Below are 115343 nucleotides of genomic sequence, written 5' to 3'. Positions count from 1 at the left end.
TACAACTATTGGCGAGAGAGTAGAAGATTTCTTTGTGGTAAATAATGCTGAAGGAAAAGCACTCTCAGAGCAAGAGCAGTTGGTACTTCAAGAAACAATAATGAGAGAACTGGATAACGAATAGTAAAAACCGCTTGTAATTCATTACGACAAGCGGTTGTTTTTAGTAAAAATTTTACGATTTTAATAAGCCGGAAGAACCTTCAGAGTAATCCCTTGGTTGATCTTCATCTGTTTTTTCAGGTTGAGCAGGTAATTGAGCTTGCTGGAAAAACTCAATGTTTTTAGCATTTTCCGGTAATAATTTTTCAGAACTTTGAGCTAAATGGGCATAAAGTTTTTTATAATCAGCTGCTAAAGTTGAAAGCAGCTGGGCAGATTGCTCAAAATGTTGTTCAAGTTGTTGTTTTTGTTCATCAACTTGTGTTTTGGTTTGTTTAAGTTCTCGCTCTAATTCGTGTTGCTTCCGTACATTACTATTGAGTACACGCACTAGGGTACAACCTACTACAGCTCCCACAATAAATGCTGCGGCAATTGCTGCCCAAACATCACTGGTCCATTGTTCCATCATAAACTCCTTATGTTTAAGTAGTGAATTTATAATGCTATTTTTAACATTTCAGCTTTTATTTGAAAAGCTCCAAATGATTAAAATGTGATATAGGTTCAATTTTAAATAATAAGTCTAAAAAACATTAGATTTTTGGTTAAAAAGTCTGTATAATTCCGCCACCCTGTTTTGCTTGGAGTTTCCCGCCAAGCAGTTTGGTCAGAATTGACTCGAAGGGGTTGGATTCTACCGTCATAGGTAATTCCTTTTTACAGGAATTGGGTTATAAACTTTATATTTTGGTATTTAATTAATGAAAACTTTTGTAGCAAAACCAGAAACAGTACAACGTGACTGGTATGTAGTAGATGCGACAGGTAAAACTTTAGGTCGTTTAGCTACTGAATTAGCACGCCGTTTACGCGGTAAACATAAAGCTGAATATACTCCGCACGTAGATACAGGTGATTACATCATCGTTATCAATGCAGAGAAAGTAGCAGTAACTGGCAAAAAAGAAACTGATAAAATCTACTACTGGCACACTGGCTATGTAGGTGGTATCAAAGATGCAACCTTCAAAGAAATGATTGCACGTCGTCCGGAAGCAGTGATCGAGATCGCAGTTAAAGGTATGTTACCTAAAGGTCCTTTAGGTCGTGAAATGTTCCGTAAATTAAAAGTTTACGCAGGTAACGAACATAACCACGCTGCACAACAACCACAAGTTTTAGACATCTAATCACGGAGCAGAAAAATGACAGCAGCAAATCAAAACTACGGCACAGGTCGCCGCAAAAGCTCTTCAGCTCGTGTATTTATCAAACCGGGCAGTGGTAACATTACCATCAACCAACGTTCTTTAGAGGTTTACTTCGGTCGTGAAACTTCACGTATGATCGTTCGTCAACCATTAGAATTAGTTGAATTAACAGATAAATTAGACCTATACATCACTGTAACCGGTGGTGGTATTTCTGGTCAAGCGGGTGCAATCCGTCACGGTATCACTCGTGCATTAATGGAATACGATGAAACTCTACGCCCAGCACTTCGTGCAGCAGGCTTCGTTACTCGTGACGCACGTCGCGTTGAACGTAAAAAAGTGGGTTTACACAAAGCACGTCGTCGTCCACAATACTCAAAACGTTAATTTTATTTTCGTTTTCAAGAAGGCAGGGTTTCCTGCCTTTTTTATTATCTATAAAATTATCTTTTATAAAGATATTTCACTATTAATAGTGCAATTCCTGCACCGCATAAGTCTGCTAATCCATCTAACCAAGATCCTTGTCTGGTTTCAGTAAAAGTTGCTTGCCCTAACTCTGTTCCAAATGCATAAAATAGGGCAGAAATCATCAATCCTAAATAAGGCACAGCTTTATTTGATTGGATAAACGCTCTTGCCATTAGCCAGAACTGCACAAAAAAGATACCCAAATGCCCAATTTTATCAAAATGAGGAATGGGGAGTGATTCGCCGGTGCTTTCACGAAAAATTAAGCTGTAAATACTAATGGCAAACCAAAGTAGAGCTAAGATAGCGTATTTATTCATTTTTAAATGTATGTCATAGAAAGATAAAAGAACAAGCGGTCATTTTTAGTAAAAAATTTACCAAAAACAACCGCTTGTAGTATCAAAAATTACTCAAATAAGCCTTTGTGTAATGCACGAACAGCGTCATCTGCTTCGCTATTTTTGATAAGCGTACAAACGTTATTGCTACTTGCTCCGTAGCTGATTAAGCGGATATTGTAATTCTCAAGGGTGTGGAATAATTTTTTCGCTACACCGGCTTGAAGATGTAAGTTATTACCAATAATTGCCACTAATGCTAAATCATTTTCAACTTGAACGTTGCAATAAGCATTCAGCTCATCAAGTAATTCAGGTGATAGCATATCTGTACCAGAAGACGCTGAACCTGTTTTATCTAAGGTGAGAGATACACTCACTTCTGAAGTTGTAATGACATCAACAGAGATTTTATGTTTTGCTAAAATCGCAAATAAATTCGCTAAGAAGCCCTGAGCGTGTAGCATAGACAGGCTTGAAAGTGTCAATAAGGTTTGGTTGCGGCGTAATGCAATCGCACGGAAAGTCGGGCGTGGTTGTGGATCACGTGTTACCCAAGTGCCGCCTTGTTCAGGAGCTTTACTTGACCCTACATACACAGGAATATTGCTACGCACCGCTGGTAATAATGTTGCCGGATGTAATACTTTTGCACCGAATGTTGCCATTTCAGCTGCTTCGTTAAATGCCATTGTATCAATGCGTTGTGCATTTGGTACAACTCGTGGGTCAGTTGTGTAGATGCCCGGAACGTCTGTCCAAATTAACACATCATTAGCATTTAATACTTCTGCTAATAAGGCAGCAGAGTAATCTGAACCACCACGACCAAGAGTTGTGGTTTTGCCTTCATCATCACGACCGATAAAACCTTGGGTAATGACGATTTTGCCTGCTTGAATAAGTGGTTTGATCACTTTATCTGATTGTTGTTGAGTTTTTTCATCGTTTGGTGCAGCTTTACCGTAGTGGTTATCTGTCGCGACAATGTCACGTACATCTACCCATACAGCTGGGTGCCCACGCTCATTTAATAATTGGGTGAAGATTTTTGTGGACATCATTTCACCGTGGCTGATTAATTCATCACTTAATGCCGCAGAGGTCGCAAGGCTTGCAGATTCAGCAAGGGCTTCAATACGATCTAATAATTCGTCAATTTCAGCACGAACATTGTCTTGCGTTTGTAATTTTTCAATGATGTTGTATTGAATTTGACGAACAGCTGCAATGATTTCATCACGTTTTTCTTCTTCACAACCATTAGCGAGTTCAACCAAATAATTTGTTACGCCAGCAGAAGCAGAAAGTACCACTACACGAGTGTTTGCATCAGCAATTACGATGTTTGCCGATGAAGTCATTACATCAAAATTAGCAACGCTGGTACCACCAAATTTAGCCACAGAAAGATGAGACATAATAAAATTTCCTTAAAACAAAATAGATAAATGTTGTGTTAGGGGATATTCGGAAAGGAAATTTGAGTAGATTATACGGTTTGATTAGAGAACCAATTAATCAGAGCACTCCATTTAATATTTGCTATTAAATGACAGCTGATAGGATTCAACCTGCTCAGCCGATGTTAATTCCAGTCTAGTGAATTCACACCTCGGCAATCACTCCCATCACTTAATTTTCAAACGGTCCTAGTTACCTCAAATTAAGTTGCCTGAGTGTTGCACCTCTCCTGTAATGGCAATACCATTACTATTTTTTCAATGGATTGAAAAAACGATATAGAAATACCTTTTTATCTCAGTTTTGTCAATGAATATTTGAAAAAACTTAGGGGGAGCAGTGAAAACAAGCGGTTATTTTTTCGGAAAATTTTACAAGAATTTGACCGCTTGAATAGTGAATTTGAAATTTTACTCTAAAATTTTTTTGAAATGGATCACAAAACTTAATTTAGGTGATTGTCTTTAAAATGCTTTTTTTCTATTCTATTTCTACTCAATATGAGTTAATTAATTGGAGGTTTGTATGAGTGTTTTAGGTTATCTACAAAAAATCGGTAGAGCCTTAATGGTACCGGTGGCGGCTTTACCGGCAGCGGCACTATTAATGGGGATTGGTTATTGGATCGACCCGGATGGTTGGGGAGCAAACAGTCAACTGTCGGCATTGTTAATCAAATCCGGGGCAGCAATTATTGACAATATGTCGATTTTATTTGCGGTAGGTGTCGCCTTTGGTATGTCTAAAGAAAAAGATGGTGCGGCTGCATTATCCGGCTTAGTCGGGTATTTAGTGATCACAACCTTGCTTGCACCGGGGGCAGTGGCACAATTACAAGGTATTGCGGTTGATCAAGTGCCTGCGGCATTCGGTAAAATCAATAACCAATTTATCGGGATTTTAGTGGGTGTGATTTCAGCGGAACTTTATAACCGTTTCTACCAAGTGGAATTGCCGAAAGCGTTATCCTTCTTTAGCGGTAAACGTTTAGTGCCGATTGTTGTATCGGTTGTGATGATCGTGGTTGCGTTTATTCTATTGTACGTATGGCCGGTGATTTTTGGTGGATTAGTATCTTTTGGTGAATCAATCAAAGATATGGGTTCAGTCGGTGCAGGTATTTACGCCTTCTTCAACCGCTTATTAATTCCTGTAGGCTTACACCACGCGCTTAACTCCGTGTTCTGGTTTGATGTGGCAGGCATTAACGATATTCCGAATTTCTTAGGCGGTGCGAAATCATTAGCCGAAGGTAAAGCGGTTGTAGGGGTAACAGGTATGTATCAAGCTGGTTTCTTCCCTGTAATGATGTTTGGTTTACCTGCTGCGGCATTAGCGATTTATCATAGTGCAAAACCGGCGAAAAAAGCACAAGTTGCCTCAATTATGTTTGCAGCAGCGTTGGCCTCATTCTTCACAGGCATTACCGAGCCACTTGAATTTGCCTTTATGTTCGTAGCCCCTGTACTTTATGTGGTTCACGCATTATTAACCGGTATCTCAGTCTATATTGCTGCCTCAATGGAATGGATTGCCGGTTTCGGCTTTAGTGCAGGTTTAGTAGACTTAGTGTTATCAAGCCGTAACCCACTAGCGGTGCAATGGTATATGCTATTGGTACAAGGTTTAGTGTTCGCCGTAATTTACTATGCGTTGTTCCGTATTGTGATCCGTGCGTTTAACTTAAAAACTCCGGGACGTGAAGACGATGTTGAGACACAAGCAGTTAATACCACATCTCATCAAGAACGAGCAAAACAGTTTATTGATGCCTTAGGTGGTAAAGAAAACTTACTCAATATTGATGCTTGTATTACACGCTTACGTTTAACGCTTGCAGATGTGTCGAAAGTTAATGATGCACAATTAAAAGCATTAGGCTCGAAAGGCAATATTAAATTAGGTGAAAACGCATTCCAAGTAATCTTAGGTACAGAGGCGGAATTTGTTGCAGATGCAATGAAGAAACTTCACTAATTGATTTGATATGAAATCACAAGCGGTCAAATTTTCGCAAAATTTGCAAGAAATTGACCGCTTGAATTTTTATGCTTTTTTATTGGTTGGTGCTTGTTTGTGAGCTGCCATTTTTTGGCGGATTTCACGGCGTTGCTTTGAAAGTTCCGCATTGCGAATCATATAATCATCGACACGGTTTTCGTAGTCATCACGCATATTGGCAATGATAGCTCGAATTTCTTCAATAGACATTTCATCTGTGATGTATTGAGTTAAGTTATCTAATAACAATACACGCTTTTGGTTATCACGAATTTTGCGATCGTTATCGGCAGTTTCACGGTGTAATTTATTTTTTAGACGATAAAGATGCACATATTCCAACATATCGTGGAATGATTTATTGACTTCAGACATAAAGACCTCGCTTAGTTGAGTTTTATTGAAAATAGTTAAGTAAATCCTAGTCTTTTTCTGTTAATTCGTCAAAAAATTTTGTGTTAATTTTATGATTTAAATCTGTTATCAAAAAGTTCATTAAATTTGTAGTGATATTTTGCTTAAAAATGGTAATATCTCATCATTTATAGTTATTAAGGGATTTTGTTATGTCATCAAATATTGCTCCTCGTGAGTTTGCTGCAATTGATTTAGGCTCAAACAGCTTTCATATGATTGTTGCCCGTATTGTGAATGGCTCAATTCAAGTCCTTTCTCGTCTTAAACGTCGTGTCCGATTAGCCGATGGGCTTGATGAAAATCTAATACTCAGTCAAGAAGCTATCGATAGAGGCGTTGATTGCTTAGCATTATTTGCTAAACGCTTAAAAGGGTTCTCTCCAGAGAATGTGAAAGTTGTCGGTACTTATACGTTACGAAGAGCGTCAAATAAACAAGATTTTCTTGATCAAGCAAAAGCGGTTTTCCCTTATTCTATTTCTATTATTTCCGGGCAAGAAGAAGCCAGATTGATTTATTCGGGGGTTAGCCACACGCAACCTGAAACGGGCAGAAAGCTGGTAGTCGATATTGGCGGTGGTTCAACAGAAATTACCATTGGCGATAACTTTAATCCAATTCGGGCGGAAAGCCGTCATATGGGATGTGTCAGTTTTGCCAAACGTTTTTTTCCAAAAGGTGAGCTAACTATCGAGCTTTTTGATAGTGCTTATCAACTTGCAATGGAAAAAATTGAAGACTTGATGTGGGAGTATCAAGAATTAGGCTGGGAACACGCTCTTGGCTCTTCAGGCACAATTAAGACCGTTCATCAAGTTCTGATTGCAAATGGCTATCGTGATGGATTAATTACTGAGCCTCGTTTGCAAAAAATGATTGATTTATGTTTGGAATTTAAATCGTTGCACGACATAAAAATGCGTGGATTATTGGAAGAGCGAGCAGATGTATTAGTACCGGGTTTAGCTATTTTGTTAGCCCTTTTTCATACGTTTAAAATTGAGACTTTACGTTATTCTAACGGTGCTTTGCGAGAAGGGGTGATGTATGGGTTGGAAAAAAGTTTCCAAGTAGTCGATATCCGCCAACGTACCGCCGAAGCTTTAGTTGAGCAGTTTGATTTAGATAAAAAGCAAGCATCAAGGGTCGAAAAAACGGCATTTGTGCTTTTTGAACAAATTCGAGGTTGGAAAAATCGTCGCCAAATTGAAGATTTTCGTTCTATGCTGAAGTGGGCAAGCTTATTACACGAAATTGGTATTGTGGTTAACCACAATAATGTTCATCGACACTCAGCTTATTTGATTTCAAATCGAGATTTACCGGGTTTTGATTTCGAACAACAGACATTGTTAGCAGTTTTAATGCGGTATCACCTCAAAGGGTTCAAACGCTCTGATATTCGTAGCATTAACCGCTACCAATATCGGGATATTTTAACTCTAGTTCGTTTATTTAGATTAGCGGTATTACTTAATCGTTCCCGTCAAGCAAGTATTGAGCCAAAGCAGATTTTACTCAATATTGAAAATAACGATTGGCACTTGGCATTTAATGAGGGCTTTTTAAGCCAAAACCCATTAGTATTAGCCGATCTAGAAGATGAGCAAAAGATATTATCTACAGCGGATCTTACTTTAACCATTTCTTAATAACTCACCCTTTATGTACTATTCATTAACGCCTAAATGGTGTTAATGATTTCCTTGCCAATAAAATTTGATCTACTTCGCATTTTTGAAATTTTCTTATTGAGATTATTCTGTTAAGCCATTATTCTTCTTTTATTGGAGTATATCTTCATAAATAGATGTTTATGGAGTAATACATCATAGTATATGTTATGAATAGATGAGGGGAAATCCTATGTTACTAGCCGATTTATCAAGAGATGATTACGCAAAATCATTACCACCTGTATTTGCAAGACTTTGCGGCAAATTAAAAAGTTTAGATTTAGTTAATTTAGAGCTGGGTTGGCAGGATTTAGAAGAGGGCATTCGTATGAATGTGATGTCATTTGAAACCACTCCGGCAGAAGGCAAAAAAGCGGAAATGCATCGTAAATTTGTCGATATTCAATTACTGATTGAAGGCGAAGAAATGATCGAATATGGATTAAGTCAGCCTGATTTATCAAAATATGATGAATACAGAGATGAAGATGACTACCAGCTAACCGATGCGATTGACGATAAAAATGAAATCACGCTTAAACCAAATATGTTTGCTATTTTCTTACCTTACGAGCCACACAAACCGGGTAATTCAGTAAATGGTGATAAAGTATTGAAAAAATTAGTGGTGAAAGTGCCTGTGGAATTACTATAGGAGGCGGAAATGTCTGCTAGAGGAAAAATTCTTAATACCATTAGTTCTTTACAAAATAGTTTGACAAAAACAGAAAAGAAAATAGCAGCGGTAATTTTATCTCAACCTGAATTACTGAGCCAATGTTCTTTATCTGAAGTCTCGAAGCATTTAGATGTGGGGGAAGCAACTTTTATTCGTTTTTGTCGTACATTAGGCTTTAAAGGCTATACCGATTTCAAGTTGGAATTGGCAATAGAACTCGCTACCCAAAATCAAGATAAACGTGTTTTGTTAGATACAGATGTATCTGAGGGAGATACATCAAAAGATATTGCTAATAAACTAAAAAACAGCTTAGACAGTGCCATTAGTGAAACCATTAATCTACTTGATTTTGATGTGTTGGAAAAAGTTGTACAAGAGTTACGAAAAGCCAAAAGAATATTTTTATTCGGTGTAGGCTCTTCAGGGCTAACGGCGGAAGATGCTAAACATAAATTAATGCGGATTGGGTTACAAACTGATGCGGTAACCAATAACCATTTTATGTATATGCAAGCTGCTCTTGTTGAAGAAGGTGATTTGGTTATTGGTATAAGCCACTCGGGTTATTCCGAAGAAGTGGTGAAATCACTTCGCTTTTCTCGGGCTAATAAAGCTACTACAGTTGCAATCACGCATAATTTACGTTCCCCTGTAACGGAAGAAGCAAATTATGTTCTGATTAACGGCAACCGCCAAGGACATATGCAGGGGGATTCTATCGGTACAAAAATGTCGCAACTTTTTGTATTGGATTTAATTTATACCTTGCTAGTAAAAGCTGAGCCTGAAAATGCCTTAAAACAAAAGCAAAAAACCTTGAATGTAATTTTAGAGCAGAGAGTTAAAGGCTAGAATTTAAATAAGAAAACCTTTGGTTAATTTGTTAGCCAAAGTTTTTTTATATTACAAGCGGTCTATTTTCTCTTAAATTTTACTAATTTCAATGCTATGCTTGAGCCCAAAATAACAACACAAGCAAAGCCCATTTGTTCCATAGAAATATGTTCGCCAAGTACAATATAAGCAATAATGGCGGTTGAAACAGGCATCAATAGCTCCAACACTTGATAAGTTATCAGCCCTTGAGTTTGAATAATATGAAATGTAAGCACCATTCCTACCACAATGGCATAAATACCAACAGCCATCAGCGTGAATAACAGCCAGCTTGGTGTTGCAAAAATGTCATTAATTTTGCCCGCTTGTAAACTGAGTAATAGGCTTGAAATGGAAGTGGTTAATGAGGTTACACAGCTTAGCGTAAAAACATTTAGCTCTCGGCTGAATTTGACGACTAAATTTTGAATATTACGGATAGTAATAGAAAGAAATAAGAAAAATGAGCCTAAAATAAAGCCTTCTCCCACAGAAATAGTTTTGCCATACCAAACAAAGCCTAATGAGCCAAGAATGGTTAAGACTGAGCCAAACCAAAAACTTCTATTTTTAATTCTTTCCCTTTCATCTTTAAAAAACAGAGCTGCGATAATCACGCCAAAGGGCATTGCTAATACGCCGAAAATTGAGGCAGTAACGGCACTGGTAATTTTGACACCTTTTAACCAAAAATACATATTGGCAGACATCATTAATCCAACAAATAAGGCAATTGCAATCAGCTTCGGGCTTCGAGCAAGCTGAGTGAGTGATGAGCGGAATTTCCATAAAATCAGCAATAATAAGGCTAAACCACCTACGAGAAATCTCACCCCATTATTATTGAGCGGATCGAAATGTAGGCTCAAAAATCGTAGTAATACGATATTTAAACCAATACCAAAAACATAAAGCAGATTAATTAGGATTAGCTGGTGATAAAGAGGCATAGAAATACATATAGCTCGGTCTGAAACCGAGCGTTACCATAAGAAATGAGCCTAGAATAGCAAGAAAAGTTGTTATTTTACAGCAGATTATGAGGCTTTTTCATCAAGAGGAGTAATGTTGGTAGCTGATGCCCCACGATCCCCCTGTACTAATTCAAATTGTACTTTTTGCCCAACCTTTAACGAGCGATAACCTTCTGTTTTAATTTCAGAGAAGTGAGCAAATATATCCCCCTCACATACGTCCGACGTAATAAAACCAAATCCTTTTACATTGTTAAACCATTTAACAATACCGATTTCCATACAGATCTCCTAAATAACTGACTGATGATATCGGATTGTAAATAAAATGTTTAAAAGCTCAACTGCCAAAGTGTAGAAATTAGACAGAGATCACAAAATTTCTAAAAAATTGATGTTTCTAATCTGATGTTACCTTCTTCAACAATAATCGCTTTGCCAAATTTTTTAACCATCGCTTCTTTCATTTTGCTTTCATCTAAGGTGTAAACAGGTGTACTGTTTAGAAAGCCGGCTAAACCTTCTGCAAGCATCGGTAAGAACATTTGAAGTTCAGATTGATATTTAGCTGGCGTTGCTGACCAACTCAGTAGTCGCACATCTTTTAGGAATAATGCTCCTCTTTGCGGGTCGTAATAGGGGGTAGTGTCCATATTCAAATGAATTGTGGCATCATATTTTTTGCCTCTGGCTTTTAAAATGCCATCGATAGCCCCTGAAATAGCAACTTTCTTTTCTTCCGTTCTGCCGATTTGGCTAGTTAATGAGTGAAGGTGATAATCCAATTCAAATAACTGGGGAATACCGACTTTATCTTGTAGCGGCACTTTCTCGTTTCGTTTCGTTGCTAAATAGTCATTAATTTCCTGCTCACTAATGCTTAGCATATTGGCATTAGCTGACACCATTGCGGTTGCAGTAACCAATAAAGCGGTAAATTTGCGTAAAATTTTCATAATTTCTTCTTTTAAATTAGGCTTAATAGTTTAAAAAAGGTAGAATATATCAGGACTATCATAGTCCATCTTCTATGTTAGGACATACAAAAAATGAAAAAATTCTTATTATGCGTTAGCATTTTAACAATTGTTGCTTGTTCATCAACTGGCGTTGGCGGTAGTGTTGGCGTAGGTGGCGGCTCAAATGGTGTTGGAATCGGCTTAGGCGTTGGCACAGGCTTTAGATTCTAATTTGTAAATTTTTAGCGGTTTTTGACCGCTTTCACGAACTGTTTATTTGTGGATAGAAATGAAGTACGAATTAAAAAAAACAAGCGGGAATGCTCGTCGTGGGCGTTTAACATTTAATCGCCCGAAAGGGGAGTTTCACGTTGAAACCCCGGCATTTATGCCTGTGGGAACATACGGCACAGTAAAAGGAATGACACCTGAAGAAGTGGCAGCAACAGGTGCTCAAATTCTGTTAGGTAACACTTTCCACCTTTGGCTGCGTCCGGGTCAAGAAGTAATGAAAATGCACGGTGATCTGCACGATTTTATGCAATGGCACGGACCGATTTTAACGGATTCAGGTGGTTTCCAAGTCTTTAGTTTAGGAAAATTGCGTAAAATCAAAGAAGAAGGCGTAACTTTCCAAAACCCGATTAGTGGCGAGAAAATTTTCCTTTCGCCTGAAAAATCAATGGAGATCCAATACGATCTTGGTTCAGACATTGTAATGATTTTCGATGAATGCACGCCTTACCCAGCAACCTTTGATTATGCAAAAAAATCAATGGAAATGTCGCTTCGCTGGGCAAAACGTTCCAGAGATCGCTTTGATGAGTTAGAAAACCCAAATGCACTCTTTGGGATTATTCAAGGTGGTGTCTATGAAGAATTGCGTAAGGTTTCGGTAGAAAAATTGGTTGAAATCGGCTTTGACGGTTATGCTGTTGGCGGTTTGGCGGTTGGCGAGCCAAAAGAGGATATGCACCGCATTTTAGAATACGTTTGCCCTCAAATTCCAGCAGATAAACCACGTTATTTAATGGGCGTAGGTAAGCCTGAAGATTTAGTGGAAGGCGTTCGCCGTGGTATTGATATGTTTGACTGCGTAATGCCAACCCGTAATGCTCGTAATGGTCATTTATTTGTTACCAACGGTATTGTAAAAATCCGCAATGCAAAATATCGTGAAGATACAACACCATTAGATCCGGAATGTGATTGCTACACCTGTAAAAATTACACCAAAGCCTATTTATATCACTTAGATAAATGTGGCGAAATTTTAGGGGCAAGATTAAACACCATTCACAATTTACGCTATTATCAACGCTTAATGGCAGAAATTCGCCAAGCCATTGAAGATGACCGCTTTGATGATTTTGTGGTGGAGTTTTATGCTCGAATTGGCAAAGAAGTGCCACCTTTACAATCTGAAGTTAATAATCAGGAATAACAAGGAGTTTATATGCAACAACTTGAACCGCAAGCCTTTGCAAGCTGGGCTGAACCCATTGATATGCTATATGCTTGTCATAGCAAAGTAAAAAGTTTCTGTAAACAGTTACAAATTTTGCCTGATTACCTTGAAAAGAATGGGCTAAATCAAGCGGTAAAAAATGATGTTCAGCAGATCTTAAATTACTTCAATATATCAGCCCCACTTCATCACGAAGACGAAGAAGATGATTTCTTCCCAGAGTTGATTAAAGTGCAACCTCAAGCTCAAGCTGATGTGGATGAACTAGAACGTCAGCACGTTGATTTACATAAAAACTGGGACGATTTGTCTGCTCAACTAGAAGATTTGTTGGCAGGCAAACGAGAAAATGTGGATAGAGACTTAATCAAGCGTTTTGTGGCAGGTTATGACGTGCATATTGCGATTGAAGAGCCACTTTTCGAGCTAGGGCGTGAGCATTTAGCGGAAGAAAAGCTCTCGGCGATGGGCAAAATTATGGCAGATCGCCGTAAACTATAGTTTCAATGAATAAGGCGAACGTTGAGTTCGCCTTTTGTATATCAAAACGATGAAATATTCTTTAGATTTAACCGGCTATGCTTGCCCGCTCCCCTTGTTGATGGCTAAAAAAGCGATGAACGATCTTAAAAAAGGCGATAGTTTAGCAATTCTACTCAATCAGCAGAGTAGTCTTGCTGATTTTGAATTGCTTGCCCAAGAATATCATTGGCAGATTAAAACCATTGAACAAGCGGTTGAAAATCAAATTATTTTTACCAAATAATTTATTCTCTTTCCCAGATCGTTTTTTTCGCAAACATTACTTTATTATCAGTATGTTTGATGGTATTAAAAGAAAGCTCCCACACATCGCTGGGTTTTAAGCGTGCAAGCGGGTGTTTTTTGTAATAAATTTGCAATGCCTGTGGAGATTCTTGCTCCGTTAAACAGTTGGCAATAGCAGAGAATTGGATTCCTTCAATATCTTTAATCTCTTCAATCTGCCCGCAAATTGTGCCTACAACGTTAGGGTTTTCTAACATTAACTGTGCGTGCTTTGTTTTTTTGCTTGTTAAGATAATTAAACGAGTATTTTCTTCATCAAAGGCATAAAAGCAACTTGCCGCCCAGAAATCATCATTGTGATGAGCTGCAAAATTCACCACGTGGTTAGATTGAATAAATTCAAGAATATGATTAGGAATTGGGGACATTTATTCCCCCCAGTGAGGAATGTTTGGGATCTCAATATCCAGCAGCGAAAGTGCGTGAGCAACGCTATGTGTTACCATCTCATCAAGGCTTTTCGGTTGTTGATAGAATGCTGGAATAGGAGGGAAAATGATGCCTCCCATTTCAGTCACTTTTCGCATATTATCAATATGAGCAAGGTTTAGCGGTGCTTCTCTTACCATTAATACCAGTTTACGGCGTTCTTTTAGGACCACATCAGCGGCTCGGGTAAGCAAATTATCGCTAAAGCCATTAGCAATAGAGGCAAGTGTTCGCATAGAGCAAGGAGCAATAATCATACCTGCGGTTTTAAATGAGCCACTTGCAATGCTTGCTCCTACATTGTGCAGAGAATGCACTTCATCCGCTAAATGGTATAAGGTTTCCCGTTCATAATCTGTCTCCAATGTTCGGGTAAGTTCAGCCCCTTTTGTGATGACCAGATGGGTTTCAATATCGTCAAAAGGCTTGAGTAACTCAAGCACTTTATAGCCGTATTGAAAACCGCTTGCACCGCTAATACCGACAATAATACGCTTTTTCATCATTAACTCACTAATTGTTCCCAAAGATAAGAGATTGGCATCGCTAAAAGTAATGCAGGCAACATATTTGCCACCGGGAATGTTTTAATTCCACAAATGCGAAAACCTGTTGCAAAGAGGAGTAATCCCCCTGTTGCAGAGAAATCAGCTAACATATTCGGTGTGGTAAGCGGCATTATAATTGATGCAAGCAAAACCAATATCACTTGAATAATCACAAGTGGTAGGGCAACGGTCGTAACAACATAACCTAATGATGTAGCAAAGATCATTGCCGTAAAGAAATCCAAGATAGATTTAATGTATAGAATACTTGGATCGCCTGTTATCCCTTCGTTTATTGCACCAAAAATGCCTGTTCCACTTACACAGAAAAGCACGAGAATCGCAATAAATTTTTCCAGAAATTCTTCTTGAGAAAGTGAATGTCTTGGCGGAAAAATATTATTGATTATACTTTGTGCTGAGCTCGCGGCTTTTCCGATCTTCTTTTCAAGATAGATTAACTCGCCAATAATTGTGCCAAGAATTAAGGCTAGTGCAACGGCAGACATATATTTTACCGAAGCAGTTAGCATCATTCCTAAGCCGAAACAGCATAAACCAAAGATCAGCGGTAATGTGATGCGAAGCCGTTCAGGTAGACGACTACCTAAATAAGCCCCTAATAAACCGCCTAAAATAACTGCTCCTGCATTAACAAAAGGTCCGAGCATAATAATCCTATTTAAATGTTGCAGTAAGCATAATCATCATAAATGAGAATACTGAAAGTAAATAGAATTTTAATGAGAACGGCTGTCCTTTTTTGAAGGCTTTGGTGGCAAAAACAATGTATAGCACTAAAAATAACATTTTAGGTAATAACCAGCTAAATTGTGCTAAGGTAAAAAATTCATACGAGAGAAAAATAACGACCGCAGCAATACCGGTTACCAATAAAATGGTATCAACAATATGCGGTGCAATCCGTAAAACGGCATATTGTCTCCAATCAACCGCTTTAGCGGCTAAAAAACCACGTACTAGCAATAATACTAAGCTGATGTAAGCTAAGCCAAAATGGGCTTTAAGAATAGTTGATAGGTACTCCATAATAATTACTCCGCAATTTCAGTTTTTAAATATTGATAAATTTCACGATAATTTTTAGCCGGTTTATTCGCCTCACCCTCTTTAATTGCCCCACGAATTAAATTGCGTAAATGCTGGCGATCTAAACTCGGATATTCATTTAACAAATTATCAAGGGAAGCATCACCCATTGCAATGAGTTGATCTCGCACTAATTCTAGTTTATGCAACAACGCCTGTTGCTGATTATGGCGATTTTTCACTTTATCTAACGCTTCTTGAATAGGTTCAGGATCTCGATTTCGCAATAATTTCCCGATAAATTGAATTTGGCGACGGCGAGCTTCCATTTTAAACCCTTGTGCTTGGCGAATTGCCTCTTTTAGCTCATCATCAAGCGGAATTTTTTCTAAATTTTGCGGTGTTAATTCAATTAACTCTGCTCCAATTTTTTTTAAATGCTCGGAATCTCGTTTAATTTCACTTTTACTGACCCAGATGATTTCTTCATCATCATCTGTCCAGTCAATCTCATTTTTGCTACGTTTTCTAGCCATTCTCTATCCTTTTTCGTATAAATTCTAAAAAATGCCATATTCTAGCAGAAATTTGAGTTAGAATATATTCCAACAAATTGAAATCATTAATGGAAAAAGAATGTCGATTACAGATAAACAAACTTTACAACAGCAAGAACAGGAATTACAACAAGCGGTTGAATTTGCCTTAAATTTTGCAAAAAAAGCAGGTGCAGAAGCAGAAGTTGGCATTACAAAAGTGGCTGGGCTTTCGGTTTCAAGCCGTTTGGAACAAGTGGAAAATATTGAATTTAACAATGATGGCTCGCTTGGGATTTCGGTCTATTTAGGCAAACGCAAAGGCAATGCCTCAACCTCTGATCTACAACCAGCCTCTATTCAAAAAACGGTAGAAGCGGCATTAGCTATTGCCAAATATACGTCAGAGGATGATTGTACAGGACTTGCGGATAAAGAGATGTTAGCGTTTGACGCTCCTGATTTAGATCTTTATCATCAAGCTGATATTTCTGTTGATCAAGCAGTAGAACTTGCGATTGAAGCTGAACATTATGGTTTGAATACTGATGATCACATTGTAAACAGTGAGGGAGCAACCTTTAATTCCCATAGTGGCGTACGCGTTTATGGCAATACGCACGGAATGTTGCAAAGTTATCTTTCCAGCCGCTATTCACTTTCTTGTAGCCTTATTTCAGAATATCAAGACCAACTGGAACGTGATTATGAGTACACCATTTCTCGTGAGTTTGGCAAATTGCAGCCTGCAAAATGGGTGGGCGAACAAGCGGCAATTAAAGCGGTTGAGAGACTTAACCCACAACGAATTAAGACTGCCGAAATGCCGGTGATTTTTTACAATGATGTGGCAACAGGCTTAATCGGGCACTTGGCAGCAGCAATTAGCGGCGGGGCGTTATACCGTAAATCAAGTTTCTTATTAGATAAATTAGGTGAGCAAATTCTGCCAGAATGGTTTGAAATTTCAGAACGTCCACACTTACTACGTCGGTTAGCCTCTTCTGCTTTTGATAGCGAAGGCGTTATCACCCAAAACCGTGAAATTATTACCAATGGTGTGCTACAAACTTATCTAATGACTAGTTACTCCGGGCGAAAAATGGGCTTGAAAAGCACAGGGCACGCAGGCGGCATTCATAACTGGCTAGTTAAACCCAATCGCCAAGGTGGCTTAAATGCTTTACTCAAAGAGATGGGAACCGGTTTACTGGTAACCGAAATGCTCGGTTCAGCCATTAATAGCGTCACTGGCGAATATTCACGTGGTGCTGCGGGCTTTTGGGTAGAAAACGGCGAAATTCAATACCCTGTAGCGGAAATCACTATTGCAGGACAGCTACAAGATATGTATAAACATTTAGTGGCGGTAAGTGATGATATTGAACACCGCTCAAACATTCAAACCGGATCAATTTTATTAGAAAAAATGATGGTTTCGGGCGAATAATTTGCAAAATTTTTAGTAAAAAAGCCCGCTTGTAATCAATTTTATTTGGAGAAATCAATGAAAAAACACCATATCGAAACCTTATACTCTAAAGATGAAGTATTAACTCGCATTAATGAGTTAGCAAAAGAAATCAATCAATATTATCAACAAAAACAGTGCCAAAATCTTGTTGTGGTCGGCTTGTTGCGTGGCTCATTTATGTTTATGGCAGATTTAGTTAGAAAGCTTGAGTTACCTGTGGAAGTGGATTTTTTAACTGCATCAAGCTATGGAAGTAGCACGGAATCCAGCCGTGATGTAAAAATTCTGAAAGATTTAGATGGTGATATTCAAGGAAAAGATGTCTTGATTGTAGAAGATATTATTGATACCGGCTTCACATTAAGTAAAGTAGGGGAAATCCTCAAATTACGTGAACCAAACTCCCTTACAATTTGTACTTTACTTGATAAACCTTCCCGCCGTGAAGTAGAAGTCCCTGTAAAATGGGTAGGATTTGAAATTCCGGATGAATTTGTAGTTGGTTATGGTATTGATTATGCACAAAAATACCGTAATTTAGATTATATCGGGAAAGTGGTAATTGACGAGTAGTTGATAGATTAGATGGCCCAGCCGCATCTGAACTCATTTATAATTTATTGATTTATAAGGCTTTAATTGAATAAACCTAAAAACAGGGATCATTTTAGGGATCATTACAATTAAAGCCTTTTATTTTTGATTACAAAATAGGCGATTTATGCGGCTAGGCTGGGTTGTCTTTCCTAGTTGCATTTGTATCTTACTTTTCCATTATCAGAAATTCTTTTACTCTTCGGCAAGGTGGGAATTTATCCAGATTTCAAATATTTTTAAAATTTGGAAATAAAGATTTATTTTTTCTTTCACTTTTTCACTTTTTCACTTTTTCACTTTTTCACTTTTTCACCTTTATAACGCTTCAAGCCTTGATATATAAGGCTTTATTTATGGTGAAATCTTTCACTAATAGGTTTTTTTATTCACTTTTTAGAGATTTTTTTCACTTTTTCACCTTTTTTATTATTTCTATAAAGCCTTATATATCAAGGCTTGAAGCTAACTTTAGGTGAAAAAGTGAAAAAGTGAAATAAAAAAATGATTTTACCTTTTCTTGGGGGGAGTGTGGTTTAGATAAAAAAATACCGTGCTAGATTGCACGGTATTCAAGGCTTTTTACATATTTCGCCATTTTTCTATAGTGGATGATTTATCTTTAAAAATTACATTAGTGTATAGTTTCCTTTGTCCAAGTGGCTTAGTCGCAAATCGGATTTTATAACCTGCCGTCTTAAATGCTTGTGTTAGCTCTTGCATTAAATCGCTAGGCTTTAGAATGCTTTTATCATTTCGCCCGTGTGCGTTACAAAATAGCAAATAACACCAATAAAGCTTATCGTAAATAAATTGACTTTCAAACGGCGGAACACCTCTATTACTGCCCATTACAAGCCCTTGACTGGTAACTTGTGGCAATAAATGAAACTCTTCTATAAATTCCAGAATGTGGTCATTTTTACGTTTAAGTTCTAGGGCTTCTTTGCTGTTTTTCTGTTTAAACAGGGCTTTTAGTGCCTCGTCCGCTTGTGGGAATGTATCGTAAATTTTACGGATTATTCCGCCTAGTTCTGCCCTCAATTTATCAACTAAATTTACATCTCTATCATTTTCATCAACTGAACGTGTAAATGGGAAGATAACCCGCCTTCTATCCATTCCACCTCCGTCATTTTTATAAATTGGTAGGGTATTGGAACAAATAGCAATAATGGCTTTAACTTTTGTGCTAAATGGGGGCTTATTTTTAGGGTTAAATGTTACTTCTTCCCCGCTTGATATTTGTTTCAAAATTGAGGCATCACCAATATATTTTGCTTGATCTGATGAATATAAAAACGTTTTATTTAGTATAATATCTCTGGCTTTATCTTCGTTTAGAATGCTTAGGGTTATTGCTTCGTGGTTATCGTCTCCGCTTAACATTTTCCCTACTTCTAAATAAATGCTTTTACCGCCTCCGGGTTCTCCAATTAACTCAAGTGTTAGTTGCCAGTCATTGCGATTATTTAAAATCATATATAAGCCAGCTAATAATGCTTTTTTTCTATCTTCATCATCATTGCTGATAAAGTTTAACCATTTGTCAAAATTGGGGGTAGGTGTTTGAGTTTCTAAATAATCGCAAGGATTAAACGCGGTTAAATAGTAGTCTTTGCTGTGTGGTAAAAACTCTAGGGTATTCTTATTTGATAGTTGAGCGGTTAAGCTGTAGCATTTCGCATACATCTCGCACGCTTAAATAGGAATAGTCAGAAAAGTTAGATTGCATAAATCCCCCTGTGGTTTGGTGTTGCGTGATTGTGTTTATTGTCTTCTGTAGTTGCATTGTCGGGGGGAGTTTAGATCGGAGAACGGAGAAATTTTGGAATATTCCGAAAAGGTTCGGAATATTCCAATATTGAAAGGGAATCTAGGGCTGATTTATCCAATTATCAAGAGTTTTTCCAGTTACGGGTTGCAATCCTTTATTTTGAAAATCTATTGATATATCACTATTGGGATTATCTAATTCATTGCGAATATTATTTGCTATAGCCTCGCCATAATGAATAGTAATAAGGTTTCGTATAAATTCTGCTTGTGAATTTTTAGTTTTAGTTGATGTTTTCTTAGGTGTTGGTTGTTCCTCATTTTTTAAGAATAATTCCAATGATTCTTTAGTAATATAGAATTCATCAAAACTCAAATAATGTTCTCCCTCAAGTTCTAGATGAAATGAAATTATTTTCCCTGTGTCATTATCAATTTGAAATAAACAAGCAATAAAGTCATACGGTATTTTTTTATTTTTATTGGCAATATGCTCAAGTTGATAAAACTCTGGGTTAAATACATCAGCGTTTCCGTGAATATCTAAATAAAAAAGCCCCTTTGCATTCGTTATTCCACAATATGTAAGTTCTTCGTCATTAAAATAATATCCGCTTAATGCTATAGGATAGTCTAAATCACTCTTCATAGAGGATAACTCTTCTATATCAAAATAACTTAGTATTGTCCGATTATTTTTTAATTTTTTATCACCATCTGACTGTAATTCATTAAAATACTTTATTTTTAAGGCGTTCACACTGAATTTTTGATTGCCCATAATGAAATTTTCATTTTTTTCTTCTAGTATTGTGCTATTAGCAGGGTTATATGCTATTTTTGTACTAGAAAAGAAAATGTTTATGGATATATTAAGCCTGCCGGTTATCCAATAATGAATAAGATCGCTTATATTTAAGGTTTCTCCTGTTAGTTTATAAATTTGGTCTATTGTTTGTTCTAAAGAATACCATTCTCTAGGTGGTAAATTATAGTTTGTCATTTTCAGCTCTCTTAATTGTTAAAAGTCCGTTAGATATTATGGTTATCTATCTTATTGATTGGCTTTTGCCATTCTCTGCAGCTCCCTCTTTTACTGTTCCCATTGGGTCACGTTTTAAGTCGGTAATGCTGGCAATATTTGCCGTTAATACTTGATGGATAGCCATATTTTAGCCCTTGAGTTTTGTTTGAATTATTTGAAGTATAGGGCCTTTATTAGCCTTTTAAAAGTCTTTTTGAATTGCAAGCGGTCTTTTTAAATCGTAAAAATGCAAAAAGCCTTGAATAGACTTCAAGGCTTTGATAACTGCTTATTGAGCTAGATGGCGAAATTTAAGTTTTTGTATTCAGTGGCAAGTTCTTGTTCTAATTCTTGTTTAAATTGCTGGGTAAACTTGGCTTTATCTACAATATGTTCTTCTGACATTCTTTTGTCCAGTTCAGATAATAGAATTTTTTCAAAAAGTCTTGTTTTTCCCGTTTCATCTAAATGATGAATAGAGTTGGCCAATTTATTAATATCCATTTAGTTATCCTTATATAGCAAATTTTGCATTATTTTTTTGATAATCAATAGCCTTTTGGGCTGCTATAAATGCAGCTTGAGAGGGTTTCACTTCATTGTTACGGTAGCTGTTCTTTAAAATTGAAAATAATAAGCTCTTATCATTTGAGTCTAAGTATTTAAACTGATTTAAAATGCTATTAATTTCATCTTCTTGCCAGTTGTTCGTAAAATTGAGCGGCTCTTTATTACCCATCACAAATTTAGATTGTTGAATACCATTTATTGAAAAATGTAATTGTGTAGTGCCTACAGAAGCCGGGCTATCGGTAACTGCTAATCCGCCTAAATATGCTTTTCCTGTTCTTGCAAAATTAGGAATAATTTCAATGCTGGTAAATAATTTTTGTCTTTGCTGGTTGAGTTCAAGTAATTGAGCGTTCGGACGCAATGTAGCAAAAAGTTTTACTTCATCGTCAACGGTTTCGCTTTTCAATGCGACTACTTGCCCTAAATTACCATTAGATCTTTGGTGCTCTTGCCATATTAAAGCAGTATAAAGTTCAGGATTGTAGTTTTCTGCCATTTGTAATAAGTCTGTAGGGCTAATTTCTCGGCCGTCTACTGTTTTTCCAGAAGTTGCTACACATAGCCATATCGTATTAAGTTGAGACATTTTTCTTTCCTATTAAGTTTAAATGTTTAACATTATTGAATAGTGTTATTTTCTAATTGATTTTTTAATTCTTCAATTCTTCTTTTGCTTTCTATTACACTGTAATTACTATATCCATAGGATTGAAAAGAAGGAAATGATAAATTATTCAAATGATTAGATTCAAATTTAAATGAGCTACTAAACTTATTTTTAATTGATTCTAAAATAAAAATGATTGGTTCATTTTCATTAGTCATCTTGCTGGATTTTAATAAATATAAAATTGTGTTTAGCTTATTTGTTAAATCATCATTCAGTAATTCATTTAATAGGGTAGTGGCATAGTACTCAAAAACTTTGCTGATTTTTAAATTTGCATACTTATAAGCACTTTGGCAATCATCTAAAATTGTTAGCTCTAGCTGTTTTTCAAATTTCTCTATAACTTTTCTTAACGCTTGAATTTTTCGATTATTGTTAAAAATTGCATTTGAACATTCATCGAATTCTTTAAATGTAACTTCCCCAGTATCGCTAATCATTGTTTTATCTGATTTAGCTTGTAATTCAATATTGTCATTTTCTAACGCAATAATTGTTTTCTTATTACGCTCGATGTTGTTTTTTATTTCTGTTGCTTTTTCTTGCAATTGCAAGAATGAGTTTCTAGCAGTGTCAGCCTCTGAAATCAAAAGTTGTAATTGCTCATTATGTTGTGGATTTTGTAATTTCATAAGTTTCCTTTAGTTATTGTTACGTTGGTTTATTTTTGTAGTCATCCAATTAATTACTTCACTTTCTAGCCAAGCAATTCGATTTGATGAAATTTCAATGTTTTTAGGGAATATCCCTAATCTCATTTGATTGTAAATTGTAGAACGTTTTAGGCCCGTTTTTGTCATTACCTCATCAAGACTAAGAAAACGTTCATCATTTAGAGTCATTACCCCTCCTTTTTTATATCCATTGGCATGCAACTAGATGTAAGTGTATACAAAATTAAAGTAAACATTATGTATTACTTATTGTGAAATGAGATTTCACAATAAATAGTAGTTAATTGGGGATTGATAGTTGGTATTAAGTTGTTATGAGAGGAGTCTGTAAGTATTTGAAGGGATTGACAAGTAATGATTTTATAAATATGTAAAGACTTAAATTGAAATACGTAAAATTTTCACGGCAAAGACAACGGCACGGAAAAAGCACTTCCCCTCCTGCGGAATTTATAAAAAAAATTTACTATTTTTCAGTTAATTTTCATTTAAAAAATAGCCTAAATCCTTTTGCATCAATGGTTTATACATTTAATCTTAACTGAAATCTTTTCAGTTAATTTCACTCAATTTCAGTTAAGATATAAAACAAATAAGCAAATTAATTTATAAGTAATTGATTTTAAAGTGAATTTCTTGTTTTACGTGAGCGTTTTTAATATGAAATCTTTACAATTAAGAGCATTTACATAAATTAATCTATAAAAATAGGTGTTGTATGCGTTACTATCCGTGCTGATTTACTTCATTAAATTTACTGGCGAAACATTCTTTTGTCCTGTAAGCTCTTCAAATCTATATTTCTCATCTGATTTACTTTTTACTTGCCTACGCTTGAGAGAATCAAACATTGTGTTTTTTATTAGGGGGTTAAATGGGTTTTAATAGAACAACACTATTTCATAATTAGAGAAAAAACACGTATAAATAGGGGGGAAATAGAAGGTTTAGAAAATAAGGAAGATAAAAACTTATGATTTATCTGTATTCTTATTATCTTTTCCCTATTTTACCTATAAATTTTAGAATTTTATTTTTGTGTATGTGAAATAAACTCTTTTTATCTTTCTTATAGTGGTTCTGTCATTGTTCTGCTATTGTATTTTTAAATAGGTGTTTTCTTGTACGTAATATAAGAGCCTTTTAAACTATATAGCAAGGAATGGTAGATTTTTACGTTTGTTTTGAAATCTTTATCTTAAGTGTGAGGGCGTTGATTGCCTGTGCAAAAAATACTGATTAAACTAATTTACTTAGTTATAAATGGAAGTTATAAAAATGGTCTATAACTGCTTTTGTAGAAAGTCTATTTTTGATTGATACCAAGCTAAGGAGCAACCGCAAAAATAGGAATAGCAAAGATAATAGTGGGGTAAGTATAAGTAATGAAACTAAAGTCATCATAAAAATCCCCTCAATAATAAATTATTGAAGGGAATAATAAATTAAAAGTTCAAGTAGTTACTTTTTACAAGCTTCCACAAAATCCGCCCACTCCTGCATAATTTCCCGTCTGCGGTCTAGCCAATTTTTACGATGATATGCACTCATCACGGTGTCTTTGTTCGTATGGGATAAACAAGCCTCAATGACTAGCGTTTCAGTAGTAAAGCGTTCGTGCAAATAAGTGCTGGCAATACTTCTTAAACCGTGAGCTACTAAAAGCCCTTTATATTTGCCACCGCTTAAGCGTTTTATTGCATTATTCACGGTTTGGCTATTAGCCGGTTTGTTTCGGTCTGTTCGGTGTGTAAAAATATGCTTATGGTGTCCGTTATATTTCTTCATTTCCTCTAGAATTGCTATAGCTTGTTTTGTTAGCGGAATAGAGTGGGGCTTTCTTCCGCCTTTCATTCTTTCAGCTGGAATGTTTAGTGTGCTGGTTTCCCAATCTATATCGCTCCATTCCACCGCTACGGCTTCAAATGGTCTAAGAATATTTAAGAGTTGCCATTCAACTAATAATTTAATTTGTGGAGTTCTGTTTGATTTCTGTAAGTCCTGCATAAATGCAGCTAAATCTTCGGGCATTATGGCAGGTTGGTGAGTGCTTTTTACCGTAGTAAAAGCCTTTTTTATTACACTTACAGGATTAAAACTAATCCGCCCACTTAATACGGCATAATCAAGTATTTCTATCAAGTTCCCTGCTACTCTGTGCAATGTATCGGGCAAAATGCGTTCTAAATCCGTCAAGCGGTTTATCGTATCTGCTAAAGTAAAATTTTCTAGCGTGTAGCCCTTAAAACGTGGGAATAAATGATTTTCTAAACGTTGTAAGCATTTTTCCATAGTTTTAGGCTTGCATTTTTTCTTTGAAAGTTTCCAATCTGCCCACTTATAAGCAAAAGATTCTAGTGTTTCTTGCTTTTGCTCTGCCTCTCTTTGCTGTTTTTCTAGGTATTCAAAAGGGTCAAGCCCTTGCTTGACAAGGGAGTTTAATTCATCTCTTTTTTGTCTAGCTTCAGCTAAACCCATTTGCGGGTAGTATCCTATTCTATTTTTTGTGCTGCGTTTACCTGTTTTAGGGTTGATATAGCTATAAATCCATACTTTCCCTTTTTTCTGTGCAAGGATAAATAGCCCGTTACTGTCTGCTATTGGTTTTGATGTAATGGAAAATTTAAGATTTTTAATAAAGGTATCTGTTAATGCTTTTTTGGGTGTAGTCATTTTCTCTAAGCCCTGTGCGGTCTAGGTTTAACGGACTTTATGATCCCTATTTTTCCCCTTTTTTAAAATAGGGATCATTTTAGGGATCACAAAGAGTAAGATAGACTGCAACCAAAAGAGACAATAAAAGACTATAAAATGATGAAAATCATTGATTTATCAATGAATTTGCGACAATGTGAGACAATAAGAAACGCTAGGATGGTCCCCCCAGCCGGACTTGAACCAGCGACCAAGCGATTATGAGTCGCCTGCTCTAACCACTGAGCTATGGGGGGATAAAGTGATGTGGATTATAGAGAAAAACCGAGTAGTCGTCTAGTAGCAGAAGATTACTCGGTTAATTATTAAGCGAGGCAAATATTATTCTTCCCGCCAAATTAAGGTTGCCATTCGCCCTGTTTGTTTATCTCTGCGATAAGAGAAAAACAAATCTTCTTGGGTGTAGGTGCAGTATTCTCCGCCTGAAATCTCGGTAATGCCGAGTTTATTGAGGCGTTGAGTAGCAATTTGGTAAAGATTTCCCAAAAACTTACCGCTTGTAGAGCTGTCTTGAATAAAAGCCTCTTCCGCTCTTGGATCAAACGCACAGAATTGCTCAATGACTTCTGTTCCAACTTGGAATGCTTTTGAGCTGATAGCAGGACCTAGCCAAGCTGAAATTTCATTTCTGGGGCATTGGAATTTTTCAACGGTTGCTTCTAGCACTCCGTCGCATAATCCTCGCCAGCCTGCGTGGGCGGCTGCAATTTCTTCTCCATCTTTACTGACAAAAAGTACAGGCAAACAATCTGCGGTCATCACTAAACAGACTTGGTTAGGCTGATTGGTATAAACTGCATCTGCCTCAATGTCTTTGCCTGAGTAGGGAAGTTCAAGCACTCTTGTGCTATGTGTTTGTGTTAGAAATAACGGAGATTGTGGTAAATGAAATTTCTCTACAAGCAATGCACGATTTTGGGCGACATCTTGCGGATTATCATTAACGTGGTCGCCTAAATTAAAACTATCAAAAGGCGACTTACTTACTCCGCCGGTTCTGATAGTGGTAAATGCGTGAATATGCTTGGGAATATTCCAATTTGGGATAATGTTATCCATTTGCAAAAAATCTCCAAAAAACAACCGCTTGTTATCTACGCACAGCAATAGCTTCGATTTCAATACCTACATCTTTTGGTAAACGAGCTACCTCAACGCAAGAGCGAGCAGGGAAGTCTGGGTGTTCGTGTTCTTGGAAGAAAGCTTGGTATTCTGCATTCACAATAGCGAAATCATTTAAATCTTTAACAAACACGGTGGTTTTGACAATATCCGCAACAGTTAAGCCGGCTTGTTCAACGATTGCTTTCACGTTATTGAGAGATTGGCGGGTTTGTTGAACAATATCAGTTGGAATTTCACCCGTTTTAGGATTCACCGGAATTTGCCCGGAGGTTATCACAAGGCTCCCTAAATCAACAGCTTGTACATAAGGTCCGATTGCGGCTGGGGCATTTTCTGTTTGAATTGCAGTTGTCATCTTTATCTCCTTCATAATGAAAAATGAATGGATTAATGATAATATCTTTTTCTATTATTTGGAATAAAGAGAAGTGAATAAATGAGCATTAATGTTTCAGAAATCGTATTACATCAGTTAAATAAAACAGAGGGTGAAAATCCGGAACTCAATACTTTTTTGCGTGAGAATTTATTGACAATTACGCCTGAGGTAGATCAAATGATGTTGCAATTACATCAAGCTTACCAAAGTAAAGCGAAGGCTTATGGTATATTCAAGCCGGAATCGATATTTGCTCAGCAACTTAATCGTTTATTGGAAAAAGAGACTGATTTTCTGCCGTTTAGTCATAGTTGTGCCAAAATGTTGGCGACAGAGTTGGCGAAGTATCCGTTTGCTGATGGCGGTACTTTTATTCTCTGCCGTTATACATTCTTAGCCACGGAATATCTATTTATTGCCTTAATTGACAGCCGTAATTCAATGCTAGTTGATGAGAAGTTAGAAATTAAACGTACGCAATATTTAGAAATTGCACAATATGATATCGCTTGTCGCATTAATTTAACGGAACTGAAACTTGATGCAACATCAAACCGTTATTTAACCTTTGTAAAAGGGAGAGTGGGGCGTAAAATTGCTGATTTCTTTATGGATTTCTTGAGTGCGGAAGAAGGTTTTAATCCTCAAGTGCAAAATCAAACTTTGTTGCAAGCGGTGAGCGACTATTGCGAGCAGGGGGAGCTCTCTGCACCGCAAACCAGAGAAGTTAAAAAACAAGTATTTGACTATTGCAAAGGGCAAATTAATAGTGGTGAAGAAATTGCACTAGATGAGCTTTCAAATGCAATGCCAACATTAAATGAAATAGATTTTGCTCAATTTACTCAAGAACAGGAATATGGTTTGGAAGAAAATATTCCACCAATGCGTAATGCCTTAAAAACGCTTACTAAGTTTTCAGGTTCAGGGAAAGGCGTTACCATTAGTTTTAATGCAGAATTGTTAGGCGAACGTTTGATTTGGGATGAACTAAACGATACTTTAACAATCAAAGGATTACCGGCTAACTTGCGTGATCAGCTGGAACGTAATAAATAATGGAAAATTTTTATCAGTTTAGGTATTATCTAATTATCTGAATTTTGTATTATCAAAAGGTCAACTCTATGAAAATGAAATCTCTTTTAGCAACGCTTTTAGTTGCAATGAGTGTAACTGCCTGCTCAACGGTGGAAAAAGTGGTGTATCGAATTGATGTTCCGCAAGGAAACTATTTAGAACAAGATAAAATTGCCCAACTTCAAGTGGGTATGACACCAGAGCAAGTAGAATATTTGCTTGGTACACCTGTGCTTAAAAATATTTTTGACACACATCGTTGGGATTATGTTTTTATTAAACGTGAAGGTTATAAAGAGCCGGAGCAACGTAATTTATTTGTTTATTTTGATGCAAAAGGTTTGGTTTCAAAAATTGATGATAGCAATGCTAATGCTGAAGCTCAACCGGCTAACTAATCCATAAAATTTCAATTAAGCCCCATTTCTAGAAATAGCAATGGGGCTTTGTTTTGCAAAAAATGATTAAAAAAACATCGCTTGATATAATTTTTCTTATTTTATTGATAAATTTTTCTAATTACATCTTTTAAAATTTCTAATAGCTTGCTAAACTTGCCCCCATCTTACATATACACAACATCAAAATATCAGGAGTATTCAATGAGCGATTTAAACGCACTTTTTCAAAAAATCAAACAACGTGATCCTAACCAAGCACCTTTTCACCAAGCAGTTGAAGAAGTATTTGGTAGCCTTGCACCATTCTTAGCAAAAAATCCTAAATATACTCAGCAAGGTTTATTAGAGCGTATTGTTGAGCCTGAGCGTGTAATCAGTTTCCGTGTAACTTGGGTTGATGATAAAGGTCAAGTGCAAGTAAATCGTGGTTATCGTGTGCAAATGAACTCTGCAATCGGTCCATATAAAGGTGGTATTCGTTTCCACCCAACAGTAGATTTAGGCGTATTAAAATTCTTAGCGTTTGAACAAGTATTCAAAAATGCCTTAACAACATTACCAATGGGTGGCGGTAAAGGTGGTTCAGACTTCGATCCAAAAGGTAAATCTGATGCAGAAGTAATGCGTTTCTGCCAAGCATTTATGAGCGAATTATTCCGCCATATCGGTGCGGATACAGACGTACCGGCGGGAGATATTGGCGTGGGTGGTCGTGAAATCGGTTATATGTTTGGTCAATACAAAAAATTACGCAATGAGTTTACTTCTGTATTAACGGGTAAATCATTAACTTGGGGTGGTAGCTTAATTCGTCCTGAAGCAACAGGTTACGGTGCAGTTTACTTCGCAGAATCTATGCTGAACACTCGTGGTCAGTCTGTTGAAGGCAAACGTGTGGTGATCTCAGGTTCAGGTAACGTAGCACAATATGCAGCAGAAAAAGTAATCCAAAAAGGCGGTAAAGTATTAACTGTTTCAGATTCTAACGGTTATGTATTATTCTCTGATTCAGGTATGACTGAAGCACAATTAAAAGCGTTATTAGTGCTTAAAAATGAACGTCGTGAACGTTTATCGGTATATGCACAAGAAGAAGGTTTACAATACTTTGAAGGTCAAAAACCGTGGGGTGTAGCGTGTGATATCGCATTACCTTGTGCAACACAAAATGAATTAGATACCGAAGATGCTAAAGAGTTAGTGAAAAACGGTTGTTTCTGCGTGTCAGAAGGTGCGAATATGCCAACTACTTTAGGTGGTGTTGAAGTGTTTATCGGTGCGAAAATTCTTTATGCACCGGGTAAAGCAGCAAACGCAGGTGGTGTAGCAACTTCTGGTTTAGAAATGAGCCAAAACGCAATTCGCCTTTCTTGGTCTCGTGAGGAAGTGGATCAACGTTTATTCAATATTATGAAATCTATCCACGAAAATTGTGTGGAAAACGGTACAGAATCAGATGGTTACATTAACTATGTAAATGGTGCAAACATTGCAGGCTTCAAAAAAGTGGCAAATGCGATGTTAGAGCAAGGCGTGGTTTAATTTTAAATGATGTATTTTCAGCCCTCAGTAATGAGAGCTTTTTTATCGCTGGTGTTTTACTTCATTGAGCAATAAAAATATGAAGTAGATCACAATTTTAAACATTGGTTAGCATTTTTTACAAAATTTGTTTGAAACCATTTAAAAATTCACTTAATCTTAACGCAACAAAAATAAGTGTTGTATCTAGCAACCTAACACATAAATTTGCTTTCCGAGTGGCCCCAAGATTGGGGCTTTTTTTATGGCTTAAATAAACGAAAAGCAGAAAAAATGCCGAAAATAATGTCGGCATTTGTTCAAGTCAGCACTTTAATTTAGAACGCAACGCTCTCTTTTAAGCTTACGGTTAAGTTAAAGACGAGGTTATCTGCAGAGCCATCTTTGCTGTCTAAGCAGTAGTAGCCTTCACGTTCAAATTGATAGCCTTGTTCCGCTTTGGCATTCACTAAACTTGGCTCAACAAAACCGTGTTTCACCACTAAAGATTCAGGGTTTAACACCGCATTAATATCGTCTTCCGCACCCGGATTTGGCACAGTGAATAAACGATCGTAAATACGGAATTCAGCCGGTTTGTTATCTTCCGCTGAAACCCAATGAATAACGCCTTTCACTTTACGTCCGTCAGCAGGGTTTTTACCTAATGTTTCAGGATCGTATGTGCAAAAAATAGTGGTAATTTGACCGCTTGTATCTTTTTCGACACGCTCAGCTTTAATCACATAAGCATTACGCAGGCGCACTTCTTTACCTAATACTAAACGTTTGTATTGTTTGTTTGCCTCTTCACGGAAGTCGGCTTCGTCAATGTAAAGCTCACGGGTAAATGGCAAATCACGCTCGCCTAATTCTGGGCGGTTAGGGTGGTTTGGTGCTTTTAAGATCTCTTTCTCACCAAAATTCTCAATTACTACACGCACAGGATTGATTACTGCCATCGCACGAGGTGCGTTGTCGTTTAAATCTTCACGAATACACGCCTCAAGTGCGGAGTATTCCACCACATTATCTTGTTTTGTTACACCGATACGGCGACAGAATTCACGCAGTGCCGCAGGGGTATAGCCACGGCGGCGTAAGCCTGAAATGGTTGGCATACGAGGGTCATTCCAGCCATCAACAATGCCGTCTGTTACTAATTTCAACAATTTACGTTTAGAGGTTAAAGTGCCTTCTAAATTTAAACGTGAAAATTCGTACTGATGCGGTAACGGGCGTTCAATACTGATATTTTCCAACACCCAATCGTATAAACGGCGGTTGTCTTGGAATTCTAACGTACAGATAGAGTGGGTGATTCGCTCAATCGCATCTGAAATACAGTGGGTGAAATCGTACATTGGGTAAATGCACCATTTGTCGCCGGTTTGGTGATGTGAGGCAAATTTCACACGGTAAATTACCGGATCACGCATTACGATAAACGGCGATGCCATATCAATTTTGGCACGCAAACACGCTTTACCTTCCTCAAACTCGCCGTTTTTCATTTTTTCAAATAGGGCAAGGTTTTCTTCAACCGAACGATCACGATAAGGGCTGTTTTTGCCCGGCTCGGTTAAAGTACCACGGTATTCACGCATTTCTTCAGGCGAAAGTTCATCTACATACGCCAAGCCTTTGTTGATAAGCTCAATCGCATAGCCATAAAGTTGGTCAAAATAATCAGAGGCATAACGTGGTTCGCCTTCCCATTTAAAGCCCAACCATTCCACGTCTTGCTTGATAGAATCCACGTATTCCACATCTTCTTTTACCGGGTTGGTATCATCAAAACGCAGATTACATTTACCTTTGTATTCTTGAGCGATACCAAAGTTTAAGCAGATTGATTTAGCGTGACCAATATGTAAATAACCGTTTGGCTCCGGTGGGAAACGGGTGTAAACGTTGTTATGCTTACCGCTTGCTAAATCTTCATCAATAATATGGGTAATAAAATTGGCTCGGGTTTCTGTTTCAGCCGTTAAAATGTCTTCGCTCATAGTTCTCTCTAATGTTTTAAGTAAAATAACCACTTATTCTACACGTTATTGCAATAATCTAAAAGAGTTTGCAAAGAATTGGATTAAGGTATGAAAGGTTAATATTTAATCAGTTAAAATCTGTTTATAGGAAAATAAAAAATTCTACTTGCACAAATTTCTAAAATTACTTATCTTTGAATAAAAATGTACTATTGCAATAGTGCAAGATTTAAATCAAGGAGTATGTATGAAATTTCGTAAAACATTGTTAGTTGCTGTATTAAGTGCGTTCTCTGTTACCGCATTCAGCCAAGATAAAATTCAAAATGTAGCAATTACAGCAATTGTTGAACACCCGGCATTAGATTCCATTCGAAAAGGTGTCATTGAAGAGCTTGAACGTGAAGGATTTGTTGATGGTAAAAATATTAAAATTGACTATCAATCAGCACAAGGGAGTACTGCAACAGCGGCTCAAATTGCACGCAAATTTGTTGGCGATAAAGCGGATATTATCATTCCGATTACTACACCTTCCGCACAACCTGTGGTTGCAGCAACACGTTCTATTCCGATTGTTTTCTCCGGTGTAACCGACCCGGTTGCAGCAAAATTAGTGAAATCTTGGGAGCCATCAGGTACGAACGTAACGGGAATTTCAGATCACAAACCAATCGCTCCACAAGTAAAACTTATTCAAACGTTAGTGCCTGAATTAAAATCAGTTGGTTATGTTTATAGTGCAGGTGAAGTCAATTCTACAATTGTATTAGAAGAACTAAAAGAAGAAGCGAAAAAGCAAGGGTTCAATGTTGTCCCTGTTGCGGTTCAACGTAGCGCAGATATTGGTACCGCTGCTCGCAGTTTAAACGGTAAAGTACAAGCTATTTATATTTCGGAAGATAATGGCGTTGTGTCTGCTTATGAAGCCTTACATAAAGCGGCTTTAGAGGCAAAAATTCCGGTTATTGCATCAGATCGTGATACTGTTCAGCGTGGTGCACTTGCCGCTTATGCTGTAAACCAGTATGATATTGGTGTTGCAACGGGTAAAACTGCAGCTCGTGTCTTAAGAGGTGAAAAAGCTGGTGCAATTCCAACACAGGAAGTAAGTCAATTAGAGCTTTCTATTAATACAAAGACAGCAAAAGACTTAGGTGTTAATTTACCTCAAGATTTATTAAAAGAAGCAAAAGAAACCTTTTAATAATTATGGAATAATAGCGAGAAGTTATTAAATTTTTTCAATCAAACAAAGGAGTATGTTATGGGCTGGATTGCTGCAATTATTGTCGGTGCTATTATTGGTTGGTTAGCATCAATTGTAATGAAAAGTGAAGGTGGTCTTTGTAAAAATATCATTGTAGGTATTGTGGGCTCATCTTTAGGGCGTTGGTTATTTGGTGACATATTAGGCATTGGCTCTGCATACAAAGCGGGCGATTTCAACCTAGTTGGAATTTTCTTCGGTGTGCTAGGTGCAGCGTTGTTAATTTTTATCTTAAGAAAATTAAGAATTTTTGATTAATAAATAAGAAAAATGTTGAGCAAGCAGTTATGAAAATAACTGCTTGTTTTTTACGTGATTGAATATCTACAAGCGGTCGGATTTCTATATTTTTTGCAATTTAAATGGCTGTAACTAAAACTATCGGTTACAGCCATTTTATTTACAGATATTGCTGTTGTTCTTCCATCAATTGCGAGAAAAAATCAATCAGCACTCGAACTTTAGGGGAAAGGTAACGGCGGTTTGGATAGAGTAGGCTGATTTGTAACGAATCTTGTTCTAAAAATGGCATAATCGGCACTAGCTCTCCATTTTTGAGTTCCTCCTTTATTAAAAATTTAGGAATATTGATAATACCTAATCCGGCTTTTGCCATTTGCACTAGGGCATAGCCATTATTGCTGTAAATTTTTCCCTCAGGCTTAATGCTACTTTTTTGTCCTTGCTGCGTGAATTGCCACTGTGGGTGATATTCGTAAAGCAAGCAACCACGTTTACTGAGTTCTTCTAGACTTTGGGGCTCGTTATTTTTGGCTAAATAGTCAGGAGAGGCAACTAGCATTAAGTGCGAATCAGCAATTTTTTTCGCTACAATCGAGCTATCCGCAAGGCTACCAATACGCAAAACTAAATCAAAGCCTTCGGCGATCACATCAACTCGGCGATCGCTAAATTCAATGTGAAGTTGTAAATTAGGGTAGCCTTCCATAAACTTCCCTAAATAAGGGGCTATAAAGCGAGAACCAAAATCCATTGGTACAGACATTGTGATTTTGCCTTGCAGCGTTGAGCTAATATTACTCACGCTTGCTTCTGCCTCTTTCAATTCATTTAAAATAGGCAAGCAACGATGATAATAGAGCAGTCCCGCTTCCGTTGGCGTAATTTTGCGAGTGGTACGTTGTAATAAACGCACATTTAAATATTCTTCCAATTGAGCTATTAATTTACTCGCCATTGGCAGTGAGATTTGGGTTTGCTGTGCGGCTTGAGTGAAACTTTGTGTTTCAACCACTTTGCAAAATAAACTGATTGCGTTTAGTTTGTCCATTTTCTCTCTTCTTTATATTGTAATTTCTGTTAAGGCTTGCTATCGTAAAAATAGTATATTGAAAAATCAATCAAAAAAGAAATAATTTCAAGAAAATCCAAATAATTATTAAAAATTAGGTAATAAACTATGGGAAAATCACTCGTTATTGTGGAGTCTCCGGCTAAGGCGAAAAAAATTAATCAATATCTTGGTAGCGACTATGTTGTGAAATCAAGCGTGGGGCATATCCGTGATTTACCGAAAAGCGGCAGTGATGAAAAAACGGAAAAAGCAAAGCCGATTTCAACTAAAGGGCTAAGTGCAACAGAAAAAGCAAAAGTAAAGGCAGAAAAAGAACGTACAGCTTTAGTGAAACGTATGGGAATCGATCCATACAACGGCTGGAAAGCGAACTATCAGATTATGCCTGATAAAGAAAAAGTAGTATCTGAATTAAAATCGCTGGCGAAGAAAGCAGACCATATCTATCTGGCAACCGACTTGGATAGAGAAGGGGAAGCTATTGCGTGGCATTTACGTGAAATTATTGGCGGTGATGATAGCCGCTTTAGTCGAGTTGTGTTTAATGAAATTACCAAAGATGCGATTAAAAAGGCATTTGAAGATCCGCAACCACTGAATATTGATCGCGTGAATTCCCAACAAACCCGTCGCTTTTTAGACCGAGTGGTGGGCTTTATGGTATCGCCATTACTTTGGAAAAAAGTCGCTCGAGGTTTATCTGCCGGGCGTGTGCAATCTGTCGCGGTGAAATTGTTAGTTGAGCGAGAGCGTGAAATTAAAGCTTTCCAAAGTGAAGAATTTTGGACCATTTTAGCCAATACGCAAATTAATCGTAAAAAATTACCGCTTGAATTGACGGCTCACAAAGGCAAAAAATTCTCAGCAAAAAATGAAGAAGATGCGAATGTTGCGGTTCAAGCATTAGAAAAAAGTGATTTTATTGTTTCTAATATTGAAGCAAAAGAGACTAGTTCTCGAGCATCTGCTCCATTCATTACTTCATCGTTACAACGTACCGCAAGCACACGTTTAGGCTTTGGGGTAAAGAAAACAATGATGTTGGCTCAACGTTTGTATGAAGCGGGTTATATTACCTATATGCGTACCGACTCTACAAACTTAAGCCGTGAAGCTCTAGCGATGGCTCGTGGTTATATTGAAGATAACTTTGGGGCAAATTATTTGCCAGAGAAAGCCAATGTGTATCGCAGTAAAGATAATGCACAAGAAGCCCACGAAGCGATTCGACCATCTGATGTGAACGTAAAAATGGCTGATTTAAAAGGTATGGATAAAGACGCTGAACGTTTATATGACTTAATTTGGCGTCGTTTTTTAGCTTGCCAGATGTTGCCTGCACGCTACGATTCTACTTCATTAACTGTTAGTGCCGGAGATTATGAATTAAAAGCGAGCGGACGTGTAATGCGTTTTGATGGTTGGACGAAAGTATTGCCGGTACAAGGGAAAAATCCTGAAGATCAAGAATTACCGGCAGTAGAACTTCACCAAAAACTCAAACTTGATGAAGTGGTACCAAGCCAGCACTTTACCAAACCGCCTGCACGTTTTAATGAGGCTTCATTAGTTACAGAGCTTGAAGAGCGTAAAATTGGTCGCCCTTCAACTTATGCTTCAATTATTTCGACCATTCAAGAGCGTGGCTATGTTCGCACTGAAAACAAACGTTTTTATGTGGAAAAAATCGGTGAGGTAGTTACCGATCGTTTAAATGAATCTTTTAAAGATTTAATGAATTACGACTTTACTGCCAATATGGAAGAAGTTTTAGACCAAATTGCAGAGGGTAATAAGAATTGGAAAGAGGAATTAAATAGTTTCTTCAAACATTTCTCTGAAGAATTAACCCAAGCGGAATTAGATGAGCTTGAAGGAGGGATGAAGCCAAACAGCATTGTGCCGACAGATATTGATTGTCCGACTTGTGGCAGAAAAATGGCTATCCGTACTGCTTCTACAGGGGTTTTCTTAGGTTGTACAGGCTATGCGTTACCACCAAAAGAACGTTGCAAAACCACGATGAATTTAATTCCTGAAGCCGAATTCTTGAATGTCTTGGATTCAGATTCTGAGGCAAAAGCCTTAATGGCACGCAAACGCTGTCCGAAATGTGATTCAGCGATGGATAGCTATGTGATTGATGCTGAGCGTAAACTTCACGTTTGTGGTAATAACCCAAATTGTGATGGTTATGTTGTCGAACAAGGCTCATTTAAAATTAAAGGCTATGACGGACCTGTTGTGGAATGTGATAAATGTGGTGCGGATATGCACTTAAAATTAGGTCGTTTTGGCAAATATATGGGTTGCACAAGCTGCGATAACACCCGAAAAATTTTGAAAAATGGTGAAGTTGCCCCTCCACGAGAAGAACCTATTGCTTTTCCTGAACTAAAGTGCGAAAAGGCAGATGCTTATTTTGTGTTAAGAGATGGAGCAAGTGGCGTATTTATGTCGGCTCATAATTTCCCGAAAGTGCGTGAAAGCCGAGCTCCGAAAGTGGCAGAATTAGCCTTGTATCGTGATAGATTGCCGGAGAAATTACAATATCTTGCGGATGCTCCGCAGCAAGATCCCGAAGGAAATGAGGCGATTATTCGTTTTAGTCGTAAAGAAAAACGCCAATATGTAACTTCAGAGAAAAACGGTAAGGCAACCAAATGGATTGTTGATTACGTTGATGGTAAGTGGGTAGAGCGTTCAAAATAATGAATTGATTGAAAGTACAAGCGGTTAAATTTCTTTTACATTTTGCAAATTGCAAAAAATTAGAGAAATTTAACCGCTTGTTTTATTTAGTTATAGATTTTGAATTAATTCATCAATCGCTTTGCTTAATTTATGGCGATCGTGGCGGTAATAAACATCATCAGCCGATAAATTTTTACGCAGTGTTTTAATATGCAGCGGAAGTATAGATGGTTCATCATCAGTTGTAATGACGCCATTTATGCGAGATTGCCCGATACAGTGCTCAATCCATTCAACTCGCTGATTAAGCGATAAATTCCCGGCAGGTCCGTGTTCTTGCCCGATGTTATCAATAAAAATGACTTTAGCTTGGCTTTGATGAATAGCTTGAGCAAGATCCGAAACCAGCAAATTCGGCATAATACTGGTAAAAAAACTGCCCGGACCGAGTAGTATTAACTCTGCTTCTTGAATAGCAGCAATCGCTTCCGGCGTGCCTAAGACAGGCGTATCTAGCTCTAAATGATGTGGTGTTTCAGCCAGTGCATCAATTTGAACTTCGCCCAATACTTTTGTGCCACATTGTAACTCTGCAATTAAATGAACAGGTGTTTCCGACATCGGAATAAGCTTTGATCTAACGTGTAGCAAATCTCGCACAAGGTTAATTCCATCAAGCGGTCTGATTTGCATATTTTCAAGGGCGGTAAGAATGAGATTACCGAGATTATGCCCGCTGAGTTCGCCCGTTCCACCAAAACGATATTCAAAAAGGCGAGAGGCAACCGTAGGTTTTACAATAATTTGATTCAAACAGTTGCGTAAATCGCCCCAAGCAATTACACCTTGTTGAGAGCGGATACGTCCTGTTGAGCCGCCATTATCGGTGGTTGCAACAATACCTGTGAGCCGTTCTTTTAAAAATGGCAGAGCAGAGAGTAGCCGTCCTAAACCGTGTCCGCCTCCTAAGGCAACAACGGCATTGAGTCGGTTAAGATGATGGTGGCGAGCAGGCTTTTGTGAGAGTTGTTGAGTATCCATTCTTTATAAAAAACCGCTTATTTCTCTAATATAATTGCATCTGTATGGTTAGATGGAATGGCTTGAACCACAGCTTTAACCAATGTTGCCAATGGAATAGCAAAGAATACGCCCCAGAAGCCCCATAATCCACCAAAAATCAGCACGGCAATAATGATGGTGAGAGGGTGTAGATTAACTGCCTCAGAAAATAGATACGGCACAAGTAAGTTTCCATCTAGTAATTGACTAATAATAAAAGCAAGCATTAAGTAATAAAAATCAGGAGATAAGCCAAATTGGAATAAGGCGACCAACATTACCGGAATACTTACTAATACCGCACCAATGTAGGGAATTAATACTGAAATCCCTACTGCAACAGAAAGCAGTAACGGATAGCGTAGATCAAAAAAGAGGAAGATGATGTAGGTTACAACTCCGACAATTACAATTTCCAGAAATTTACCACGAATATAGTTAGCAATTTGTTGTTGCATTTCAAACCAAACGCGTGTAGCTAAGCGACGGTTTTGTGGTAATACTTTGCTAAATGAACGCATTAACACTAATTTGTCTTTCAATAAGAAAAATACCATTAACGGCACTAGGAATGTATAAATACCTAATCCAACCAAACTAATAATAGAGTTAATAGAAAGAGTTAAAAGCGACTCTCCCATACTCAAAATATTGCTTTTCGCGGTATTCATAATTGAATCAACAGTGGCGTAGTCCACCAATTCCGGGTAATGTTCAGGTAATCCTTGCACCCAAGCATTGAGCAAGTTGAACATTGACGGCAGATCTTGAATAAAAGTTACCGCTTGATTCCATAAGGTTGGTAACAATACTACCCCTAAGAATGACAGCAAGGCGATAAAACTACCTAAGATTAAAATAACGCTTAACGTTCTTGGCAACTTTAATTTAACCGTTAAAAAGCGGGTTGGCCATTCAAGCAAATAGGCAAATACGAGAGCGACTAATAGCGGCATTAATAAATCACTGAAAAAATAAATAATGCCAAACCCAATTAAAAGAATACCAAATAGCACAACTATTTGTGGGTCGGTAAATTTTCTTTGATACCACTCTCGCAACATTTGAAACATATTTTGTATTGCCTTTTAACTAACTGGAAAATTATTTTTGACTACAAACCGCAACAAAGCCTAACTTTTGGTCAGGATCGTTAAAAATTTTGTACATTTTATTGAACGTTTCACGATTTTCAGGTTTTAATGCGTTTCCTACGATTTTCATTGCCCCTAATACGCCTTCATCGTGAATTAGACCTTTCGGAGAGAGTAGCGACATCTCGCCTGAAAAAGTTTCCACATTTCTAAAGCCGCAATGGTGGAATAACGCTTTCCAATCCGGCTTTGTAAGTGGTGATACGGTGATATTAATCGCATCACGCAACTCAGCTAATAATTCATCTGCATTATCTGTGTTTAGCATAATATCGTGTGTGAGCAAAAAACCGTTTGGTTTTAACACACGGAAATATTCCCGAATGGCTTTTTCTTTTACTTCTTGTGGGAGCATTGTAAGCATTGCTTCGTTAATCACAATATCAAAGCTTTCATCTTCAAATGGCAGTTTTGTCGCATTTGCTCTTTGTACTTGAACCAAATGCTCAACTTCTTGATCTTTGATGTTTTCACGGGCTTTTTCAAGAGCCTCTTCGTCTAAGTCAATACCAATAATTTGGCATTCAAACTGTTTTGCCAGTTGAATAGCGGTTGTTCCCATATTACAAGCAACTTCTAATACTTTTTTGTCTTTTGAAAAATCACCGCTCCCGATTAACCAATCCGTTGCAACTTTGCCACCCGGACGTAAGCGGGTTTTACCTAAGCGAGCTAAAAAATGATGTCCAACTTCTTCTTTTTTCATAATAAAACCTCTGAATTTGCAAAATAATCTGAAAATATGACCGCTTGCATTGAAATTTTAACAATTATACCCAATTTTTATATACAACGGCAGATGAATTTGACAGAATATTGCTTACTTTTTATGAAGAGGGAAATAGTATGGCAAAACAAAATAATGGTTATCTCCATCAGCGTGGCGATATCCAAGAGAGTGCAGTAAAAGCGTTAGTAACAGATCCGCTATTTAAAATGCGAGTAGAGAAAAATCGTAAAGGCAAGGGGAGTTACCGCCGAAATGAAAAACACAAAAAAACATTATATGTTAAAGGAGAAACCCCATATAAAAATATTCATTCAGTGTATTTTTATATGGGGTTTCTTCATTATTTTAAAAATCGCAGTATGTAAATAATAGGCTAAGGTCTTTACCTTATATTTACTGAACGATTATTTTGTGCCACCAAATACAGCGTTATATTTAGTAATACCTTCTCTCTTGTTGCTTTCTAACTCAATATTACCTACCGCATCATTGAGATTCTCACCAACAAATTCGGTTGAATAATAGCCTGATAAATTGCTATTTTTTTCAACATAAGATATTTCACCGTCACTAAAACTGATACTTTCTCTTAAATATATCGCATCAGGTAATTTACTTTCATCCAGTTTAATTTTACCTAACGTTACGCTGTTAATTTCACCTGTGAGCTTATTTTTTTCCCATTCATTATCAAGATGGAGTTTTAAGGTAACATCGCCATCAAGCTGTGGAGCATAGGCAATAGTTTCACCATCAACTATTTTCTCAAATCGGGCGATGACATTACCTTTATAGATAGCATCCCCTACTAAACCATCTTTCCATTGGGCTTTTCCGTTGACAATATCAAACACGCCATATTCAGCATAGCTTGAGCCACTGCCTTCCGCACTTTGTTTTTTACCATCTCGCCCTGTCGTTAAGCGGATATTAAACAATGAACTATCATTTTCATTGGTAAATAACGCACCGTAGCTTGAGTAAGGTTGGTTGATGTAGAGATAATTAATCTGTTTGGCATCAGGCATATCCTCATTTCCAACTAGAAGTTGTTTCCCTTCTAGTTGATGATCTTTTAACACACCTGAATGTTTACCCAAATAACTTTCTCCGTTTGAGATTAAGGTTGGGATTCTGACATTTTCTTTATCCTCCGTACCAAGATTTAGTACCAAGTAATAGTTATAAGACTTATCATTTTCTCTGGCCACAAAAGGGGATTTTGAATCATCAGAATCAGGATGAACAAAGTGATCGCGATCTTCGCGTCTTACCGTACCGGCATCACTTAATAAACCATGATTAGCTAATGGAATTACACGCCATAATTTGCCTGAACTGTCTTCATTAACCGGTTTTACTGCGGTTGATGGCGTCGGTTTTTGTGGTTCAACCGGTTTTTCTTCAATAGGTTTAGTCGGCTCAGTCGGTTCAGCAGGATTTGGCTGTTCAATGGGTTGTTTAGGTTCAGCGGGTTTAGCCGGCTCTGTTGGTTTGACTGGCACAACAGGCTTTGGTTGCTCAGATGGTTTTGGTTTAATCGGCGTATCAGGTTTTGTCGGCGTTGTTGTTTCAGCCTTTGTATCAGGTTTATTTGAGCCTGCATTTTCCGATTTTGCAGGTTTTTTAGTAATTTCGACCGCTTGTTCAGCTTTTGGTTTTTCAACCACACGAGCGCCATCGGTAGATTTACAGCCGCTTAGGGCAATAGATACGGCAACCGCCGCTAAAGTTAATTTGAGTTTAGATTGCATAAAAAAATTCTCCTTTTAAAAAAGCCATAAAATATTAATGGATATTTTTTGTTTGGCAAGAGTAAAACATAAAAATATATATAAATTTTTTATGGTTATTATTGAAAGCTGATAAATTTTAGCGTAACTTATTAACCTTAATTTATTTATGGGAAAAGAAAAATGACAAATAAAACCCTTTTGGCGGTGCTGATTTCCGCCCATTTAAGTACGCTTGCCTTAGCTGCTCAAACCAATGAAGACGTTGCCGTGTTAGATGAAGTTTCCGTTATCGGTAATAATTCAACACCGGTAATTGCTCAAGGCAGTGAGGTCACCTTGCTCAAAGTCAGCGATAAAATCATTGACGGCAAAGAATTTAAAAAACGCTCGGCAACCTTAGGAAATGCCTTATCTGCTGAATTAGGCGTACACAGTAACCCATTTGGAGGTGGGGCAAGTAAGCCGATTATTCGTGGGCAAGAAGGTGCACGCATTAAAATTTTACAAAATGGCTCGGATGTGGTGGATATGTCCAGCCTTTCGCCTGATCACGCCGTAGTTGCTGATTCACTTTTGGCAAGCCAAGTAGAAGTATTACGTGGTTCAAGCACGTTGCTTTATACCAGCAGTTCGCCGGCTGGGGTCGTGAATGTCGTGGATAAACGTATTCCAACGATTGTGCCGGAAAAAGGTTATGAAGTAGAGCTCAATAGCCGTTTTGATACCGCCAGTAAAGAGCGATTAGGTGTTTTAGGGGCAACTTTAGGATTAGGTCAGCACGTTGCCTTGCGAGTGGAGGGATTAGCTCGCCATAGTGATAACTATCGTGTCAAAAGTTTGCAGCTTGGCGAAAGGCTCAATTATGTGCCGGATACCTACAACCGCTCTCGTGTCGGCACAGTGGGCTTATCTTTTGTGGGCGAGCGTGGCTATATTGGAGCAGCGTATAATGAACGCACCGACACCTACGGCTTGCCGGGGCATAACCATAAATTTGATGAATGTATCGGGCATATCTATAACGAAGTACGCGATAAATATGCTTACACCTACAAATATCCACATTTACTGGATGAAGATCTGATTAGCCACGGTCCACACTTCCATTGCGGAACCGATCACGAAATGGATGCAGGGCACAGCCACGATAATCCGTATGGTCATACCCACGACCATACCCACAAAGGTCCGTGGGTGGATTTAAAATCCAAACGAATTGATGTGAAAGGCGAACTGTTAAAACCGTTTAGAGGTTTAGATAAAATCCGAGCCAGCTATACCGATGTGAATTATTATCACGATGAAAAAGATGCCGGTTCGGTCAGCACTTTTGTGAATAAGCAGTTGAAGAAAGATCAGAACTATGGCAAGCCGGTCAATATTTACAAAAATCGGGGTAAAAACAGCCGCTTGGAGTTTTATCATTCACCGATTGGCGGCTTAACCGGTGTTTGGGGCGTGCAATATCATACGCAGAAAAGTAGTATGAATGCTCCGAACGACCGTGAAGTTCGTTTCCCATTGGTTGAAAATAATAATAAGCAGTTGAGCTTATTTGCGATTGAACAGTATATGTGGGATAACTTCGCCCTTGAGCTTGCCGGACGAATTGAGAAACAGAAAATTGAGATCGACTACGATCTTGATGAAATCAGACGTTTACAAAAATTCTACAGCGAGTCGGGCGGCAGACAGGTTGAGCCGGATTTATCGCCATATAATAAAACTGCCTATGCTTATTCAGGCACGCTCAACTGGTTCTTCCATCCAGACTATCAGCTTTCGTTAACGGCATCACATAATGAACGCCACCCAACGCCAATGGAGCTTTATTACCACGGTCCGCATTTGGCGACAAGTTCGTTTGAATACGGTAATAAAGATCTACAAAAAGAGCAGTCGAATAATATTGAGCTTGGGTTGAGCTACCAAGGTGAGAAGTTTGGCTATAAAACTTCTGTTTACTATAATCACTTCAAAAACTATATTTTTAACGAAAATCTCTATCGAGAAAATCATCTCTTTATGCGTCGTTACAGCCAATCTAAGGCTCGTTTTTATGGTTTAGAAGCAGAGATGAGTTATCGTTTTAATGAACAATATCAAGCAACGATTTTTGGCGATATGGTACGAGGTTGGCTAACTGATTTACCTCCTGTAAAAGTAGGTGGAATTCATAAAGAGTATCTACCGAAAAATGCCAAACCGGGCGAAACTTATTTGCTTTATCGTGCAGATATGAATACGCCAAGAACGCCGCCACTACGTTTAGGTTTACGTGTGAATGCTCAATTTAATGAAAATTGGGCAGGTGAGGCAGAATTTTATCGTATGTTTAGCCAACGTCGTTTGAGCCAGTTGGAATACCCGACTAAAGGGCATTCAATGTTGAATTTGGGCTTAAGTTATAGCAATAAATTTAAAGATGCAGAGTATAAAATCAGTTTAAACGGCACGAATTTGCTGAACCAAGCTGTTTATATTCATACTTCTTATCATCAGTTCGTTTCTCAACCGGGACGGAATTTTATGTTAGGGCTAGAAGTGAAATTTTAATCCTGAGATAATTTAAATCCAAAAAGAGAGTTTCTTTTACTGGGAAACTCTCTTTTTATATGCAGAAAATAAGTGAAATTTGACCGCTTGTTATTGCTGAAAATACTCAAGCAATGGTTCCGGGTTTTGGATATAGGCGGCTAATTGTTTTCGCTCAGGATGCCCCATATAAGGAATTTGTCCTAATAATGGGGCATTAATTTTTTGCGTGAGTAACTCAATCAATTCGTGATAATGGCGTAAGCCCGGATTAACTCGATTTGCCACCCAGCCAATTAATTTCCCTCCACGTTGTAAAATTTCGTTTGCGGTAAGCAGTGCGTGATTAACACAACCTTCTTTAATACCAACCACTAACACTACAGGCATATTATTTTGGATTACCCAATCAGCAAAACTGTAATCTTTGTTAATCGGGGTAAGCCAGCCATAAGTTCCTTCAACAACTACATTGGGGAATTTTTCTTCCAACTTAGCCAAGTCGCTATTTAATTTTTCTAATTGAATATGGTGAACGGCATCTAGTGCCGCAAATACAGGTGTACTGGAATGGATAAACGTATAGCTGTTGATATCTCGATAACACACCTCTTTCGGACAACTTTCCAAAATAGTTAATACATCGGGATTATCTTCCGTTGCATAATCATATTGAGTTGGCTCGGTCGGCAATGAATCATCACCACCGCACGCAATTGGTTTATAACCCACAACAGAGAAATGATGCTCAGTAAGCATTTGAATAATCGCTCGGGTAACAACTGTTTTTCCAACATTGGTATCTGTTCCGGTAATAAATAATGAAGGCATTACAAATTCCTTTAACAAAAAATTCACGCCCTGTAGTTTAACCAAGAAAAGACTAATTTATACTGTCCTTGATCAAATTTCCGTCATAAATTCCTTGTTTTATTGCAGAACAGGCAATTAATGGGCTATTCCAATCATATTGGCTAGTAACTAAATCAATTTTTAGATCTTGTAACAAATTTTTATGTAATTTTGCCGAAAGTTGGTTAAATAAAGGTTCTTTTATCCGAAGTAGAGGAGAATTGAACATAATTTTCTCACTAGAGAAAATGTTGATTAAATTCATTAAAGCATAGGCGAGATTATCGGTAATATGCTCTAAAATGGTTAATGCAAGCGGTTGATTTTCCTCAGTTTTTTGACAAAATAAACTGATTTTTTGTTCCGGTGTTGCTAAATCATTCGGTAAATATTTATCAATTAATTGCACGATAGCAGGGAAGGTAACTTGATTAATTAATTTATAACGATCAATAGTGTCTAATTCAGGGAATGTTTCATCACTTAATTGGCTGAATTTGGGCATATGCATATTATCAACATTCATTTTTGACTGTTTATGTAACAAATTACCGCTTAATAGTATGCTTACGTTTATTGTATCGTCTAATTCAATGAAAATTACATTGTTTTGGCTGATTAAAGAACCGACAGTCGATTCTGCTAATAACCATAATTGAAAATGTTCGCTTAATAAAATGGGGCAGTTAAATAATTGGGCAAGTTTAGGCGTGATATGGCAAAACATATTGTGATTACCTAATTGTATAATGCCCTCTTTTTCTGCATTAATTTTGCCTACAACACTCACAGAAACTGCAAGCAACTGTTCTTTATTGATAGTGTGAGCTTGCTGGAAATTGTCAATAAATTTCAAAATGTTATTGTCTAATTGAACATAATTTTGTGGCGAGATTGTATAATCTTGCTTGTAAATTTGTTTACCGTTTAATTCACAAAGTGAAATTTCAACTTTATGCGGCGAAACTGTTATGCATAATAATTGCCAAAAGAAATTCGAAACGGCTAAACCGACAGAAGGACGACCTCGAGCCAGTGTATTTTGCACTGTTCTTTCTAAAATAAAATGGTTGTCTATCAATATTTTAGTAAGGTTAGTTACAGAAGCCGGTGCTAAGCCTGAGAGCTTGGCTAAATCGGTTCTTGAAATTAATTCAAATTGTTCGATTAAGCGGTAAATCTTACCTAAGTGTAAGGCTTTGTTATCGGAAAACATTTAAAAATCCCTTTTATCATTTTGATGATGGCAATTATTTTTTGATCTGAAAAAAATAACAATCTTTTTTTGTTTATAATGAGAAACAGATCACAAATTATTTTATGCTTTGAAAAAATTATGGAAAACGAGTATGACATCTTTTATTCGCTATAACTGGATTGACACAAACGAACAACTAGCGGCAGTATGCGAAGAGGCTAAAAAAGCAAATGCCGTAGTACTTGATACTGAATTTATCCGCACCCGTACTTATTACCCAATATTAGGTTTAATTCAATTATATGATGGCAAACAAGTCAGCCTAATTGACCCAACTACAATTTCCGATTTTTCGCCTTTTATCTCATTATTGGCTGATAAAAGCACAATAAAAGTGCTACACGCCTGTAGTGAAGATTTAGAAGCTTTCGAGCATCAATTCAAACAATTACCGGAACCGATGCTGGATACCCAAATTATGGCTGGTTTCGCCGGTGTTGGTATATCAATGGGATTTGCGAAATTAGTTTCTCATTATTTAGATATTGAACTTGATAAAGCTGCTTCTCGCACAGATTGGCTTGCCCGCCCTTTAACTGATCAGCAGTTACAATATGCCGCCGCCGATGTGTGGTATTTGTTACCCATTTATGAAAAATTGGCTGAGGCGTTAGCAAAAAGCAGCTGGCAAAATGCGGTTAAAGAAGAGAGCGAAGCAATATCTGCAAAAATTAAACGAGTTGAAGATAAATCCAAAGCCTACAAAAATATTGCTAATGCGTGGCGATTAAACCAGCAAGAGTTGGCTATCTTACAAGTTTTAGCTAAATGGCGGATTGATGAAGCAGAAAAACGTGATCTTGCGTTAAATTTTGTGGTTAAAGAAGCTAATTTATTTCAAATTGCTAAGATACAGCCAAAACACACTTCTCAATTATTAGAATTTATGCACCCTAATGAAGTTCGAATTCACGGCAAAAAAATTCTTTGGCTGGTCGAGCAAGGAAAATCTGTGAAACCTGAAGATTATCCTGCACTTATTCATCGTTTAGTAGATGAAAAAGGCTACAAATATAATATGCAAGCGATGTTACAAAAATTAGCTGAAATTCGACCGCTTGATCTTGCCCCAGAGCTGATTGCAAGCAAACGCCAGTTAAGCCAACTGTTTAAATGGTTTATTGATGGCAAGCCGCAAGAAAAAATGCCTGAATTATTAATCGGTTGGAGAAAATCTTTTGGCGAACAACTATTATCGGTTTTATCGCAAAATTAATTAGGACTATTAGTGTTTAGCACAGTATAATTGCCTAAAAAGGAGCATATATGGAACATAAAAAACTACCTAAAGCACTAGATGCTATTGATTTAAAAATCTTAAATGAGCTACAACGTAACGGGAAAATCTCAAATATTGAGTTATCGAAACGTGTAGGGCTTTCACCAACGCCTTGCTTAGAGCGAGTTAAACGCCTTGAAAAAAATAACGTGATTACAGGATATAAAGCGTTATTAAACCCGGAATTATTAGATGCCCCTTTATTGGTTATTGTGGAAATTACTCTTGTGCGGGGTAAACCTGATGTATTTGAGGAATTTAATAAAGCGATCCAGCAGTTAGACGAAATTCAAGAGTGTCATTTAGTATCGGGAGATTTCGATTATCTATTAAAAACCCGTGTGGCAGATATGGCGGCATATCGCAAATTACTTGGTACAACTTTGTTACGTTTACCGGGTGTGAACGATACACGAACCTATGTGGTAATGGAAGAAGTGAAACAAACCAACTATTTGTTGTTAAAGTAAGGAGAATTGAGTGTTAGATCAACTCAAACCACATTTTAAAGGTAAAGAAACGTTAATTAAGTTAATGCTTATATTAGCTTGTCTGCTGGGTATTTATTTACTGGTTGCGTGGGCAAGTTATAGTCCGTTAGATAATGCGTGGACAGCCGCAAGTACGCTTACGCAAACAACCTTAAATAAAGCGGGTGGTTTCGGAGCTTGGAGCATTGATATGCTTTACGCTATGTTTGGAAAAGTAGCGGTATTAGTCCCTTTTGCCTTAATTATTTCATCAATTTATGTATTAGGTATGGGCTTAAGCTCTGAGATGAAATGGAAAACTTTCTGCTTCCGCTTAATCAGCTTTCTCTTGCTAATGGTTGGGCTTGCAGGCTTATTTAGCGTACTTTTCTCAAACACCGCGTACTATCTTTCCGGTGGATTTATTGGTGGAATTTGGCAATCTGTACTTTCTGAAACGATAGGGCAGTTTGGTGCATTGCTTATTGCGATGATTTGTACAGTCGTAGGTCTATATTTCTGCTCGGCTCAGTCGCTACTACCTATTTTATCGCAATTCTATGATTGGTTGATGGCAAAAACAGAAGATCGTAAATCTGACGAAGTCTCGCACAATTTGCAAAATTCGGAGCAAAATCAACCGCTTGCAGTAGAACAAGAAACAACTGTTGATGTAGAGGAAGAAAAACAACCGCAATTTACGGATATTTCAGCGTTCAAACGCCCAAATATCAGTGGTTTAAGACAATCTGCCACTGAAGCAACCAATAATAATGAAATGTATGATATTGAACCGGATTTAGAACTGCCAACCATTAATATCAATACGCAACTTGAAACTGCGGATGAAGTGATTGAACAAGTTGAACCTGAAGAATTGGATTATCGCTCGCAGCATATTCAAATAAATGACGTTCAAATGCCGACAATTCGTTTAAATACCGCAATTGAAAATGAAATAGAAGCTACAACAACATTTACTGAGACAATCCAAAACGAAGCAATCATTCCTCAAGTTCAAATTGAAAATGTGATTGAGGAAGAGCACGAAGAAACGGTTGAAGATGAAATTGATGATGTGCGTGAAATTACACCTGAGTTTATGGTAACACCGCCGAAAGCAATGAAAGAAGTTACGGAGCAACCAAGTTACCCGAAAGGGTATGGCGATACCTTAATTCACCCACTTTTACAACGCAAAGTAACCACCGAGAAACCAACAACCCCATTGCCAACATTGGATTTGCTGGATAAAGCTCCTGTTCAAACACAGCAAATTACCGAGCAAGAAATTCGTGATACTTCTGTACGTTTAGAAGCAGAATTAGCGAATTTTGGTGTGAAAGCAACCGTTGAAGATGTGTTGGTCGGTCCTGTTGTTACTCGCTATGAAATTCAACCCGCAGCAGGGGTTAAAGCATCTAAAATCACCGGTCTAGCCAGTGATATTGCTCGTGGATTAATGTTTAAGGCAATTCGTATTACTGAAGTTATTCCAAATAAACCCTATATGGGGATTGAAACACCAAACAAACATCGTGAAACCGTGTGGTTGCGTGATGTATTAGATAGCGATGAATTCCGCCACACCACCGCAACCTTGCCAATGGCTCTCGGTAAGGATATCAGCGGTAATCCTGTTGTGGTTGATATGGCGAAAATGCCGCATCTATTAGTTGCAGGGCAAACGGGTGGCGGTAAATCGGTTGGAGTGAATACAATGATTTTAAGCCTCTTGTTCAAGCTTACGCCTGAGCAAGTTCGCTTTATTATGATTGACCCGAAAGTGGTGGAGCTTTCCATTTATAACGATATTCCGCATTTATTAACGCCGGTAGTAACCGATATGAAAAAAGCAGCTAATGCGTTACGCTGGGCGGTAGAAGAGATGGAACGTCGCTATATTTTAGTAAGCCATTTACAGGTGCGTAATATTGAAGGGTACAATGCCAAAATTGACCAAGCGGCAGCAATGAATTTGCCAATTCCTGATCCAACGTGGCGACCGGGCGATTCAATGGGCAGCTTACCTCCGCCGTTACAAAAATTAAGCTATATTGTCTTAATTGTTGATGAATTTGCCGATTTAATGATGTCTGCCGGCAAAGAAGTGGAAGAGTACATTATGCGAATTGCACAAAAAGCAAGGGCAGTGGGTATTCATTTGATTCTTGCTACCCAACGCCCTTCAACGGATGTGATTACCGGTGTCATCAAGGCAAATATTCCAAGTCGAATTGCGTTTACGGTTGCAAGCCAAATTGATTCAAGAACGATTTTAGATTCTGGTGGTGCGGAAGCCTTATTGGGACGAGGCGATATGCTTTACTCTGGGGCGGGAAGTCCGGATATTATCCGCGTACACGGGGCATTTATGAAAGATGAAGAAGTACAACGTGTAGCAGATAACTGGCGAGCAAGAGGCAAACCTAACTATCTTGATAGCATTGTGGAATCGAAATCAGATGATAATGACGCTAAAAATGATAATGCAGGGGGAGATTTAGATCCGCTATTTGACGAAGTCGTAGAATATACTATTGAGACAGGTTCGGTTTCCATTAGTAACATTCAACGCCGATTCTCACTAGGGTTTAACCGAGCCGGCAGAATTGTGGATCAAATGGAAGCACAGGGGATTGTGTCTGAACCGGGTAAGGGTGGAAAACGAGAAGTGCTTGCAAGATAAGCTTTAATTAGAAATACAAGCGGTTAGATTTCATCAAAAATTTACAACGTTGGTAAATTTTGACAAAGATCTAACCGCTTGTTTTTATTTAAGCTAAATTAATCGTAGTATAAAGAGAACCTTTGAGCTAAAATCAATCTAATTTTTAATTTTCGTTTATGGATTGGAGAAGATTATGCGATTAGGTGGGTTAAGACGTAGTAATAACGTGGAAGACAGACGTGCAAGTGGTTCAGGGAGAATGTCTGTTGGACGAGGTAAAGGGGGCATTCTTACCTTTATTATCGTGCTAGTCGGTGCTTATTATGGTGTGGACTTAAGCGGTTTAATGGGCGGTCAGGAAAGTTATCAACAAACACCATCAAAGTTGGAAAGTTCTGAAGAAGCACATTTAGAAGATTTATCTTCTAAAGTGTTAGCCAGTACAGAAGATATTTGGAATGCTTATTTCAAACAAAGTGGTATGACTTATAAAGAGCCTACATTAGTGCTTTATCGTGGTGCGACCCAAACTGCCTGTGGTACAGGTCAATCGGCAATGGGACCGTTCTATTGCCCTGTGGATCAAAAAGTATATATCGATTTATCATTCTATGATGATATGCGTAAAAGGCTAAGAGCATCAGGCGAATTTGCATTCTCTTATGTGATTGCACACGAAGTCGGACACCACGTTCAGAATTTATTAGGCATTACAGGCAAAACTCAGCGAGAACAGATGAGAGCTAAATCTAAAGTCGCAGCAAATCAAATTTCAGTTAATGTAGAATTACAAGCCGACTGCTTTGCGGGCGTTTGGGGGTATCAACTTGCTCAACAAAATAGATTAGAACAACGCGATATTGAAGATGCCTTTAACGCAGCTCAAGCGGTAGGTGATGACAGATTACAACAGCAAAGTCGAGGCTACGTTGTGCCGGATAGTTTTACTCACGGTTCATCTGCTCAGCGTTTAGAGTGGTTTAAAAAAGGATTAACAGCAGGCAATCCGTCAGTTTGTAATACATTTAATTAAAAATTAATAAATTTGTTTGCATTTTTATTTTTGTACTATTATGATAGTACAAAAATAATTTTTTAAGAGAGTAACAGAAATGTCCTATACCAAAAATGATGATGTTAGAATAACCAGTATTGAAGAATTATTACCGCCCGTTGCATTATTAGAGCGTTATCCTGCCAGCGATGTGGCAGCAGAAACGGTTGAGCAAACCCGTAAAGCAATCCATAAAATTTTACACGGAGCTGATGACCGTTTATTAGTGGTAATTGGACCTTGCTCAATTCACGATCCAAGTGCCGCATTGGAATATGCACAAAAAATCAAAGAAATGCGTGCAAATCCTGCAATTAATCAAAACCTAGAAGTTGTAATGCGGGTTTATTTTGAAAAACCACGTACTACTGTGGGTTGGAAAGGCTTAATTAACGACCCATACTTAAATGAAACCTATGCATTAAATGATGGTTTACGTATCGCTCGTAAAGTGTTATCGGATATTAACGATTTAACTGTACCTACAGCAGGTGAGTTTTTAGATATGATCACGCCACAATATATGGCAGATTTTATGAGCTGGGGAGCAATTGGTGCAAGAACAACTGAATCACAAGTTCACCGTGAATTAGCGTCAGGCTTATCTTGTGCGGTTGGTTTTAAAAACGGCACAAATGGCGGTGTGAAAATTGCCTTGGATGCGATTTCTTCAGCAAGATCACCACATCATTTCTTGTCTGTAACCAAATTTGGGCATTCTGCAATTGTTTCGACAGCAGGTAATCCAGACTGCCACATTATTTTACGTGGCGGCGATAAAGGTACTAACTACGATGCAGCTTCCGTTTCTGAAGCTTGTGCAGCTATCGAAAAAGCAGGTAATCGTCCTCACGTTATGGTTGATTTTAGCCACGCTAACAGCCAAAAACAATTTAAACGCCAAATGGACGTTTGTGACGATGTATGTAAGCAAATTGCAGGTGGTTCAGACTTTATTTCAGGCGTAATGATTGAAAGCCATTTGGTTGAAGGTCGCCAAGATTTAATTGATGGCAAAGGCTTAGAGGCTTTAGTTTATGGACAAAGTATTACTGATGCTTGTATCGGCTGGGAAGACAGTGAAAAAGCCCTATTTGCTTTAGCTCAAGCAGTGGAACAACGCCGTAAAAATCGCCCGTAAAATTTCAATTTTTAGCTAATTTTTATATAATGGCGTACGTTTAAACGTATGCCTTTTATTTTTTAGAGAGATTATGACAACAATTCTTGCTTTAGATACCGCAACAGAAGCCTGTTCGGTTGCGTTACTGCATAATGAAAAAATTTCAACCCTTGATGAAATTAGCCCACGCTCCCACACACAACGTATTTTGCCAATGGTTGATGAATTGCTTACGCAGGCGAATATTCAGATCAAAGATGTTAATTATTTGGTATTCGGGCGTGGTCCTGGCAGTTTTACAGGGGTAAGAGTGGGCGTAAGTGTTGCTCAAGGCTTAGCAATGGGAGCAAACTTGCCTGTAGTGGCTGTCTCTAATCTAAAAGCAATGGCAGAAGAAGCCTACCAAAAACTCGGTGCAGAAAACGTCATTGCATTAATTGATGCCCGAATGAATGAAGTTTATTTTGCTCAATTTTCCAGAAATGGCGATGAGTGGAATGAGATAGTAGCAGAACAAGTCTGTTCGCCTGAAGCTGCAATTCAACAATTTCAATTAATTGAAAATACTGTTGTAGTCGGTACAGGCTGGGCGGCGTATTCGCAATTTTCCGAACAAAATTTACCGCTTGTAGTTAGCGAAATTACCTTACCTTCAAGCCGATATATGTTATCTATTGCACAGGCAGAAATGGCAAAAGGTAATGTTCAGTCTGCACTTGAAATCGAACCTGTTTATCTAAGAAATGAAGTAACTTGGGAAAAATTACCGAATAAACGATAAATACAAGCGGTTAAATTTTGTTATTTTTTTGCAACTTGCAAATTTCTAGAGAAATTTAACCGCTTGTTATCTATTATAACTTACCCAATTTTTGCTTGTAGTGATAACGACAGACTGAAAGATATTTATCATTACCGCCAATTTGGATTTGTTCTCCTTCTTTAATTGCTTCGCCTTTCTCGTTTAAACGAATAACGAAATGAGCTTTTTTACCACAATCACAGATAGTTTTTAGCTCTTCTAATTCATCTGCCCACGCCAATAAATATTTACTCCCTTCAAATAATTCTGCTTGGAAATCAGTGCGTAATCCATAGCAGAGTACAGGAATTTTTAATTTATCAACCACATCAGTAAGCTGGTAAACTTGAGCTTTAGTAAGAAATTGAGATTCATCAATTAAGATACAGTGTAACGTTTTATTATTGTGAGACTGCTTAATTTCTGCAAATAGATCAGTCTCCGCATTAAATAATGTTGCTTCTTGAGAAATACCAATACGAGAGCTGACTTTCCCAACACCAAAACGGTCATCAATTGCAGCAGTGTAAACGAGGGTATTCATTCCTCGCTCTTGATAATTGTAAGAAGATTGAAGTAGCGTAGTCGATTTGCCTGCATTCATTGACGAGTAGTAAAAATAGAGCTTTGCCATATTCGATAGATAATAAAAAAACGGCTAACAAATTAGCCGTCTATAATTGGAAATTAAACGTTGTCGATTTGACCTAAAAGTGAACGTAAACGATCTTGGAAGTTTTGTTGTTCCGCTTTTAATTGTTCATACTCATTGCGTAATGTTTCGTTTTCTTGCTTTGCAGTGTCGTTTTTACCTTTTAATTCTTCAACTTCTAATTGAAGTAATTGAATAGTTTCAACAGCTTGTTTAATTTTTTCTTCTAATTGGTCTAAAACCGATAATGACATAATAAATTCCCTCTAAATGATGTAAAACTTGTAAAGATTATACTCTAAATCAGACCTTATTTTCATAAAAAAGTTTGGTTATTTATGAATTTTTATGCAAATGATGATTTTTTAGTAACGCAGACTTCCAGTTACTGTTAAAATATAATCTCTCTTCTTTTAAAGTTTTTCTTTCAAGAAACTAAGGAACAAAAATGAAACGAACTCTTTCTTTTGAATTCTCTCGCGTAACAGAAGCTGCTGCACTTGCGGCTTATTCTTGGCTTGGGCGTGGTAATAAAAATGCGGCAGATGAAGCTGCGGTTAAGGCAATGCGTTTTATGCTGAACCAAATGGAAATACGCGGTGAAGTTGTTATTGGTGAAGGCGAAATTGATGAAGCTCCAATGTTGTATATTGGTGAAAAAATCGGTTTATCACGTTTGGAAGATGAAGAAATCAGTATAGCGGTTGACCCGATTGATGGAACACGTATTACTTCTATGGGACAATCAAATGCACTTTCTGTACTTGCTGCAGGCGGTAAAGAAACATTCTTAAAAGCCCCGGATATGTATATGGAAAAGCTGGTGGTTGGTCCTGAATGCAAAGGAATGATTGATTTAAACCTTCCGCTTGAACAAAACCTTCGCCGTGTTGCCTCTAAAAAAGGAAAATTACTTTCTCAATTAACGATTGCTATTTTAGCGAAACCTCGTCACGAACAAATCATTGCTGATGTACAAAAACTTGGTGTAAGGGTTATAGCTATTCCTGATGGCGATGTCGCAGCAGCAGTGCAATGTTGTTTACCCGATGGCGAATTGGATTTGCTTTATGGTATTGGTGGTGCACCGGAAGGGGTTGTTGCCGGAGCGGCAATCCGTGCCTTAGGTGGCGATATGAATGCAAAACTCATTCCGCGTAATCAAGTAAAAGGTAATAGTCCGGAGCATTTAACTGCCACTGAAAAAGAGCTTTCTCGTTGCAAAGAGATGAATGTGCCGATTAATATAGTGCTGAAATTAGAAGATTTAGTGCGTGATGATAATATTGTTTTTGTCGCAACAGGCATTACATCGGGCGATTTATTAAAAGGTATTAAGCGTAGAGGCAATATTGCCAGTACAGAAACCCTATTAATTCGCGGTAAATCACGAACTATCCGTAAAATCCAATCTGATCACTACATCGATCGTAAAGATAATGAGCTACTTTCATTAATGGATCTGTAATTTTCTCCATAAAGTCGGGCAATAGCCCGATTTTTTATATTTTTCCAATACGTTGTAACGCTTATTCCGACCGATGGGTGTTAATTGCACATAAATTAAACCCTAATGTCTCTGCAACCACACAAATTGTCTGAAATTTCACTTGGCTCGGGTCTTTAAATAAACGTTTAAGAGTAGAGCTTGAAACGCCTGTTTGCATTTCAAGGGTAGTGAGTTCGATCCCCAATAGTTTCCTCTGTGCATTTAATTGCTTTCCAAAATGCTCCAAGTCATTAATTTTATTCTTCTCAAATAATTTCTGTTCTTCCTGCTCCTGCTTTAACGCCTGTTTTCTCAGTTGGTTTAACTGGTTAATCTGATTTTGTAATTCTATTGAAAGTTTCATTATTATCTCTTATGGCTCACATTAAGTCTTTTTTGAACTTATTTTAGATGCGAGGGGTTAAAAAAGGTCTTTTTGCAACACTGCAGGTTGTATTTAATCTTAAATCATTTTTAAAAAGCATTCAATATATCAAATATAGGCTTTAATTGATTTAAGCCGGATTAAAAATATGGGATTATTTATGTTAAAATAGCCTTACTAAAATGAAAGAAAGAGAGGAGTTTATGGATCTCGCTTATTTGGCAAAAATGCCGCAAGAGGAATTTACCGCACGCCGTGAACGTGTATTTGAGCAAATGCAGGATAACTCAGCATTATTGATTTTTACCGAGTCAGAAAAACGTCGTAACAATGATTGCGATTATTTATTCAGACCCGATAGCTACTTCTGGTATCTCAGTGGATTTGCTGAGCCTCAATCAGCCATATTATTGATTAAACAGGCAGATAAAACAGAAAGCATTATTTTTGTTCGGAAAAAAGACCCTTTAATGGAAACCTGGAATGGGAAGCGATTAGGCATTGAAAATGCTCCCAAAACGTTACAGTTTCACGAAGCCTTTGATGTTGAGGAAATAAACGCCGTTCTTGCAAAAAAATTAGCAAATTTGACCGCCTGTTATTATGCAAGGGGCTTGCAGGAATGGGGCGATAACATTCTTTTTTCTACATTTGATGAAATGAACGCAAATCGTCAAAAAACGCCTACTACATTGATTGATTGGCAGCCGATGTTATCTGAAATGCGATTAATTAAGTCAGAACTTGAAATTGCACTTATTCAACAGGCTTGCCATATTTCTTCGATGGCACATATCCGAGCAATGAAACAAACTCGTCCAAATCGTTATGAGTTGGAAATTGAAGGGGAAATGCAGCACGAATTTACCCGCTTTGGAGCAAGATTTCCTGCCTATAATTTTATTGTAGCAGGCGGAGAGAATGCTTGCATTTTGCACTACAATGAAAATGACCAAGTGCTAAATGACGGCGATTTATTACTAATTGATGCAGGTGCAGAATTTGCTTACTACGCCGGCGATATTACCCGAACGTTTCCGATTAATGGTAAATTTTCCGAGCCACAAAAAGAACTGTATGAATTAACACTTACGATGATAAAAGAAGCAACAAAGCTACTTGTGCCGGATAGTTCTATCAAGGCAGCTAATGATAAAGCAGTGCAAATTCTCACGGAAGGTTTGGTTCGTTTAGGTATTTTGACTGGAAATGTGGACGAATTGATTGAGCAAAAGGCATATCGTCAATTTTATATGCACGGCTTAGGGCATTGGTTAGGATTAGATGTGCACGATGTTGGTGATTATGGCACAGAGCGAGATCGTCCATTACAAATTGGTATGGTGCTGACAGTTGAGCCGGGTATCTATATTCCGAAAGAAGCAGATGTACCAGAGCAATATAAAGGTATTGGGATCCGTATTGAAGATAACCTGCTGATTACTGATTATGGTAATAAAAATTTAACCAGTGGTTGCCCGAAAGAAATTGCTGATATTGAGCAGTTGATGCAATCGGCACAATAAATTTGCAATTTTTTGTAAAGAAATGACCGCTTGCTTTGATATTTTTCTGAATTTCGCTTAAGCTAACTCAACCAAACACAGTGTTTGGGGTTAGCACATTAAGGAGTAATATATGTATTTTGAAATTTATCAAGATGCTAAAGGCGAATACCGCTGGCGTTTAAAAGCAGGTAACCACGAAGTAGTTGCAACAGGCGAAGCGTATAAAACCAAACAAAGTTGCCAAAAAGGTATCGAAGCAGTTAAAAAAGTAACCGCAGAAACAGAAGTTAAAGATTTAACTAAAGCTGAAGCATAATAAATGAAGCCCTAATATTTTGAATATTAGGGTTTTGTTATTTATGCAAAAAATATGACTAATTATTCAATTTAATGGTTGCGGATTTTTCTAAAAAAGCTAATATAGTTGCTATTATTACGAGGAAAATTATGCACAACACAGAATTAGCTTTAGCCCAGTGGTTTAGACAATCTACGCCCTATGTTAATATGCACAGAGGGAAAACCTTTGTGATTATGCTTGATGGCGATGTTGTCGAAAGCCCAAATTTTATCAATATTATCAATGATATTAGTTTATTGCATAGCTTGAATATCAAATTAGTGATTGTGTTTGGGGCTAGACCGCAAATTAATCAGCTCTTAACCCAAAATAATATCGAGCCTGAGTATTACAACAATATCCGAATCACAAATCCGCAATCGCTAGAGTATGTTAAACAAGCGGTAGGGAAAGTGCATTACGACTTATTTGCCCGCCTTTCGTTGCGTTTACCACATTCCGAAGTGATTAATGTAGTGAGCGGTAATATGATCTTGGCTCAGCCAATTGGAGTAGTTGATGGGGTAGATTATGCCTTAAGTGGCAAAATTCGCCGCATTAATGTGGAGAGCATCAAACAGCAGCTTGCACAAAATTCAATCGTATTACTTGGACCTATAGCCCCTTCTGTAACAGGAGAGATGTTTAATTTACCGTTTGAAGATATTGCCACTCAAGTTGCAATTAAACTTCGTGCCGATAAATTAATCGGTTTTTGTGAAGAGCAGGGTATTTTAGATGAAGCAGGCAATGTCATTTCGGATATTTTGCCACAAGATGCACAAAAGGTGCTGAACAATTTAATCGAGCAAGGGCAGTATCATACAGCAAAAGCCCGTTTTTTACAGGCAGCGATCAGCGTTTGTCGAGAGGGGGTAAAACGTTCCCATTTACTGAGCTATAAAGAAGATGGCTCACTACTGCAAGAGTTATTCTCTCGTGATGGTATCGGTACACAGTTCTCAATGGAAAGCTCGGAAAATATTCGCATTGCTACTGCAAGAGATATTCCGGGATTACTGGATTTAATTCGTCCTCTTGAACAACAGGGCATTCTGGTTAAACGCTCTCGTGAACAGCTAGAAATGGAAATTGCTAACTATACCATTATTGAGCGTGATGGCGTAGTGATTGCGTGTGCGGCATTGAATGTCTATCCGGAAGAAAAAATGGCAGAAATGGCTTGCGTGGCAGTTCACCCGGATTATCGAGATTCCTCAAGAGGCGATATTTTATTGGAGAATATCCGCAAAAGAGCAGAGCAGTTAGGAATGGAAAAACTCTTTGTGCTAACCACCCGAACTACTCAATGGTTTCAAGAACGTGGTTTTAGATTAGCAGATGCTCAAGATTTACCTCGGTATAAGCGAGAAAATTATAACTATCAACGCAGATCAAAAGTGTTGATATTGCCACTCTAAGATAAGAAAATCCCTTTATCTTTCAATAAAGGGATTTTGCAATTTTCAGCGGAAATTTAACCGCTTACAGGGCGTTTTTATCGCCACGAGATAGGCTAATCACCCCGGAACGAACAATTTCAACGATTGAAGTTTCTTCTTTCACAGCCTCAATAAATGCATTAAGTTTTTCACTCGAACCTGAGAGCTGAATGGTGTAGAGTTTCGGGGTTAAATCCACGATTTGTCCACGATAAATATCCACCATACGTTTTAATTCATCACGAGATGAACCTGTTGCACGCACTTTCACTAATAACACTTCACGCTCAACGTGTTCATAAGCACTTAAATTACTTACTTTAAATACATCAACTAATTTGTGTAATTGTTTTTCGATTTGCTCTAGTACTTTTTCTTCGCCTTGTGCCACAATCGTCATTCGTGAAAGGCTTGAGTCATCGGTTGGAGCAACAGTTAAACTTTCAATGTTAAAGCCACGTTGTGAGAACAGGGCAACCACACGAGATAACGCACCTGATTCATTCTCTAATAATACTGCTAATGTTCTACGCATTTGTTCTCTCCGTTTTACTTAACATCATTTCATTCATTGCACCGCCACGAATTTGCATTGGATAAACGTGTTCTGTTTCATCAATCAAAATATCTACAAAGACCAATTTATCTTTAATGCTAAAGGCTTGAGTTAATTTTTCTTCCAATTCAGACGGGTGATCAATTTGAATACCAACGTGTCCATAAGCTTCCGCTAATTTAGCGAAATTTGGTAGAGAATTCATATACACCTGTGAATGACGACCTGAATAGATAATATCTTGCCACTGTTTTACCATACCTAAGAAACGGTTGTTTAAGCTGATAATAACAACAGGGGTGTCGTACTGTTTAGCAGTTGAAAGCTCTTGAATATTCATCTGAATACTACCATCGCCCGTTACACAAATAACCGTTGCCTCCGGGTGAGCAAATTTAACGCCCATTGCAGCCGGTAAGCCAAAGCCCATTGTACCTGCACCACCTGAGTTAATCCAACGGCGTGGTTTATCAAAGCCATAATGAAGTGCAGCAAACATTTGGTGCTGACCGACATCTGATGCAACATAGGCTTCACCATTAGTAAGTTTGTGGATCATTTTAATGACTTGTTGTGGTTTAATTACCTCTGAGCTTTCTTCAAAAGCTAGGCAGTTACGAGCTTTCCATTCATCAATTTGTTGCCACCAAGCGGTCAAATCTGTCTGACTTTTTGCAAGATTTTCATCATCTAATAATGATAAAAATTCATCAACTACATTTTTTGCACTGCCTACAATCGGAATATAAGCCGGTACGGTTTTTGAAATAGAGGCTGGGTCAATATCAACGTGAATTACTTTCGCATTAGGGCAGTATTTGGCTAAATTATTTGTTGTACGATCATCAAAACGCACACCAATACCTAAAATTAAATCACTTTCGTGCATTGCATTGTTTGCTTCATAAGTACCGTGCATACCGAGCATTCCTAAGAATTGTCTATCAGAAGCAGGGTAAGCACCTAACCCCATTAATGAGGTTGTAACCGGAAGATTTAGTTTTTGAGCAAACTCTGTAACTTCTGCAGAGCATTCTGCATTAATTACACCACCACCAATGTAGAGAATAGGCTTTTTCGCAACCAATAAGGCTTTCAATGCTTTTTTGATTTGCCCTTTATGACCTTGTACTGTTGGATTGTATGAACGCATTGATACTGATTTCGGATACTCATACGGATATTTATTTAATGGGTTTACCATATCTTTCGGAATATCAATCACAACAGGACCGGGACGACCGGTTGAAGCAATATAGAATGCTTTTTTGATGATATGAGGAATATCTTCCGTATTTTTTACCAAGAAGCTATGCTTTACTACAGGGCGAGAGATACCAATCATATCGCACTCTTGGAAAGCATCGCTCCCAATAAGGTTAGATGGAACTTGCCCTGATAGGATTACCATTGGGATAGAATCAGTATAAGCGGTTAAAATACCTGTAATGGTATTGGTTGCTCCCGGTCCGGAAGTAACCAGTACGCAACCCACTTTACCTGTAGAACGAGCATAGCCGTCTGCCATATGTACAGCAGCTTGCTCGTGACGAACTAAAACGTGGTTTAAGCCAAGTGTATGAATGGCATCATAAATATCAAGTACAGAGCCACCCGGATAACCGAAAACGTATTCAACGCCTTCATCTTTAAGGGACTGTACCACCATTTCTGCACCAGAAAGTTTTTTCATTAAATCCTCCAACCAAAAATCGCATTAAGTTGGTTCGATTTTGCAGGATTTTTTTATAGCTGTCTAGCTGTGTTTTTTAAATTATTCTAGTTTTATCTGCTTTTTAAACCAAAAAAATTGGATTTTTATAAAAATAAAATCAGATAATAAGGGTGTTGTGATTTTATATGCTATATTTTATGCTTTTTGTGAGATTTAAAACTTTATTGCTGAAAACAATTGTTTGTGCAAAAAACGCTCATTAAAATAATTTAAAATTATGCAAAAAAGTAATGAAATATGACCGCTTGTAAGATTAGTTCTCTTCAAGCAATGCTACTTTTTCATTCGCATCGGTTGTAATCTTAGCGATAGCGTTACGATAAGTAATTTCTAGACTTTCTCGGCTAGTTGCAATTACACCTTGATCAATTAAAAAGCCATCTTTAACATCATAGACCCAGCCGTGTAATGAGAGCGATTTTCCTCGTTCCCAAGCAGATTTGATAATAGAAGATTGCCCTAAATTATAAACTTGTTCGGCTACGTTCAATCGAGTTAGCACATTTGATCTCTCTTCATAGGGCAGTTTACCTAATAGATGGCTATGTTTAAACCAAATATCCCGAATGTGGAGTAGCCAGTTATTAATTAAGCCAAGATCATTTTGTGCCATTGCAGCATTAATACCACCACAATTAGTATGACCGCAGATGATGATATGTTCAATTTCCAGTACATCAACAGCATATTGCACCACAGATAAACAGTTTAAATCGGTATGAATAACCATATTCGCTACATTTCTATGCACAAATAATTCACCCGGTTCTAAACCTGTTAGTTTTTCAGCAGGAACACGGCTATCCGAGCAACCAATCCATAAATAGGTCGGCTTTTGGTGCTCGGCTAATTTTTTGAAATAATCGGATTGTTCGTCCTTCATCTGAGTTGCCCAAGCGTGGTTATTCGCAAACAGGCGTTCAATTTTCTGCATAAATTCTCCTTTTTATTCTCTATTTTATCCGACTAAGATTATATGATTAAATTAAAAAGTAGGGTAGGTAAAAAATAAAAATGCCCTTTAAGTGAAAGGGCATTTATTAATCAATTATACGTGAATTATTGTGTTGCTTGAATAGCGGTTAATGCGATTGTATAAACAATGTCATCAACTAAAGCCCCACGAGATAAGTCATTTACAGGCTTACGCATACCTTGAAGCATTGGACCGATAGAAACTAAATCCGCAGAACGTTGTACTGCTTTATAAGTGGTATTACCAGTATTTAAGTCCGGGAACACAAATACTGTGGCTTTACCTGCAACCGGTGAGTTCGGAGCTTTAGAACGAGCAACATCTTCCATAATCGCCGCATCATATTGTAATGGACCATCAATCACTAAATCCGGACGTTTTTCTTGAGCAATACGAGTCGCTTCTTTTACTTTCTCAACATCTGCTCCTGAACCTGAAGTACCTGTTGAGTAAGAGATCATTGCAACACGAGGCTCAATACCAAATGCTTTTGCTGATTCTGCAGATTGGATTGCGATTTCAGCTAATTGTTCAGCGGTTGGATCTGGGTTTACCGCACAGTCGCCATATACCAATACTTGATCAGGTAATAGCATAAAGAAGATTGAAGAAACGATCGAACTGCCCGGTGCAGTCTTAATAATCTGCATTGGTGGACGAATAGTATTGGCGGTTGTATTCACAGCACCCGATACTAAACCATCAACTTCACCGGCTTCAAGCATCATTGTACCTAATACAACGTTGTCTAATAATTGCTCACGAGCAACAACTTCCGTCATACCTTTTGCTTTACGTAATTCAACTAAACGATCAACATAGTTTTCACGAATAGTTGCAGGGTCGATAATAGTAATACCTTTGCCTAATACTACGCCTTGAGCTTCAGCAACACGCTCTACTTCTGTAGGTGGTGCGAGTAGTACGCATTCTGCAATACCACGCTCAGCACATAATGCAGCAGCTTTTACTGTACGAGGCTCATCACCTTCCGGTAATACAATGCGTTTTTTTGCTTGGCGGGCATATTCTGTTAATTGATAACGGAATGCTGCTGGCGATAAACGGCGGGCTCGAGTAGCTGCTTTAGAAACTTCATCAATAAAACCTGTATTGAATTGGCTTGCCATATACTCTTTGATTGCAGCAATACGTTCTTTATCATCTACAGGCACTTCTAAGCTGAAACTTTGTAAGCTCAATGCAGTTTGCCAAGTATTTCCTTCAATACGGAATACAGGAACGCCCGTTTCAAAGGCTTGTTGGCATAATTTTCCAATAGTGCTATCAATTTTGTAACCACCGGTTAATAGAATTGCACCAATTTTCACACCATTCATCACTGCAAGTGAAGCCGCAACTAAGACTTCCGGGCGATCAGCCGAAGTTACTAATAAACTACCTGCTTTAAAGTGATCAACCATATGCGGCAAGCTACGAGCACAGAAGGTTACACCACGAATACGGCGGGTTTTAAGTTCACCTTCATTAATAATAGCTGCCCCTAAATGTTTTGCTACATCAATTGAACGAGTGGCAATCAGCTCTGCTTTCCAACCAATACAACCTAATAATTTAATAGGGCTTTTTGCGAAAAGATGTTCTACTTCAGCCACATTATTATTAGAGTGTTGGAATGAATCGAAGATTTCCGTTAAATCTGGACGTGTTCTACCGGAATCATCTACAGGAGCATTGAATTTATTAATAATAACACCTAATAAATTCGGATTATGGCGACCACCAAACTGTGAGGCAGCAGCTTCAATACGTTCTTTTAATTGAGCCGGAGTATCTGAAGCCGGAGCTGCAACTAAGATAATTTCAGCATCAAGCGATTGTGCAATCTCATAGTTAATGCTGTTTGCATAAGAATTTTTACGGGTTGGAATTAAACCTTCAATAATGATAATTTCATTATTTTTAGACAATTTTTGATGGCGTTCTACCACTTTTTCCAATAACACATCCGTTTGGTTCTGACCAATCAATGCTTCTGCTTCACTTAGCATAAATGGCTCACCAACTTCAGTAGTTTGGTCCGCTCGAATAATTGTAGTTGAACGATCTAAGGTATCTTCGCCACTAATAGGTTGAGCAATCGGTTTTAAAAATCCAACTTTTGAGCCTTTCTGCTCTAGTGCGTGAACTAAACCCAAACTTACACTGGTTAAGCCTACACCTGTTGAAATAGGAATAAGAATAATTGTTCTAGACATAATTTTTCCAATTAGAAAGTGAAAGGGCAGAATATCTGCCCCTGTATCATTATAGTGCTAATTTAGCGGTATCTTGTGCAATTACTAACTCTTCGTTAGTTGGGATTACTACAGCTTTAAATGCTGAGTCATCAGTTGTAATTACACCATCTTTACCAAAGCGAGCCGCTAGGTTACGTTCATTATCTAACTTAATACCAAATAATTTTAAGTGATTTAACGTTAATTCACGTACTAAGCCTGAGTTTTCGCCAATACCACCTGTGAATGCGATAGCATCTAAGTGATCTGCACCTAAAATTGCCATATATGAACCGATGTATTTCGCTAAACGGTAGCTATAAACATCTAAAGCACGTTTTGCTTCAGGTTTAGATTCATCATTATAGTTATCTTCAGAGTAACGGCAGTCGCTGGTTACTTCGGTTAAACCTAAAAGACCTGATTTTTTCACTAGAGTAGTGTCAATTTCATCCATTGACATACCTAAGTTATTGTATAAGAAAGAGATAATAGCCGGGTCAAGATCACCTGATCGAGTACCCATTACTAAACCTTCTAACGGAGTTAAACCCATTGATGTATCAATACATTTACCGTTACGCACAGCAGAAACTGAGCCACCATTACCTAAATGGCAGATAATTGTATTGGTTTGTTCAACTGATTTACCCACGAGTTCAGCCACTTGTGAGGTAAGGTAGAAATGACTTGTACCGTGAAAGCCGTAACGACGAATACCATGTTCTTTATAAAACTTATATGGAAGAGCATATAAGAATGCGTGTTCAGGCATCGTTTGGTGGAATGCTGTATCAAAAACAGCTACGTTTTTATCTTTTAATTCCGGGAAAATATTGAAAGCTTCTTTGATGCCGATTAAATGAGCAGGGTTGTGCAACGGAGCAAACTGCACGGCTTCTTCAATACCTTTAATCACTTCATCTGTAATTACAACAGAAGATGTAAATTTCTCGCCACCGTGAACGATACGATGACCAATTGCACCAATACTTGCTTTTAATTCATCAGACAATAATTTTTCAGCAATAAATGTAAGTGCTTCGCTATGTGCGGCACCAGCACCTAAATCAGCATTACCCTTTTCTCCGTTTAACTTCCATTTGATACGTGCATCTTCTAAATGAAAAGCTTCCGCAAGACCGGATAATTTTTCATCACCGGTTTTAGGATCTAAAATAGCAAATTTAAGAGATGAACTGCCACAGTTAAGGATTAGGATTAAGTTTTTAGACATGGTCAAATTACCTTATTTTATGAAATGACTTTGAATAGCATACAAATGTTATCTGTATATTCAGATATAAAGGATACACCTTTAAGCCACTAAAATAAATGCTTGACGCTAAAGAAAGGTAAAAATGTGATTAAAATTTGATATAAAAGGGTATAAATGCGAAAAAACATAGCAAACAAGCGGTTATTTTTCTAAAATATTTTGCAATTTTGTTGTTCTATTTCATCTGGAGATTTTTATGCTAAATAGAAGAAAATTTATTCAACTCGGTGCAAGTGCAATGCTTATTTTAGGTACTCAACCGTCGGCTTTTGCCAAAAATGCTCAAAATAAAGCTGCATTGCGTGTAATTGCTACAACCGATATTCACAGTTTCTTAACCGATTTTGACTATTATAAAGATGCCCCAACCGATAAATTTGGTTTCACTCGTGCTGCAACTTTAATTAAGCAAGCCAGAGAAGAAGTGAAAAATAGTGTACTGGTGGATAATGGCGATTTAATTCAAGGCAATCCGATTGCAGACTACCAATCCACCAAAGGTTCAAAAGAGGGCAGAGCAGAGCCTTCAATTATGGCATTAAATGCGATGCAATATGATGCCGGCACGCTTGGTAATCACGAATTTAACTATGGTCTAGCCTATTTAGATGATGCTATCAAACAAGCTAAATTCCCAATTGTGAATGCCAATATTGTTAAACCCGGCACAGACGAGCCATTTTTCAAACCGTATGACATTCAGGAGAAAAAAGTTATTGATGAAAATGGCAAAGAACAAACCATCAAAATCGGCTATATCGGTTTTGTACCACCACAAGTAATGGTCTGGGATAAAGCAAATCTTGAAGGCAAGGTTGAAGCACGAGATATAGTTAAAACTGCACAAAAATATGTTCCGCTGATAAAAGAAGCAGGTGCAGATGTGATTATTGCTCTAGCTCACACAGGTCCATCTGATGAACCTTATCAAGAAGGTGCGGAAAACTCAGCTTTTTATCTTGCTGATGTAAAAGGTATTGATGCAGTAATTTTCGGGCATTCACACCGTTTATTCCCAAATAAAGAATTTGCACAATCACCAAATGCAGATATTGAAAAAGGCACAATGAAAAATGTTCCTCAAAGTATGGCAGGTTATTGGGCAAATAATATCAGTGTAATTGATTTAAGTTTAGCTCAACATAATGGCAAATGGGGCGTGGTGGACGGCAGAGCAGAGCTACGTCCAATTTATGATGCCGAAGCGAAAAAAGCAAAAGTTGAAAACCACCCGGAAATTGCGGCATTATTAAAAGAAACACACGAAGAAACGCGTAAATTTGTGGCTCAACCGATTGGTAAAGCAACAGATAATATGTACAGCTATCTTGCGTTAGTTCAAGATGACCCAACCATTCAAATTGTAAACCAAGCACAAAAAGCCTATGTGGAAAACGTAGTTAAAGGCTTGCCCGAACTTGCCGGCATTCCTATTTTAAGTGCAGGAGCACCATTTAAAGCGGGTGGTCGTAAAAATGATCCTACAGGCTATACTGAAGTAGACAAAGGAGAATTAACGTTCCGCAATGCGGCAGATTTATACCTGTATCCAAATACGTTAGTCGTGGTTAAAGCAAGCGGTGCAGAATTAAAAGAGTGGTTAGAATGCAGTGCAGGTATGTTCAAACAAATTGATACAATGAGCGATAAACCACAATCTTTACTTGATTGGACAGGCTTCCGCACCTACAATTTTGATGTAATTGATGGCGTAAATTATCAATTTGATTTAACCCAACCTGCTCGTTATGACGGTGAATGCAAGTTAATCAACGAAAATTCACACCGTGTAGTAAATCTTACTTTTGAAGGCAAACCTGTTGAACCAAATCAAGAGTTTTTGATTGTAACTAACAACTACCGAGCTTATGGCGGTAAGTTTCCAGGTACAGGCGATAAACATATTGTGTTTGCTGCCCCTGATGAAAATCGCCAAGTGTTAGCAAATTATATTAGCTCAGAAAGTAAAGCCCACGGACAAGTCAGTCCAAAAGCAGATAACAACTGGAGAATTGCACCAATCAATTCAACAGTAAAAATGGATATTCGTTTTGAAACGTCTCCAACGGAAAAAGCAAAAGCCTTTATTAAAGACAATGCACAATATCCGATGGAATATATTGAAAACGATGAAACAGGCTTTGCGGTGTATCGTATTGATTTAACTAAGTAATAAATAACAAGCGGTTGGATTTTTTTAAATTTTTGCAAAATTTTCATAAAATTCAACCGCTTGCTTTAGCTAAAACTGATCAGAAATATTTTGACGAATCTCATCAAAATTTGTTTCTTTAACCAATTTACCGTCTTCAAAAACCACCTCTAGCAGATCATTAGAAAAATCATCAAGGGTAGTCAAGCCATCAACATAGCTATCTAAAGTAATCACTTTCACTCGACCTTTTTGCGATTTTTTCAAGCCATCATCGGTTTTCGGGGCTTTGAAAATGGCTTTTTCAACGTCGTTAATTGTGATTGAAGTGGCTTTAATCGCAAAACCAAGGGTATCTCTTGTATTGCGTTGATAGGTTTGAGCCCCTACACCAAACACAATATTACTGGAAGCGAAACCTTTAGCTTCTAACCCTGCTAAAATTTTAACCATTTTTTCATAGGTTACACCATCGCCATAAATAGCTCCAATATGCGGATTAAGCACTTTATAGCCTTTGTTATTGATTGTTCCTCCGAAAATATCCCATAAACACTCAATTAATCCTTTACGTTCGTGTTGGGTTTCAGCTGTAACATCGCCACAAATAATGGCAAAGAAATCACCACTATCAGGACGAATAACAATTTTTGCCGATTCCGGGCGAGCGAGAATTTCTGCTTTGAGCAATGGTAAATTTACCGTGATGTTATGCCAAAAATCGGTGGTATCTGCCACAATAGAGAGCATATTACGCGGATATTTACTCATTAAATAGCGGAATGTTGGTAATTCATCAACCCCGTGCGAACTCATTACAGAATGTTCTGAGGCTGGAATAGATGTACCGATGAGATTTTTCGAACCATAATAGGCTTCCACAAATGAAATGGCAGGAATAGTATCTGTGCCTAAAAATGAGGTTAAATGCCCGGCTCCTGAGCTTTCAGCTGATTCTAACGAACTCATTCCACGCATTGAAAAATCGTGAGATTGGAAGGGGAGATGACTATTATCATCGCAAGTTTGCTCAGAAAATTGCATTAATGTTTTACGATAAGCAAAAGCAATAGATGCCGATGTTATCGGCTGCCAGAGAGAAACATTAATCAATGTTTCCAAATAATTGGTGAGCCAAAAGAAATCAGGATGTGTGTTTTCGATAGTCATCATCGGCACTTTGATTGCAACTGATTTACCTTCAGGAATAGCTTTAATTCTAATCGGTAAATAGCCCAATTGATGTAAGTGTGCAATATGTTCGCCAGAATCTTCAATTTGTAATGTATCTGCAATAAATTTTGTATATTCAGTAACAACTTCGAACTCTGAACGAGAGAAAAAGTTATCATTAAAATAATGGATTAGATATTTCACGATAAAGGCTTGGAAACCAAATGAAACAACACGATGAAGAAAAGGTGCTTTTGCATTACTACGAGGTGTGAAGGTACTGTATAAAAATTGAGAACCTTCTGGATATTGTATTCTATGGGAAGTTTTATAAAAATCACATAATAATGACGGGATTGCGGTAGATTTGATTTTTTTATCCAATATGCTGTTCATTTAGCAAATTCCTTATCTCATTTTAAGTTACTAAAGCCTATCATAACTTAGTTTAAAATGGAAAGTATTTATTACAAAATAAGAATAAATCAAAGATAATAGCTCTTATTTGAATTTCGCATAATGCCCTACAGGTTATGTTACAATTCGAGTGCAGTATAATAGGGCCTGTCCCACTGCACGAGAATTTACACATAACCTGTTGTTATGCGAAAGTCATCTAATGAGATAATTAAATGGAAAAAGTAGAGAAGAGTTCTAATCTAGTTCTAAACCTTTCTGTTGAAGATCAGAGGCTAATTCTTGAGTGTTTAGAACATCCTAAAGAGTCTAACTTGGAGATGTTAGAGGCTCTAAAAATGTATTCTTTGTATTTTGATAAAACAAGTACTAAGTAGTGTTTTCAAGCTAAACTATGGCAGACATAACCCTTTCCAATATCACACCCAAATATTTTCATGAAGCTGTTAAGCTATTGAAGTTGAACGAACATCGAATTTATCTCACCGTTAATTCTCTAGAAGTACGTTTTAACTACAGCAGTAGTGAGGATAGAGCAATCACAGATAAACGCTTTGAGCAACTTGAGCATTTTATGTTTTTTCTGCAAGAATTAGTTAACTCTAATGTACCAGTTGATCTTGATGAATTTATTAGAACCTATAATAAATCATCCGGAAGTCGATTTTTTCGCCGCTAAATAGATGTTTATTTTTTGCTCATAAAAGTTCGGGAGTTCTGTAACACCCGAACTTTACCGCAATATTCTGCGGTAAATTTAAATTTCCAGTTATAGGTTTGAGCCTATTTTGTCGTTTCTGTTGTTTTATGAATTAAGTCTTGTTTAGCTTCGTTTAAGTAATTTTCTATCATAAAATTTACGACATCAGTCCATTTAGTGACCCGCCCAGTTTTAGCTGTAATTTCTACGGCAACCCTTTCTATTTTCATATGTGTTTCAGCTGGCACACCTAAATTTTTTCGTTTAGCAACATTCATTTTCTGTCCTTTTAAGTCTTCCATTAAATATTTCTATATTGTATTTCACAAAAATGATTTTAAAAATGTGATATTGATCACTTGCTCACAAATGATTTTTATCTTAATATGTTATCACTTGTGAGCAAGTGAGCATAACAGGGTAAAAGGTTATTTTATGAACTATCACATTGATTGGTTATCCTTAGAGCAAGATCACGGTTTCGAAATTCCGGAAGCTGTGATTGCTTCGCTTTTCGATTTCGGTGTGATAGGGATTCATCTTGATACAGGGGAAATTCAGCAGGGTATAAGAACAGGCAAGTATCGCCACAAGGGTAGTTACTGTGATGAAGTATCAATTCAAGTATCAGGCTCAGTAGTCAAAATGGAAGGCAATCCAAGCCGTTGGGGTAAAACGGAAAATTTACTTGGTTTTACATCCATAGATGCTTGTGTACACTGCTTTAACAATATTCTAGCTAAACTTAAACTACCGCTTTTTACTCGCTGTACAGAGATTTTTCACGGACAAGGTAAAGACGGAGAAAAAGTACATACTTTTTCAAATGGTGCAATCATTAAAAGATTGGACATCACGACTAATAAATCTGTTGGTAAAGGTAACGAAAGAACCTTTATCAAAGCATTATCACAAATGCGGTATCGCAATTCAATCGGCAGACTTCACATTAATGGTTGTACAGCTGATTGGCTAAGTGCAAAGGGTAACGCAAATCTTATTTATTCTTCTTGCTATATCAAACACGAAGAATTACGAATCCACTCTTACGACAAAATCAAAAATAAATTCGGTGAACATTCATCAGAATTCCTGTATTACAAAAAAGTATACGATTACTGCGAACAAAATGGAGTAGTTCGTTTCGAACAAAAACTAAAATCACGTTACTTAAAAAGAGAAAATCTTTGCTATTGGGGACTTAGTGATTTTTCTAAATTAGAGCACCTACAAGAGGAATTCATCAATATGCACAAAACTTTAGGCATTAGCAAAATAGAGTTACAAACAATAGCAGAACAGCTTGTAAATAAAGGGGTGGTAGACACACTTCGTAAGGCGAATACTACAGCTTATTACGCTATGTTATGGGTCAGTGGACAAGATTTAGGTATTTCTAGCCGACAATATGAGACGCATCGTGCCAGACTTCGCAAAATAGGTATAGATATTGCTAATCCTTGCGATGTAGAAAAATTCCAAGCGGTTCAAGTCATATCTTGTGAACAAATCTTTGTTCAACCATTCAAAGCACCGGATTTTTATCAATACCCGAGCAACACGCCAATTCTGCGTTTGGTTGCTTAATAATCAACTAACAAGAGGAAATTACTATGCGTACAGGCTTTTACATTGTTGGTGTACTTAAAGGCTATAAAGCAAGCACATTCACTAATCGTGATACCGGTGAAGTTAAAGATAAGCACAATATCGGTATCCAACTTCAAGATCCTGACGGCTACGGTGGTTACAACACAACGACACAAGAAATTAAGGTTGATGAACGTTGTATTAATGATGGCTTTAAAAGAACCGTTCAGCAATACAAAGACAAGTTAGTAATGATCTTAGTTTACCCACGTGAATGGGTAATGGACGGTGGACGTAAAGGTATTACATATAATTTTGATGAAAATTCGATGATACAGCCGATTGATGAAAATAAATAAATCATTATAAATCAAAGACTTACATCAATGATTTTCGCATAACGTAATTTTTTGTTAAATAGGAATGAGGTATTTTATGAGTAAAGAATTTAAAGACATCATTGTCGGCAGTTTTATTGGTTCAAGTATTGCATTAATGCTGATGTTTAGTCTGTTTTATTCTTTTTTCTAAAATGAGTAGTGAAATTAACCTTACAACAAAAGTTTGTCGTTTAGATAATCAAAATAGTTGTAATGACGTAATTTTGAAAGTATCGAAAGATGAAATAACTAAGTTTCAAACTTTGGTGCATTCAAATAGTCCTGATTTAGGTCAATTCAATATGAATTATCTAATGTCAGGAATGGGCATTGTCTTATTTTGTTATGTTTTTTCATACGGAATAGGACAAATAATCAAGCAGTTTAGATAAATTGTTTTATTTATTGAGGTATTAATTATGAAAAATGCTTTAAATAAATTAAAAGGCACTTACTTAAAAGCATGCGTGGCATTATCCCTTGGTGTTGCTTCAACAGGTGCTTTTGCATCGTCAGATGGCGAAACGATGTTTAAGCCTTTGTTAGATGCAATCAATGTTGATTCAGTTAAATCAGGAATCTTGTCCGCAGCCGGTGTAGTTTTAGGTGTAACTATTGTCGTAATGGGCATTCGCAAAATCAAATCTATGATTTCGTAATTTGCAAATGAAATATGAGGCTTAGAATTTGGTTCTAAGCCTTTTTTATAGGGGGAAATATGTGGGAATTTATGAGTTTTTTTACGGGGGTCGTATGCGGTTGGGCTGTTGTTCAAGGATTAAATGGGTAATTTTTGGATACGTAATGCTGTTAAGTAACTTCTCATTTGCTCTTGAATATGAAGCAGAGCAAGTAGTTAGAGATAAGTTGAACGGTGTTAGCCGTGGAGTATCATCTATGGGTTATGCCTCGGAAAATAAGGCAGAGCGAATAGTTAGGGACCTATTGAGTAGTGCTTATAATCGAACGCATAATTTACCTGCTACTATTTCGAATAGTCAATTATCAACGATGCAACAGGTTCACAAAGCCAATTTGTTACGCAGTATAGCGAAAAAAGCTGTTCGAGTATCAGGCGTGCTTTATCAAAAGCACCCTATTGCCGGCTTGGCTATTACATTGGGTGCAGGTTATCTTGCTGATGATTTGATTGATAAGACATTTCAAAAATTTACGTCTGCTTCAAAAGATGAATCAGGGGCTTTTTATGTAGTCGTTTCTGATCCCAAAACAGGGGAACAAACAAAAATTTATCTAGATGAAGAACCATCACTACTAAATCCTGTGTACATCAGCTTAGGAGATCGAAAATTAGTAACTTATGATGATTCTTTTGGACAATGCAATTCATCATCTTATGATGAAACTTTACATTGTTATGCCGAAAAGAGGTTACAGAGGGAACTTGAACAGTTAAGTTCGTCAAGTGTAACTATTTCTGAGGGGAGGATTGTTGGATATGAACCACACCCGATTTATTCAGATGGCAAATACGTCAAATATAGCTATAAACGTTGTTTTAAAAGCTCTGACGAATGTAGAGATGAAGTAGGCTTATTTACAGCAAGAGCTGTAAGGCGAGAAACTATGAGCAAAGGAAAACCCGAAGTTGTGCCATTAACAAGCGTAGTCGATGAAAATCAAGTTTTATTAAGTGATGATACCCAAATTGCTAATTTTGCGAAAAATGTGGTTTCCTTAGGTAGTCAAGATTTTACATCAGAAGAACGTAAAGTCATTACAAGCATTAATCCAAAAGATGTAAGACAGTATTACAGCGACCCAAGTTTAAAAGCGAAAGATTTAGCTGAATTTAAGTATTCTGAAAATATGTTTAATGCTCCAAGTGGAAGTGTTGCAGAAACAAATAATAATACACCTGACAATAATCAACCAGAGCAAAATCCTAACGATAAATCAGTTTTAGCGATTGATTTTTCAGCACCTGATATTGATTTGCCTGACCTAGAAGCTCCTACGACAGAATCAATCATATCCCCTTTTAAAAAATTGCTACCTGATTTACAGAATTTTGAACTGAATAAGCGAGCCGCACAATGCCCTGTTTGGACGTTTGATATTGAATACTTGAAATTTCATTATGAGCTTAGAGAGCATTGCGATTTGATAGAACCACATAAAGAAATGTTAAGTCTATTATTTGGGATTATTTGGGCGTTTATTGCTTTACGTTATGTATTAAGTGCTTAGGAGGATAAATGTTTAAAGTGATTTTTATGGCACTATCAGCAATTGTGAATTATTTGGTTTCAGATTTTTTAATTAAAGGTGTCATATTTTTATCTATCTATTTTTTAACCTCTGAACTACTTCCAGTGGCAATAGAAGTACTGGTGTCTAAAAATTTAATACCTGATTTAAATTCCTTATTTGGGCAGTTGCCTGAAAGCATGTGGTATTTTTTTAATATTTTTCAGATACCTATGGCTATTTCTTTAATGATTTCAGCAATGATTTCACGTTTTGCAATTAGACGTATACCATTTATTGGATAGGGGAGTGATATGGCTGTTTCAGCGTATATAGGTGTTCCAGGAAGTGGTAAATCGTATGAAGTGGTTAAGTCGGTAATTTTACCTGCTGTTGTTTCAAATCGAAGAGTCGTTTCAAACATTTATGGATTAAATAAAGAGAAAATTCATCAATATTTGCTGCGTAAAAATAAGAAATTAACGATTGAAGAACTTGGTGATGTCGTATATGTAACAAATGAACAATGCTTGGAATTGGATTTTTTACCATCAATGGACGAACAAGATTCATTTTGCAAGGCTGGGGACTTGATAATTATTGATGAAGTTTGGCGTATTTGGGGAAATGACAAGGATATTCCCAAAAATCATCGTTCATTTATTGCTGAACATCGACATTTTACAGATCCTATAACAGGTGTAACTTGTGACTTAGTCGTGATAAATCAAGATATTTCTCAAATTCCACGATTTATCAAAGACAGAATTGAAACAACTTACCGAATGCAAAAACACGTTGGTTTGGGACTGCGTAATCGTTATCGGGTTGATGTTTTTCAAGGAAAGAACTTAGCTAAAAAGAACCGAACAAACTCTTATCAAGAAAAATATGATAAAGAAATCTTTGAACTTTATAAATCTTATGAATCTGGTGGTGGAAAAGAAACGGTTACAGATAGTAGACAATCTATATTTTCATCTTTTTGGGTCAAATTATGGATTGTTTTTTTACCAGTAGCGGTATTTTATTGTGGTTATAATCTTTACATTTTCCTAAATGGTTCAGAGAGCGAAGTAAGCAATAATACTGAAGAGGCTAAATTTACTCCTGATAAAAACCATAACGATATGGTAGTTAATTTATCTCCTGCTGTTGGAAAACCTTTATCAACTAAATGGCGAATAACCGGGGAACTAAAAAAGGATAATAAATCATTTGTGATCTTAGCTGACAACGAAAACCGTTTAAGACTTGAGCCTAGTAGCCAGTTTAGTTTTAGCGGTCGAATGTTGCAGGGAGAGATAGATGGCGAAATAGTTAGTTATTTTTCAGGAGAATCTAAATGAAAATTTATAAATTGGGGCTGTTGCTAATGATTAGCTCATTTTCTTACGCTAAGAATGTTGATTTTAAATTAGAAGCTGTGCCGTTACCGAAAGCAATATCAATAATATACGATGAAGTACTACAAAAGCCGTATATGCTTGATCCTAAATTGGCCAATGATTCAAGGGTTATTAGCTTTCATACAACTGAGCAACAGAATTTTGAGCAATTTATTCAACGATATTTCAGCAATATGAATATCAGTATATCAGAGAAAAAAGGCGTTGTTTATATTGGACATGTTGAACCAAAACAGCCGAAAGTAATAAAACGTAGTTTTGTTTATTCGCCAATTCATCGTGATGTTGATTATTTGGCTAGTTTCTTGAAAGATGGAACAGAAGGAAACCAAGTTTTTGCGAATGGCGATAAGCTTGTGTATTATGGTACTTCTGAAGATATTGAACGAGTGAAAAGTGTCTTAAAATCAATCGACACAAAAAGTAGTGAAGTCGTGGTAACTGGCTATGTTTTTGAAGTGCAGAACATTGAAAAAGAGGGCAGTGGCATAAACTTGTTAGCGAAATTGCTATCAGGAAAATTAGGTATTAGTGTTGGTTATAAGCAAAGCTATGAAAATTTTATTACCGTGAACGCAGGAAATTTAGATGCTATGTTTGAATTGTTTCGCACAGATCAACGTTTTAGGGTTGTCAGTAGTCCGACATTAAGAGTAAAATCAGGTTCAAGGGGTAATTTTTCAGTAGGCTCTGATGTGCCTGTATTGTCGAATGTCACGTATCAGGACGGCAGACCTATTCAGTCGATTGAATATCGCTCAAGCGGTGTGATATTTGATATTCAGCCGACAATAAAAGATAAGGCGATTGATTTAAAAATTCAACAACAGCTTTCAAATTTCATCAAAACAGATACTGGTGTTAATAATAGCCCAACGTTGGTAAAACGTGATTTATTAACTGATGTAACAGTAAAAAGTGGCGATGTAATTGTATTAGGTGGTTTAGCTGAGAATAAATTATCCCAAGGGGAAACAGGTTTTTCTTTATTACCGAGTGGTTGGTTTACTGGTAAGTCAAGTGAACATACTAAAACGGACATTATTGTTTTGTTACAGGTAAATAAAATTTAATATGAAAATGTCTATAGAAAAAAACTTTATGCGATTAATGCCAGTTATTCTGGGGTATTCAAATGAATCTTATAAGGAAATGTTATCAAAAAATAGAACTATAACGCCTCTTCAATTAGAAAGAGAATTAAAAATTTTTAATGAAATTAAAGTACTTTATAGGGATATAGTAGATTTATTTAATGAGTTAAATTTAGATTTAATCCTTTTCTTAAAAGCTGAGTGCGATAGATTAAGAACTTATAATATTGTTCTAGGTGAAAATGATGTGCCGGCTTCAGTTATAGAGGAAGCTATTTTTTATCTTAAGATTTTAAAATCCGAAAGTTCTTAGCTAATAAATCAAAATAAAGGTGCTTGTCCCCGCAAGAATGAGGAGGCAAGCACCTTTATTTTGATTTGTTTTTACATGGGGTTATTTTATGAAGAAAACATTGTTAGCTTTAATGTTAAGTCTTAGTTCATTAGCATTTGCAGATCCAGTAGTTTTTAATATGGAGTTAGGTAAAACAACGGAGCAGGAAGTCAAAGATATGTATGAAACTACTGAAGATGGTGTAAATCGTTATAGTAAAGGTAATCAGTATTTTATTAGCCCTCAAGCTATTGATATTGAAGATTTAAATAGCTTGTTGGTTATTTTTGATGAAAAAGGCATATTGACAGCTGTAATATCTAAATTCCAAGAAACAGACAATATGAAACATAAAAAATTTGAACATTTGTTTGGTATTTTACAGTCAAAATATAAACTTGTGAAACAACAAAAGCCATTTGTTGGAGATAGATATGGTAAATTTAGAAATGGGGATACTGAAATTTTGTTAGAAGCTCCGCATATGGGGGGATTTCAAGTGAACCTAATTTATGAACGTAAAGAATTTATTGAAGCGTATAAAAAAATTAGTGCTGAGGATAAAAAATCTCAGAAAACAAATGACAGCAATATGTTGTAGTTGGTAAAACGTAAAATTTTTAGCCGCAAATTACACTAGAACTTTATTGTTCGTAGGAGTGTGATTTGCGGTTAAAAATTTGAACAACCGAAGCGACAGCAAGGGCGTTAGTACATTTGGAGGGAATTTATAATAGATGAAAGAGATAATTTTTCTAAATGCAAAGAATAAGTTTAAGTGATGTTTTTTTATTCAAATGAATTTCGCATAACTTATATTATGTTAAATAAAGTATTAAAATAATGAATTTTATAAATCCATAAACAACTTTCCTTTCAAATATCCATTTATACATTCAAAAAAACAAACGGTCATCTCTTTTGCAAAAAACACAAAAAGTCTGACCGCTTGTAAGTTTAGGATGAACAACTACTTCAACTGTTTAAAGGCTTGTAGTAAATCCGCTTTAATATCTTCAACGTGTTCCAAGCCGACTGAGAAACGTAACAAGGTATTAGTAATACCACGAGCAATACGTTCTGCTTCCGGAATATCCATATGCGTTTGCGTTGCCGGGTAAGTGATAAAGCTTTCTGCTCCACCTAAACTTTCAGCAAAGGTAATTAAATTAATCGCTTTTAAGAATTTAGGCACCCATTCTTCTTTTTGTAAACGGAACGAAACCATACCGCTTTTACCTGAATAAAGTACACTATCAATTTCAGGCTGCTCTGCTAAAAATTTAGCAATTTCTGATGCGTTATGTTGGTGGCGTTCCATACGCAATGCCAAGGTTTTCATACCACGCACGGCAAGATAAGAATCAAACGGCGAAAGCACTGCACCGGCACAGTTTTGGAAATAGAATAAACGCTCAGTTAAGTTTTGTCCGTTTACTTTGGTTTCTTCTGAATCTTTTGCGACAATTAAGCCCGCTAATACATCATTATGGCCGGATAAATATTTGGTTGCACTATGAACCACAATATCTGCACCGTGTTCAATCGGGCGGAATAATGCCGGCGTTAAGAAAGTATTATCCACAATCAACATCAAATTGTGTTTTTTCGCAATTTTAGAGATAGCTGCAACATCACATTCTTCCATTAATGGATTAGACGGTGTTTCCACAAAAATAGCTTTGGTATTAGGTGTAATTGCTGCCTCAATTGCCGCTAAATCTGCTGTATTAACATAAACTGGCTTTAATGTGCCGTGATTTTTGTGGCTGAAATCAAATAAACGGTAAGAACCACCATAAACATCGCTTGAAATAATCCATTCATCCGGAGCTTTAAACAGCGACATCACTAATTGAATAGCTGCCATACCTGAAGCCATTGCAAAACCGGCATCCCCACCTTCTAAATCGGCAATCCCCTGCTCTAATACGGCACGGGTTGGGTTTTTAGTACGAGTATAGTCCCAGCCTGTTGATTCGCCCAAGCCATCACGACCATAAGCGGTAGAAAGAATAATCGGCATTGCTACCGCACCGGTGCGAGGATCGGTTCGGTTACCGATTTGAACTAAAGTGGTTTCGATATTATTGAATTTTGTCATTGTTATTATCCTTCAAGTTTATAGATTATTTAAATCTAGCACGTCTGTCATATCAAACAGTCCGTTTTGTTTGGTGTTTAACCATTTCGCGGCACGCACTGCACCATTAGCGAATGTCATTCGGCTAGAGGCTTTATGTGCGATTTCCACACGCTCGCCTTCATCGGCAAACCAAACAGAATGTTCGCCAATCACATCTCCGGCACGAATAGTGGCAAAGCCGATTTCATCACGTTTGCGTTCGCCTGTAATACCATTACGCTCAAATACGCCGTGGGTTTTTAAATCACGTCTAAGGGTTTTGGCTATATGTTCACCCATTGATAATGCTGTACCTGACGGCGCATCAACTTTGTGGCGATGGTGAGCTTCAATCACTTCAATATCACAATAATCGCCCATCACTTTTGCGGCTTTTTCTAACAATTTGAATACTAAATTCACACCCACGCTGTAGTTTGACGCAAATACAATACCGATTTTTTCTGCTGCTGCTTGGATAGCCGCTTTGCCTGCATCATCAAAACCGGTTGTACCAATCACCATTTTTTTATTATTTTCGACACAAATTGCGATATGCTCTAATGTTCCTTCAGGGCGGGTAAAATCGATTAATAAATCAAATTTATCGGCATTTTCAGCCACATTATCGGACACCACAACACCTAAAGTGCCAATACCGACTAACTCCCCTGCATCAGCCCCAACTAATGATGAACCTTTACGCTCAAAGGCTGCACCTAGTTCTACCCCTTCGGCATTTTGTACGGCAGTAATAAGATTACGCCCCATTCGTCCGCCGGCACCGACAATTCCGATTCTTAATGTCATATTTATTCTTTCCTTTTTGTTGTGTTTATTGGTTACAAGCGGTCTGATTTTACAAGAATTTTGCAAAATTTTGTGAAAATTTTACCGCTTGTTATTTATTTTTCAGATTTCCCCATCACCGCAATATGCACCGTGATTTCTTCACGATCGTGATAGAGATGTTTGGCTTGAATTTTGAACCAAAGTCCTTGTTTTTCCAACTCTTCTTCCAAATATTGTAAGCAAAGTTGCACCTCTTGATAGCGTTTTTTCATTGGCAATTTTAGGTTGAAAATGGTTTCACGACACCAACCGTTAATCAGCCATTTTGCCATCAGTTTGGCGATACGCATAGGCTGCTCCACCATATCGCATACAAGCCAATCAATTTGTTTGCGTTTGGGTGGCTGGAATTTAAAACCATCTTCAGAGCAATGTTCAATTCGTCCTGTCTCGTGCAAACTGGCAGCCATTTTGCCGTGATCGACCGCATAAACAAAGACGCCACGTTTGACTAATTGATAAGTCCAACCGCCCGGACAAGCTCCTAAATCTACGCCTGTCATCGTATCGTTAAAGCGTTTTTTCTCTTCCGCTTGTGGAATAAAGGTTAAAATTGCCTCTTCTAATTTTAAGGTTGAACGGCTTGGGGCTTCCGCCGGGAATTTTAAGCGTGGAATCCCCATAAAAAACGGTGATTTATTGTGATTATAAGCATAGCCCACATAGCACGCCCCGGAACGCACAAACAGAATATGCAAACTCACACTGCCCTTTGCATTTTCCGTTTTGGTTAGCCAACCTTGTTTTTTCAACGCAGAACGTAGCGGCACAGTAAATTTACGACAGAAAGTTAATAACTCTTTTGCCTCATTGGTGTCGGGCGTTTCCACAAAAATCTCAGAACTGTTTCGAGGATTTAACTCTGTATATTGGTTTAAAATCGGCGAAATTCGGTCATTTTCAGGTAAATTTTGTAACAAATCCGCAACTACAACCATTTGGCGAACAAAAATGAGTTGAGCAAATTTTAGCTCTCGAGCTAAGCGGTCAGCATCGCCATTTTGATAACACTCAAAAATTACATAACCACTATTTTCTTTAAGATTAGCAAAGCCAAAAACGCCAAGTTGGGCTGCTTTGTCGCTGATCTCCCCTGCTACTTCTTTTTCAAAACCGGCACGGCAATAAAGGGCTAATTTATTAAACATTTTTACTTCTCACACTCACATAAATTAACGCAGCCCAGCCAAGCATAAAGCTCAGCCCACCAATCGGTGTCAGCCAATGAATCGTTGGCACATCTAACGCTCGTAGATAGAGATTACCGCTGAAAAGTAAAATCCCTAACGCCCAGCTACCGCCGATAATATTCAAGGCTTTGGCTCTACAAGCGGGCGGATTTTGCGAAAAATTTGCAATTTTGAACAAGCCAAGAGCAAGAATAGCAATGGTGTGGAACATTTGATATTTAATGCCTGTTTCAATCCAGCCCAAAGCTTTCGGCTCTAAATGTTGTGATAACCCGTGGCTGGCAAAAGCCCCAAAGGCAACAGTGAAAAGTCCGCTAAGGGCGGCGATGGTAAGGAATTTGTTTTTCATAAGAATTATGGAGATGACTAAAAATAGCTTACTATACCATATTATGTGGGCTAACAAGCGGTGAAATTTTGCAAAAAATTTACAAAAAAGCACCGCTTGCCGGTTGATTACTCGCTGAATTGAGGTGGGTTAAACACCGCTACTTCGGGAGCTTCCAGCTCAAATTTCTCTACCTGAACGGTTGTAGTATTCGGTGCATTGCCCTGCCCTAGTTTTGATGAACCATCATTTTTAGTTAGCACATTTGGATTACCGTTTAAGCATAAAGTGTTTGGTTGGCTTAAATCTTGTGGGGCGTACCAACCTCCTTCATAAAGAGCAACAGTGCCTTTGATAATGCCATCACTAACCACCGCACCTGCCAATACTTGTCCGCGTTTGTTAAAAATTCGCACAATATCACCGCTTGTAATGCCTCGTTCAGCGGCATCTTGAGTATGAATCAACACCGGCTCTCGTCCGTTTACTTCGTAATATTGACGAAGTGAAGAATAGGCTAACTGGCTATGTAAGCGGTATTTAATATGTGGTGTTACTAACGCAAGAGGTTCAACTTCGTTTGTTTTGCCCGAATATTCTTGATGCTCAAACCACGTTGGATGCCCTTTGCAATCATCGTAATTCATATTCGCTACGGTTTCAGAGAAAATCTCGATTTTGCCTGATGGTGTTGCCAGTTTGTGCTTAATCGGGTCATTACGATAATCTTGATAGCGAACAAAAGTGTTATTTTGATTTTCTGTTTCAAAACTGAGCACTTTGTTTTCTGTCCAAAATTCATCAAAGGTTGGGAATGGCGTATTGATTTTTTCTGCTGCATCATAGGCAATTTGGTAGAACTCTTTCAACCAATCCATTTCGCTCTTACCTTCGGTGAACTCTTGCTCTTTGCCTGCTCGTTTCGCCAACTCGGCAAAAATATCGTAGTCGTTTTTTGCCTCAAACTGCGGCGGAACGACTTGTTTCATTGGGATGATATGTTTCACCACATAATCCCCGGCTACGGTTAAATCGTTTCGTTCATAGCTTGTGGTAGCCGGTAGTACAATATCTGCCATTCGGGCGGTTGGCGTCCAGTAACATTCATTAACGATCACGGTTTCAGGCTGATGCCACGCTTTTACCAAATAGTTGGTATCAGGGTGGTGAGCAAATGGATTTCCTCCTGCCCAATAGACTAATTTTACATCAGGGTAAACTAAAGTTTGCCCGTTGTAATCGTAAGTCTGATTTGGGTTAAGTAACGCATCAGCAATACGAGCAACCGGGAAAAACGGCATATTCAGGTTTGGCTTACCTGCATTTATTGCCCCTAAACGAATACCGGAATTAGCATTTAATCCGTTAGTAGAATAGCGATAATTTAAACCAAAACCACCACCTGGCAAGCCAATCTGCCCTAGCATTGCGGCAAGGGTAACTAACGCCCAATGGCTCTGCTCGCCGTGTTGCAAACGTTGCAAGCCCCAGCCTGACATCAGCATTGTTCGATTGGCGATAAAGGCGTGAGCCAATTCTTTAATTGTTTCCGCATCAATGCCACAAATTTTGCTCGCCCATTCAGCCGTTTTTGGTTGATTATCGGTTTTTCCTAACACATAATCGGCAAATTGCTCGAAACCGACGGTATATTTCGCTAAAAAGTCGTGATCGTGCTTGTTCTCACTAATTAAAGTGTGAGCGATACCCAGTATCAATGCAACATCAGTACCTGTATTAATTGGCAACCACTCTGCCTCTAAAAATTGGCAGGTTTCACTTTTTACAGGGTCGATACAAATAATACGTTTGCCGCTGGCTTTGATTTTAGCCAGATAATCAATGCCTTCCGGTTCGGCAGATGTCCACGCAATGCGTAAAGTATTGAGTGGGTTAGACGACCAAATCACCAATAATTCTGTATTTTCTACAATTGTATGCCAACTGGTTTGTTGAGCATAAACTTCAATATTCCCTAGCACATAAGGCATCATCACTTGTACCGCACCGGTGGAATAATCGCCTTTGCTATTTATAAAACCACCCGTTACATTTAAGTAACGTTGCAACAGTGTGCGAGAAGCGTGTAATGAGCCACAACTATACCAGCCGTAAGAGCCACCAAAAATCGATTCGCTACCGTATTGTTGGCGAACACGTTGAATTTCATTTGAAACAAGCTCAAAGGCTTTATCCCAAGAAACTCTCACCCATTCATCTCGCCCACGCAAGGTAGTGTCTTTATCACCTTCTAAGTAGCCTTTTCTAACCATCGGATACTTAACTCGCACAGAGCTATAAAGCTGATCGGCAACCACATCTTGTAATTCGTTTTGATGATTTTTGGCTAAGCTACCTTCCGATCTCACTACTCTGCCATTTTCAAGGGCTACATTTAATGCCCCCCAGTGAGCTGCGGTCGTGATTGTGTTTTCTGGTTTGTCGAGAAAAACAAATTTGCCTTGTTCTAATGTTGTGTTCATTTAATTCGTGCCTTTATTTTATAAAATTGAATGGAATTTACTGGATTAAGCGGGAAGTTGCAACTGCAAGCGGTCGTTTTTTAATGAAAATTTGCAAATAAAAACCCACCTAAGAAGGTGGGCTTATTTATTCACTAAAGTGCGACTTGAACAATCACATTATCCGCTTTTTTCACATAACTATTAATTTGGTCAAAGTTCATATAGCGGTAAATGTCATCTTTGTTTTGTTGTAGGTCATTTACATAACCGAGATACTCTTCTGGTGTTGGTAATTTACCTAGCAAGGCTGAAACTGCCGCTAATTCTGCAGAGGCTAAATACACATTCGCTCCTTGTCCTAAGCGGTTCGGGAAGTTTCTCGTTGAAGTTGAAACCACGCTGGCGTTATTCGCTACGCGTGCTTGGTTACCCATACAGAGTGAGCAACCCGGCATTTCAACTCTTGCTCCACTTTTACCATAAATACTGTAATAGCCCTCTTCAGTTAACAATGCTGCATCCATTTTGGTTGGTGGAGCAATCCAAAGTTTGGTTGGTAACTCCCCTTTTACTTGGCTGAGTAATTTACCTGCCGCACGGAAGTGCCCGATATTAGTCATACAAGATCCGATAAAGACTTCATCAATTTTATCGCCTTGTACTTGAGAAAGCAGGCGAGCATCATCAGGGTCGTTCGGTACACAGACAATCGGCTCTTTGATTTCATCTAAGTTGATCTCAATAACTGCCGCATATTCCGCATTTTCATCTGCCTCTAACAACTGTGGATTATCCAACCACGCTTGCATATTGGCGATACGGCGTTCAAGGGTGCGTTTATCATCATAACCTTCGGCAATCATCCATTTTAAAAGCGTAATGTTAGAGTTTAGATACTCAATAATCGGCTCTTTGTTGAGCTTAATGGTACAAGCTGCAGCAGAACGTTCTGCAGAGGCATCTGAAAGCTCAAAGGCCTGCTCGATTTTCAGATCTTCCAACCCTTCAATCTCTAAAATGCGACCGGAGAAAATATTTTTCTTACCTTTTTTCTCAACGGTTAATAACCCTTGTTGAATAGCATAATAAGGAATAGCGTGTACTAAATCACGCAGCGTAATACCCGGCTGCATTGTGCCTGAAAAACGCACCAATACCGATTCCGGCATATCCAATGGCATTACTCCTGTTGCAGCGGCAAAAGCCACTAAACCTGAACCTGCTGGGAATGAGATACCGATTGGGAAACGGGTGTGAGAATCGCCACCTGTACCCACTGTATCAGGTAGTAGCATACGGTTTAACCAAGAGTGAATAACGCCATCACCCGGGCGAAGTGAAACACCACCACGGTTCATAATAAAATCAGGCAAGGTGTGATGTGTTACTACATCAACAGGTTTTGGGTAAGCAGCTGTGTGGCAGAATGATTGCATTACAAGATCTGCCGAGAAGCCTAAACAAGCTAAATCTTTTAGTTCGTCTCTCGTCATTGGACCTGTGGTATCTTGTGAGCCAACAGAAGTCATTCGTGGTTCACAATATTGACCCGGACGAACGCCTTCCACACCGCAAGCACGCCCCACCATTTTTTGTGCTAATGTATAACCTTTATCGCTATCTGAAATAGCTTGTGGTTTAATGAATACATCACTTTCCGGTAAACCAAGTGCAACTCTTGCTTTATGAGTTAAACCACGCCCGATAATCAGTGGAATTCGTCCGCCCGCTCGTACTTCATCAAGTAATACTTCCGTTTTTAGCTCAAATTCTGCTAATACTTCATCGGAATTATGTTTACGAATTTTGCCTTCGTAAGGATAAATATCAATTACATCACCCATATTGAGCCGGGTAACGTCTACCTCAATCGGCAATGAACCAGCATCCTCAAGCGTATTAAAGAAAATCGGAGCAATTTTACCGCCTAATACTATGCCACCGGCTCGTTTATTTGGAATGTATGGAATATCTTCCCCCATAAACCAAAGTACGGAGTTAGTTGCAGATTTACGAGAAGAGCCGGTTCCTACCACATCGCCTACATAAGCTAGAGGAAATCCTTTTTCTTTCAACGCTTCTAACTGTTTAATCGGACCAACGTGTCCGTTGTCATCAGGGAAAATGCCATCGCGTTCATTTTTCAACATTGCTTGGGCGTGAAGCGGAATATCAGGGCGAGACCACGCATCTTGGGCAGGGGAAAGGTCGTCTGTATTTGTTTCGCCTGTTACTTTAAATACGGTAACAGTCAGTTTTTCAGCAAGTTTTGGTCGAGAAGTAAACCAATCTGCATTTGCCCAAGATTCTAACACTTGTTTTGCAAATTCATTGCCATTTTCCGCACGCTCTTTTACATCGTGGAAATTATCAAACATTAATAAGGTTTTGGATAACGCCTCTACGGCAATCGGAGCAAGTTCCTGTTTATCCAATGCCAGCAACAATGTTTCAATATTATAACCACCCTGCATTGTACCTAATAATTTCACTGCGTGAGCGGGCGAAATAAGAGGAGATGCAGTTGCACCTTTTACAATATCCGCAAGAAATGCGGCTTTAACGTAAGCAGCTTCATCAACCCCTGCAGGGATACGATTTTCAAAAAGTTCCAATAAAAAGACCGCTTGTTCGGCAGGTGGATTTTTCAGTAACTCAACTAGCTGTGCGGTTTGTTCTGCAGTCAATGGCTGCGGAACAACACCTAATTTTGCACGTTCATCAACTTGTTGTTGATAATTTTCTATAAAATTTGCCATAACTTACTCCTTATCCTTGAGTTACATATTTGCAATAATGTCTTGTGCAAACTCAGATGTTGAGCGTAATGTTGCACCTTCTAGCATTTCAGCAAAATCAAAAGTGACTGTTTTATCTGCAATGGTTTTGGATACAGCTTTAACTACTAAGTCTGCAGCTTCAAGCCAACCTAAGTGGCGTAACATCATTTCCCCACTTAAAATTAATGAACCAGGATTACCTTTATTTTGCCCCGCAATTTTTGGTGCTGTACCGTGAGTAGCTTCAAAAATAGCTGCTTCATAACCGATATTCGCCCCCGGAGAAATACCTATTCCACCTACTTGAGCTGCTAACGCATCAGAAATATAGTCGCCGTTTAAGTTAAGTGTTGCAATTACATCATATTCTGCCGGGTGTAATAAAATTTCTTGCAAGAAAGCATCGGCAATGCTGTCTTTAATAATAATTTCTTCGCCTGTTTTCGGATTGGTTAAACTCATCCACGGACCTTTATCAATTAATTTAGCACCGAATTCTTCCGCAACTTGGTAGCCCCATTCTTTAAATGCTCCTTCGGTAAACTTCATAATATTACCTTTGTGAACTAAAGTGAGGGATTTACGATTATTATCAATCACATATTGTAACGCCGCACGCACTAAACGCTGAGTGCCTTGCTTGGAAACAGGCTTGATACCGATACCGCAATCTTCGGTAAAACGGATTTTCTTTACGCCCATTTCTTTTTGTAAAAACTCAATTACTTTATTTGCTTCAGGCGAACCGGCTACCCACTCAACCCCAGCGTAAATATCTTCTGAGTTTTCACGGAAAATCACCATATCAATTAATTCAGGGTGTTTAACCGGGCTTGGTGTACCATCATAATAACGGATTGGACGTAAGCAGTTATATAAATCTAAACCTTGACGCATTGCCACGTTTAAAGAACGAATACCACCGCCCACCGGGGTCATTAATGGACCTTTAATCGCAACGTGATATTGGCGAATAAGTTCTAAAGTTTCATCCGGCAACCAAGTATTTTCACCATAAAGTTTATTTGCTTTTTCGCCTGCATAAATTTCCATCCAAGCAATTTTACGCTTGCCTTGATAGGCTTTTTCAACCGCAGCATCTAACACTGCTTTCATCGCAGGGGTAACATCCACGCCGATGCCGTCGCCTTCAATAAAAGGAATAATAGGATTATCAGGAACTTGCAAAGAACCATCTTGGTTCAGTTGAATGGTTTCGCCTTGTGGAATTTGGACTTGTGTAGGCATTTTCTCCCCCTCGAATGACGAAAAATGAAATTTACAGTTTAATAACAAATCAACTATAAACAGTAAATACATAAATGTAAATAAAGAGAACTTCTCTAAATTAAGATTTGTGATCCAACGCACATTTTGTAAATGAATTATAAAAAAATATTGTTATTCTGTTAAAAATCATCTAGTTTATTGGTAAACCTAAATAAAAAAGGAGCATATATGTCAGCAGCAACATTAACACTAGAAACTGGTGAAAAAATTGAACTTACTATGAAAAAAGGTACGCTAGGGTATCAAAACGTAGATATTCAGCCTTTTTTAAAGCATAAATTGTTTGCTTACGATCCCGGTTTAGTTTCAACTGCCGTTTGTGAATCAAATATTACTTATGTGGATGGTGATGAAGGGGTTTTACTCTATCGAGGTTATCCAATCGACCAGCTTGCAAAACATTCTGACTATTTAGAAGTAAGTTATATGCTCTTATTTGGGCAAAGACCCACTAAAGAAGAATACAAAGATTTTGTTCAACTTATCAAAAAACATACACTGGTACACGAGCAACTCACAAAATTCTTCTCCGGTTTCCGTCGAGATTCTCACCCAATGGCGGTAATGTGTGGTGTAAGTGGTGCATTAGCTGCTTTCTATCACGACTCTATTGATGTAAATAACCAAGCTCACCGTGAACTCACCGCAATTCGCTTATTAGCTAAAATCCCAACCCTTGCTGCAATGTGTTACAAATACTCTATTGGTCAGCCGTTTATGTTCCCACAAAATCATTTATCTTATGCAGGCAACTTCTTATATATGATGTTTGCAACTCCTTGTGAGCCATACGAAGTAAACCCTGTATTAGAACGAGCATTAGACCGAATCTTTATTTTACACGCCGACCACGAACAAAATGCGTCTACCTCTACTGTGCGTACCGCAGCATCTTCCGGTGCGAACCCATTTGCTTGTATTGCAGCAGGTATTGCCTCTCTCTGGGGACCGGCTCACGGTGGTGCGAATGAAGCTTGTATCAATATGTTAGAAGAAATCGGCACAGTGGATCGTATTCCTGAGTTTATCGCCCGTGCGAAAGATAAAAATGATCCATTCCGTTTAATGGGCTTTGGTCACCGTGTTTATAAAAACTACGATCCACGTGCCAAAGTAATGCGTGAAACCTGCCACGAAGTATTAAAAGAGTTAAATATTGATAATCCATTATTTGAAGTTGCATTGGAATTAGAACGTATTGCGTTAAGTGATCCTTATTTCATTGAGCATAAACTTTATCCGAACGTAGACTTCTACTCCGGTATAGTACTAAAAGCAATCGGTATTCCGACTTCGATGTTTACAGTGATGTTCGCTTTAGCAAGAACCGTTGGCTGGATTGCCCACTGGAAAGAGATGTATCTACAAGGAAATATCAAAATCGTCCGCCCTCGCCAAATCTATACAGGCGAAACCAAACGTGATTTCGAACCGATGGATAAATCATAAGATTTGCAAAAAATTCAGTAAAATTGACCGCTTGTAAAAGTGGCAAAACAAAAGGCACAGAATAAAATCTGTGCCTTTAAGTTTTTACATTTAATTACGCTTGCGTATATTTCGGCTCTTTAAACACGGTCACTTCGGGTGCTTCGCCTTGGAATTTTTCCACTTGGACGATAGCCGTGTTCGGTGAGTTCGCTTGAGCAAGGTTAGAAGTTGCCTCGTCACGAGTTAAAACGTTCGGGCTACCGAATTTACATAACGGCTGTTCAGACTGACCTAAATCTGCCGGGTCGTACCAAGCCCCTTCGTGTAAACAGACTGTACCTTTAATAATGCCGTCTGTTACTACCGCACCGGCAAGCACTTGACCACGTTTATTGAATAAACGCACCACATCGCCATTTGCAATACCACGTGCTTTTGCATCTTCAGTGTGGATTAACACCGGCTCACGTCCTGCCACAGTGTATTTTTCACGCAGTGAAGTGTGGCAAAGTTGGCTGTGTAAGCGATAGTATGGGTGTGGCGTCACTAACGCTAATGGAGCCTCAGCTGTCACATTACCCGCAAATTCATCCGGCACGAACCAAGTTGGGTGACCTTTACAGTCATCGTAGTTCATTTTCGCCACTACATCAGAGAAAATCTCGATTTTGCCTGATGGTGTACCTAATGGATTTAATAACGGATCATTACGGAACTCTTCGTAGCGTACCCATTTTTTCGCTTTATCAGTCGCTTTGAAAGTAACCGGTTTGTTTTCTGACCAGAACTTATCGAAGTTTGGCATAATCACACGGTTTTTACGTGCCGCATCAAAGGCAGTTTGGTAGAAACCTTTTAACCAATCCATTTCGGTTTTGCCTTCGGTGAATTTGGCATCAACACCCGCACGTTTTGAAAGCTCGGTGAAAATATCGTAATCACTTTTCGCTTCAAATTGCGGCTCAACCACTTGTTTCATCGGGAAGATATTCATCATTGAATAGTCACCGGACATAGTAATATCATTACGCTCGTAGCTGGTAGTGGTTGGTAATACGATATCCGCCATACGTGCGGTTGGAGTCCAGTTCACTTCATTGACGATAATGGTTTCAGGTTTTTGCCACGCTTTCACTTGTTTGTTAGTATCTTGCAAGTGAGTGAATGGGTTACCACCCGCCCAGTACACTAATTTGATATCCGGATAAGTGATTTCCGTGCCGTTGAATTTGATGGTTTTGCCCGGATAGAGTAACGCATCTGCCACACGTGCTACAGGGAATGAGAATTTAGATGCATCGTCTAACCAAGATTTTTCACCTGCTTCGGCAGAGGTTGCCGTGATTGAGCCGATAATACCGCCCGTTGCACTTGGCACACCACCGTTTGCATAGTGGTAGCTGAAACCAAAACCACCGCCCGGCAAGCCGATTTGACCTAACATTGAAGCAAGGGTGACTAACATCCAGTGCGTTTGTTCACCGTGGCGTTGGCGTTGCATACCCCAACCGCCCATTAACATCGTGCGTTTAGACGAGAAATCTGCCGCTAATTGTTTAATGGTTTCTGCCGGTACGCCGGTGATTTTTGCTGCCCATTCCGCATCTTTCGGCTGATTGTCTTCTTTACCTAATAAGTAAGTTTCAAAATGCTCGAAGCCTTTCGTGTATTTTTTCAGGAACGCTTGATCATGTTTGCCTTGGGTCACTAAGGTGTGTGCGATACCCATCATCAACGCTACATCTGTTGCGGTGTTAGTTGGGATCCACTCTGCGCCTAAGAATTGGCAGGTTTCACTTTTCACTGGGTCAATACAGATCACACGTTTGCCGCTAGCTTTCAGTTTGGTTAAGTATTCGATACCGTGCTGGTCGGTTGAGGTCCAAGCATTACGTAAGGTTGTGAATGGGTTAGCCGCCCAGAATACTACGATTTCGCTGTTTTCTAATACGACTTCCCAGCTGGTTTGCTGTTCGTAAACTTCAATCGTACCTAAAACGTGTGGCATAATCACCTGTGCCGCACCAGTTGAAAGGTCACCTTTCACACCCACGAAGCCGCCAGTTAAGTTTAAGTAACGGTGTAATAAGGTACGAGCAGCGTGTAATGCACCTGAGCTGTACCAACCGTAAGAACCAGCGAAAATACCGCTTGCACCGTGTGCATCGGTTACGCGTTTCACTTCGCCTGCGACTAAATCTAACGCTTTGTCCCAAGAAACGCGTACCCACTCGTCACGTCCACGCAAAGTAGTGTCTTTATTACCTTCCAAATAGCCTTTACGCACCATCGGATATTTCACACGAGCTTCTGAATAAAGCTGATCAGGCACAACGCTTTGTAGTTCATTTTCAATGGTCATCGGCATCGCACCAGCAGATTTTACTGCTTTACCGTTTTCCACGACTACCCCAATCGGACCCCAGTGTGCAGCGGTAAATACTGTTTCCATTCCTGCTGCTTTAGCACTTGTAGAAACTAATGCTCCTACAACACCGGTTGTGCTAGTCGCTAGACCTGCACCGGCTGCTAAGCCTAGTGATGAATTTTTTAGAAAACCACGACGACTTGCGTCAATTTTGCCTTGTTTTTTCATAATAAACCTCATTTGAAGTTAAGTTAAAAAAGACACCTTTCTAAAATCGAGTGGATAAACAATTTCTTACTTATCCAGGTAAAGCATTTGCAAAACTTACAGAAAATATTACCGCTTGTATTGCATCTTTACGGCTTGCTACCATATCCAAGGACTTAGGATCACAAGCTCGGTATCAAGAAGATTAATGGGAACTGCCTGCAACGTCTTTTGCATTACGTTGCAAATAAATCGTGACTGCACGCACATCATCAGCGGTCATTGAAGTGCGGTCTTTCATTGAGTTCACTACGCCAATCCACTGATTAGCAGTATAGTGATCGGCACCTATTGCTGCGTGGCAACCGCTACAATGTGTTTGGTTTAAGTTATTGCCGAAAGCGTTAAGTGCCGCAACATTGGCTGTTACACTATTTTTATCGGCGAGTACTTCAAAGCTGATCTCTTTCCAGTCAGAGTCAGTTACGCTATCGTGAACGGTTTGTTTTAAGGTGACTTTTTTCTGTTCTTCATCGCCAAGTAATGCCACCATAATGCGTTGCCCCATTCCGGCATAGACTACGCTTTCTGCACCGACTTGTTGCCAACCTTTAACAGTGGCTTTCACTTTACCGTTTTCTTCTTTCCAATCATTTAGTTCTGCAAACGGCATTAAACGAGCCTCACCTCCTTGTGCGAATTGCACGGTATTCATTGCAAGAGAATAGAGGGTTTTATCGCTACCGTTAAATTCTGCACCGTGTTTAGATAACTCGCCTGCTGCGGCAGCATTATCCACCGGCATTTCAGGTAAGAAGTGAGCAATACCTTTATGGCAATCAATACAGGTTTGGTTAGTTTCTTGAGCAAGTTTGTGCATTTTCTGTGCAGCTTCTTTTTGCTCTGAAAGCACCATTGCATCAAAACTATGGCAAGAGCGGCAGGTCGCAGAATCTGTTTCTTTCATATCCTCCCACACACGCTGTGCCATTTCTAAACGGTGGGCTTCATAGGCTTCTTGGTCAGGAAGTTTATTAGTAACAAAGGTATGCCACACATCTTTTAAAGCAACCACTTTCGCTTTGAAATAATGCAAGCCATCTTGCGGAACGTGACAGTCGGAACACTCGGCACGAATCCCTTTGCGGTTAGAGAAATGCACACTACCTTCCCATTCTGCTTGCGGGTGAGTCATTGAATGACAGCTGACACAAAATTCAGTCGAATTCGTGGTTTTCATCGCATATTGCGAACCACCTAAAACGGCAGCACCAAGCCCCATAATGCCAATAAAAGCGGCTATTTTTTTCATCTTAGACATATAACTACCCCCACTAAAAAACGCTAAAAATTAAAGACGAAGGCATTTTATTAACTCATTAGAGTTATAAACAATAAGTAAAAATACGTATTAACTCAAAAGAGTTAATGAAGTTTGATCTAAGGCAAAAATAACAAATAAAAAAGGGAGAAAACTCTCCCTCAATATCATTTATAAGAAAACCAAGCAGGTAGCACAAATTGTGAATCAGCAAATAACTCAGGTGCAATTACCGCACTTCTGCCTTGCTGAATTTGATAGACAAGCTGTGGCAAGCTAATAGATAAGTCTTTTGTTTCCGGATAAGTCAAACCGATTTGGCTATCGGTATTAAAATAATAAGTGCCATTTACGCCATAATGCGGTTGCTGACGAATAATATTTGAAACTGCTTTAAAATGGCGAGGCGATACACTTTGCTTCCAAGCGTTTGCTAAAATATTAGCTTGATCATAAGCAATACTGGCTTGTGAATAGGTTGGTTTTCGCTCGAATAACTGCTCATAGCACCGGCAAAATTGCTGCCCTAAATAGTTATTGCTTAAGCCACTATTGGTACTCCACAACACCCCCTCACAAGGTTGCTCGTGTGGTAAAAACGCAGAAGGTGCGTAAATACTGTAGATAATTGCATTAGTCGGATTTTCAATAAAGGCTTGATGAAAATGGACAATATCTTCCGCAAAATAAGAAGCAAGTACGATAATAGAGGGCGAAATATTATGAATTTGCTGCATCAGATGTTGATAAGCAGCAGGCTCTTGTTCCAGCTCTACATATTCAATATTCCAACCTTGTTTATGCAAATTGTGCGATAAATTATCGATACCAATATCCACTTTTTGCCATTTCACACTTACGATCATCACCGTTTTATTTTGCATAAAATCGGCATAATAATAACGGTAATATTGCAGAAAATTTAAAATACCCAAGCTATAAGTAACATCGCTCGCACACACTTGGAACATATTCTCAATTCGCTTATTTGGCAAATTCTGTGCAAGTTTATTTGAACCGCTATGAGTAGCAATATGTAAATAAGGAATGCCTTCGGTTGCAATCAGTTCGTGAACTTCGGGCAAATAACAAGCATAGGCGGTAGAAATCGCATCAACTTCTTGATCGAACAACACATTATAAGCATTTAATATGCTGGATTTATCCTCTACACAAAAACCGGCAGTGGCAATTTGTACTTCTCGCCCATTAATACCGCCTTGCCGATTTATATTTTCTACTGCAAGTTGTGTACCATTAAGCAACTCTTTGGTATCAATTTGACCAATTCCTTGTTCCACATACGGCACACCAAGAATAATAGGGCGATAGCTATAATTATTAATCGAAAAGGTTGCAGGTTCATTCATTACAAGCGGTCGTTTTTCATTTGTAATTTGCAAAGCGAGTTGTTCGATTTTAAAAGTGGCAAGAATAGATTGTTCTATGTTGCCCGGTGTCGGTAAGCAGATTAAATTTTCAGTAATGGCAAAAACAGCCAGTAGCGTTCGATTTTCTATTTTTGTTTTAGCAAAAATATTCTCAATGTGCTTATCAACCGTGCGTTTACTGATATTCAATAAATTGGCAATCTCTTCATTACTCAGTCCACTGCTGATTAACATTAATAGCTCAATTTCTCGCTTGCTCAGTTCAAACGGTAATGAGCTCTGCTCTACGTGTATTAAAGTAAACTCCTGATGGCGTTTTAACAGAACTTTAAGCCAGTGTTGAGTAGGCAAACAATAGAAAAAAGATAATGAAATTTGGTCTGAATAGAGAAACGCTTGAGCATAAAGGCAGAGTTGTTTTAACTGTGTTAAATACGCTACTCCGGCTTTATTTTCCCATTCTAGAACCTTGCCTTGCTTATTAATCAAGCAAGACCATTGATTATTTTCAGTCATTCTTTTTTCCTAGGCAAAAAATTACCAGACTAAAATAACAAAATTACCTATTCAAAAAAATGATATAAATCAAACTAACCTGATTTAGTTACGATCTCCGTTTAAAATATACCACTATATACCTCTTGCGTAATCGGCATTCTCCCCCTACAATAAACCCAATTTTATTAAGACTCCGAGCATTATTTCCTAACTCTAAAAATTAAAGACAAATTTTTGATATGGAATTTATGCCAGTAACAGTTTAGCTGTTCAAAGGATAACTTAGAAATGAGTTGTCCTCTCGTGTTTAGAAAGGTGTCAAATGCAATCTATTATCCCAATTAAAAACGTGGGTAATGATGTGGTTTCTGGGCTTGTTGATCGTTTTCAGCGTCAATATACCTATTTGAGGCTCTCTATTACCGATGTTTGCAACTTCCGTTGTAACTATTGCTTACCCGATGGCTATAAACCGCCTTCGCATAAGCAAACATTCCTAAGTGTTGATGAAATTCAACGCATCGCTAAAGCCTTCGCTAATCTAGGTACAGAGAAAATCCGTATTACAGGTGGCGAGCCTACTTTACGCAAAGATTTTGCTGAAATTGCCCATACCCTTTCACAAACTGCAGGTATCCGCAAAGTTGCATTAACCACCAACGGCTACAGAATGGAACGTGATGTTGCACTTTGGCAGCAAGCCGGCATTACTGATATTAACGTGAGTGTTGATAGTTTAGATACTCGTCAATTCCAATTAATTACCGGCGAAAACAAACTAAAATCGATTTTAAATGGTATTGATAGAGCTTTTGAAATTGGCTATAAAAAAATCAAAGTTAATGCCGTGTTAATGAAACAATACACCGCTCACGAGTTGGATAATTTCCTTGCTTGGATTAAAGATAAACCAATCCAAATGCGTTTTATCGAACTGATGGAAACAGGTGAAATGGGTAGCTTTTTCAAAAAGCAACACCTTTCAGGTCAATCGGTAATGGAACGTTTGCTAAGAGAAGGTTGGCAGCTACAGCCTAAAGCGATATCAGATGGACCTGCAAAAGTGCTATCTCACCCGGATTACCAAGGCGAGATTGGCTTGATTATGCCTTATGAAAAGAATTTCTGTGCCTCGTGCAACCGCCTGCGAGTGTCAGCCTTAGGTAAACTTCATCTCTGCCTATTTGGCGAGGAAGGGATTGATATTCGTGATTTATTACAATCAGACGATCAACAATTGCAGCTTGAAACTCGCTTGAAATCGGCTTTACAAGGCAAACGAGAGCATCACTATTTGCACATTGGCGATAGTGGCGTGAGAAATAACTTATCTTCTATTGGCGGCTAAAAACAGCAATCAAGCGGTCAGATTTTTATCATTTTTTGCAAATCAAATATTATGAATCAATTTACACACATTAATAATAATGGCGAAGCCAATATGGTTGATGTTTCAATGAAGCAAGAAACCGTCCGTGTTGCTCGTGCCGAAGCCTTTGTACGAATGAATGCAGAAACCTTGCAGATGATCATCAGCGGTAATCATCATAAAGGCGATGTATTCGCTACAGCCCGAATTGCAGGGATTCAAGCAGCAAAAAGAACGTGGGAGCTTATTCCCCTTTGCCATCCTTTATTACTATCTAAAGTAGAAGTTCAGCTTGAAGCGTTACCTGAAACCAACCAAGTTCGCATTGAATCGCTTTGTAAACTCTCCGGGAAAACCGGCGTAGAAATGGAAGCCTTAACTGCAGCAAGCGTGGCGGCTCTTACTATCTATGATATGTGTAAGGCGGTGCAAAAAGATATGGTGATTGAAAATGTCCGCTTATTACATAAAAGCGGTGGCAAATCAGGAGATTTCAACGTTGATTAAAGTATTATTTTTCGCTCAAGTGCGTGAACTTGTGGCAACGGATATGTTAGAAGTGGAAGCCAATTTTGCTACAGCAGAAGAATTGCGTGAGCATTTAAGCCAACAAGGTAAAAAATGGCAACTTGCATTAGAAAAAGGCAAATTATTAGTGGCAATCAACCAAACGATTTCCTCGCTAGACAGCCCAATTAAAGATGGCGATGAAGTTGCTTTTTTCCCACCGGTAACAGGGGGTTAAATGAATTCCACCTTAATAGAAGTGCAAGAAACTGAATTTGACCAAAACCATATTTACCGTTGGCTAAGTGAACATCATTCTGTTGGGGCAACCACACTTTTTATCGGCAAAGTGCGTGAAATGAATTTGGGTGATAATGTTTCGGGCTTATATCTTGAACACTACCCTGCAATGACGAAAAAAGCCCTACAAGAAATTGTAGATGAAGCTCGTACCCGTTGGGATATTCAGCGTGTTGCGGTTATCCACCGTATCGGGCAACTTCATACAGGCGATGAAATTGTGTTAGTGGGAGTGAGTTCTGCCCACCGAGGCGATGCCTACCACGCCAACGAGTTTATTATGGATTACCTCAAAACCCGAGCCCCATTTTGGAAACGTGAGCAAACCCAAGAGGGCGAACGCTGGATTGAAGGGCGTGACAGCGACCAACAAGCGGCTGAAAAATGGAAATAATGTGTAAAAGGTAACCCAATGGAAAATTTATACATCGACTTACAAATCGCCTGCGAAAACAGCGAAAACTTACCGAGCGAAGCTCAATTCTACACTTGGGTGCACAAAGCCCTTGCAATGCAAGCGAAAACCGAAGATTTCCCCGAAACGGAAATCACCATTCGCATTGTAGATGAAGCGGAAAGCCACGAGCTGAATTTAACCTACCGAGGCAAAGACAAGCCTACCAATGTGCTTTCTTTTCCGTTTGAAGTGCCTGAAGGCATTAAAATGCCGCTCTTGGGCGATTTGGTGATCTGCCGTCAAGTGATGGAAAAAGAAGCTCAAGAACAACAAAAACCGTTAGAGGCTCATTGGGCTCATTTAGCCATTCACGGCACACTTCACTTATTGGGGTACGACCATTTGACCGATGAAGAAGCTGAAGAAATGGAAAGTTTAGAGACGGAAATTATGCAAAGTTTGGGTTACGAAGATCCGTATATTTCAGAAAAAGAATAGACCTAATGCGTTCTTTAATTATTGTAACCGATGATAAAAAGCTCCCCGTTGAGTTAAATGCTCAAGGGGGCTATTTTTATGTTCCTGATATAGTTCAACAGTTTAAATGCTGCTCTTTTTCTAACGCCAAATCTATTTTAGGGCAAGAACGCCCTTTCGCCATTTATGATATGCGTGCCGAGCAGGGGGTAAATTTTAATCTTGAGGCATTCGCCATTCTTGCAGGCACTATTCAAGAAAACGGTACGCTCTATTTACTTTGCCCACAATGGCAAACATTAGAACACGAAATTGACTTTGATGCGTTACGTTGGAACGAAAATCACGCTATTGCCTGCCCCAATTTCTATCAACATTTAAAAAAACTTGTGGAGAAATTTGGGTTTCAAATTCAAACAAACCCGATAGCACTCACAACAAGCGGTAATTTTTCGGCAAAATCTTACAATTTTCATTTAACGCAAGAGCAGCAAAATATTTTGCAAAATCTACCGCTTGATTCTGCCGATATTCATTTGATTACCGCCCCTCGTGGACGTGGAAAATCCACCCTTTCAGGCTTACTGGCGAACCAGTTATCAACGCAGAACCAGGTGCTGATTACAGCTCGCACTACCTCGGTCTTACCCCATTTTTTTGAAGGTGCAAAACAAGCAATTCCCTTTTTTGCCCCCGATCATCTTATTGAGCAAATAAAAAGCCAGCAAATTTCACCTCATCAATGGCTATTTGTGGACGAAGCGGCGAGCCTGCCGTTACCTATTCTCAACCAACTTTGCGATTATTTTGATAAAGTGGTTTTAACTACGACTACGCAAAACTACGAAGGCACAGGGCGAGGTTTTTCTCTTAAGTTTTTGCCACAATTAACTCGCTCCAATAAACATTGGCAGCTGACAAAACCGTTGCGTTGGGCAGAAAATGATCCGCTTGAGCAGTTTGTGAATGAATTACTTTTGCTTGAAGAAACCGAAAATAACAACAATTTAGCTGATTTTTATCATTTACTTGCTCAAGCTCATTACAAAACCACGCCGACTGATTTACGCCGATTGTTTGATGGTGAGCAGCAAATTTTGCATCAGGAATATCAAAATGAGCAACTTATCGGCGGTATGTGGGCGGTAAATGAAGGCAATTTAGATGAAAATCTAACGCAAGCCATTTGGCAAGGCAAACGCCGCCCGCAAGGCAACTTAGTGGCACAATATCTCTGCTTTCAAGGGAATTTACCTCAGGCGTGTAAGTTACGTTCAGTCCGGATTTCTCGTATTGCGGTGCTGCCTGAAAAGCAAAATCAAGGTATTGGTAAGCGGTTGATTTCCGATTTTATTTTGCAAAATAAAGATAAAAAACCACCGCTTGATTTTATGTCCGTCAGCTTTGGGCTTACTGCTCCGCTCTACTGTTTTTGGTCTGCTTGCGGTTTTCGGCTTGTGCAAATTACCCCAAATAAAGAAGCCAGCAGTGGCTACCGTAGTGCAATGATGATTTATCCACTTTCTGCTCAAGGCGAACAATTTTGCCAAGACGCAGAGCAAGCCTTTAGCCGTGATTTTTCTCTACAGCCGTTTTTTAGCGAAATGTGTGCTGATTTGCAAAATTTTTGTGGATTTCAACCGCTTGCTGAGCTGAATTTAAGTGATGTTGATTGGCAAAACTTGCAAGGTTTTGTGGAACAGCAACGCACTTTCTCGGCAGTTTATGTCAGTCTAAAAAGACTTTACTATTCAGATAGGCAAAAATTTGCTTTTTTACACGATATTTTTGAGCAGGAGAACGCAGAGAGTCTAAAACAGCCCAAGTCGTGGTTGGAAAATTGTCGAAAAATATTACAAGAACAGTTAGATTTTAAAAATCATTAAAATAAGTTATGGTTTGTATCAATTTTTTTATGTTTTGCTCTTGCTAATTTTTCCATTTAGCCGTATAAATTCACTGTCTATTTTCCATTTTTAAAGAGGATTTCTAATGTCAATGTTCAGTCATATTCAAGCAGCACCGGCAGACCCAATTTTAGGTTTAGGCGAAGCCTTCAAAGCCGACACCCGTGAAGGCAAAATTAATCTTGGAATCGGTGTTTATATGACCGATGAGGGTAAAACTCCAATCGTTAAAGCGGTAAAAGAAGCAGAAAAACGCTTATTAGATACCGAAACCAGCAAAAACTACCTCACTATTGATGGTGTTCAAGCCTTTAATGCGGCAACACAAGCCTTATTATTTGGTGAAGGGGCTGAAGTGATCACTTCTGGTCGTGCAAAAACAGCTCAAAGTTTAGGGGGGACAGGTGCATTACGTATTGCAGCAGAATTTATTAAACGCCATACCAATGCGAAAAATGTGTGGATTTCTACTCCAACGTGGCCAAACCATAACGGTATTTTTGATGCAGTTGGAGTGAATGTAAAAGGTTATCGCTACTACAATAAAGAGACTAACGGTTTAGATTGGGATAATCTACTTGCTGATTTAAGCCAAGCAGAAGCGGGCGATGTGGTATTATTACACGGTTGCTGCCACAACCCAACCGGTATTGACCCTACTCCGGCACAATGGGATCAGTTAGCCGCATTGTCGTCTGAAAAAGGTTGGTTGCCGTTGTTTGACTTCGCATATCAAGGCTTTGCCAACGGCTTAGAAGAAGATGCTTACGGCTTGCGTGCATTTGCGAAAAACAACCGTGAATTATTAGTGGCGAGCTCATTCTCTAAAAACTTCGGTTTATATAACGAGCGTGTAGGGGCATTCACTTTAATTGCGGATAACGCCGATGATGCCAATCGTGCATTTACACAAATCAAATCAATTATTCGTGTGCTTTACTCTAACCCGTCAGCTCACGGTGCAAGTGCGGTTGCAGTGGCATTAGCCGATCCTGAATTAAAAGCACAATGGATTGAAGAGTTAGACGAAATGCGTAACCGCATTAAAGATATGCGTACGCAATTAGTAGAAAAATTGAAACAGAAAGGGGCAACTCAAGATTTCTCTTTCATTACCGAACAAAACGGTATGTTCTCATTCAGTGGCTTAACTCCTGAACAAGTGGATAAATTGAAAGATGAATTTGCAATCTATGCAGTACGCTCAGGTCGTATCAATGTAGCAGGTATTACCAGCAAAAATATTGATGCCTTAGCGGAAGCGATTGTAAAAGTGCTTTAAGCTAATAAATGAATAAAGGCGAACATCAAGTTCGCCTTTATTTTTGATTTAAATTGATTATTTTTCTAACCAAAGCATAAAATCTGCTACGGTATGGAACGAGCCAAACACCAAAACGATATCCTCTGCTTTTGCTTTCTCAAATAAGGCAAGGCTTGCCTCAGGCACGCTTTGGTAGCTGCAAGCGGTTGAATTTGGTAAAACTTTTACCAATTTTTCTAATACTTGCTCACCACTCTGCCCACGCCAACAATTTAAGCTGGCACAATGCCATTCATCAATTACATTTTCGAGTGGCTGAACAATGCCGGACAAATCCTTATCTTCTAATGCACTAAATACTGCATAGATTTTTTGATTTGCTTGTTTTAACTCTGCAAGTTTATCTGCCAAATAACGGGCTGCGTGCGGATTATGCCCCACATCAATAATTACTTGTGCAAGCGGTTGTTTTTGTGAAAATTTTGCAAAATCTTTATCCGTTAAAAGCTGAAAACGGGCGGTCATTTGAGCTTCGCTAAATGCTTCTCGGATAATTTGTTCATTAATTTCAAATGGTAATTGCATTAATGCCGCTAGTGCCGTTCCCGCATTTGGAATTGGAATTAATGGTAGAGGTAAATCTTTAAAGTTTTTTTCTTTAGAATACCAATGGAATAGATTGTTTTTAATTTCAAAATGCCAATCTTGATCCCGATAAAAAGCGTTACAATTTAACGATTTCACCATTTCTCTAATGGAATTAGGGCAATCCGACTCGCCGATAATTACAGGAATATTTTCACGGAAAATGCCCGCTTTTTCACGTCCGATATCTTCTCGGTTATCGCCTAAAAATGCAACGTGATCGATATCGATAGACGTAATAATCGCAAGATTTGGATTAACAATATTGGTCGCATCTAATCTGCCACCTAAACCAACTTCTAAAATCACAATATCTAACTGATTTTGCTTAAATAATTCAAAGGCAGAAAGTGTACTAAACTCAAAATAAGTAAGTGAAGCGGTCTTTTTTTCATTAATTTTTGCAAAGGATTGAACGTGATACGTTTCCGGCAGAACATCGCCATTAATTCTTACCCGTTCATTATAATGAATTAAATGCGGTGAAGAATAAACACCAACACGAAAGCCTGCTTTTAATAAAGCGATTTCCAGTAATCGACAAGTTGAACCTTTGCCATTTGTTCCCGCAACGGTAATGACATAAGGGGCAGGATTAAGTAAATCCAAATCCTTTGCAACTGCTGTAATACGATCCAAGCCCATATCAATCGGCTTAGAATGGGCTTGTTCTAAATAGGAAAGCCACGTTTCCAAAGAATCCGTGGCTTTAGGGGTAATTAATGTATTCATTCGTTATTCTACATTTTCAACAATCAATTCTGCCACTTTAAACGGCGTCGGTTGATTAGTTAATTTTGCACAAATACGTGCAAGGGCATCACGCATTTCTTTACGTGGAACGATCATATCAATCGCACCGTGTTCTAATAAAAACTCAGCACGTTGGAAACCTTCCGGTAATTTTTCACGCACTGTTTGCTCAATAACACGAGGTCCGGCGAAACCGATTAACGCTTTTGGCTCAGCAATATTTACATCACCTAACATCGCTAAACTTGCTGAAACACCGCCCAGCGTTGGGTCGGTTAAAACAGAAATAAACGGCACACCCTGCTCTTTCATTTTTGCTAAAATCGCACTGGTTTTTGCCATTTGCATTAATGAAAATAATGCCTCTTGCATACGAGCTCCGCCCGATGCCGAAAAACAGATAAACGGAATTTTTTCCGCTAAGGCTTTTTCTGCCGCTTTCACAAATTTAGCTCCAACAACAGACCCCATAGAACCGCCCATAAATTCAAAGTTGAATGATGCAGTTACCACAGGCATATCATAAAGTTTCCCCGAAAAAACGATAAAGGAATCTTTTTCGCCCGTTTGTTTTTGTGCAGCCGTTAAACGATCTTTATATTTTTTTAAATCTTTAAATTTCAACACATCTTGTGGTTCTAAATCCGCAGCAATTTCAACAGCTGAATCTTTGTCTAATAAGTTTAATAGACGTGTGCGAGCATCAATACGCATATGATGATCACATTTCGGGCAAACTTGTTGATTGCGTTGCAATTCCTCACTGTATAACACCTGTTCACAGCTTGTACATTTTGTCCAAACGCCTTCCGGCACTTTTGATTTAGCACTTGATGAGGAAGATTCTCTACCTAAAATTCTTTCTAACCAGCTCATTTTTATTCCTTTTGGATTGAGTTGTGAGATAAATAAAATTCTTGCTATTAAAGCACAATTTACGGTTTTTTGATACGTTTTATTGACATATCAGATCACTAAGTGTGTGTATAAGTTCGATAAAAAAATGCAATTAGAAGAATGGCAAGCATTACCACAATTTGAATCAAACGTTTTTTAGTTAATTTTTCTGCTGCCATTTCGTTCCTAGTTTTGATAAAAGCTGCCTTATTATAAGCGAAAAGAACGTTATTATGCTAGAATTTGCAAAAATTTCACAAAAATCAACCGCTTGTACAAGGAAAAATATGGCAACTATCGAACAATTTCTTGAAGTTGTAAATCAACTTCGTCACCCGGAACAAGGCTGCCCTTGGGATTTAAAACAGAATTTCGACACAATGCTCCCTCATTTATTAGAAGAAACCTATGAGGTTGCTGAAGCTATTCATACCAATGATCGCTCCGCTCTGCGTGAGGAATTGGGGGATTTATTACTCCAAGTGGTTTTCTTAAGTCAGCTTGCGAAAGAGGAAGGATCTTTTACCTTTGATGATGTAGTAAACGATATTCACGATAAATTGATTTATCGTCACCCTCACGTTTTTGGTGATGTGAAAGCAGAAAATAGTGAAGAGGCATTAAAAAGTTGGGAGCAACAAAAAGCAAATGATGAGAAGCATAAAAATCAACAATCTATTTTAGATGATCTTCCGTTTGCACTACCAGCACTTACTCGTGCCAATAAATTACAAAAACGTTGTTCAAAAGTGGGATTCGATTGGGATAATCCGCAAGGAGTGTTAGAAAAAGTAGAAGAAGAACTTGATGAAGTAAAAGCAGAAATAGTTCAATATCCGAATCGTTCCAAAGAATTGGCTGAAGAATTAGGCGATTTATTGTTTGCAATTGTAAATTTATGTCGTCATTATCATACTGATGCTGAAGAAAATTTACGAAATGCCAATCTTAAATTTGAAAAACGCTTTAGAAAAGTCGAACAAGCAGTTAAAAATACCGGAAGAACTGTAAAAGAGTGTAAGTTAGCCGAATTAGATGCAATTTGGCATCAAGTAAAAAAAGTAGAATAATTTGTTTTGCTTGTTATAATAAGATAAATCTTACTATTTCAGAACCATATTATAGCTATAAAAATTAAATATAGTTGCCCATATTTTATAGGAAATATCTTATGCTAAAAATCCTATTAATAGATGATGATATTGAACTGACTGAATTATTAACAGAACTGCTCTCATTGGAAGGATTTCAAGTAAAAGTGGTTCATAATGGTCAAGAAGGCTTAAATGAATTAGAAGCTAACCAATATGATTTAATTTTACTTGATGTAATGATGCCTGTCTTAAATGGTGTAGAGACATTAAAACGAATCAGACAAAAATACACATTACCTGTTCTAATGTTAAGTGCAAGAGACGACCAAATTGACCGTATTTTAGGTTTAGAATTAGGGGCTGATGATTATCTACCTAAGCCTTTTAATGACCGTGAGTTAGTGGCAAGAATGAGAGCTATTTTAAGACGCACAGTTTCTCAACTACCTCAAGCAGATGATATTCAAATTGAATCTAGCTCGGTTGAAAATATGGCTAAATTGTTACAATTTGCAGGTGTACAGCTACATTCAGGTCGCCAGCAAGCCTCTTATCAAGGTAACGATTTAGACTTAACAGGTACAGAGTTTGCATTATTACAACGCTTGATACGTAATCCAGGTCAAATTTTATCTAGAGAGTTATTAAGTTTAGAAATCTTGGGTAAACAATTAACGCCCTATGATCGTGCTATTGATATGCACATCTCTAACCTTCGTAAAAAATTACCCGAACGAGAAGATGGCTTACCTTGGTTTAAGACATTAAGAGGAAAAGGTTACTTATTGGTAACCGAATAATATTTTCCAAATCCCTAAATAGAAATTATTTTAGGGATTTTTATATTCTACGATTATGTATGCTAAATTTATTAAAAAAATATTCAAACCTTAGAAAACGCTTAGCCTATAAACTTGTTACGTATTATGGTTTATTACTTAGCTTATTTATTGTAATTACTTTTAATATTGATAAATTTGATTCAAGAAAATTCTCACCTATTTCACAAAAAGATCAGTTCTATTTTAAAAATGAAAGTTTTGAAACCGAACAAAATTTAAATTTAGATGAAGTATTTGAGCGAAATTTATCTGTTGAAACAGCTAACGGTTATGATGTTATTTTAGAAGATAAAGAGAGTGGGAATTTAAGTGGTGTAAACCAAAGTAATATTAAATCACTACAATTTTTTATTTACCAATCACAACAAACTCAAGAGCCATTACAACGCCGCTTTGAAAATATTGAAATATATGGACCTTTCATTGTTAAATCACCTACACATACTTATAACCAATATTTTATTAAAGCCGTAGATGCTCAAAAAGAGTGGTTGAATACGATCCTAGATTCTCCATTTTTAATAACATTAATACTAATGTTTTCAGGTATACCATTGTTATTATGGTTATCATTTAAAATTACTAAACCTGTTCAAAATTTAACTGAATCTGCAAATGCCATTGCAACAGGATATCTGGAAACTAATCCTAAACTCGAAAACGAAAGTATCTATGAAATCAGAGAAGTTGGAAAAAGTTTTAATCATATGGTAACAAGTTTAAAAGACTTGACCGAACAACAACAAAGAATGATTTCAGATGTTTCTCACGAGCTAAAAACACCACTAGCAAGGTTACAATTAGCTACAGCTATTTTACGTAGAAAAACAGGAGAGCTTCCTGAAATTAATCGTATTGAAAATGAAATTGGTAAACTGGATCAAATGATTAAAGATTTACTGGTTATTTCAAGACAAAAAATTAATTATCAAATTAATAAAAAAATATTTGAAATTAACGAAATCTGGCAAGATGTTATTGAAGATGCTAAATTTGAGACATCACAGAATAATATAGTACTTATTATTAAACAAAATATTGAAAATCCGGCACTCTATTTTATTAATGGTTCTCAGGATTCTCTTTCTAGTGCGTTAGAAAATTTAATTCGCAACGCACAGAAATATGCAAATCAAATCATTGCTATTTCAATGGATATTCACGATGAAAAATTAACATTAATTGTTGAAGATGATGGGCAAGGTGTACCAGAAAGTGAGTATGAAAATATTTTAAAGCCTTTCTACCGGGTGGATGAAGCCAGAACCAGAGAAACGGGTGGCACGGGTTTAGGGTTATCGATTGTTCATAATGCGGTACAGCAACATCAAGGCGATATTCATTTAACAAAAAGCGATATGGGCGGTCTAAAGATAGAATTAAACATTCCGCTTTGGACACAATATTCCTAAATTTGCAAAATTGATGAGAAAAACGACCGCTTGTATGAAGTTAATCGAAATTGAAAATCTGAATAAATATTTCGGCTTGGGAGAAAACCAAGCCCATATTTTAAAAAATATTAACCTTACCATAGAACAAGGTGATTTTGTTGCCATTATTGGAGCTTCAGGCTCCGGCAAATCCACTTTGATGAATATCATCGGTTGTTTAGATACCGCTAGTTCAGGCATTTGCCGTATTGGTGGAAAAGAAACCCAGCAAATGACTGCTGATGAGCTTTCTGACCTACGCCAACGTAAATTCGGTTTTATTTTCCAACGCTATAATCTATTGCCTGCTCTTACAGCCAATGAAAATGTAGCTCTACCCGCCATTTATGCAGGAATGGATACCACATCTCGCAAACAACGTGCCGATAATTTATTAGCTAAACTGGGATTAGATGATAAAATACGCAATCGCCCCAATGAACTATCAGGAGGACAACAGCAACGTGTCAGTATTGCTCGTGCATTAATGAACGGTGGTGAGATTATTTTAGCCGATGAGCCCACAGGGGCATTAGATTCCAAAAGTGGCGAAACGGTATTGGAAATTTTACGGGATCTACACCAAGAGGGTCATACCATTATTATGGTTACTCACGATCCTAACATTGCTGCTCAATCCAGCCGCGTAGTTGAAATTAAAGATGGTGAAATTATTCGAGATGAACGTCAAAAGCCCTATTCTACTGAACTCAAACTTAGTAAAACGCCTCATAAACAACCTCGATTTATCGATCAATTAATCGAATCTTTCAAAATGGCGAGTAGTGCTATTTTAGCTCATAAAATGCGGGCGTTGCTCACGATGCTTGGCATTATTATTGGCATTGCCTCTGTTATTTCCGTTGTCGCATTAGGACAAGGCTCGCAGCAGCAAATTCTTGCGAATATCAATAGTTTAGGTACAAATACAATGGATATTCTCAACGGTACAGGCTTTGGCGACCGACGGGCAAATCTTACTAAAAACCTAACGGTTAGCGATGCGTTAGCACTAAGTCGGCAAAATTACGTTGAAAGTACTACTCCATCAAGCAATGTAAATGCAACATTAATTTATGGCAATACTGCGGTAACAGGCTCTGTGCGTGGTGTCGGTGAAGAATTTATAGACGTAAAAGGGCTGAAACTCATTTCAGGACGTTTTTTCACTACTGAAGAAGTCAAAAATGTTGCTCAAGTAATAGTGATAGATCCCAACACTCAAAAAGACTTAGGCTTACCTGCCCCGGTAGAAGGCAAAATTATTTTAGTGGATAAAAAACCGCTTCAAATTATTGGTGTAGCTGAACAAGCCAATGCGATGAATCAAACCAGCCTGACCCTTTGGTCGCCTTATAGTACGATTATGCAACGTGTTTCAGGAGCGAAGCAGATTGATTCTCTCACCGTTAAAATTAAAGATAATGTTGAAAGCCAAACGGCGGAAAAAAGCATTACCGAGCTACTCACCGCCCGACACGGTAAAAAAGATTTCTTTATTATTAATAGTGATAGCATTAAACAAACCATCACTGATACCACAAATACGATGACATTGCTGATTTCTTCTATTGCACTTATCTCATTAATTGTAGGCGGTATTGGGGTAATGAATATTATGTTGGTTTCAGTAACTGAACGAACCCGTGAAATTGGTGTGCGAATGGCAATTGGAGCAAAACAACGCAATATTTTGCAACAATTCCTGATTGAAGCTGTTGTAATTTGCTTGATTGGAGGCGTAATTGGTATTTTATTGGCAGGCAGCATTATTTGGGCGTTTAATCATTTAGGCTCAAACTTTAAAATGATTCTTTCGCCAGAATCTGTCATTATTGCGGTATTCTGCTCTACCCTTATCGGCATTGTATTTGGATATATTCCGGCTCGTAATGCATCAAGACTTAATCCGATTACAGCACTAGCCCAAGAATAATAAATAATTTCACAAGCGGTAAGATTTTTGTAAAATTTTACCGCTTATTTACAGAATAAAAAGGAAAAACTAATGACAATAACCAATCTTGAACTAGAACAAATTCTCAACACAAAACTAAGTAGCCCCGCAATTAATGACTATGCTCCAAACGGTTTACAAGTTGAAGGCAAAAGAGAAATCAAAAAAATCATTACCGGCGTAACTGCCTCACTCCCTCTGATTGAAAAAGCAATTGAGAAAAATGCAGATGCGATTTTAGTCCATCACGGCTATTTTTGGAAAAGCGAAAACCCGTGCATTCGTGGTATGAAAGGTAAACGCATTAAGCAATTGTTAGTGAATGATATTAATCTGTTTGGCTACCATTTACCCCTTGATATCCACCCGGAACTAGGTAATAACGCTCAACTAGCGAAACATTTAGGCGTAATAAATTTACAAGGTTTAGAAAATACCCCAAATTCTATTCCAATGTATGGCGAATTAGAAACACCGATTTCTGCGGAAGAACTGAAGCAAAAACTCGAAAAAACGTTACAACGCACCGTTATTTTATGCAATGAATTTACTTCATCACCACAAAAATTGATTAAAAAAATCGGTATCTGTTCAGGCGGCGGACAAGGCTATATTGATCTCGCTTTTGAAAAAGGCTGCGATGCGTTTATTAGTGGCGAAATTTCCGAACAAACCACTCACTCTGCCCGTGAACAAGGCATTTACTACTTCGCCTGCGGACACCACGCCACAGAACGAGACGGCGTAAAAGCTCTCGGTGAATGGCTGGCTCAACAATATGGCTTAGAAGTAGAATTTATTGATATTGATAATCCTGCATAAGTAAAAAACAAAGGCGGACTAACACGTCCGCCTTTTAAGATAATTGCAAACAAGATGTAAAATTTAACCGCTTGTTCGCTTATTTTCCTTCCCTTCCACATAAGTAATATAAACTGTTGCAGCAATAATAATGGCAGCTCCTAGCCATAATTTGCCCGGCGGTACCCAGTTAAAAACGAGCCAGCCGGCTAATACATTGAGCGGTAACTTAATAAAATCAAACGGTTGAATGTAAGAAGCATCTGCTAAATTATAGGCTTTTGCTACTGCTAATTGAGCGAGAGCGGTTAAAAAACCGAGTAAAATTAAAAAGCCGAAATCACTCCACGAAGGAAGGCTAAATCCGCTTGGGCTAAGATTAGTTAAAGCAATCAACAAGTTAAACGGCGTGATTAAGATAAACAGATAAGCAACCATTGTTGTTGGGCTGTCATAACGGGAAAGTTTTTTAACCATCAATGAATAGCCCGCCCAGAAAAAGGCTGCGGCAAGTGGTAATAATGCAATCAAGTTAAAATTATCGCTCCACGGCTCTAAAATAATCATTGCTCCTACAAAACCAAGTGCAGTGGCAATCCATCGTCTTTTACCGACCTGTTCTTTTAAAAATACCCCCGAACCAATAGTTACAAAGAGCGGCGAAGTCATTAGTAAGGCAATACCTTGCCAAATCGGCAATTGGTTAGCTAATGCCATTGTCCAACACTGAATACCGATTGCGGAAAGAAAAATACGAAAACAATGTTGCCCAAAATGTGCCGTCTTTAATGATGAGAAAAAGCCGACATTATTCATACTTGGCACAAGAAACACAAACGCAATCAGATATTGCACTAATGCAATCACACTAGAGTCAATCGGTGAGATGGAAGTCAGCTTTGGAATAAGCGTATTAATACAGGCAAACAACACACCTGCGGTGATAATTGCAATTGCCCCTTTAATCGGTTGATGGTTTTTCATAGATTTAATAAATTCTATTTAGTGAGATAAAATGAATACGTATTTTGGCTGATCTGTTCTGCCACCACTTTTTCTGGCAACTGCTTAATTTCCGCTAGTTTTTGGATTATGGCAACGAGTTGCAGAGTAATTTCTACAGGCTTAAATCCCTCGTGTTGCCAAGGGGCATCAGTTTCAATTAAAAGCCGTTCTAACGGAAACGTCTGAGCGACTTTTTGCGTTTTCGGGTTAGTCAAAATATCGGGCGTAAGACTAACAAAATAAGGGGTTAAAAGCAATTTTTCCAACGTTTCATTACTTGCTTTAAACCAATGGAAATGGGCTTTTTGAATTTGATGTCTTGCCAGCAATTCAAGGGCAATTTCCGTATCCTCATACACAATATGCAAATTTAACGGCAAATTATACCGCTTGCTTGCCACAATAAAACGCTCTAACAAATCAATATAAGGCTGATAATCTAATTCCGGATTTTCTCGCTTCAGATAATGCGGCAACCCAACTTCCCCACAAGCGGTCAATTTTTGATACTTTTTTGCAATAAAATCGAATAACTTTTCGATCTCACTCTCCGTAGGTAATGCCTGCTCAGGGTGAAAACCTGCGGCAATGTAGAGATTAGAATACTGCTCTTTTAATGCCAATAATCTTTCACAACTCGCTAAATCCGTTGCAACAGCAAGAACGCCTTCTAAATTAGGCTGCTGCAAAATTTGTTTAATTTCTTGATCTAAAAATTGGTCAAGATGGATGTGGGTATCGAAAAGCATTTGTTACTTTTTTACAAATAAATATAAGAATACTAAAAAAATATTTCAAAATTAAATAGTTATAAATATATAATATAAACATCTTTCTGTAACTTATCTTAATCCAGTTATGAATAAAATATCTGACTTACTTAGCATAACCGAAAAATACAGCCATATTTTATACTATGCCTTTATAGCAGTGCTCATCTTAATACTTTACTTTGTGTTTACTTATAGAGCGAAATCAAGTTTTTCTTTAATCCATAGGTTATTAATCTTACTTATTGGGAATGATAAAAACTATAAAAAAGACAATGAACTTATCAATGATATTATGGAAATAGAACGGTTCAATTTTTACTATAAAACAAATGCAATATGTTTACGACAAAAACAGGAATTCGAATCATGGGTAAGGAAGTATGAACTAGATTATAAGCTATTATCGAAGTTAAAAAATAATTTTGACATTCAAGAACTAAAAGTGATTAACGTACCGAGCAAAAATAAATTTATAACACTATTAATAGTCTATTTACTCACTCTTTCGTTATCACTTATTACAATGCCATTTATGATAAACAATACTACTGGAGAATCCTTGCTAATACAATTAAAAAGCAATCAACAGTATTATTGGTTAAAAGATGATTATGTTAGGAAATTTAACTGGAAAGAGATATTCTCACTATCACATTCATCTGAAAAATATACTCACTGCCAATTCATAGAAGAAAATCACTCATCTGATGACATTAATACAATTTGTAAAATCATTCTTGATAAGAAGAATAACGAATACATAAAATCATCTATAAACACACAACAGAATTTATTCATTATGATTATAGTTATAATTGCAGTAATATTATTTCAATGGTTATCATACATATATAGCCTAGGTAATCGACTAGATGCAGATAGAATGATAAAAAAGAAAATAAAGCAAAGGCTTTAACACTAATTGTATTGATGGGATATACAAGTAAAAAATAGTTCCGCATAAATCCTGAATTTGGGGTAGCTCGTAGGTTGAGTTAGCAAAGCGTAACCCAACAAAACTTCTTAAAAATCGTGTTGGGTTTCTGCAAGATCAGCCCAACCTACTGTTTTATATTAAACCTCCAACAAAACCGCCTTCAACTGCTGCAACTTATCCCTCGTCGCCGCAGCCTTCTCAAACTCTAAATTCGCTGCAAATTCCCGCATTTGTTGTTCCAACACTTTCAGCTCTTTTTCTAATTCCTTACGGGATTTTGGTTTGTAGTCGTTTGCAGAATTTTCCGCTTTTTTGACCGCTTGTTTGCCTCGTTTTGGTTTGTCGGATTGTCCAATATCAAGCAACTCGCCGACTTTTTTGTTCAATGCTTGTGGCACAATGCCGTTTTCTTCATTATATTTCATCTGTTTTTCACGGCGGCGTTCGGTTTCCGTAATCGCTTTTTGCATTGAGTTGGTAATGCGGTCTCCGTAGAGAATCGCTTTGCCGTTGAGGTTTCGGGCGGCTCGTCCGATGGTTTGGATAAGCGAGCGTTCGGAACGTAAAAAGCCCTCTTTATCAGCGTCGAGAATAGCAACGAGCGAGACTTCCGGCATATCCAAGCCTTCTCGCAGTAAGTTGATACCGACCAGCACATCAAACATTCCCATACGAAGATCGTGAATGATCTCTACTCTCTCTACGGTATCGATGTCGCTGTGTAAATAACGCACTCGCACGCCGTGCTCATCCAGATAATCGGTTAAATCTTCCGCCATTTTTTTGGTGAGCGTCGTAACCAGCACTCGTTCGTCCACTGCTACTCGTTTGTGAATTTCGGAAAGTAAATCATCCACTTGCGTAGCAACAGGGCGAACTTCGATAATTGGGTCGAGTAAGCCTGTCGGACGAACGACCTGATCGACAACATCAGGATTTTTCTCTAATTCATAGGCTCCCGGTGTGGCTGAAACATAGATCGTTTGTGGAGAAAGACGTTCAAACTCTTCAAATTTCAACGGTCGGTTATCAAGAGCAGACGGCAAACGGAAGCCATACTGTACCAAAGTTTCTTTTCTCGCTCGGTCGCCTCGATACATTCCGCCGATTTGTGGCACAGTAACGTGGCTTTCATCAATCACCAAAATACCGTCCGCCGGCATATAATCAAACAAAGTCGGCGGTGCTTCGCCCTCTTTTCTTCCAGACAAATAGCGTGAATAGTTTTCAATGCCTGAGCAGTATCCTAGCTCGTTCATCATCTCAATATCAAACTGAGTACGTTGAGCGATGCGTTGCTCTTCCAGCAATTTATTTTCTTGAATAAAGTAAGTTCGGCGTTCGGCAAGCTCTTCTTTAATCTGCTCAATCGCATCTAAAATTCGTTCTCGTGGCGTAACATAGTGCGTTTTCGGGTAAATCGTGTAGCGAGGCACTTTACCTAAACTATGCCCTGTGAGTGGGTCAAACAATGAGAGATTTTCGATTTCGTCATCAAACAACTCAACTCTTAAAGCCACTTCATCACTCTCGGCAGGGTAAATATCAATCACATCGCCACGTACACGGAAGGTTGAACGCTGAAATGCCTGATCGTTGCGAGTGTATTGTAATTCGGCAAGGCGGCTTAAAATTT

111 protein-coding genes, 1 tRNA gene and 3 riboswitches (2 of these 115 cut by a window edge) are annotated in these 115343 nt (G+C 38.0%); of the genes, 57 read left to right on the top strand and 55 right to left on the bottom strand.

The window, feature by feature from the left end; genetic code table 11:
- On the top strand, nt 1–124 hold the final stretch of the coding sequence (glnD, locus tag ICJ55_RS08265) for a bifunctional uridylyltransferase/uridylyl-removing protein GlnD (protein ID WP_188156372.1). Its footprint begins 2444 nt before the window's first position; only the last 124 of its 2568 coding nucleotides appear in the window; the start codon falls outside the window, past its left edge; its stop codon occupies nt 122–124.
- Nucleotides 125–175: 51 nt separating this feature from the next.
- Here the strand turns inward: glnD and ICJ55_RS08260 are convergent, their stop codons facing one another.
- On the bottom strand, nt 176–571 hold the full coding sequence (locus ICJ55_RS08260; protein ID WP_188157715.1) for a Z-ring associated ZapG family protein: 396 nt from the start codon (nt 569–571) through the stop codon (nt 176–178).
- A 295-nt stretch (nt 572–866) separates the two neighbouring features.
- Between ICJ55_RS08260 and rplM the strand changes: the two genes are divergently transcribed.
- Both rplM and rpsI read left to right on the top strand, forming a co-directional pair.
- Nucleotides 867–1295, top strand: a complete 429-nt coding sequence (rplM, locus tag ICJ55_RS08255) for a 50S ribosomal protein L13 (protein WP_025217228.1) — start codon at nt 867–869, stop codon at nt 1293–1295.
- A gap of 15 nt (nt 1296–1310) precedes the next feature.
- Nucleotides 1311–1706: a 30S ribosomal protein S9 gene (gene rpsI, locus ICJ55_RS08250; protein ID WP_025217229.1), complete on the top strand. Its 396-nt coding sequence runs from the start codon at nt 1311–1313 to the stop codon at nt 1704–1706.
- A 56-nt stretch (nt 1707–1762) separates the two neighbouring features.
- Here rpsI and ICJ55_RS08245 read toward each other — a convergent pair whose 3' ends face one another.
- Both ICJ55_RS08245 and lysC read right to left on the bottom strand, forming a co-directional pair.
- Complete coding sequence (locus ICJ55_RS08245) at nt 1763–2110, bottom strand: VanZ family protein (RefSeq protein WP_188156371.1); 348 nt, start codon at nt 2108–2110, stop codon at nt 1763–1765.
- An 89-nt stretch (nt 2111–2199) separates the two neighbouring features.
- Nucleotides 2200–3552, bottom strand: a complete 1353-nt coding sequence (gene lysC / locus ICJ55_RS08240) for a lysine-sensitive aspartokinase 3 (RefSeq protein WP_188156370.1) — start codon at nt 3550–3552, stop codon at nt 2200–2202.
- Between the two features lie 95 nt (nt 3553–3647).
- Nucleotides 3648–3832: riboswitch (Lysine riboswitch) on the bottom strand.
- A 288-nt stretch (nt 3833–4120) separates the two neighbouring features.
- Between lysC and nagE the strand changes: the two genes are divergently transcribed.
- A complete protein-coding gene (gene nagE, locus ICJ55_RS08235; RefSeq protein WP_188156369.1) occupies nt 4121–5572 on the top strand; it encodes an N-acetylglucosamine-specific PTS transporter subunit IIBC in 1452 nt (483 codons plus the stop codon).
- 69 nt (nt 5573–5641) lie between these two features.
- On the opposite strand, the gene ICJ55_RS08230 is transcribed toward nagE, so the two are convergent.
- The gene (locus tag ICJ55_RS08230) at nt 5642–5971 is read right to left on the bottom strand and encodes a DUF496 family protein (protein WP_025217386.1); all 330 of its coding nucleotides are present in this window, start codon (nt 5969–5971) and stop codon (nt 5642–5644) included.
- Nucleotides 5972–6162: 191 nt separating this feature from the next.
- Here ICJ55_RS08230 and ppx point away from each other — a divergent pair, with 191 nt between their 5' ends.
- From ppx to ICJ55_RS08215, 3 genes are all read left to right on the top strand, one after another.
- Nucleotides 6163–7665, top strand: coding sequence for an exopolyphosphatase (ppx, locus tag ICJ55_RS08225; RefSeq protein ID WP_188156368.1), 1503 nt, complete (start codon nt 6163–6165; stop codon nt 7663–7665).
- Nucleotides 7666–7879: 214 nt separating this feature from the next.
- Nucleotides 7880–8344, top strand: coding sequence for an N-acetylneuraminate anomerase (nanQ, locus tag ICJ55_RS08220; protein WP_188156367.1), 465 nt, complete (start codon nt 7880–7882; stop codon nt 8342–8344).
- A 9-nt stretch (nt 8345–8353) separates the two neighbouring features.
- Complete coding sequence (locus ICJ55_RS08215) at nt 8354–9223, top strand: MurR/RpiR family transcriptional regulator (protein ID WP_188156366.1); 870 nt, start codon at nt 8354–8356, stop codon at nt 9221–9223.
- A gap of 62 nt (nt 9224–9285) precedes the next feature.
- On the opposite strand, the gene ICJ55_RS08210 is transcribed toward ICJ55_RS08215, so the two are convergent.
- The 3 genes from ICJ55_RS08210 to ICJ55_RS08200 all read right to left on the bottom strand — a co-directional run bounded on the left by ICJ55_RS08210 (nt 9286) and on the right by ICJ55_RS08200 (nt 11177).
- The gene (locus ICJ55_RS08210; protein ID WP_188156365.1) at nt 9286–10197 is read right to left on the bottom strand and encodes a DMT family transporter; all 912 of its coding nucleotides are present in this window, start codon (nt 10195–10197) and stop codon (nt 9286–9288) included.
- A gap of 87 nt (nt 10198–10284) precedes the next feature.
- Complete coding sequence (gene cspD / locus ICJ55_RS08205; RefSeq protein WP_188156364.1) at nt 10285–10503, bottom strand: cold shock domain-containing protein CspD; 219 nt, start codon at nt 10501–10503, stop codon at nt 10285–10287.
- Nucleotides 10504–10604: 101 nt separating this feature from the next.
- On the bottom strand, nt 10605–11177 hold the full coding sequence (locus ICJ55_RS08200) for a YceB family lipoprotein (protein ID WP_188156363.1): 573 nt from the start codon (nt 11175–11177) through the stop codon (nt 10605–10607).
- 93 nt (nt 11178–11270) lie between these two features.
- On the opposite strand from ICJ55_RS08200, the gene ICJ55_RS08195 reads away from it, so the two are divergent.
- From ICJ55_RS08195 to ICJ55_RS08180, 4 genes are read left to right on the top strand one after another with little or no spacing between them, the layout of a single operon-like run.
- Nucleotides 11271–11411, top strand: a complete 141-nt coding sequence (locus tag ICJ55_RS08195; protein WP_188156362.1) for a hypothetical protein — start codon at nt 11271–11273, stop codon at nt 11409–11411.
- A 58-nt stretch (nt 11412–11469) separates the two neighbouring features.
- Nucleotides 11470–12624: a tRNA guanosine(34) transglycosylase Tgt gene (gene tgt / locus ICJ55_RS08190; RefSeq protein WP_188156361.1), complete on the top strand. Its 1155-nt coding sequence runs from the start codon at nt 11470–11472 to the stop codon at nt 12622–12624.
- Between the two features lie 12 nt (nt 12625–12636).
- Nucleotides 12637–13149, top strand: a complete 513-nt coding sequence (locus ICJ55_RS08185; RefSeq protein ID WP_188156360.1) for a hemerythrin domain-containing protein — start codon at nt 12637–12639, stop codon at nt 13147–13149.
- Between the two features lie 49 nt (nt 13150–13198).
- Nucleotides 13199–13414 carry a sulfurtransferase TusA family protein gene (locus tag ICJ55_RS08180; RefSeq protein WP_188156359.1) on the top strand — a complete coding sequence of 72 codons (216 nt, stop codon included), beginning with the start codon at nt 13199–13201 and terminating at the stop codon, nt 13412–13414.
- A 1-nt stretch (nt 13415) separates the two neighbouring features.
- On the opposite strand, the gene ICJ55_RS08175 is transcribed toward ICJ55_RS08180, so the two are convergent.
- From ICJ55_RS08175 to yjgA, 5 genes are read right to left on the bottom strand one after another with little or no spacing between them, the layout of a single operon-like run.
- Nucleotides 13416–13844, bottom strand: coding sequence for a PNPOx family protein (locus ICJ55_RS08175; protein ID WP_188156358.1), 429 nt, complete (start codon nt 13842–13844; stop codon nt 13416–13418).
- Entirely contained in the window at nt 13845–14408 is a 564-nt protein-coding gene (locus ICJ55_RS08170; RefSeq protein WP_188157714.1) for a UbiX family flavin prenyltransferase, read from the bottom strand. It lies immediately after the preceding gene.
- 2 nt (nt 14409–14410) lie between these two features.
- Nucleotides 14411–15124, bottom strand: a complete 714-nt coding sequence (locus tag ICJ55_RS08165) for a DUF554 domain-containing protein (RefSeq protein WP_188156357.1) — start codon at nt 15122–15124, stop codon at nt 14411–14413.
- A 7-nt stretch (nt 15125–15131) separates the two neighbouring features.
- The gene (locus ICJ55_RS08160; RefSeq protein WP_188156356.1) at nt 15132–15503 is read right to left on the bottom strand and encodes a SirB2 family protein; all 372 of its coding nucleotides are present in this window, start codon (nt 15501–15503) and stop codon (nt 15132–15134) included.
- Nucleotides 15504–15508: 5 nt separating this feature from the next.
- Entirely contained in the window at nt 15509–16039 is a 531-nt protein-coding gene (gene yjgA, locus ICJ55_RS08155; protein WP_188156355.1) for a ribosome biogenesis factor YjgA, read from the bottom strand.
- 100 nt (nt 16040–16139) lie between these two features.
- Between yjgA and pmbA the strand changes: the two genes are divergently transcribed.
- Both pmbA and hpt read left to right on the top strand, forming a co-directional pair.
- On the top strand, nt 16140–17489 hold the full coding sequence (pmbA, locus tag ICJ55_RS08150) for a metalloprotease PmbA (protein WP_188156354.1): 1350 nt from the start codon (nt 16140–16142) through the stop codon (nt 17487–17489).
- A gap of 57 nt (nt 17490–17546) precedes the next feature.
- A complete protein-coding gene (gene hpt / locus ICJ55_RS08145) occupies nt 17547–18086 on the top strand; it encodes a hypoxanthine phosphoribosyltransferase (RefSeq protein WP_188156353.1) in 540 nt (179 codons plus the stop codon).
- A gap of 603 nt (nt 18087–18689) precedes the next feature.
- Here the strand turns inward: hpt and ICJ55_RS08140 are convergent.
- From ICJ55_RS08140 to ICJ55_RS08095, 10 genes are all read right to left on the bottom strand, one after another.
- Nucleotides 18690–19799, bottom strand: coding sequence for a DNA primase family protein (locus ICJ55_RS08140; RefSeq protein ID WP_188156352.1), 1110 nt, complete (start codon nt 19797–19799; stop codon nt 18690–18692).
- Nucleotides 19800–19983: 184 nt separating this feature from the next.
- Nucleotides 19984–20886, bottom strand: a complete 903-nt coding sequence (locus ICJ55_RS08135) for a hypothetical protein (protein WP_188156351.1) — start codon at nt 20884–20886, stop codon at nt 19984–19986.
- Nucleotides 20887–21204: 318 nt separating this feature from the next.
- A complete protein-coding gene (locus ICJ55_RS08130; protein WP_176669807.1) occupies nt 21205–21411 on the bottom strand; it encodes a hypothetical protein in 207 nt (68 codons plus the stop codon).
- A 10-nt stretch (nt 21412–21421) separates the two neighbouring features.
- Nucleotides 21422–22066: a GPO family capsid scaffolding protein gene (locus tag ICJ55_RS08125; RefSeq protein ID WP_188156350.1), complete on the bottom strand. Its 645-nt coding sequence runs from the start codon at nt 22064–22066 to the stop codon at nt 21422–21424.
- Nucleotides 22067–22098: 32 nt separating this feature from the next.
- A complete protein-coding gene (locus ICJ55_RS08120) occupies nt 22099–22782 on the bottom strand; it encodes a hypothetical protein (protein WP_188156349.1) in 684 nt (227 codons plus the stop codon).
- Nucleotides 22783–22791: 9 nt separating this feature from the next.
- Entirely contained in the window at nt 22792–22992 is a 201-nt protein-coding gene (locus tag ICJ55_RS08115) for a helix-turn-helix transcriptional regulator (protein ID WP_176669810.1), read from the bottom strand.
- Nucleotides 22993–24285: 1293 nt separating this feature from the next.
- Entirely contained in the window at nt 24286–25497 is a 1212-nt protein-coding gene (locus ICJ55_RS08110; protein WP_188156348.1) for a tyrosine-type recombinase/integrase, read from the bottom strand.
- Nucleotides 25498–25699: 202 nt separating this feature from the next.
- Nucleotides 25700–25775, bottom strand: a tRNA-Ile gene (locus tag ICJ55_RS08105).
- A gap of 85 nt (nt 25776–25860) precedes the next feature.
- Nucleotides 25861–26598: a peptidoglycan editing factor PgeF gene (gene pgeF, locus ICJ55_RS08100; RefSeq protein WP_188156347.1), complete on the bottom strand. Its 738-nt coding sequence runs from the start codon at nt 26596–26598 to the stop codon at nt 25861–25863.
- Nucleotides 26599–26629: 31 nt separating this feature from the next.
- A complete protein-coding gene (locus ICJ55_RS08095) occupies nt 26630–27019 on the bottom strand; it encodes a RidA family protein (protein ID WP_188156346.1) in 390 nt (129 codons plus the stop codon).
- Between the two features lie 81 nt (nt 27020–27100).
- Here ICJ55_RS08095 and yejK point away from each other — a divergent pair, with 81 nt between their 5' ends.
- The 3 genes from yejK to gdhA all read left to right on the top strand — a co-directional run bounded on the left by yejK (nt 27101) and on the right by gdhA (nt 30066).
- On the top strand, nt 27101–28102 hold the full coding sequence (gene yejK / locus ICJ55_RS08090) for a nucleoid-associated protein YejK (protein WP_188156345.1): 1002 nt from the start codon (nt 27101–27103) through the stop codon (nt 28100–28102).
- A 68-nt stretch (nt 28103–28170) separates the two neighbouring features.
- Nucleotides 28171–28521 (top strand): outer membrane protein assembly factor BamE, encoded by a 351-nt coding sequence (gene bamE, locus ICJ55_RS08085; protein WP_188156344.1) that lies wholly within the window; start codon nt 28171–28173, stop codon nt 28519–28521.
- A 204-nt stretch (nt 28522–28725) separates the two neighbouring features.
- Nucleotides 28726–30066: an NADP-specific glutamate dehydrogenase gene (gene gdhA / locus ICJ55_RS08080; protein ID WP_188156343.1), complete on the top strand. Its 1341-nt coding sequence runs from the start codon at nt 28726–28728 to the stop codon at nt 30064–30066.
- 317 nt (nt 30067–30383) lie between these two features.
- Here the strand turns inward: gdhA and glnS are convergent, their stop codons facing one another.
- On the bottom strand, nt 30384–32054 hold the full coding sequence (glnS, locus tag ICJ55_RS08075; protein ID WP_188156342.1) for a glutamine--tRNA ligase: 1671 nt from the start codon (nt 32052–32054) through the stop codon (nt 30384–30386).
- 229 nt (nt 32055–32283) lie between these two features.
- Between glnS and ICJ55_RS08070 the strand changes: the two genes are divergently transcribed.
- Together ICJ55_RS08070 and ICJ55_RS08065 are read left to right on the top strand one after the other, a co-directional pair.
- On the top strand, nt 32284–33243 hold the full coding sequence (locus ICJ55_RS08070; RefSeq protein ID WP_188156341.1) for an ABC transporter substrate-binding protein: 960 nt from the start codon (nt 32284–32286) through the stop codon (nt 33241–33243).
- Nucleotides 33244–33303: 60 nt separating this feature from the next.
- The gene (locus ICJ55_RS08065; RefSeq protein ID WP_188156340.1) at nt 33304–33564 is read left to right on the top strand and encodes a GlsB/YeaQ/YmgE family stress response membrane protein; all 261 of its coding nucleotides are present in this window, start codon (nt 33304–33306) and stop codon (nt 33562–33564) included.
- A gap of 142 nt (nt 33565–33706) precedes the next feature.
- Here ICJ55_RS08065 and ICJ55_RS08060 read toward each other — a convergent pair whose 3' ends face one another.
- The gene (locus ICJ55_RS08060) at nt 33707–34597 is read right to left on the bottom strand and encodes a LysR family transcriptional regulator (RefSeq protein ID WP_188156339.1); all 891 of its coding nucleotides are present in this window, start codon (nt 34595–34597) and stop codon (nt 33707–33709) included.
- A 129-nt stretch (nt 34598–34726) separates the two neighbouring features.
- Here ICJ55_RS08060 and topA point away from each other — a divergent pair, with 129 nt between their 5' ends.
- A complete protein-coding gene (topA, locus tag ICJ55_RS08055) occupies nt 34727–37333 on the top strand; it encodes a type I DNA topoisomerase (protein ID WP_188156338.1) in 2607 nt (868 codons plus the stop codon).
- Nucleotides 37334–37423: 90 nt separating this feature from the next.
- Here topA and ICJ55_RS08050 read toward each other — a convergent pair whose 3' ends face one another.
- Genes ICJ55_RS08050 through ICJ55_RS08040 form a run of 3 tightly spaced genes read right to left on the bottom strand, consistent with a single transcriptional unit; the run spans nt 37424 to nt 40237 of the window.
- Nucleotides 37424–38356 (bottom strand): gluconeogenesis factor YvcK family protein, encoded by a 933-nt coding sequence (locus ICJ55_RS08050; RefSeq protein ID WP_188156337.1) that lies wholly within the window; start codon nt 38354–38356, stop codon nt 37424–37426.
- A 17-nt stretch (nt 38357–38373) separates the two neighbouring features.
- The gene (locus ICJ55_RS08045) at nt 38374–39450 is read right to left on the bottom strand and encodes an AI-2E family transporter (protein WP_025236014.1); all 1077 of its coding nucleotides are present in this window, start codon (nt 39448–39450) and stop codon (nt 38374–38376) included.
- Nucleotides 39451–39481: 31 nt separating this feature from the next.
- Nucleotides 39482–40237 (bottom strand): class I SAM-dependent methyltransferase, encoded by a 756-nt coding sequence (locus tag ICJ55_RS08040; RefSeq protein ID WP_188156336.1) that lies wholly within the window; start codon nt 40235–40237, stop codon nt 39482–39484.
- 140 nt (nt 40238–40377) lie between these two features.
- Here ICJ55_RS08040 and ICJ55_RS08035 point away from each other — a divergent pair, with 140 nt between their 5' ends.
- Nucleotides 40378–40626 carry an alternative ribosome-rescue factor A gene (locus tag ICJ55_RS08035; protein ID WP_188156335.1) on the top strand — a complete coding sequence of 83 codons (249 nt, stop codon included), beginning with the start codon at nt 40378–40380 and terminating at the stop codon, nt 40624–40626.
- Nucleotides 40627–40665: 39 nt separating this feature from the next.
- On the opposite strand, the gene ICJ55_RS08030 is transcribed toward ICJ55_RS08035, so the two are convergent.
- Nucleotides 40666–42015, bottom strand: coding sequence for a hypothetical protein (locus tag ICJ55_RS08030; RefSeq protein ID WP_188156334.1), 1350 nt, complete (start codon nt 42013–42015; stop codon nt 40666–40668).
- A 162-nt stretch (nt 42016–42177) separates the two neighbouring features.
- Here ICJ55_RS08030 and ICJ55_RS08025 point away from each other — a divergent pair, with 162 nt between their 5' ends.
- On the top strand, nt 42178–44553 hold the full coding sequence (locus tag ICJ55_RS08025; RefSeq protein ID WP_188156333.1) for a TonB-dependent receptor: 2376 nt from the start codon (nt 42178–42180) through the stop codon (nt 44551–44553).
- 90 nt (nt 44554–44643) lie between these two features.
- Here the strand turns inward: ICJ55_RS08025 and bioD are convergent, their stop codons facing one another.
- A complete protein-coding gene (bioD, locus tag ICJ55_RS08020; RefSeq protein WP_188156332.1) occupies nt 44644–45363 on the bottom strand; it encodes a dethiobiotin synthase in 720 nt (239 codons plus the stop codon).
- Nucleotides 45364–45415: 52 nt separating this feature from the next.
- On the bottom strand, nt 45416–46600 hold the full coding sequence (locus ICJ55_RS08015) for an ROK family protein (protein WP_188156331.1): 1185 nt from the start codon (nt 46598–46600) through the stop codon (nt 45416–45418).
- Between the two features lie 133 nt (nt 46601–46733).
- Here ICJ55_RS08015 and rnd point away from each other — a divergent pair, with 133 nt between their 5' ends.
- The 6 genes from rnd to tsaB all read left to right on the top strand — a co-directional run bounded on the left by rnd (nt 46734) and on the right by tsaB (nt 54020).
- On the top strand, nt 46734–47858 hold the full coding sequence (gene rnd / locus ICJ55_RS08010; RefSeq protein WP_188156330.1) for a ribonuclease D: 1125 nt from the start codon (nt 46734–46736) through the stop codon (nt 47856–47858).
- Nucleotides 47859–47908: 50 nt separating this feature from the next.
- Nucleotides 47909–48391: a leucine-responsive transcriptional regulator Lrp gene (lrp, locus tag ICJ55_RS08005; protein ID WP_025236006.1), complete on the top strand. Its 483-nt coding sequence runs from the start codon at nt 47909–47911 to the stop codon at nt 48389–48391.
- Nucleotides 48392–48401: 10 nt separating this feature from the next.
- On the top strand, nt 48402–51080 hold the full coding sequence (locus tag ICJ55_RS08000) for a DNA translocase FtsK (protein WP_188156329.1): 2679 nt from the start codon (nt 48402–48404) through the stop codon (nt 51078–51080).
- A gap of 175 nt (nt 51081–51255) precedes the next feature.
- Nucleotides 51256–52095 carry a KPN_02809 family neutral zinc metallopeptidase gene (gene ypfJ / locus ICJ55_RS07995; protein WP_188156328.1) on the top strand — a complete coding sequence of 280 codons (840 nt, stop codon included), beginning with the start codon at nt 51256–51258 and terminating at the stop codon, nt 52093–52095.
- Nucleotides 52096–52174: 79 nt separating this feature from the next.
- On the top strand, nt 52175–53257 hold the full coding sequence (gene aroG, locus ICJ55_RS07990; protein ID WP_188156327.1) for a 3-deoxy-7-phosphoheptulonate synthase AroG: 1083 nt from the start codon (nt 52175–52177) through the stop codon (nt 53255–53257).
- 70 nt (nt 53258–53327) lie between these two features.
- Nucleotides 53328–54020 (top strand): tRNA (adenosine(37)-N6)-threonylcarbamoyltransferase complex dimerization subunit type 1 TsaB, encoded by a 693-nt coding sequence (tsaB, locus tag ICJ55_RS07985; protein ID WP_188157713.1) that lies wholly within the window; start codon nt 53328–53330, stop codon nt 54018–54020.
- A 73-nt stretch (nt 54021–54093) separates the two neighbouring features.
- On the opposite strand, the gene ICJ55_RS07980 is transcribed toward tsaB, so the two are convergent.
- Nucleotides 54094–54675 carry a thymidine kinase gene (locus ICJ55_RS07980; protein WP_025236001.1) on the bottom strand — a complete coding sequence of 194 codons (582 nt, stop codon included), beginning with the start codon at nt 54673–54675 and terminating at the stop codon, nt 54094–54096.
- Between the two features lie 53 nt (nt 54676–54728).
- Nucleotides 54729–54947, bottom strand: coding sequence for a cell division protein ZapB (gene zapB, locus ICJ55_RS07975; RefSeq protein ID WP_188156326.1), 219 nt, complete (start codon nt 54945–54947; stop codon nt 54729–54731).
- Nucleotides 54948–55141: 194 nt separating this feature from the next.
- On the opposite strand from zapB, the gene glpX reads away from it, so the two are divergent.
- On the top strand, nt 55142–56161 hold the full coding sequence (gene glpX, locus ICJ55_RS07970) for a class II fructose-bisphosphatase (protein WP_188156325.1): 1020 nt from the start codon (nt 55142–55144) through the stop codon (nt 56159–56161).
- Between the two features lie 61 nt (nt 56162–56222).
- Here glpX and ICJ55_RS07965 read toward each other — a convergent pair whose 3' ends face one another.
- A complete protein-coding gene (locus ICJ55_RS07965; RefSeq protein WP_188156324.1) occupies nt 56223–56546 on the bottom strand; it encodes a transcriptional regulator in 324 nt (107 codons plus the stop codon).
- Between the two features lie 224 nt (nt 56547–56770).
- On the opposite strand from ICJ55_RS07965, the gene pepP reads away from it, so the two are divergent.
- The 3 genes from pepP to argA all read left to right on the top strand — a co-directional run bounded on the left by pepP (nt 56771) and on the right by argA (nt 59836).
- Complete coding sequence (gene pepP, locus ICJ55_RS07960; RefSeq protein ID WP_188157712.1) at nt 56771–58093, top strand: Xaa-Pro aminopeptidase; 1323 nt, start codon at nt 56771–56773, stop codon at nt 58091–58093.
- 112 nt (nt 58094–58205) lie between these two features.
- Nucleotides 58206–58391 carry a YegP family protein gene (locus ICJ55_RS07955; protein ID WP_025235997.1) on the top strand — a complete coding sequence of 62 codons (186 nt, stop codon included), beginning with the start codon at nt 58206–58208 and terminating at the stop codon, nt 58389–58391.
- Nucleotides 58392–58522: 131 nt separating this feature from the next.
- Nucleotides 58523–59836: an amino-acid N-acetyltransferase gene (gene argA, locus ICJ55_RS07950; protein ID WP_188156323.1), complete on the top strand. Its 1314-nt coding sequence runs from the start codon at nt 58523–58525 to the stop codon at nt 59834–59836.
- A gap of 64 nt (nt 59837–59900) precedes the next feature.
- On the opposite strand, the gene ilvN is transcribed toward argA, so the two are convergent.
- The 5 genes from ilvN to ICJ55_RS07925 form a co-directional block, all read right to left on the bottom strand.
- Nucleotides 59901–60392, bottom strand: coding sequence for an acetolactate synthase small subunit (ilvN, locus tag ICJ55_RS07945; RefSeq protein ID WP_025235995.1), 492 nt, complete (start codon nt 60390–60392; stop codon nt 59901–59903).
- Nucleotides 60385–62106, bottom strand: a complete 1722-nt coding sequence (locus ICJ55_RS07940; protein WP_188156322.1) for an acetolactate synthase 3 large subunit — start codon at nt 62104–62106, stop codon at nt 60385–60387. Before ICJ55_RS07940 ends, ilvN begins: the two co-directional genes overlap by 8 nt.
- A 295-nt stretch (nt 62107–62401) precedes the next feature.
- A complete protein-coding gene (can, locus tag ICJ55_RS07935; RefSeq protein ID WP_188156321.1) occupies nt 62402–63082 on the bottom strand; it encodes a carbonate dehydratase in 681 nt (226 codons plus the stop codon).
- A 125-nt stretch (nt 63083–63207) separates the two neighbouring features.
- Nucleotides 63208–65343 (bottom strand): phosphate acetyltransferase, encoded by a 2136-nt coding sequence (gene pta, locus ICJ55_RS07930; RefSeq protein WP_188156320.1) that lies wholly within the window; start codon nt 65341–65343, stop codon nt 63208–63210.
- A gap of 49 nt (nt 65344–65392) precedes the next feature.
- A complete protein-coding gene (locus ICJ55_RS07925) occupies nt 65393–66601 on the bottom strand; it encodes an acetate kinase (RefSeq protein ID WP_188156319.1) in 1209 nt (402 codons plus the stop codon).
- Nucleotides 66602–66839: 238 nt separating this feature from the next.
- On the opposite strand from ICJ55_RS07925, the gene cpdB reads away from it, so the two are divergent.
- A complete protein-coding gene (gene cpdB / locus ICJ55_RS07920; RefSeq protein WP_188156318.1) occupies nt 66840–68816 on the top strand; it encodes a 2',3'-cyclic-nucleotide 2'-phosphodiesterase in 1977 nt (658 codons plus the stop codon).
- Between the two features lie 69 nt (nt 68817–68885).
- Here the strand turns inward: cpdB and ICJ55_RS07915 are convergent, their stop codons facing one another.
- Nucleotides 68886–70364, bottom strand: a complete 1479-nt coding sequence (locus ICJ55_RS07915) for a nicotinate phosphoribosyltransferase (protein WP_188156317.1) — start codon at nt 70362–70364, stop codon at nt 68886–68888.
- 415 nt (nt 70365–70779) lie between these two features.
- Here ICJ55_RS07915 and ICJ55_RS07910 point away from each other — a divergent pair, with 415 nt between their 5' ends.
- Complete coding sequence (locus ICJ55_RS07910) at nt 70780–71064, top strand: hypothetical protein (protein WP_188156316.1); 285 nt, start codon at nt 70780–70782, stop codon at nt 71062–71064.
- Between the two features lie 104 nt (nt 71065–71168).
- Here ICJ55_RS07910 and ICJ55_RS07905 read toward each other — a convergent pair whose 3' ends face one another.
- Nucleotides 71169–71387, bottom strand: coding sequence for a hypothetical protein (locus ICJ55_RS07905; protein ID WP_244141774.1), 219 nt, complete (start codon nt 71385–71387; stop codon nt 71169–71171).
- 133 nt (nt 71388–71520) lie between these two features.
- Between ICJ55_RS07905 and ICJ55_RS07900 the strand changes: the two genes are divergently transcribed.
- The 10 genes from ICJ55_RS07900 (at nt 71521) to ICJ55_RS07855 (ending at nt 78704) form a co-directional block, all read left to right on the top strand.
- Nucleotides 71521–72672 (top strand): phage/plasmid replication domain-containing protein, encoded by a 1152-nt coding sequence (locus tag ICJ55_RS07900; protein WP_188156315.1) that lies wholly within the window; start codon nt 71521–71523, stop codon nt 72670–72672.
- Nucleotides 72673–72698: 26 nt separating this feature from the next.
- On the top strand, nt 72699–73034 hold the full coding sequence (locus ICJ55_RS07895) for a DNA-binding protein (RefSeq protein WP_188156314.1): 336 nt from the start codon (nt 72699–72701) through the stop codon (nt 73032–73034).
- A gap of 173 nt (nt 73035–73207) precedes the next feature.
- Nucleotides 73208–73447: a hypothetical protein gene (locus ICJ55_RS07890; protein ID WP_188156313.1), complete on the top strand. Its 240-nt coding sequence runs from the start codon at nt 73208–73210 to the stop codon at nt 73445–73447.
- Between the two features lie 27 nt (nt 73448–73474).
- Complete coding sequence (locus tag ICJ55_RS07885) at nt 73475–73714, top strand: hypothetical protein (protein WP_188156312.1); 240 nt, start codon at nt 73475–73477, stop codon at nt 73712–73714.
- A gap of 145 nt (nt 73715–73859) precedes the next feature.
- Nucleotides 73860–75266 carry a hypothetical protein gene (locus ICJ55_RS10730; protein ID WP_244141773.1) on the top strand — a complete coding sequence of 469 codons (1407 nt, stop codon included), beginning with the start codon at nt 73860–73862 and terminating at the stop codon, nt 75264–75266.
- A gap of 8 nt (nt 75267–75274) precedes the next feature.
- Nucleotides 75275–75571, top strand: a complete 297-nt coding sequence (locus ICJ55_RS07875) for a DUF2523 family protein (protein WP_188156311.1) — start codon at nt 75275–75277, stop codon at nt 75569–75571.
- A 9-nt stretch (nt 75572–75580) separates the two neighbouring features.
- Nucleotides 75581–76615, top strand: a complete 1035-nt coding sequence (locus ICJ55_RS07870) for a zonular occludens toxin family protein (RefSeq protein ID WP_188156310.1) — start codon at nt 75581–75583, stop codon at nt 76613–76615.
- Nucleotides 76612–77748 carry a type II secretion system protein GspD gene (locus tag ICJ55_RS07865; protein ID WP_188156309.1) on the top strand — a complete coding sequence of 379 codons (1137 nt, stop codon included), beginning with the start codon at nt 76612–76614 and terminating at the stop codon, nt 77746–77748. Before ICJ55_RS07870 ends, ICJ55_RS07865 begins: the two co-directional genes overlap by 4 nt.
- Nucleotide 77749: 1 nt before the next feature.
- Nucleotides 77750–78082 (top strand): hypothetical protein, encoded by a 333-nt coding sequence (locus ICJ55_RS07860; protein ID WP_188156308.1) that lies wholly within the window; start codon nt 77750–77752, stop codon nt 78080–78082.
- Between the two features lie 88 nt (nt 78083–78170).
- Nucleotides 78171–78704, top strand: a complete 534-nt coding sequence (locus ICJ55_RS07855) for a hypothetical protein (RefSeq protein WP_244141772.1) — start codon at nt 78171–78173, stop codon at nt 78702–78704.
- 369 nt (nt 78705–79073) lie between these two features.
- Here ICJ55_RS07855 and ICJ55_RS07850 read toward each other — a convergent pair whose 3' ends face one another.
- The 7 genes from ICJ55_RS07850 to icd all read right to left on the bottom strand — a co-directional run bounded on the left by ICJ55_RS07850 (nt 79074) and on the right by icd (nt 89091).
- Nucleotides 79074–80207, bottom strand: a complete 1134-nt coding sequence (locus tag ICJ55_RS07850) for a methionine biosynthesis PLP-dependent protein (protein ID WP_188156307.1) — start codon at nt 80205–80207, stop codon at nt 79074–79076.
- A gap of 18 nt (nt 80208–80225) precedes the next feature.
- Nucleotides 80226–81038 (bottom strand): 4-hydroxy-tetrahydrodipicolinate reductase, encoded by an 813-nt coding sequence (gene dapB / locus ICJ55_RS07845; protein WP_188156306.1) that lies wholly within the window; start codon nt 81036–81038, stop codon nt 80226–80228.
- A 95-nt stretch (nt 81039–81133) separates the two neighbouring features.
- Nucleotides 81134–82228, bottom strand: coding sequence for a 23S rRNA (cytidine(2498)-2'-O)-methyltransferase RlmM (rlmM, locus tag ICJ55_RS07840; RefSeq protein WP_188156305.1), 1095 nt, complete (start codon nt 82226–82228; stop codon nt 81134–81136).
- On the bottom strand, nt 82221–82619 hold the full coding sequence (locus ICJ55_RS07835; protein ID WP_188156304.1) for a DUF423 domain-containing protein: 399 nt from the start codon (nt 82617–82619) through the stop codon (nt 82221–82223). Before ICJ55_RS07835 ends, rlmM begins: the two co-directional genes overlap by 8 nt.
- A gap of 107 nt (nt 82620–82726) precedes the next feature.
- Nucleotides 82727–85081 carry a molybdopterin guanine dinucleotide-containing S/N-oxide reductase gene (locus ICJ55_RS07830; protein ID WP_188156303.1) on the bottom strand — a complete coding sequence of 785 codons (2355 nt, stop codon included), beginning with the start codon at nt 85079–85081 and terminating at the stop codon, nt 82727–82729.
- A gap of 134 nt (nt 85082–85215) precedes the next feature.
- Nucleotides 85216–87822: a bifunctional aconitate hydratase 2/2-methylisocitrate dehydratase gene (gene acnB / locus ICJ55_RS07825; protein WP_188156302.1), complete on the bottom strand. Its 2607-nt coding sequence runs from the start codon at nt 87820–87822 to the stop codon at nt 85216–85218.
- Nucleotides 87823–87843: 21 nt separating this feature from the next.
- Nucleotides 87844–89091, bottom strand: a complete 1248-nt coding sequence (icd, locus tag ICJ55_RS07820; RefSeq protein WP_188156301.1) for an NADP-dependent isocitrate dehydrogenase — start codon at nt 89089–89091, stop codon at nt 87844–87846.
- A 210-nt stretch (nt 89092–89301) separates the two neighbouring features.
- Here icd and ICJ55_RS07815 point away from each other — a divergent pair, with 210 nt between their 5' ends.
- Nucleotides 89302–90582, top strand: coding sequence for a citrate synthase (locus ICJ55_RS07815; RefSeq protein WP_188156300.1), 1281 nt, complete (start codon nt 89302–89304; stop codon nt 90580–90582).
- 94 nt (nt 90583–90676) lie between these two features.
- On the opposite strand, the gene torA is transcribed toward ICJ55_RS07815, so the two are convergent.
- The 3 genes from torA to ICJ55_RS07800 all read right to left on the bottom strand — a co-directional run bounded on the left by torA (nt 90677) and on the right by ICJ55_RS07800 (nt 96367).
- A complete protein-coding gene (gene torA, locus ICJ55_RS07810; protein WP_188156299.1) occupies nt 90677–93160 on the bottom strand; it encodes a trimethylamine-N-oxide reductase TorA in 2484 nt (827 codons plus the stop codon).
- A 17-nt stretch (nt 93161–93177) separates the two neighbouring features.
- Nucleotides 93178–93347, bottom strand: a riboswitch (molybdenum cofactor riboswitch).
- Nucleotides 93345–94460, bottom strand: a complete 1116-nt coding sequence (locus ICJ55_RS07805; protein ID WP_188156298.1) for a NapC/NirT family cytochrome c — start codon at nt 94458–94460, stop codon at nt 93345–93347. It overlaps the preceding riboswitch by 3 nt.
- 167 nt (nt 94461–94627) lie before the next feature.
- Nucleotides 94628–96367, bottom strand: a complete 1740-nt coding sequence (locus tag ICJ55_RS07800) for a LuxR C-terminal-related transcriptional regulator (RefSeq protein ID WP_188156297.1) — start codon at nt 96365–96367, stop codon at nt 94628–94630.
- A gap of 161 nt (nt 96368–96528) precedes the next feature.
- Nucleotides 96529–96683: riboswitch (molybdenum cofactor riboswitch) on the top strand.
- Here ICJ55_RS07800 and moaA point away from each other — a divergent pair.
- From moaA to ICJ55_RS07765, 7 genes are all read left to right on the top strand, one after another.
- On the top strand, nt 96672–97697 hold the full coding sequence (moaA, locus tag ICJ55_RS07795; protein WP_188156296.1) for a GTP 3',8-cyclase MoaA: 1026 nt from the start codon (nt 96672–96674) through the stop codon (nt 97695–97697). (Overlaps the previous riboswitch by 12 nt.)
- Before the next feature lie 51 nt (nt 97698–97748).
- A complete protein-coding gene (gene moaC, locus ICJ55_RS07790) occupies nt 97749–98225 on the top strand; it encodes a cyclic pyranopterin monophosphate synthase MoaC (protein ID WP_188156295.1) in 477 nt (158 codons plus the stop codon).
- The gene (moaD, locus tag ICJ55_RS07785; protein WP_188156294.1) at nt 98218–98463 is read left to right on the top strand and encodes a molybdopterin synthase sulfur carrier subunit; all 246 of its coding nucleotides are present in this window, start codon (nt 98218–98220) and stop codon (nt 98461–98463) included. Before moaC ends, moaD begins: the two co-directional genes overlap by 8 nt.
- Nucleotides 98464–98919, top strand: coding sequence for a molybdopterin synthase catalytic subunit MoaE (gene moaE, locus ICJ55_RS07780; protein WP_188156293.1), 456 nt, complete (start codon nt 98464–98466; stop codon nt 98917–98919). It abuts the gene before it with no gap.
- 18 nt (nt 98920–98937) lie between these two features.
- Nucleotides 98938–99420: an rRNA maturation RNase YbeY gene (gene ybeY, locus ICJ55_RS07775; protein WP_188156292.1), complete on the top strand. Its 483-nt coding sequence runs from the start codon at nt 98938–98940 to the stop codon at nt 99418–99420.
- Nucleotides 99421–99425: 5 nt separating this feature from the next.
- The gene (locus tag ICJ55_RS07770) at nt 99426–101285 is read left to right on the top strand and encodes a tRNA(Met) cytidine acetyltransferase TmcA domain-containing protein (RefSeq protein ID WP_188156291.1); all 1860 of its coding nucleotides are present in this window, start codon (nt 99426–99428) and stop codon (nt 101283–101285) included.
- A 106-nt stretch (nt 101286–101391) separates the two neighbouring features.
- Nucleotides 101392–102588 carry an amino acid aminotransferase gene (locus ICJ55_RS07765; protein WP_279611690.1) on the top strand — a complete coding sequence of 399 codons (1197 nt, stop codon included), beginning with the start codon at nt 101392–101394 and terminating at the stop codon, nt 102586–102588.
- Nucleotides 102589–102645: 57 nt separating this feature from the next.
- On the opposite strand, the gene folC is transcribed toward ICJ55_RS07765, so the two are convergent.
- Nucleotides 102646–103947 (bottom strand): bifunctional tetrahydrofolate synthase/dihydrofolate synthase, encoded by a 1302-nt coding sequence (gene folC / locus ICJ55_RS07760; protein WP_188156290.1) that lies wholly within the window; start codon nt 103945–103947, stop codon nt 102646–102648.
- 3 nt (nt 103948–103950) lie between these two features.
- The gene (accD, locus tag ICJ55_RS07755) at nt 103951–104844 is read right to left on the bottom strand and encodes an acetyl-CoA carboxylase, carboxyltransferase subunit beta (protein WP_188156289.1); all 894 of its coding nucleotides are present in this window, start codon (nt 104842–104844) and stop codon (nt 103951–103953) included.
- A gap of 308 nt (nt 104845–105152) precedes the next feature.
- On the opposite strand from accD, the gene mazG reads away from it, so the two are divergent.
- The 5 genes from mazG (at nt 105153) to ICJ55_RS07730 (ending at nt 111013) form a co-directional block, all read left to right on the top strand.
- Complete coding sequence (gene mazG, locus ICJ55_RS07750) at nt 105153–105935, top strand: nucleoside triphosphate pyrophosphohydrolase (RefSeq protein WP_188157707.1); 783 nt, start codon at nt 105153–105155, stop codon at nt 105933–105935.
- Between the two features lie 101 nt (nt 105936–106036).
- Nucleotides 106037–106759, top strand: coding sequence for a response regulator (locus tag ICJ55_RS07745; RefSeq protein ID WP_188156288.1), 723 nt, complete (start codon nt 106037–106039; stop codon nt 106757–106759).
- 59 nt (nt 106760–106818) lie between these two features.
- Complete coding sequence (gene cpxA / locus ICJ55_RS07740; protein ID WP_188156287.1) at nt 106819–108213, top strand: envelope stress sensor histidine kinase CpxA; 1395 nt, start codon at nt 106819–106821, stop codon at nt 108211–108213.
- Nucleotides 108214–108247: 34 nt separating this feature from the next.
- Entirely contained in the window at nt 108248–110170 is a 1923-nt protein-coding gene (locus ICJ55_RS07735; protein ID WP_188156286.1) for a MacB family efflux pump subunit, read from the top strand.
- Nucleotides 110171–110242: 72 nt separating this feature from the next.
- The gene (locus ICJ55_RS07730; RefSeq protein ID WP_188156285.1) at nt 110243–111013 is read left to right on the top strand and encodes a Nif3-like dinuclear metal center hexameric protein; all 771 of its coding nucleotides are present in this window, start codon (nt 110243–110245) and stop codon (nt 111011–111013) included.
- Between the two features lie 63 nt (nt 111014–111076).
- Here the strand turns inward: ICJ55_RS07730 and ICJ55_RS07725 are convergent, their stop codons facing one another.
- Together ICJ55_RS07725 and ICJ55_RS07720 are read right to left on the bottom strand one after the other, a co-directional pair.
- Nucleotides 111077–111976, bottom strand: coding sequence for a DMT family transporter (locus ICJ55_RS07725; protein ID WP_188156284.1), 900 nt, complete (start codon nt 111974–111976; stop codon nt 111077–111079).
- Nucleotides 111977–111990: 14 nt separating this feature from the next.
- A complete protein-coding gene (locus ICJ55_RS07720; protein ID WP_188156283.1) occupies nt 111991–112746 on the bottom strand; it encodes a TatD family hydrolase in 756 nt (251 codons plus the stop codon).
- Nucleotides 112747–112855: 109 nt separating this feature from the next.
- Here ICJ55_RS07720 and ICJ55_RS07715 point away from each other — a divergent pair, with 109 nt between their 5' ends.
- Entirely contained in the window at nt 112856–113686 is an 831-nt protein-coding gene (locus ICJ55_RS07715; RefSeq protein ID WP_188156282.1) for a DUF6216 family protein, read from the top strand.
- A gap of 158 nt (nt 113687–113844) precedes the next feature.
- On the opposite strand, the gene uvrB is transcribed toward ICJ55_RS07715, so the two are convergent.
- Nucleotides 113845–115343: the 3' portion of an excinuclease ABC subunit UvrB gene (gene uvrB / locus ICJ55_RS07710; RefSeq protein WP_188156281.1), read on the bottom strand. Its footprint extends 520 nt past the window's final position; only the last 1499 of its 2019 coding nucleotides appear in the window; its start codon lies off the right edge, out of view; it ends in the stop codon at nt 113845–113847.

Origin of the sequence: Mannheimia bovis, from assembly GCF_014541205.1 — a bacterium.
Lineage (GTDB): Bacteria > Pseudomonadota > Gammaproteobacteria > Enterobacterales > Pasteurellaceae > Mannheimia > Mannheimia bovis.
This window is presented reverse-complemented; position numbering and strand designations above follow the sequence as displayed.

Excerpts from the sequence above, each read along its gene's own strand:
- ICJ55_RS08260 (WP_188157715.1), bottom strand. The coding sequence starts at position 571 with ATGGAACAATGGACCAGTGATGTTTGGGCAGCAATTGCCGCAGCATTT.
- rplM (WP_025217228.1), top strand. The coding sequence starts at position 867 with ATGAAAACTTTTGTAGCAAAACCAGAAACAGTACAACGTGACTGGTAT.
- rpsI (WP_025217229.1), top strand. The coding sequence starts at position 1,311 with ATGACAGCAGCAAATCAAAACTACGGCACAGGTCGCCGCAAAAGCTCT.
- ICJ55_RS08245 (WP_188156371.1), bottom strand. The coding sequence starts at position 2,110 with ATGAATAAATACGCTATCTTAGCTCTACTTTGGTTTGCCATTAGTATT.
- lysC (WP_188156370.1), bottom strand. The coding sequence starts at position 3,552 with ATGTCTCATCTTTCTGTGGCTAAATTTGGTGGTACCAGCGTTGCTAAT.
- nagE (WP_188156369.1), top strand. The coding sequence starts at position 4,121 with ATGAGTGTTTTAGGTTATCTACAAAAAATCGGTAGAGCCTTAATGGTA.
- ICJ55_RS08230 (WP_025217386.1), bottom strand. The coding sequence starts at position 5,971 with ATGTCTGAAGTCAATAAATCATTCCACGATATGTTGGAATATGTGCAT.
- ppx (WP_188156368.1), top strand. The coding sequence starts at position 6,163 with ATGTCATCAAATATTGCTCCTCGTGAGTTTGCTGCAATTGATTTAGGC.
- nanQ (WP_188156367.1), top strand. The coding sequence starts at position 7,880 with ATGTTACTAGCCGATTTATCAAGAGATGATTACGCAAAATCATTACCA.
- ICJ55_RS08215 (WP_188156366.1), top strand. The coding sequence starts at position 8,354 with ATGTCTGCTAGAGGAAAAATTCTTAATACCATTAGTTCTTTACAAAAT.
- ICJ55_RS08210 (WP_188156365.1), bottom strand. The coding sequence starts at position 10,197 with ATGCCTCTTTATCACCAGCTAATCCTAATTAATCTGCTTTATGTTTTT.
- cspD (WP_188156364.1), bottom strand. The coding sequence starts at position 10,503 with ATGGAAATCGGTATTGTTAAATGGTTTAACAATGTAAAAGGATTTGGT.
- ICJ55_RS08200 (WP_188156363.1), bottom strand. The coding sequence starts at position 11,177 with ATGAAAATTTTACGCAAATTTACCGCTTTATTGGTTACTGCAACCGCA.
- ICJ55_RS08195 (WP_188156362.1), top strand. The coding sequence starts at position 11,271 with ATGAAAAAATTCTTATTATGCGTTAGCATTTTAACAATTGTTGCTTGT.
- tgt (WP_188156361.1), top strand. The coding sequence starts at position 11,470 with ATGAAGTACGAATTAAAAAAAACAAGCGGGAATGCTCGTCGTGGGCGT.
- ICJ55_RS08185 (WP_188156360.1), top strand. The coding sequence starts at position 12,637 with ATGCAACAACTTGAACCGCAAGCCTTTGCAAGCTGGGCTGAACCCATT.
- ICJ55_RS08180 (WP_188156359.1), top strand. The coding sequence starts at position 13,199 with ATGAAATATTCTTTAGATTTAACCGGCTATGCTTGCCCGCTCCCCTTG.
- ICJ55_RS08175 (WP_188156358.1), bottom strand. The coding sequence starts at position 13,844 with ATGTCCCCAATTCCTAATCATATTCTTGAATTTATTCAATCTAACCAC.
- ICJ55_RS08170 (WP_188157714.1), bottom strand. The coding sequence starts at position 14,408 with ATGAAAAAGCGTATTATTGTCGGTATTAGCGGTGCAAGCGGTTTTCAA.
- ICJ55_RS08165 (WP_188156357.1), bottom strand. The coding sequence starts at position 15,124 with ATGCTCGGACCTTTTGTTAATGCAGGAGCAGTTATTTTAGGCGGTTTA.
- ICJ55_RS08160 (WP_188156356.1), bottom strand. The coding sequence starts at position 15,503 with ATGGAGTACCTATCAACTATTCTTAAAGCCCATTTTGGCTTAGCTTAC.
- yjgA (WP_188156355.1), bottom strand. The coding sequence starts at position 16,039 with ATGGCTAGAAAACGTAGCAAAAATGAGATTGACTGGACAGATGATGAT.
- pmbA (WP_188156354.1), top strand. The coding sequence starts at position 16,140 with ATGTCGATTACAGATAAACAAACTTTACAACAGCAAGAACAGGAATTA.
- hpt (WP_188156353.1), top strand. The coding sequence starts at position 17,547 with ATGAAAAAACACCATATCGAAACCTTATACTCTAAAGATGAAGTATTA.
- ICJ55_RS08140 (WP_188156352.1), bottom strand. The coding sequence starts at position 19,799 with ATGTATGCGAAATGCTACAGCTTAACCGCTCAACTATCAAATAAGAAT.
- ICJ55_RS08135 (WP_188156351.1), bottom strand. The coding sequence starts at position 20,886 with ATGACAAACTATAATTTACCACCTAGAGAATGGTATTCTTTAGAACAA.
- ICJ55_RS08130 (WP_176669807.1), bottom strand. The coding sequence starts at position 21,411 with ATGGATATTAATAAATTGGCCAACTCTATTCATCATTTAGATGAAACG.
- ICJ55_RS08125 (WP_188156350.1), bottom strand. The coding sequence starts at position 22,066 with ATGTCTCAACTTAATACGATATGGCTATGTGTAGCAACTTCTGGAAAA.
- ICJ55_RS08120 (WP_188156349.1), bottom strand. The coding sequence starts at position 22,782 with ATGAAATTACAAAATCCACAACATAATGAGCAATTACAACTTTTGATT.
- ICJ55_RS08115 (WP_176669810.1), bottom strand. The coding sequence starts at position 22,992 with ATGACTCTAAATGATGAACGTTTTCTTAGTCTTGATGAGGTAATGACA.
- ICJ55_RS08110 (WP_188156348.1), bottom strand. The coding sequence starts at position 25,497 with ATGACTACACCCAAAAAAGCATTAACAGATACCTTTATTAAAAATCTT.
- pgeF (WP_188156347.1), bottom strand. The coding sequence starts at position 26,598 with ATGGATAACATTATCCCAAATTGGAATATTCCCAAGCATATTCACGCA.
- ICJ55_RS08095 (WP_188156346.1), bottom strand. The coding sequence starts at position 27,019 with ATGACAACTGCAATTCAAACAGAAAATGCCCCAGCCGCAATCGGACCT.
- yejK (WP_188156345.1), top strand. The coding sequence starts at position 27,101 with ATGAGCATTAATGTTTCAGAAATCGTATTACATCAGTTAAATAAAACA.
- bamE (WP_188156344.1), top strand. The coding sequence starts at position 28,171 with ATGAAAATGAAATCTCTTTTAGCAACGCTTTTAGTTGCAATGAGTGTA.
- gdhA (WP_188156343.1), top strand. The coding sequence starts at position 28,726 with ATGAGCGATTTAAACGCACTTTTTCAAAAAATCAAACAACGTGATCCT.
- glnS (WP_188156342.1), bottom strand. The coding sequence starts at position 32,054 with ATGAGCGAAGACATTTTAACGGCTGAAACAGAAACCCGAGCCAATTTT.
- ICJ55_RS08070 (WP_188156341.1), top strand. The coding sequence starts at position 32,284 with ATGAAATTTCGTAAAACATTGTTAGTTGCTGTATTAAGTGCGTTCTCT.
- ICJ55_RS08065 (WP_188156340.1), top strand. The coding sequence starts at position 33,304 with ATGGGCTGGATTGCTGCAATTATTGTCGGTGCTATTATTGGTTGGTTA.
- ICJ55_RS08060 (WP_188156339.1), bottom strand. The coding sequence starts at position 34,597 with ATGGACAAACTAAACGCAATCAGTTTATTTTGCAAAGTGGTTGAAACA.
- topA (WP_188156338.1), top strand. The coding sequence starts at position 34,727 with ATGGGAAAATCACTCGTTATTGTGGAGTCTCCGGCTAAGGCGAAAAAA.
- ICJ55_RS08050 (WP_188156337.1), bottom strand. The coding sequence starts at position 38,356 with ATGGATACTCAACAACTCTCACAAAAGCCTGCTCGCCACCATCATCTT.
- ICJ55_RS08045 (WP_025236014.1), bottom strand. The coding sequence starts at position 39,450 with ATGTTTCAAATGTTGCGAGAGTGGTATCAAAGAAAATTTACCGACCCA.
- ICJ55_RS08040 (WP_188156336.1), bottom strand. The coding sequence starts at position 40,237 with ATGAAAAAAGAAGAAGTTGGACATCATTTTTTAGCTCGCTTAGGTAAA.
- ICJ55_RS08035 (WP_188156335.1), top strand. The coding sequence starts at position 40,378 with ATGGCAAAACAAAATAATGGTTATCTCCATCAGCGTGGCGATATCCAA.
- ICJ55_RS08030 (WP_188156334.1), bottom strand. The coding sequence starts at position 42,015 with ATGCAATCTAAACTCAAATTAACTTTAGCGGCGGTTGCCGTATCTATT.
- ICJ55_RS08025 (WP_188156333.1), top strand. The coding sequence starts at position 42,178 with ATGACAAATAAAACCCTTTTGGCGGTGCTGATTTCCGCCCATTTAAGT.
- bioD (WP_188156332.1), bottom strand. The coding sequence starts at position 45,363 with ATGCCTTCATTATTTATTACCGGAACAGATACCAATGTTGGAAAAACA.
- ICJ55_RS08015 (WP_188156331.1), bottom strand. The coding sequence starts at position 46,600 with ATGTTTTCCGATAACAAAGCCTTACACTTAGGTAAGATTTACCGCTTA.
- rnd (WP_188156330.1), top strand. The coding sequence starts at position 46,734 with ATGACATCTTTTATTCGCTATAACTGGATTGACACAAACGAACAACTA.
- lrp (WP_025236006.1), top strand. The coding sequence starts at position 47,909 with ATGGAACATAAAAAACTACCTAAAGCACTAGATGCTATTGATTTAAAA.
- ypfJ (WP_188156328.1), top strand. The coding sequence starts at position 51,256 with ATGCGATTAGGTGGGTTAAGACGTAGTAATAACGTGGAAGACAGACGT.
- aroG (WP_188156327.1), top strand. The coding sequence starts at position 52,175 with ATGTCCTATACCAAAAATGATGATGTTAGAATAACCAGTATTGAAGAA.
- ICJ55_RS07980 (WP_025236001.1), bottom strand. The coding sequence starts at position 54,675 with ATGGCAAAGCTCTATTTTTACTACTCGTCAATGAATGCAGGCAAATCG.
- zapB (WP_188156326.1), bottom strand. The coding sequence starts at position 54,947 with ATGTCATTATCGGTTTTAGACCAATTAGAAGAAAAAATTAAACAAGCT.
- glpX (WP_188156325.1), top strand. The coding sequence starts at position 55,142 with ATGAAACGAACTCTTTCTTTTGAATTCTCTCGCGTAACAGAAGCTGCT.
- ICJ55_RS07965 (WP_188156324.1), bottom strand. The coding sequence starts at position 56,546 with ATGAAACTTTCAATAGAATTACAAAATCAGATTAACCAGTTAAACCAA.
- pepP (WP_188157712.1), top strand. The coding sequence starts at position 56,771 with ATGGATCTCGCTTATTTGGCAAAAATGCCGCAAGAGGAATTTACCGCA.
- ICJ55_RS07955 (WP_025235997.1), top strand. The coding sequence starts at position 58,206 with ATGTATTTTGAAATTTATCAAGATGCTAAAGGCGAATACCGCTGGCGT.
- argA (WP_188156323.1), top strand. The coding sequence starts at position 58,523 with ATGCACAACACAGAATTAGCTTTAGCCCAGTGGTTTAGACAATCTACG.
- ilvN (WP_025235995.1), bottom strand. The coding sequence starts at position 60,392 with ATGCGTAGAACATTAGCAGTATTATTAGAGAATGAATCAGGTGCGTTA.
- ICJ55_RS07940 (WP_188156322.1), bottom strand. The coding sequence starts at position 62,106 with ATGAAAAAACTTTCTGGTGCAGAAATGGTGGTACAGTCCCTTAAAGAT.
- can (WP_188156321.1), bottom strand. The coding sequence starts at position 63,082 with ATGCAGAAAATTGAACGCCTGTTTGCGAATAACCACGCTTGGGCAACT.
- pta (WP_188156320.1), bottom strand. The coding sequence starts at position 65,343 with ATGTCTAGAACAATTATTCTTATTCCTATTTCAACAGGTGTAGGCTTA.
- ICJ55_RS07925 (WP_188156319.1), bottom strand. The coding sequence starts at position 66,601 with ATGTCTAAAAACTTAATCCTAATCCTTAACTGTGGCAGTTCATCTCTT.
- cpdB (WP_188156318.1), top strand. The coding sequence starts at position 66,840 with ATGCTAAATAGAAGAAAATTTATTCAACTCGGTGCAAGTGCAATGCTT.
- ICJ55_RS07915 (WP_188156317.1), bottom strand. The coding sequence starts at position 70,364 with ATGAACAGCATATTGGATAAAAAAATCAAATCTACCGCAATCCCGTCA.
- ICJ55_RS07910 (WP_188156316.1), top strand. The coding sequence starts at position 70,780 with ATGGCAGACATAACCCTTTCCAATATCACACCCAAATATTTTCATGAA.
- ICJ55_RS07905 (WP_244141774.1), bottom strand. The coding sequence starts at position 71,387 with ATGGAAGACTTAAAAGGACAGAAAATGAATGTTGCTAAACGAAAAAAT.
- ICJ55_RS07900 (WP_188156315.1), top strand. The coding sequence starts at position 71,521 with ATGAACTATCACATTGATTGGTTATCCTTAGAGCAAGATCACGGTTTC.
- ICJ55_RS07895 (WP_188156314.1), top strand. The coding sequence starts at position 72,699 with ATGCGTACAGGCTTTTACATTGTTGGTGTACTTAAAGGCTATAAAGCA.
- ICJ55_RS07890 (WP_188156313.1), top strand. The coding sequence starts at position 73,208 with ATGAGTAGTGAAATTAACCTTACAACAAAAGTTTGTCGTTTAGATAAT.
- ICJ55_RS07885 (WP_188156312.1), top strand. The coding sequence starts at position 73,475 with ATGAAAAATGCTTTAAATAAATTAAAAGGCACTTACTTAAAAGCATGC.
- ICJ55_RS10730 (WP_244141773.1), top strand. The coding sequence starts at position 73,860 with ATGCTGTTAAGTAACTTCTCATTTGCTCTTGAATATGAAGCAGAGCAA.
- ICJ55_RS07875 (WP_188156311.1), top strand. The coding sequence starts at position 75,275 with ATGTTTAAAGTGATTTTTATGGCACTATCAGCAATTGTGAATTATTTG.
- ICJ55_RS07870 (WP_188156310.1), top strand. The coding sequence starts at position 75,581 with ATGGCTGTTTCAGCGTATATAGGTGTTCCAGGAAGTGGTAAATCGTAT.
- ICJ55_RS07865 (WP_188156309.1), top strand. The coding sequence starts at position 76,612 with ATGAAAATTTATAAATTGGGGCTGTTGCTAATGATTAGCTCATTTTCT.
- ICJ55_RS07860 (WP_188156308.1), top strand. The coding sequence starts at position 77,750 with ATGAAAATGTCTATAGAAAAAAACTTTATGCGATTAATGCCAGTTATT.
- ICJ55_RS07855 (WP_244141772.1), top strand. The coding sequence starts at position 78,171 with ATGAAGAAAACATTGTTAGCTTTAATGTTAAGTCTTAGTTCATTAGCA.
- ICJ55_RS07850 (WP_188156307.1), bottom strand. The coding sequence starts at position 80,207 with ATGACAAAATTCAATAATATCGAAACCACTTTAGTTCAAATCGGTAAC.
- dapB (WP_188156306.1), bottom strand. The coding sequence starts at position 81,038 with ATGACATTAAGAATCGGAATTGTCGGTGCCGGCGGACGAATGGGGCGT.
- rlmM (WP_188156305.1), bottom strand. The coding sequence starts at position 82,228 with ATGTTTAATAAATTAGCCCTTTATTGCCGTGCCGGTTTTGAAAAAGAA.
- ICJ55_RS07835 (WP_188156304.1), bottom strand. The coding sequence starts at position 82,619 with ATGAAAAACAAATTCCTTACCATCGCCGCCCTTAGCGGACTTTTCACT.
- ICJ55_RS07830 (WP_188156303.1), bottom strand. The coding sequence starts at position 85,081 with ATGAACACAACATTAGAACAAGGCAAATTTGTTTTTCTCGACAAACCA.
- acnB (WP_188156302.1), bottom strand. The coding sequence starts at position 87,822 with ATGGCAAATTTTATAGAAAATTATCAACAACAAGTTGATGAACGTGCA.
- icd (WP_188156301.1), bottom strand. The coding sequence starts at position 89,091 with ATGCCTACACAAGTCCAAATTCCACAAGGCGAAACCATTCAACTGAAC.
- ICJ55_RS07815 (WP_188156300.1), top strand. The coding sequence starts at position 89,302 with ATGTCAGCAGCAACATTAACACTAGAAACTGGTGAAAAAATTGAACTT.
- torA (WP_188156299.1), bottom strand. The coding sequence starts at position 93,160 with ATGAAAAAACAAGGCAAAATTGACGCAAGTCGTCGTGGTTTTCTAAAA.
- ICJ55_RS07805 (WP_188156298.1), bottom strand. The coding sequence starts at position 94,460 with ATGTCTAAGATGAAAAAAATAGCCGCTTTTATTGGCATTATGGGGCTT.
- ICJ55_RS07800 (WP_188156297.1), bottom strand. The coding sequence starts at position 96,367 with ATGACTGAAAATAATCAATGGTCTTGCTTGATTAATAAGCAAGGCAAG.
- moaA (WP_188156296.1), top strand. The coding sequence starts at position 96,672 with ATGCAATCTATTATCCCAATTAAAAACGTGGGTAATGATGTGGTTTCT.
- moaC (WP_188156295.1), top strand. The coding sequence starts at position 97,749 with ATGAATCAATTTACACACATTAATAATAATGGCGAAGCCAATATGGTT.
- moaE (WP_188156293.1), top strand. The coding sequence starts at position 98,464 with ATGAATTCCACCTTAATAGAAGTGCAAGAAACTGAATTTGACCAAAAC.
- ybeY (WP_188156292.1), top strand. The coding sequence starts at position 98,938 with ATGGAAAATTTATACATCGACTTACAAATCGCCTGCGAAAACAGCGAA.
- ICJ55_RS07770 (WP_188156291.1), top strand. The coding sequence starts at position 99,426 with ATGCGTTCTTTAATTATTGTAACCGATGATAAAAAGCTCCCCGTTGAG.
- ICJ55_RS07765 (WP_279611690.1), top strand. The coding sequence starts at position 101,392 with ATGTCAATGTTCAGTCATATTCAAGCAGCACCGGCAGACCCAATTTTA.
- folC (WP_188156290.1), bottom strand. The coding sequence starts at position 103,947 with ATGAATACATTAATTACCCCTAAAGCCACGGATTCTTTGGAAACGTGG.
- accD (WP_188156289.1), bottom strand. The coding sequence starts at position 104,844 with ATGAGCTGGTTAGAAAGAATTTTAGGTAGAGAATCTTCCTCATCAAGT.
- mazG (WP_188157707.1), top strand. The coding sequence starts at position 105,153 with ATGGCAACTATCGAACAATTTCTTGAAGTTGTAAATCAACTTCGTCAC.
- ICJ55_RS07745 (WP_188156288.1), top strand. The coding sequence starts at position 106,037 with ATGCTAAAAATCCTATTAATAGATGATGATATTGAACTGACTGAATTA.
- cpxA (WP_188156287.1), top strand. The coding sequence starts at position 106,819 with ATGCTAAATTTATTAAAAAAATATTCAAACCTTAGAAAACGCTTAGCC.
- ICJ55_RS07735 (WP_188156286.1), top strand. The coding sequence starts at position 108,248 with ATGAAGTTAATCGAAATTGAAAATCTGAATAAATATTTCGGCTTGGGA.
- ICJ55_RS07730 (WP_188156285.1), top strand. The coding sequence starts at position 110,243 with ATGACAATAACCAATCTTGAACTAGAACAAATTCTCAACACAAAACTA.
- ICJ55_RS07725 (WP_188156284.1), bottom strand. The coding sequence starts at position 111,976 with ATGAAAAACCATCAACCGATTAAAGGGGCAATTGCAATTATCACCGCA.
- ICJ55_RS07720 (WP_188156283.1), bottom strand. The coding sequence starts at position 112,746 with ATGCTTTTCGATACCCACATCCATCTTGACCAATTTTTAGATCAAGAA.
- ICJ55_RS07715 (WP_188156282.1), top strand. The coding sequence starts at position 112,856 with ATGAATAAAATATCTGACTTACTTAGCATAACCGAAAAATACAGCCAT.